A 115,343-nucleotide genomic window follows, 5' to 3' on the forward strand; every position below is an offset into this window, starting at 1 on the left:
CTCGATCCTCAGTCGTCAACGTCAACGACGGCAAACTGCGTCCTCGTCTCATGGCTTGCTCCATGCCATGTTAGATGGACCCAATCTAAAAATAGTTGAACGAATTAATGACTCAGGACACTAGGGTAAATCTGAAGTCGTTAGGGCCTATCGAGATGTTCAGTTGATCTGAGACAGCATGACTGAGAATGGTGGGAGCAGCGGGCTTGAGCCCGCTGATAAAGGCGTAAAAGCAGACGGGCTATTGAGCCGATACACCGTGGGCTGAAAGCACACGGCTCCCACCCATTCGAGCTTCGCTCGAACATCCCACCCATCGCGTTGCGATGGATGGGGCACCCGGAGTATAGGCTATCCGGAATTTGTCGATACGCCGTAGCAATTTTGTCATCCTGAACGAACCAGGCGCTACATCTTGTAACGGCCCATCTCGTCATCGTTCAGGCCTTCCAACCATTGGCGCATCTGTTCCGCAGTCACATTCTGTGCATCGGAGGTCGACAGGCGGGCATTCTTCAACACCTCACGGTGAACATAGATCGGAGCATCCGCGCGTAACGCCAACGCCAGAGCATCCGATGGCCGGGCATCGATGGTCACAACCTCGCCCTCCTGATGCATCCAGATGACCGCGTAAAAGGTATCGTCCTTCAGCTCCTGCACCACGATCTTGTCCACCTGGGCGTTCAGACCGCGGATCGTATCCCGCAGAAGATCATGAGTCATCGGCCGCGGAGTTGCTGTCTTCTCAATCTCCAGAGCAATGGCATTTGCTTCGAAGATACCAACCCATATCGGCAGTACCATATCGCCCGCGACGTCCTTCAGCACGACGATCGGCATGTTGGTGACAGGGTCCATCATCAGGCCGCGGATCTTCATTTCAATCTCCTGCGGCGTGTCATCGTGTTGAAGTCCAGGAAAGTTCATTGCAGCACCACCAGACCGACAGGCTGGGCCTGCTTCAGCACCGCTGCCGGAACCTCTGCGTCGCCGGCCTGTTCGCCCACCAGGCTATTCGGCAACGACTTCGTCACTCTTACGGGAACATAACTGCCAATCTGCGGCAGTACCGGCTGTGCAGTGGTGAAGTTCAATGTCTTGTTCTGCGAGGTGCGTCCGATGATCTGGCCGCGTTGCTGATTAAAGCCCTCGACCATCACCTCAATCACTTTGCCCTCGTGCCGGCTGTAGAGGTCACGTTGAATCTCTCGCTGACGATCAAGCAGAACCTGCAGCCGCTGACTCTTCACCTCTTCGGATACCGTCTCAGGCATAGAGACCGCAGGCGTATTGGGACGCGGAGAATACTTGAAGGCAAAGACACCGTCGTAGCCCACCTCGCCGCAGAGAGTCACCGTTTCTTCGAAATCGGCATCAGTCTCTCCTGGAAAACCTACGATGATGTCTGTGGTCATGGAGATGTCCCGTTTCGCGGACTTGATCCAGGAGATACGCTCCAGATACCACTCACGCGTGTATTCGCGTTGCATCGCCCTCAATACGGCCGACGATCCGCTCTGCACCGGGAGATGGATATGGTCGCACAACGCAGGCACGGCATCGATCGCGTCGACGATTTGTTTCGTGAAGTGCCGCGGATGCGACGTCGTAAACCGCACGCGGCGGATTCCTGAGATCTCACCAACCGCAGCCAGAATCTCGGCGAAATTCATTTTACCGAGGGGATCACAGTAGGAGTTCACATTCTGGCCGAGCAACTGAATATCGGTAAAGCCGGCATCTGCCATGCGGCGCGCTTCCGTCAGTACCGACTCCGAGGTACGGCTGCGCTCCTTGCCACGGGTATACGGCACAACGCAGTAAGAGCAAAACTTGTCGCAGCCCTCGGTGATAGTGATGTAGCCGCGGTGCGGATTAGACCGCGCGGTGAACTCGGTATCAAACGTCTCATCCGTCTGGCGATCATCGAGACCGGTAATGCGGTGCTCCCCTGCTTCCAGGCGGCGAAGCATCTCCGGCAGGTTACGGTAGGAGGCCGAACCGCTCACCAGCGAGACGAATGGAGCCTTCTCGAAGATCTTCTCGCCTTCCTGCTGCGCCACACAGCCCAGCACACCAAAGCGTTTCCCCTCGCCCTGCAGGCGCTTGTACTCGTTCAAGCGATGAAAGACCTTCTGCTCGGCCTTATCGCGGATCGAGCAGGTGTTGTACAGGACCAGATCGGCAGAGTCTTCGTCCGTCACCTGGGTATAGCCCTCGTGCTGCAGCGTGCCGATGACTTTTTCCGAGTCATGGGCATTCATCTGGCAGCCGAAGGTTTCGATATAAAAGGTCTTAGCCACGCTTGAAAGTATACCGCCGGGCACACATCGGCCTGGCTCCTTGAAATTATTTGACTGTCGGGCTTTGGTAGCGCCAACGGGGATCGAACCCGTACTCTTCGCCTTGAGAGGGCGACGTGTTAACCAATTACACCATGGCGCCGCTAGGGGCAGGGCGGTGATGACTCACGCCCACTCGATTCAGTATAGCAGTGAAGAAGCTGTTTTGTTGGATCAGATACCGAGTTTCTTCACTTCGTCGTTGTAGTACTTGCGGTATAGGATGTCCCACTCCTGGGTGCCTTCCAGGATGATCTTCCGCTGCGAGGTGATCTTTTGCCGCGCTGCCTGGTCGATCTTGGTCTCTTCGAGCAGCAGCTTCTCCAGCGCCTTACGAGCCTCCTGGCGGATCGTGTTCCGGTCCTCCAGAAACTCTGCCTCGTCGGTCTCCGCCAGAGTATCGGCCACTACGTGAGCCAGTTTGTTGAGCTTGTCGCGCGAGATTCTCACAGCACCGCCTTGTATTTGCGCACAAGCTCGTTCTTGACCTTCTTGAACATCTCCGGATAGCTTGCGCCTGTCTTGCGCATGTCGTCCTGAAAGGTTTCCAGAATGACGCGGACCTCGTCGTTGATCCGGTCTTCGAGCGAGAGCTCGTCGAGCAGACCTTGATTCACACGCTCATTCAGAACACCCGGCTTATCGGTACGGACCATCTTCGCCTCGATAAGGTGCTGCACCGTCTGCTTGGCCAGGTAAGTGACGTAGTCCTTGGAAAAAATCATCTCTCTTCGAAGTCATTTATATCACGCGGTTAACGCCGATTTCTCGCCCCACAAAAGATATCCGTGACGGCGTCTCCCTGGTTATGGCCGATGCGGGCAGTTCGGGGTATTCAGGCAGCTCTCGGCCAGCCGCAAACGCTCCACCGGCCGTCCATGCACCAGGTGCTCGTTGACGATCTCCTGGATGTCCTCCAATTTCACAAAGCCGTACCAGACTGCCTCCGGATAGACGACCATCACCGGGCCATGCTCGCACTGATCCAGACAGCCGGCCTCGTTGGCCCTGACCGTGTTCTTCAAGCCGGCTGCCTTTACGGTGTCTTTCAGGGCATCTTTCAACTGGCGGCCCCCGTGGGGACGGCAGCTTGGACGGGCAGCGCCCTCCAGGCGCTCATTACCGCAAACGAAAACGTGACGCTCAAACTTTGCCATAAACGTGGGATGTGTCCTCAAACTCCTAGAGTATTCCTGTGCTTCCCTCCGCGCTTTTTGAGACAATACCGTTTGTTGCAATGCAGACGGATAACCTGATCTCCCTGAAAGACGACATGATTGCCTTCATCGCGGGCCACGGTATGCACCGTATGAATGCTTATGTCCATGAAGACATTCCTACCGTTGTCTTCGAAGAAGAGCACGCCGATTCCTGGAAAGACTTTGTCGAACATGCCAAAGCCGCCGGGGTCAGCTTCCTGACCATGAGCGAAGTCACGCTGGAAAAGCGTGATATCGAGATCCTCATTGAGCAGCTTCACGTCCGCGAATTTCCGGACTCTGATGACACACCGGATATCGACGACGCGCAGTACCTGGTGAACTATGTCGGCAAGACCGGCTACCTGCAGCTCGGCTTCGCCTACAACGGCATCATGTTCATCTATGAGACCTCGACCGAGTGGTATGACCGCTTTCAGCAGTTAATGGAGAGTGTCTCGGACTTCGACTCGATCATCGTGGACGATCCCGACGCAGACGAATAGTGCAATTTTCCTAATGGTGTAAAGCGGAGTATCGGGTCCCCAGCGAACTTGTTCGCTGGGTGAAGTCTTGGCTATTTGCGCCGTTTTCCTATGAAGAAAACGGCATTCGCAGATTTATCCAACACCACAGTATTAGGAGAATTGCTCTAGTGCCCGCCGAACCGCTCTATCGCTGGACAAGCCCGGAGGTCTCCTTCGAAGAAGCCGAGGCCTTCGCCCGTGAACTGCGCCTTCCGCAGGTCATAGCCGAACTTTTGCTCAGCCGCGGCTTCGACACCCCGGAAAAGGTTGACCTTTTCCTCAATCCCGAGATCGGCCACCTGCACCCCCCTTCCGCCATGCTGGGTATGGCAGCCGCAGTGGAACGCATTCGCCAGGCCATCGCGCGCCGTGAGCCCGTTCTGATCTACGGAGACTACGATGTCGACGGCACCGTGGCTACTGTGCTGCTTAAGACAGCCATTGACCGTATCGCCGGCGGCGAATCCATCGTCCGCTACCATATTCCGCACCGCATTCGCGAGGGCTATGGGATGCAAGCGGGAGTGCTGGCGAACGCAGCTGCGATGGGTGTCCGCCTGGTCATCTCAGTCGACACAGGGATTCGCGCCTTCGCTGCCGCCGAAGAAGCACAGGCTCTCGGGCTGGATCTGATCGTCACGGATCATCATCTTCCAGACGAGATCGGCGGCCTGCCTCCTGCGCTTGCCGTCATCAACCCCAACCAGCCCAACTGCCCTTATCCGAACAAAGATCTCTGCGGCGCGGGTGTCGCTTTCAAACTAGCCCAGGCCCTCCTGGAGAGCTCCGATATTCCCGCCGAAACGGTAGGAACCAAGCTGCTGCCCAGCTTCCTGAAGTTGTTAGCGATTGCGACCGTTGCAGACGCGGTGGCCCTCACCGGCGAGAACCGCGTCATTGTCGCCATCGGCCTACGCGAGCTGTCCAAACCTGTCCAACCGGGTCTCCGCTCCCTGATGGAGCTTGCTCAACTCAATGTCCGGCAGCCGCTGACAGCGACCTCGGTCGCCTTCCGTCTGGCGCCTCGCATCAATGCCGCCGGAAGGATGGATATTGCCTCGGATGTCGTCGAGATGTTCCTGACGCGCTCTCCCGAGCGGGGCCGCGAAATAGCTGAGAAACTACACCGGCTGAACGAAGATCGCCGCGCGACCGAGCAGGCTGCTCTCGATGAAATCGAGGCAGTGCTCGCCGCCGATGCATCTCTTGCGGAAACGGGGGCAGTCGTCCTCGATGGACACGGCTGGCACCGCGGCGTGATCGGTATTCTGGCCTCTCGCGTGGTCGAGCGTACCCACCGTCCGGCCCTTGTGTTGGCCCACGAGGAAGGTGAGGCATACGGCTCCGGTCGTTCCATCCCTGGCTTTCACTTGCTGGATGCGTTGACCGCAGTTCATTCCATCGCCCCGATCTTCACCCGGTTTGGCGGACATGCGCATGCCGTCGGGTTTTCTCTTCCCTCTGACAGGGTGCCTGAACTGCGAATGAGCCTCGGGCTCTATGCACGCTCCGCGATGTCTACGGAGACCCTGCTCCCAGAGCTGCACTGTGACGCTTCCCTGCCGCTGGAGCGCATTACGCCCGCCTTTGTGGAACAGCTCCATCGTTTTGAACCCTTTGGGCACTCCAATCCAGAACCGGTCTTCTGTTCCGGCCCCCTCCGCATTCTGGAAATACGTGTTCTCAAGGACAAACACCTTCGTTTGCGGCTGGAGCAAGGCAACGCCGCCATCGCCTGTCTGGCATGGTCGCGGCGGGTCCACTGGCCCTCGCGCTTGCAGGAACTCGGCGTAACGCAGGGTGCGATGATCGACGCGGCCTTTCGCATTCGCGAAAATGCAAACCCGGACTTCGGAAATGCAATTGAACTGGAGTTGTGCGATCTACGCCCAGCTCATACGGCAGGATAACTTTTTGTGCCGCAAACCCTTCCACCTGCGTCAGATATACTGACGCTTCGTCGCCCTATGGCTCAGAAAGCTACTAGTCCTGCTCGCACTTTCGTTTTCGCTTTGCTCGGCCTGGCCGCTCTTGTTGCGGTCGGCTTTGGTTTGCGTTCCCTGTTTCGTAGCAATGTCGATGTCCACGCTGCCTCCGTTACTTATGAAAATCTGACCAGTACAACCCCAACGAACGGCAAAGTTCAGCCCGTGGAGCCCTTTGACGCGCACGCTCCGATGGCGGGAACGGTCGATCGGATTTATGTCGGAGCCGGCGAAAAGGTAAAAGCCGGTCAGCTGCTCATTCATATGAATGATGCTGAGGCGCGGGGACGGCTGGCCACCGCACAGTCCGCATTGGCCGGAGCCGAGGCCGCCATCCACGATATGGAGAGCGGCGGCTCGACTGATGAGCGTATCGGCATGACCTCCGACCTGGAGAAAGCTCGTCTGCAGGAGCAGCAGGCCCAACGTGACCTCGCAGCGCTACAGCAACTCCAGCAGAAAGGAGCTGCTTCTGGAAGCGAGGTTCTCGCCGCCCAACAACGGCTTGAAAATGCGAAATCCTCCCGCATCGCGCTGGAGCAGCGCTCTTCCCCAGCCTCACGTTACAGCGCTCAGGACCGCGCCCGCGCTAAGGCGCAGGTAGCCGATGCCTCGGCTTATGTGGCTTCCGCACGCAAACTCTACGATCAGCTGAACGTCCGGGCTCCGTTCGATGGAACGATCTATTCGCTTCCGATACAGGAGTCGGATTTTGTTCCCGCTGGAGAGACCCTTCTCTCGATGGCGAACCTTGACCGTATCCAGATTACGGCCTATTTTGACGAGCCTGACGTAGGTAAGCTGGCTGTCAATCAGGCTGTAAGCATCGTCTGGGAAGCCAAGCCGGGCAAGGTGTGGCACGGACATGTTGAGACGGTACCGACGACCATCATCAACTATGGCACCCGCAACGTGGGTGAGTGCATTATCAGTGTCGATGATGCGCATGGTGACCTACTGCCGAATACCAATGTCACGGTCACCGTCACCATCCTGCAACACCCACATGTTCTGGCGGTTCCCCGAGAGGCTCTGCACACCCAGGGATCGCAGAGCTATGTCTTCCGCATTGTGAACGGCAAGCTGGTACGAACACCGGTTCAAGTCGGCGCCGCCGTAACCCCGACACGTATCGAAATTGCCGGCGGTCTTTCCGTTAATGACAAGGTTGCCGTCAATTCCGTTGACAACAGCGAATTGACAGATGGCCTGCCGGTCGATGTCGTTCAATAAGGCAGTTGATTATGCAGCACCTGAAGCCGTTTTTGTTCGCCACCGTCCTGTTCACGTCGCTTTCCATGCGAGCCATGGATGTGCACGAAGCACGATCTGCTCTTATGGCAGGCCGCGTCGACGATGTGGCTGCCGCGCTCGAGCCGGCGGTTAAGTCCAACCCGAAAGATGCTCTGTCACACCATTTACTGTGCCGTGCGTACTATGCCCAGGAGCTTCCGGATCGCGCTGTTCCCCACTGCGAGGCGGCTGTGGCCAACGACTCCGGCAATGCGATCTACTATCTCTGGCTGGGGCGCGCGTATGGATTGAAAGCTGACAAGTCAGGCCCGTTTACTGGCTTCAGCATGGCAAAGCGCAGCGTCGCATCGTTCGAGCGTGCGTTTCAGCTCGCGCCTACCAGCCTGGATGCAATCAATGATCTGGGCGAGTTCTATGCGCGGGCGCCATCCATCGTTGGTGGAGGCACCGACAAAGCACGGCAACTCGCCGAGCGTATTCAGCCGCTCTCCGCAGCGAAATATCACCGCATCCTCTCTCTGGTCGCCGAAAAAGAGAAAGACTACGGTGCGGCCGAGCAAGAGCTGAAAAAAGAGATTGAGGTCAAACATACCGCGGAAAATCTGATGGATCTGGTGGCCTTTTACGACCGCCGGAAACGCGTTGATGATGCCATCTCCGTGATCCGCGACGTGATCAATACCGATCGTCCCCGTTCCGCCCCAAGCTTCGACGCCGCGTCATTCCTGACCGAACAGCACCGCGATCCTGCATTGGCAGAAAGGTTGCTTAAGGAGTACCTTGCTTCCCCGTCAAAGTCCGACCAGGCTCCGGTTTTTCGTGCACACGTATTGCTCGGAAAGATCCTTACGGACCGGGGAGATAAAGAAGGCGCAAAGGCCGAATACCAGGCTGCACTGGCATTAGCAAAGGACTACCCTGTTGCCCGCCACGCACTTGGAATGTGACGAAACACCTGACGCAGCTCACAATCGACCCGAGTCGCCGCAGAGCTAGAATAAAAGTCGTGGCTTCTACCGCACTCCATCCCGCGTCAGCCCGGCTTACTACCACTCATGTAAAGCGTCTTGCGTGGTTCACGTTGGCGTGGAATATTCTTGTCGTGCTTTGGGGTGCGATCGTACGTGCCACCGGCTCCGGAGCGGGCTGTGGGAATCACTGGCCCCTTTGCAATGGAGAGGTCATCCCGCATACGCCCCGTGTCGATACGATCATCGAGTTTACCCATCGCATGATGTCTGGAGGCGCGGGCGTGCTCACGCTCGCACTGCTGCTCGCCATCATCGCAACATTGCAGCGACCATATTCCGCCCTTAAGGCCATACTGGCGGCGACCGTCTTGCTGATCAATGAAGCTATTCTGGGTGCTCTGCTGGTGAAACTGGGTTACGTCACCGGCAACCGTTCTATCGGTCGAGTCATCGTCCTTTCGATCCATTTGTCGAATACCCTTCTGCTACTGGGCGCATACACCTTGACGGTTTACTTCCTTGAGCGTCCCTGGCGTTTCACCATCTCTCGCCGCAATCTCTGGCTTAGCGCCATCGGCCTGGTCAGCACACTCGTTGTCGGCGTAAGCGGATCACTGGCAGCCCTCGGCGATACACTCTTTCCAGCGACGTCGCTGCGTGCAGCCTTTGTCCAGGACTTCGCCAGCAACTCTCCCATGTTGCTGCGGCTGCGCAGCGTGCACCCGCTCAGCGCCTTCCTGGCAACCGTATTTGTCATCTGGCTACTGAAACGCTCCTGGGGATCGCCGCTGGCAAACTTCGTGCTCGGCCTGCTCGCCTTCCAGATTGCACTCGGCTTTGCCGACCTGCTGCTGTTAGCCCCAACCTGGATGCAAGTGCTGCACCTGCTCGGGGCCGATCTTTACTGGGTGGCCCTCCTCTGGCTTTCCGCGCAACAAACATTCCCACTCACAAAGGAACTTCATGCGTAAGCTGCTGCTCTTCCTGCTGCTGTGTGTCACAGCCGCTGTGTCTGCACAATCTGTCCCCATGGACGGCCTGGCTCATGTCGCCATACGCGTCAAAGATGTCCCAGCCTCCCGCGCCTTCTATGAGAAGATCGGTTTTCTTGAGGCCTTTACGATCGATAACAAGGGAGTCCTGGATCGTTCCTTCATCAAGATCAACGACGACCAGTTCATCGAGCTCTATCCGCAGACGGAGAAACAGCCCCAGATCGGGTTCCTGCACCTCTGCTTCTATGGCAGCGATCTCGAATCGCTGCATAAGCAGTATGAGCGTGAGGACCTGAAGCCGCATGACCTCAAGAAAGCGGGCGCCGGCAATCTGTTGTTCACCATGGAAGGCCCGGAGAAGCAGAATATCGAGTACACCCAGTACATGCCTGGCTCTCTCCACTCAAACGACCATGGCAAACACCTGGGGAATCCCGTCGGCCCGAAGCTGATCAGCGTCTCTCTTGCGATGAAGGATGTTCCGGCCGCTCGCGCTTACTACTCCGAGAAGCTGCACTTCCCGATTACAAAGTCAGGCAGCTTCGCCATCCCCGGCACCTCGGGAGAGACCGTCGTGATTGAGGACGATCAGATCGGAGCCCGCATGCGGGTTGCCTTCCAGGTGAAGAGTCTCAAGGAAGCGGCGGCAGAGCTGACGAAGCGTGGTGTTCCCTTCACGCGTGCGAAAAACGCGCTCTCCACGACAGACCCGGACGGGAATATCGTGGAGTTCCGCGAACACGGCAGCTAGAGCATTTTCACTGTAGGTGTAATACAGGGCATCTGCATCTATGGGCGTTTTCCGCAATGAAAACGCCGCTGCACGCCTTTTCCGGGATACCCAGCAACAGTGAAAATGCTACTAGAGCAATCTGGACTATTTGGTATTCGGATCGCCGTCAACTTTGTTGACGGCTTTCTTTGTCCCAGATTTGGTCTTCTGGTAAGCCTTTTTGGTGCCCCTCTTGGTGGCGTCCGCTCCCTCTTCTGTCTTTTCACCGACCGTGTGGGCTGTCTTCTTGGTTCCTTTCTTAATGCCGCTGCCGGTGTCTTTGGCAGCCTGTTTGGTCTCATGACCTGCATCTTTCATATCCTGTTTCGCAGTCTGAGCCCCCAGGAAAGCGCCAGGTAATGTCGCAACGAGACATGCTGCCAGAAAACGGGTTGTACGATTCATAGGAAACTCTCCTGTTTAGAAAGAGATGAGAGTTTCTTATCTTTGGTTAGCTATGTGATACGGGAGACCTCAGATTTATCATGCCGTATCAAAGCTGCTGATAGGCTGATATTTTCTATGCCACGTAGAACGAATCCGGCACCCGCACCTCACCGTTTCTTCAACCGCGATGAAAGCTGGCTCCGCTTTAACTGGCGGGTGCTGGAAGAGGCGCAGGACGACCGCAATCCGTTGCTGGAGCGCGTCAAGTTCCTCGCCATTACAGCAAGCAATCTCGACGAGTTTGTCGAAATTCGAGTCGCCGGCGTACTGCAGCGTCTGGAAGATGGTTACGTCACCCCTCAGGCCGAAGCGGATGACGGGATGAGCGAACAACAGCGCCTTGAAGAGCTCAACCGCCTGATGCACGCCTTTGTCTGCGACCAGTACCGTTGTTGGAATGACCAGCTCCTGCCCGCCTTGTTGAACGCAGGCATCCGGGTTCTGGAGTGGAGCGAACTGGACGATGCAGCCCGGGAATATGCCGAACAGTACTACAACGATGAGGTCGATCCTCTTCTGACCCCGGTCACCATCGACCCAGCACATCCCTTCCCGCGAGTCCTGAACAAGGCACTCTGCATCGCGCTGCTGCTTCGGCGTAAGCGTAAGGGAGCTGCTGCCGCTGCACCAATTCTCGGCGTGATTACAGTTCCCCGGTCGTTGCCCCGCTTCGTCAAGCTGCCGTGCACCAGCGGATGCAACGAGTTCATCTTTCTTCATGACCTGATCGAAGCGCAGGCGGAACGTCTCTTCCGCGGCTACGAGGTTCTGGCAAAGACCGCATTTCGGGTTACTCGCAATTCGAACCTTTATCTCCAGGAAGAAGAGACACGCTCCCTGCTGGAGAGTGTCCGCAGCGAACTGCACAACCGTCGCAAAGGCGATGCGGTCCGCCTGGAAGTGAGCGAAGGCGCTGACCCCGAGATCGTCGAACGCCTGCGCGCCAACTTCGAACTGGATGAATGGCAGGTCTTCAAAACCGAAGGGCCGGTAAACCTCTCCCGGCTGATGAATCTCTACTCGGGTGTCGATAAGGATGCGCTGAAGTATCCTCCCTTCCATGGCCGTGAGTACCGTCTCGACCGAAAGTCGACAGATTTGTGGGATGAGCTGCGTACGCGGGACATCATGCTGCATCACCCTTTCGACAGCTATAGCGTCGTCGAGGAATTCATTGAAGCCGCGGCAGCGGATCCTGCGGTGGTGAGCATGAAGCAGACGCTTTATCGCACCAGTGCAGACTCACCGATGTTTGCCGCACTGGTCGATGCGGCGCAGCAGAAAGACGTTACCGTCGTCGTAGAGCTGATGGCCCGGTTTGACGAGGCCTCTAACATTCGCTGGGCTCGCACCCTGGAAGATGCAGGCGTACAAGTCTTCCACGGCATCTTCGGCCTGAAGACCCACTGCAAGCTCGCACTGATGGTTCGCCGTGATCTAGACGGCGTTGTGCGCCGCTATGCCCATCTGGGTACGGGCAACTACAATCCGGTCACGGCGCTTTTCTATACCGACATCAGCCTGCTGACCGCGAATCCCGAGATCACGCATGCCGTCCATGCAGTTTTCAATTATCTGACCGCCGAAGCGGAAGGCGAGCTCTATCGCCCACTGATGGTGGCTCCGCTGACACTTGTGGACGACCTTGAAAAGCTGATCGACCGCGAGATCGAGCACGCCAAAGCAGGCAGGCCGGCTCATCTCATTGCCAAGATGAACGGCCTTATCGATCGCCGCCTGATTGAGGCTATGTATCGCGCCAGCCAGGCGGGAGTGGAGATCGACCTCATTATCCGTGGCATGTGCGCCCTACGCCCCGGTGTACCGGGTCTCAGTGACCATATCCGCGTACGCTCGATCGTGGGCCGCTTCCTCGAACATAGCCGTATCTTCTGGTTCCTGAACGATGGCAAGGATGAAGCGTACTGCGGCAGCGCCGACTGGATGCCCCGTAATCTCTACGACCGCTGCGAAGCCGTCTTCCCCATCTACGACCAGCAGTTATTGCTTCGCTTACGGGAAGACATTCTCGGCAGCTATCTGCGCGACGATGCAAAGGCGAGATTGCTCACCCCCGATGGACATTACGTACGTCCAGCGCAGGTAGCCAAGCCGTTCGATGTACAGGCATACCTCATGCAACAGTCCGAAGGTGTTGCGGTGCAAATACCGCAGGCTGAGGCAACCGCACCTCAGCCTGCCAAAACGCCGAGTCGCCGGACAAAGAAGAATTAGTTCACGGTCAAGGAAACTGAGGTCGTCTGCGTAGTTGATCCGCTGGTTCCCGTCACCGTCACGGTGTAAGTTCCAGCCGGTGTTCCGGGTGTGCTCGAAGAACCACTACCACTACCGCAGCCACTGACAACTCCGGCTATCCCAAGCAGCAATAACACTCCAAGCAGTGGAACAAAACGACGACGGCGTGGAACCATAACCAGCAGCAGCCCGGCAACTGTCACACCACCGATTGAGATTGGTCTCCACTCGGAAAAAACACCGCTTTGCGCGGAACCACGAGCAGTGGTGATTGTCAGCGTCGAAGTCGCTCCCGGCGCCACGGAAGACGGCGAAAGCGTGCAGCCGGCGCCGCTCGGTGAACCGGAGATGCTGCAGGACAAGGCCACCGAAGAACTGAACCCATTTACTGCCGTTACGGAGATAGTTGATGTCCCAGAACTTCCACGCGATACAGTGAGGCTCGCGGGCGATGCACTCAGGCTAAAGCTGGAGGCTGTTGTAAGTGTTATGGTTGTGGCTGTTGAAGTCGAACTCTGGTAGTTGCCATCACCGCTATATTGCACGCTGATCGAGTTTGCACCGCTGTTCAACTGGTTGGCATTCAGCGTGTACGTTGCCGTGGCATTGTTCAACCCCGCTGAGGATACAGCGCCTTTGACACTCACGGTTCCCAGAACGTTGCTGCCGTTCAGAATACTGACCGTTCCCGTCTGATAGTCGCCATAGCTCTGGGTAGGCACGCTGATGCTAAGCGTTGCCGCCTGACCGGAGCCGAGGGTGGTCGCAGATGATGAGAACGTCGTTGTCGTAGCAGCTTTTGTTACCGTGAAAGCACTGGAGCTGGAAGTCGTACTTTTGTTGAAACTGGCATCGCCACTGTAGCTTCCGCTAAAGCTGTAGCTTCCCGGCGCGAGTTCCGTTGTCTGGATCTCAGCATCACCATCGCTATTGAGGCTAACGTTTCCATACGCCGTTCCGTTGTTCTGCGCGGCCACAGTGCCAGTCGGTACGCCGTCACAAGGAGTGCTCGACGGACAAGTGGCTCCAGCTACAGTGAATTTGATCAGCGCCAGATACTGTCCGTAAAACATGCCTGTCTGCGATGTAATAGCCCTAGTACTTGGGTTGTAGAACTGTGTCTGCACTGTAGTCTTACTGTTCTCAGGGGTAACGGTCAGTGGGACGGCATTCGAGTCCGAGGCAGCATGCGTCGCATCGCCGCCGTAATGTGCCGTCACTGAATATGTCCCGCCCGGGAAGTTATTGAACGTTCCGGAATAGCTTCCTCCGCTCAGCGTGCCGCGGCCCACTGATCCGTTCGTTGTAGAGGCGTTGATGGTGACGTCGCCAGTTGGCGTGCCAGTTCCCGAGGTAACGGTTACACTGGCCGTCACAGGTGTTCCATGGGTGATACTCGCCGAAGATAACGACAGCGTCGTGGTGGTCGAGTTATAAGTCACAGTCGACCAGTTATTCGCAAGATTGGCGGCGTTTACCGATCCCAGGCCGGTCGTGAGGTCGTAGCCTGTGTTAGAGCTGAAACCGGAAAGTATGCCATAGCTATCCGCACTATTATTGACCGTACAGTTTGGCGATCCTTTCACACACGGCACACTGTTCGTGCCGGCGATGATGTCGTTGAAGGTGCAGGCCGCGTTGGGAGTTCCACTCGCGCTGCAGGCCGTGCCCGCTGTGGTCTGTTTATTGAACAGAGCGTACAGATTGTAGTTGGCATTGCCGAGACGGCCACCGCCATTCTTCTGCGCAACCAGGGCCATAATGCCGGCCATCGCAGGAGAGCCAACGGACGTTCCGCCCACGCCGATCAGATCGTTATAAGGCGAGGAGATATTGCATCCCTTACCATCCGAGAGCTGATCGGCCTGGCAAACGATATAGAAGGCTCTCGAGAAGCCATTCGACGCGAACAGAGACACATCCGGGATATCGCGGACACCGTCTGCGGGCACACCAGTCCCCGTCTGCCAGGATGGCTTAGGGTATCCGCCCTGGCAGGTGGAGAGCGTCGACCCCGTAGCAGAGATACAGTTGCTTCGTCCGCCACCGCCACCGGTGGTAGTCAGCAGTCCTTTGGATTGCGCTGTCGAGTTATTGCAGACAGCTTCCGGAGACAACCCCCCATAGGTCGTTGAAAGTGAGAGCTGTTCGTTCGTGCAGGTGTTGTTCCAGGTCGTCTCGGGAATATAAGCCAAAACAGAAGCTTTGGTCGTCGAGTTGTTGCTGCTGCCGAATTTGCCGTTATCCCCGTAGAGGGTCTGGAAGTCTGTGCCGCCGATCGCGGTATTGTATGGAGTGGACGCTATCGCGTTAACGGTCAGGCCATAGCTTGCATAGCTCTTGTTCTGATCGCAGGTTCCCGAGCCGGCGTCACCGGCGGCAACCAGAACCGTAATTCCCTGCGCCGCTGCCTGTTGCCAGAGCGAACGATAAAAGCTGTTTCCACTGGTACCGGCAGCGAACTCGCAAACGCCCCAGCTCTCGCTAATGATGGGGTCCAGATTGTTATCGATGATGTACTGGGCCGACAGATCGATACCTGCAGTGGTCTCTGTCCCCATGGATGAGACATAGTCGATTGTCGCGCCAGGCGCCGCAGCACCAGACCACTGCACATCAATGTTGCCTTCGATCTCATCATCCTGGTATCCGGGATCCGGACCGTTGTTAATGATGTTCAGATACTGGGTCCCGGTGGGTCCCGAAGTATTCCCGACCGGAAGGCCAAACAAATTGCGGAAGTTTACAAAATCCTGCGGATTCAGTTTGGACTCGCCGACGATCGCAATCCTCTGCCCGGCGCCATTCACCGATGAATTCCAAAGAGGATTCAGATTGTAGAGCGTTGCAAAGTCATAAGGCGTTACGCCAAGGTAGGCGGAACCGTTCGATGAAATAACGTATTGGGGAGCGCCTCCCACCTGTTGCAGTTTTCCTGTCTGCGAATCGCGCCGATAGATACCGTACTTCTCGGCGAAGGTTTTGCGCGGAAAGTTGTTCAGCGAGCTGAACCCGGAGACCAGCGGAGCAAGAGCGGCAGGGATTAGCGGATCCGTAATATTTGCCGCCCGCGGCTTTCCAAGGTACGAGAACCGATGCATCGAGACGCCAAAAGCTTGCCGCATCGCTCCGGCGGAACCGGAGAACTCCACGGTCGTTCTGCCTTTATTCACCGAAACGTTGTTGAACCCGTGCGCTACCAGCCAGTTCGTCAATGTAGCGATGTCCGTATCGGAAGGGCCAAACCTTGCCCCGAACTCCTCCGGCGTAAGCCACTGATGATAGTTGGGTGAATTCTTATCCTGCTGTTGATCAATCAACTGCTTCAATGCAGTCTCTTGCTCGTCACTGCGCCGTAATGTCATCAGAATGCGATTCAACGCCAGGTCATCAGCCAGTGCCCCTTGATCGTTAGCAACACGAACCAGCGGGTGGACCATGCCACGCAATTCGACGCGGCGGTTGTCGTTCACCGGCTGGGTCACCAGCGGTTTGGCTTGATTTGTGAGTTGAGCAGAGACAGAAGCGGAAACAAGGGCCAGAATAGCTGCTGCAAAACGGCGGAGGTTCAACATAAGAGCCTTTGTGGCCGGGTACAGTACAGGCATGCACCAGGGGGATTCTGAAGATGCCATGATTCTCCGGCGGCCCGGTCGCGATGTCAAATTCCCCTCGCGATTACAAGTGAGTCATTTAAAAGACACAGGGGTGGCCGAAGCCACCCCCTCATGTGATATCCAACGTCACTAATTCACAACAAAGGTTACCGTCGACGTATGGGATGTAACCGTGGAACTGGTCGAGCTGCTGGTGGCCGTCACCGTAATGGTATAGGTACCGGTTGCTGTTTTAGTAACACTGCTGCTCGAGCCGGAGGAGCCGCTGCCGCAACCGGATAGCCCTGTCATCAATACGCCGCTAAAGCTGATGAGCAGCAGAGCAGATAGGCGCCGCCTGCGCGGCATAAGAATACAGAGCAGACCTGCAAGAACAAGTGCTCCGCCTGCAGCTCCTTTCTCCCCTCGACGCAACACCGCCTGTTGAGCCGCCAGTTGCGTCATGCCGTGGCCCACCTTGGCGCTCGACTGGTACGCATACAGAGTCAAAGCAGTCGTTGCCGTACCTCCGCTCGTCAGCGTAACCGGCGAGACGGAGAAGCTATACTGCGCTGCCAGAGTTGAGGTACTGGCTGCGCTGAAGCTGATCGATCCCGTAAAACCATTCACCGAAGCGACGGTAAATGTAATTGGCGATGCTGTACCTCCAGAGCTTACCGTAGCTGTTGCAGTCGCGGGCGAGAGTGTGAAGTCAGCGGTGCTGGCCGCTACGACATCGACGGTCGCCGATCCCAGTGAGCTTCCGTAGGTCGTATCACCCGAATAGGACGCTGTAATCGTGTGATTGCCGGAGCTCAAAGACGCTGTGGAGACAGTTCCGGTTGCTGTACCGGAGCTCAACGACAACGTGGAGCCTGTCGCCGTTCCATCCACCAGCAACTGCACCGTGCCTGTCGGAGTTGTCGTTACGCCCGATGTGCCCGATGCCACAGTTACGGTGACAGAAACGGAGTTGCCGGCTGTCACACTGGTCGGCGAAGCCGTAACGGTCGTCGTAGAGACCGCCGAGCCGCCGGAGGAGAGAGGGGTCACCGCTGACCAGTCGTTAACAAAGTTGGCGACATCTAGCGAACCCCATCCAGTTGCCAGATCGTATCCCGTAGTAGCGCTGTAGCCAATGCTGGTTGTACCTGAGGGGCAGTCGGTGGTTCCACTCGTGCAAGGCTGCTTGTTATCACCGACTGTCACATCATGGAACACAGTGCCGTAGTAGGTGCTGTTGGCCAATGCATAGATCGTTGGATTGGCATTGCCGATGCGCGAGCCGGTTTTCTGCTCAACCAGGGCAAGGACTCCCGCGAAGATTGGTGTTGAGGCAGAGGTGCCGCCCACAACTGCAAGAGTGTCGTCGGAGGCGCGATAGCCGTTCGTGCAGTACGTGGTCATGCAGATGAGATATCCGTCGTGACCGGAAGCCGCGTTGAAAGCAATATCCGGAACATCGCGGACATAATCCGTAGGCACACCAGTGCCTGTCTGCCAGGCCGGCTTAGCGAAGTAGTCGCTCTTTCCACCTCCACTACCAGCTAATGCGCTCCCGGATGTGGTCTCGTTCCATACCGCCTCCGGAATATAACTAAGAGCCGATCCTTGATTGCTTCCATTGGAACCGCTCCAATATGTCGTAGCTCCGGTCGCGCTTCCTTCGTTGAACATCGTTCCACCCAGAGCGGTTACATAAGGCGAAGAAGCCGGAAAATCGACGGCTAGTCCGTACTGAGCCGATGTCACCGTGCTAGAGCCGCTGCTGTAGTCGCAATCGGTGGCGCCGGAATCGCCGGTCGGCCCCACGATGGTCTGGCCTTGCGCGTTTGCCTGGCGGAAGAGTGCGTTATAAGTGTTCAGATTGCTCTGACCCCATCCCGACTCGCACAGGCCATAACTGATCGAAATGATAGGAGCGAGGTTGTTATTAATCGCCTGGGTCAGCGACGTGTCCACAACGTCCTTCGAATACACATACAGGATCGACGCCGACGGAGCAGCCGCGCCGGACCACTCCACATCCAGCATTGCTTCAGCTAGATCGTTATTCACCGTTCCGGGCGTCGTGCCATAGAGCTTCACTGTGGGCGCATTCGCAGAAAGCCCTGAGACACTACGAAAGGTCGCTACTTGGGAAAGGCTGATCTCTGTCTGACCCATCACTGCAATCGTTACACCCGAGCCGTTCGTACCACCGGAAACCAGCGAACCCATGTCATAGATCGTGTAAAGGTCGCCCGGCGCAAGAAAGTGGCTTCCCGACTTATCTGAGGTGAAGCGAGGTCGCACATGCGGCTTTAGCTTGAAATTATTGAGGCCGGTGATTCCTGTGACAACCGGCTGCAACGCCGCTGGAAGAACCGGCTCCGAGATATTCGCAAAGTTTGTTTCGCCCCCGGACTGGAGAGAATGAATCGAAGTCTGGAAGGCCTTCTCTACTGCCGAGACCGGACCGCTGAAGGTAATAAAGTTTTTGCTTCGCGCTACCTCCGTCACCGTCAGACCTTTGCTGGTAAGCCATGCTGTTGCCTGGTCCAGATCCGCCTGCGCCATGCCGAACTGTGCCCCATACTCCTCCGGAGTGAGCCACTGGTGATAACGAGAAGAGTTCGGATTCTGCTGATCCTGCAACAGCTGCGTCAGCGCTGCCTCCTGTGCAGCGCTCATGCTGAAACGAAGTGTAAGTTGCTCCAGCTGCTGACTTCCCGGCAGTTCGCCAAGGTCAGACGCTCCACGAACGCGCGGCGACACATTGCCTGACATCGGGGCGCGCTGGGCGTCGTCAATCGCATTAATACGGCGGGATGGTTGTACTGCAAACAAGGTCGATGCCTGCAACACGACCAGCATTGCGATGCAAAGAGCCAAAGCACGTACGGGGAGGATACGAAGTCGTCGCATACAAAGGTCCAGTCAACCCCCTTTTACGGCCACGACAGACGTAGCGAGAACGCACGGTACCTGCGACCGGAGAACAACGAGGGTCGCACGTACAGACGAGAACTTTCCGAAAAGGTTTCGGAGAGCCGACGAAATCCTCTTTACATCTAGAGCATTTTCCCTGTTGCTGGGTATCCAGGAAATGCTCTACTGCACGGTTACCTGATAGCTGTAGTTGTGACGAACCGGGTTTCCACCGTCGGTTCCTGCGACAGTGATGGTCAACAACTGGGTTCCGAATGGGGTACCGTTGTTGGCAGATCCGCCACTGCTACTGTTGGTACCGTTCTGCTCGATTCCAGACGCGCAGCCTCCTGCCGTTATCGTGATCAAAACCGCAAGTATCGCGACCAGCAGGCTGATACGGCGGCGTGTAGGCACGATGAACCACATGATCGCCGCAAGCACCGTTCCGCCGGCAGGAAGATGCCATGGAATGTCATGCCTCTCTAAAGAGGCCGTATTCGCAGTCGTTGTAATTGTGAGCGTGCTGGCGCCACTGCTGCCAAGCGATGCCGGAGAAAAGGCGCAGGTCATCAGCGCCGCAGCTGGAGGCGTGCAGCCCAACGTAATCGTCCCGGCGAACCCGCCTGAGCTTGTCACCGTTGCAGCAACCTGCGCCGACTTGCCCTGCGTAATATTCAGGGATGTCGGATTCAGGCTGACGGTAAAATCGCTGATTGTAACTGCCAAGGTGTTGGACGTAGCACTCTTGTAGTTGGTATCACCGGCATAGATGGCATAAAGACTATGCGAGCCAGGCAGAAGACCAGTGCTCGATACGCTCGCTATCGACTGCGTCGTTCCATTCGGAGCCAGCGTGGCCGTCCCCAGAGTCACGACGGTGGAACCCACCGTATCGTAGAACGTCACTGTCCCAGTTGGAGGAGACAGCGTAGTCGAACCGCCACTGGCGGTCGCCGTAAACACGATGTTCGTTCCACTCACGGCCGTCATCGTACTGGCGGACAACACCAGAGTGGGGGTCACCTTCGACGTGACGACGGCAATTGCGGTTGAGGTGCTTCCGTTCCAGTTCGTATCCCCGGAGTACACCGCGGTGATGGAGTGCGTTCCGGCGCCGGTCAATGTCACCGTCGCCGTAGCTGAACCAGCAACAAGCGGAGCAGTACCGACAGTCTTCGTCCCGTCCAGGAACGTCACGTTGCCCGTGTAGATATATGTTCCCGTTGCATTACCCGCATTCGAGACAGTAGCCGTCAGGGTAACAGAATCGCCCGTAGTCGCTGCGTTGTTGCTCGACGTAACCGTCGTGGTGGTATTTCCCTTCGTCGCCGTATACGACAACGTCACAGGAGAGTTTGTACACACAAAGGTATTGGCCGATGGACAGGAGATCACGATCGAATACTTTCCGGGCGGAGGAATCGTAATCGTAATGTTTCCTGTTCCTGATGCCACAGTTCCGGTATAGGTCTGCCCATTTACAACAGCCTGAACCGTTCCATTGGCGGTTCCTGTAGTGACCGCGACGGTCGCCGTAATGGTGGCGGTATTCCCATACGCGCCCGGTGACGGAGAGACCGATGCCGACAGCGTGCCCGTCGAAGGCGAGATGGTAACGGTGATCGGGCTACTGCTGGACGCCGCGAACGTAGAGTCTCCGCTGTAGATGGCGGTAATCGTATGTGGACCGATCACTAACGTAGAAATCGAGATATTGACCGTTCCGTCCGAGCCGATTGTCCCCGAACCGATCACGCCATCTTGAGGAGAGGTCAGCGTCACAGTTCCAGTCGGTACAGTAGTGGAATTCGTCGATGACTTAACCGCCGACGTGAAGGTGATGTTCGTACCACCGTTAACGGAATAGCTGGACGCAAGGAGTGAGGTTGTTGTGACCGTCGTCCCAAGAGGCCAGCGCTTAATGATCTCAGCCGGGTTAATAGCCCCAAGCCCTGCCTGTGGAGTCCAGGCTCCTGTAACGACACCCTCAGGCTGCGTATAGACACCAGGAATCACAGCCATTTGATAGAGCGTGGCATTGATGTTGCCAAGCCTTCCATCGCTGCGAGCGATCAACTCATTGACCGTTGCGCTGAAATCTTCCGTCGAAATGAAATCCGGAACAGCGCGAAGTCCATCGGTAGGCAGACCGTCTGCGACCTGCCACGCTGGTCGCGCTCCCGTTCCGGTCATGGCACTGTTCAGCGCCTTGGGAGCAATGACCGTCATTGATTCGTAACCGCCCGATGCGTTCCCTAATACTGTTATGCCCTGGGCATTCGCCTGCTTCAGCAGAAGATCCCAATCCGTCTCACCAGCGGGAATGTCGCCCAGCACCAGTACGCCTGAGGCGTTTGCATCCACCGCCGCCTCCGCGGACGCCAAAGGGGAGCTATCAAGATCATCCAGTCCCGTTACCGCGCGAATGATCTGTGGAGCATCTCCCGGCAGGGAAAGCTCGCCACGCTGGACAACATGCAAAGTTCCGGCAAGCTCAACCTGACCCAGACTGGCGTGGAAGACGCCCTCCGCAGTCGCTACCGTCGAGGCTGCCTGCAACAACGTATGGGCGGCGTTGGTTGCTGTGACATGCAGGCCCTGGGCCTCAAGCCATGTCGTCGCCGTACCTATCTCCGCGTCGGTGGCGCCGAAACGAGCGGCAAACTCCTGCGGAGTCAGCCAATGATGGTAGTTCGAGGAACCTTTGGTCGTAAGGTCCGTCAAATATTGTGCCAACGCACTCTGCCGGCTATCGTCTACCTTCAGTGCAATGGAGATGTGTTGCAACGGCCAGGAAGCTGGAGCCGCGTCCAGAACAACTGCCCCTGCCGGCAGCGATGTAGTGACGGATGGCAATGCCCGGCGGTTTTGCTGTGCCATGGCAGCCGACAAAAAAGTACATACCAGCGCGCAGACGACCGCATACCGGCGCAAAAAAGCCTGAATTTTCACCACCATAGGGATTGCATTGATTCTCGCCGCTGCCGACGGGAAAGGCAATAACACTTCCAGGCCAACGAAAGTTACCTGCCGATAACTAAAGTTGCAGGGCGTGGTACGCTGTCGGCGTGTCGCGTTATTTGGAAGAATCGCTCGCCCAACTGAAGAGATTTGAAAACGCTATCCCTTGGATGTACCTGGACACCGTAGGCAAAGTCACGGTTGGCGCAGGTCTGATGCTGCCAACAGCACAAAGTGCAACCGCACTTCCCTTTCAATATGATGGCCGCCCTGCCGATACCCAGGAGATCATCGTCGATTTCCGCCGCGTCTCCTCCATGGTGAAAGGAAAAGCTGCCGGTTTTTACCGTAGTCCCATGTCCGTGCTGCTCACCTCGGCAGAGATTGATGTCCAGCTCCGTGCATCTGTCACCCATCTCGATCAGGATCTGAGAAAAGGGATTCCCACCTGGGACGCACTTCCTGCCCCCGCCAAACTGGCCCTGCTCGATATGGCGTATAACCTCGGAATGACCGGCCTGCTACAGGGTTATCCAAAGCTGCTGCATGCCATCGTAGCCGGCGACTGGAAGACAGCCGCAGCCGAGTGCCTGCGCAACGGCCCTTCCCCCGCGCGCAATGAATGGACGCGGCAACAATTTCTTGCTTGTACGACCGCTCCTTCCATTACTGCCGAAGCCGAATTGAGAAGGGATGCCAGGCCGGCCGCGATCGTTCCGATTGAACCTCTTGCCCCCTCCGTCAAAACTCGGCCTAAGACTACCGTGGTTTCTGACAAAAGCGGCCCAACCAGGAACAAGAAACCGGCTGTCTCGGGTGCGAAACTCGCCACCGGAAAACCCGCTGCAAGAAAACCTGCAAAGAAGGCCGCGAAATCCTCCGCCATGAAGAAGGCGCTCGTCACAGCCAAAAAGACAGCGCGAAAATCCCCTTCTCGCAGCGACTAACTTTCTGATCCGCTGTCCGTCCCACGCCCATATCCATTCGAGCGTTTTCCCCATCAGGGAATATCCCGGTTGAGTGTACAAAGGCGTTTTCATTGCGGAAAGCGCCTACAGGATGCGGAGCCCTACACTACACCCATGGGGAAATGCTCTAGAGCGTTTTCCTCGTTGTTGGGTATCCCGAAGGAGCGTACAACAGCGTTTTCATTACGGAAAACGCCTATAGGATGCGGAAACCCTACACTACATCCACGAGGAAAATGCTCTATCGTTGCAATACCAAGAGTTTGTTGGAGGTTCCATGTTTCATCGCATGAAGGCCGCGCTTGTGGCCGCTGTTCTTCTGGCTGGCTTTGCCCAGGCGCAGGACCTGGCCAGTTTTGAGAAGCGCACTACGGTCAAAGTGCTTCCCAATGGGCTGACCCTGATCGTCTGTGAGCGTCCTGAGGCGCCCGTTTTCAGCTTCTACACGTTAGTGGACGCTGGTTCGGCCAACGATCCTGACGGCGCCTCCGGCCTGGCTCATATGTTCGAGCACATGGCCTTCAAAGGCACCAACGAGATCGGCACGACCAATTACACCGCAGAAAAAGCGGCTCTCGAAAAGGTCGAGCAGGCGTATGCCGCCTACAACCTGGAACAGCGCAAGCTGGTCGGACAGGATCCCGCGAAACTCTCCCAGCTTAAGGCGGCCTTCGACGCAGCGGTCAAGGACGCTCAGCAGTACGTCATTCCGAACCAGTTCTCTGAGATCGCGGAAAAGAGCGGCGCCGTCGGTTTGAACGCTTCTACCTCGGAGGACAAGACTGACTACTTCTGGTCGATGCCCTCCAACCGGCTGGAGCTTTGGGCCTACCTCGAGAGCAGCCGGATCGCTGAACCTGTCCTGCGCGAGTTCTACAAGGAACGCGATGTCGTCCAGGAAGAGCGCCGCATGCGCATTGATTCCGCCCCGATCGGACGCATGGTGGAGCAGTTCCTTGCCGCCGCGTATACTGCCCACCCCTACGGCCGTAGCGGCGTTGGCTGGGAGAGCGAGATCAGCCAAGTGACGGCTACCGAGGCAGAGGACTTCCACAAGAAGTACTACGTCCCGGCAAACATCGTTGTAGCCGTCGTCGGCGATGTGAAAGCCTCTGACACCATGCCTGTACTTGAAAAGTACTTCGGCCGTATTCCCGCCGGTCCTAAACCGCCGGAGATGACCACGATCGAACCGAAGCAGTTTGCGGAACGCACCGTAACCATTCGTGAGGCCACCCAGCCGTTCTATCTTGAGGGCTATCACCGCCCCGACTACCGAGACAAAGACGATGCCGTGTATGACGCCGTCACGGACCTGTTCTCCAACGGCCGTACCGCCCGTCTGTATCGTTCACTGGTGCGCGACCAGAAGATCGCTGCCGCGGCCGCAGGGTTCAGCGGCTTCCCCGGCGAAAAATATCCCGGGCTCTTCGCTGTCTATGCCGTTCCGATACCAGGAAAGACTCCAGCCCAGCTCCGCGATGCGATTCATAAGGAACTCGATCGCCTGAAGAACGAAGATGTCTCGGACGCTGAACTCGCCATGTTCAAGACACGCGCCCGTGCCGACCTGCTGCGCGGCCTGGCAAGCAACCAGGGGCTGGCACAGCAGCTCGCCGATTATCAGACACGTTACGGCGACTGGCGCCAACTATTCCGCCAGCTTGAGGCTTATGACAAAGTGACCAAAGCTGATATCCGCCGTGTTGCTAACCAGCTTTTCGTCGAGTCAAACCGTACCAGCGCGACCATCGAGTTTGCCCGCCCTACACCTGCAGCGGCTTCCAAGGGAGGTGCCCAGTGAAAAAGAACCTTGTCTGCCTCGCCCTTGCCTCCGCTCTTGTTGTTCCGGCATTACATGCACAAATGACGGAACCGTGGACGAAGATCCCGACGCCGCCGCTGCATGACTTCAAACCGGTCCAGCCCAAGCGGATCGACCTGAAGAACGGTGTTGTGATCTTCCTTCAGGAAGACCATGAGCTGCCGTTCATTGACGGCACTATCAACATCCGCGGCGGCTCACGCGAAGAGCCGGCAAACAAAGCCGGCATGCTCGATATGTACGGTGATGTGTGGCGTACCAGCGGCACCGCCGCCATGGATGGCGACGCCATGGATGATGCGCTGGAAGCTAAGGCTGCCAAGATCGAGACCAGCGCCGACATCGATTCCACGGCGCTTACATGGAACAGCCTGAAGACGGACTTCGATACGGTCTTTACCCAGGCAGTCGATCTCCTTCTGCATCCGTCCTTCAAGCCGGAGAAGCTCGAGCTCGCACAGCAGCAGATGGCTACGGGTATCGCTCGCCGTAACGACGACGCCGGGGGTATTCTTGCCCGCGAAGTCGGCAAGGTTGTCTATGGTGCTGCCAGCCCCTACGCCCGTCAGCCTGAGTTCTCCACCGTCCTTGGCGTTACCGTCGACGACATCAAACAGTGGCACGATAAGACGGTGGTCGGCAGCAATCTGCTCGTCTCCGTCGTCGGCGACTTCGATTCTGCCGCAATGGAGAAGAAGCTGCGTGACACCTTCGAGAAGCTTCCAAAGGGAGAACCGTTCAAGTCACTTAAGGCAGACTTCCCTGGCCCGAAACCAGGCGTTTACTTCGTCAACAAAGACGACATCAACCAGTCCAACATCTCCATTGCCGGTCTGGGGACCACCCGAAATAATCCCGATCTCTATGCCCTGAGTGTCATGAATGAGATCTTCTCCGGAGGGTTCGGATCGCGTCTGACTCAGTCTGTCCGTACGAAACTGGGCCTGGCCTACGCGGTCGGCGGAGGTTATGGAGCGAGCTATGACCATCCGGGTATCTTCCGCGTGCAGGCGGGCACCAAGAGCGCCAGCACGGTTGCTGCAACCAAGGCGATGCTGGAGGAGATCAACCGGCTCAAATCCGTTCCACCGACGGAAACGGAACTGCGCAACGCTAAGGAGCAACTCCTGAACTCGTTCATCTTCCGCTACGACTCGCGCGCAAAGGTACTCAACGAGCAGGTGATGCTGGCTTTCTATGGGTACCCGGCAGATTTTCTGGAGAAGTACAAGGCCGGCATTGAAAAAGTGACCGCAGCCGATGTCTCACGGGTCGCTGCAAAGTACATCGATACGTCGAAGCTGGCGATCGTTGTGGTAGGCAACGGCGGTGACCTTGGCGCCTCGCTCAAGGATCTGGGGCCGGTGACGGATGTAGACATCACCATCCCGCCTCCTCCAGCCGGAATGAGCAACTAGAACACCAAACCCCTCGAAACCCCGCTGGCTGATGCAGGCGGGGTTTCGAGCATTTACCAGACCCGGTAGTATTCCCCCATGAGCTCTCCGACATTCGCGGTCGCCATTATGGCCGCCGGTAAAGGCACGCGCCTCAAGTCCAAACGTCCCAAGGTTCTGCATGAGATTGGCGGCAAGGCCCTGCTGCTGCATGTCATCGCCGCCGCGAAGCAGGTTGTCGAGGCTGATGACATCTATGTCATCGTCGGTCACGAAGCAGATCGCGTGAAGGCAGCCGTTGCCGCGGAAGCGACCCACTTTGTATTACAGGCCGAGCAGCGCGGCACCGGCCATGCGCTGCAGCAGGTAAAGGCGTTCTTTGCTGCCTCCGGCATCACTCCGCCCGACCATCTTCTCGTGCTTTCCGGTGACGTTCCCCTCATCCGTCCGGAGACCATCGCCGCCATCCGCGACTTCCATCTGAGCGAAGGCGCCTCGATGACCATCCTCACGGCGATCCCCTCCGATCCAACAGGCTATGGCCGCATCTTCCGCAAATCGCCGGAGTCCTCAGAGGTGATCGCGATCATCGAACAGAAAGATCTCAAACCGGAGCAACGCTCCATACGCGAGATCAACTCAGGTATCTATGCCTTCCGTACAGCCTCTCTCTTTGAGCAGCTTGAGTCCCTCACTGCGAATAACGCTCAGGGCGAGCTCTACCTTACGGACGTTGCCAAACTTCTGGTGAAGGCTGGTGAGAAAGTCGTTGCGATTGAAGCGAGCGGCGGGGTCGATGAAGTTCTTGGAGCCAATACCATCGCCGAGATCATGCATCTGGATGCCGCCATGCGCCTGGACACAGTGCGCAGATTGATGGCCCAGGGAGTCACGATCTTTCGTCCGGAGACCTGTATTATCGACGCCGAGGTTATGGTGGCGGCGGACACGGTGATCGAACCCTTCGTGCAATTGCTTGGCAAGACGGCTGTCGGTGGTGACTGCCGCATACGCTCCTACTCTGTCATTCAGGACTCGACCATCGGCGAAGGCGTGACCATTCGCAACGGCTGCATCCTCGACCACGCCCACGTTGCGGACGGAGCTATCCTTGGTCCTTACGCGCATCTGCGCCCTGAGAGCTATATCGGCGAGTGTGCGCACGTGGGCAACTTTGTCGAAACGAAGAAGGTGCGTCTCGGCAAAGGCTCCAAAGCCAACCATCTCACGTACCTTGGCGATGCTGTTATCGGAACCGGAACCAACATCGGCGCAGGAGTCATCACCTGCAACTACGATGGTGTCAATAAACATCAGACCACGATTGGAGATAACGTCTTTGTCGGCTCAGACTCCGCGCTGGTCGCCCCGATTGTTCTTGGCAACGGTTCTCTGGTTGCAGCAGGGTCTGTGGTTACGCAAGACGTTCCGGAAGACGCTTTGGCCATCGCACGCGGGCGTCAGGAGACCAAGCCAGGGTGGGCGTCTTCACGGAGAGAACGGCTCCAGAAAAGCTAAAGCGTGTCGACAAATTCGGTTGCGCCACTGCGCTCGTTGCCCCATTCTTCGCGGATATGCGAAGGGTGGGGTATCGTGCTTCGCGCGACGGTATTTGTCTTTTAAAGAAACCCACCCACACAATGGCAGACCAAGCTCAATTCTGTTCGAGCCCTATTCCCATCTGAAGACGGTCTCGCTTCGCTCGATACCCCACCCTTTCGCCGGGGGCGAAAGAATGGGGCAGCGAGTGCAGTGGCTCGACCAAATGGGCGCCTCATTTCAAGGCGCTTACAGTATTTGTTCGCTGGCCTTTGCCGTAAATCGCCCGATACATCTCGCGATTCCGCAGAATGGCCTGCACGTATTCGCGGGTCTCGGTATACGGGATCGATTCCACAAACTCCGCCATATCGCGATAGTCGTTAGTCGACATCCATTGACGCACCGGAGTATCGCCGGCGTTATACGCCGCCAGCGCGTACTCCACCTGTCCGCCGAAGCGATCGATCGTCTGCCGTAGATAGGTCGTGCCAAGCCGCAGACTAATTGCCGGCTGCAACAGGTCATTCGTAGAGAACCTGCCGATACCGTCTTTCTTGGCCAGCGATTTACCTACGGAGGGCAGCATCTGCATCAGGCCGTATGCGTTCGCGCGGGATACCGCACCGGGGTTGAACTCCGACTCCTGACGAATCAGCGATGCAACCAGATAAGGATCAAGGCTGTTACGCGAAGCATTCGCCGTCAGCTCGTTCCAGTACGGAGTCGGGAACAGCAGCTTCCAATACATTTCCGGAACATCGTCGACACTGTACGCGAAATAAGAGGCGCCGCTCCGCTTCATCGCCTGCAGCGCGCGCACATATTCACCGTAGGAGGTATAGATCTCCGCCTGCGCCAAGGTTCCCCACGTTGAGCTGGTCGGGCTTGCCTGAATCTCGGGCGCGATGTACTCGTTCAATCCGGCATTGGCCAGCAGACGAGCCTTGATGAGATGGGTATCGTTCTCCGGCAGTGTATCGATCAGTTCCGGAACATCTGGCGCACGCACCGAGGCCAAAGGTGCAGCGGGCGCTACGGCCGGCTGCTTCCCCAGGACGTCCAGCCGCTGGCGCGCCAGCAGGGCGTAGTAGTAGTTGGGGAAGCTGTCAGAAAGCGTCCGGTAGTAGTTCGCCGCCTGAGCAAGGTTGTGCTCCTGCTCTTCATAGATGCGGCCTCGCCAGTAGAGAGCCGACGGCGTTTCGATTCCTGTCGAATAGCGCTGAATCTGCTCGTCCATTAAGCGAGCAGCCTCGGAGTAGTTCCGCGTGCGATAGCTCAACCAACCGGCGCGCCAGTGAGACGAGGGACCGTAAGTACTACGGGGAAACATACTGACAAGCTGGCTATAGTAGCCTGCCGCTGTACCGTACTCATGTTTGAGCAGGTACATGTTCCCTGCCGAATAAAGCGCCTCTTCCGTCCATCGGCTGCGCGGATAACGCTGAGTCAACTGCGTCACCAGATTGCCATGCTGTCCCCGATCATCGGAGCTACGCGCCAGCTCGGCAAGAAGATACAGTTTCAATGCAGCCGAATCATCGTCCGTCTGCGGCAGGCTCTCTGCCTCACGCTTTGAAAGCCGTTTCAGCTTCAGGTCACACACGGCCGCATAGATATCGAGAGCGTCACGGTCGCCCGGGCTGAGCGTCGCATCATGCTGAATGCTGTGATACTCGTCCGCTGCTTCGGCATACCGCTTGGCGTTGTACAACTGGTCAGCGTGTACCTTGTGCTCGGTCGCCGTCAGCGGGGTTCCCATCGCCTGCAACTGGACTCGAGCCTGTGTAGCCTCATAGCTGAGAGGAAGCAGCGTATAGATGCTGCGATACATCGCCGCGGCCTGATTGGTATTCCCGGCGAGCTGCCACGCTCTCGCCTGGGCGAAACGGAAGTCCGCATGTGATGCCTGCGGTGTACCTGCCAGTGTACTCAGCACGCGCAGAGCTCCCTGCGGGTCGTTCTGCTGCAGATATCCATTGGCCAGCGCGACCGGAGCATTCGCCACAAAGATTGATCCCGGGTGACGCTGGGCAAAGTTCTCCAACAAAGCGTAGGCATCGGTTCCCCGCCCCCCCTGGAGGGCTGCCTGAGCACCAAGGTAGTCAGCGTAGTCATCCAGGGCCTCTCCGCGCTGTGCTGCCTGGCGGAAGGCGTTGTAGGCGTCAGCAAAACGCTTATCCAGCATGTAGGCGTGGCCCATCGCCAGCCATGCCGCAGCAGAAGCCTCTCCACTGTGGCTGTTCGCATATGCCAATACACCGGCATATGCCGCCGGCGACCGGGTTGCTGTCAATTGCTGTGCCATCGGGCGGAGCTGCGACGACGCCACGAATGCGCTGGTCAGTTTGCGTGATCGCGCCGTTGGAGGAGAGCTGATGACCTTCTTCCTTCGTCCCCTGGCCGTCTTTCCGGAGCCAGCCCGCTTTGTGCCCTTACCAGCGCCGGCTTTGACAGGCGCCTTTGCGGCAGGCTTCTTCGGTGCTGCTTTCGTCGTCTGGGCGTAGACCGTCCCAGAGAGCAGCAGCAGGAAACAAAACGGCAGAAAATCAGCTATACGGCGGAACTTCATCGTCTCTTTGCAGAGTATGATGCGTCACGGTGAGGAATTTCCTCATCGGGTAATTTTCCGCATCTTCGGCGATACCTCTTTCTGTAGGACAGGTCCACGAGCCCGTTGGTTTAGTATGGGTCTATCAGATATTTGCCCGGACTGAAGAACGCCCGGCAACTCACTGTTTTTGAGAAAGCTTGCACCGGAATGCCGACCCCGACCATCCAATCCCCAGCAGTGGAAGAAGAACATCCGGACGTTGCGCTGGTTGCGCGCGCCCGGGAAGGAGATACGGCAGCTTTTGAGCAGTTGGTCCGGCAGTATGACCGGCAGATCTTCCGGGTAGCGCAGCACATTACCCAAAACCGCGAGGATGCGGAAGACATTGTGCAGGACGTCTTCCTCAAGGCCTACGAAAAGCTCGACCAGTTTCAGGGAAATTCGAAGTTTTCCACCTGGCTGGTGCGTATCGCGGTGAATGAGAGCCTGATGCGGCTCCGCAAGCGGAAGACCAGCAGAACAGTCTCCATGGACGAAGATGTCCAGACGGAAGAGGGCGCAATTCCCCGCGACTTTGCCGACTGGAGCCCAAATCCCGAGCAGATTTACGGGCAGTCCGAATTAGGAGATATCCTGCGCAAGACAATTCAGGGCCTGCCGCCCGGATTCAGAACAGTGTTTACATTGCGCGATATCGAAAATCTTTCGACGGAAGAGACGGCTGAAGCTCTGGGACTCAGTGTTCCGGCAGTCAAAAGCCGGCTTCTGCGCGCACGGCTGCAGCTACGTGAGCGTCTAAGCCGGTATCTGAAACAGCCGGAAGGAGTTAAGCCGTGACCTGCACAGAGTTTCTGGCCAAAATGACCGACTACTTTGATGGCACCATCGCCAAAGAGCTGGAAGCTGAAGTTCGACAGCACATGTGCGAGTGCAGCCACTGCGAGGTCGTCGTCAATACAACCCGCCAGACGATCAAGATCTATCGCGATACTGACGTATACGAGCTTTCTACTGACACGCGGGAACGTTTGATTGCGAACATTATGAGCAAGTGCCGCGGCAAGGGCTGCGCGTAAGTACCGAACAAGACACACCTTCCCACCTTTTGGTCATTTACTTCCGGCCTCCCACGGCCTATCCTCGACGGGTACTTCTCTCATCACTTTCCCTCCAGGGGATTTATCTGCCATGAGTTCACCCAATCGCAGGGTCAATGACCCTACTTTGACGCGCCAGCGCGGCATTCTCAGCCATCCTGGAACCCTTCTGGTTGCCGGCATGGCAATCCTGTTTACGGCTTATATCTTCAATGTCGGCGGCCTGCAAAACTGGGCCAACTCCGCATTCGACAATTTCAACCAGGGTGCACAGTCTCATAACGACTCCGTCGTGAGTATGACCGTGACCTTCGCTCCGATTGCTGCAGGTCTAGTCCTCCTTCTCATCGCCTACTGGATTCTTCGCAGCCTGGGCCGAGGTGTCCGCAAGATGGCGAAGGAGAACCGGCTTTCTTCCCGTGGCTCGCAGACGATCAACGACTTCTGCGAACTGGCGGCCAAAGCCTCCATCAGCCGGAAAGTGGCTTCCCACACTTATCGTTTTTTGGCTCCCTATTATCACGACGACGTCCGTTCCCGGCTCGAAGACCGGCTGCGCGATGATCTGCACATGACCGAAACCAAGGTTCGGGATGCTGTCGCCAACCTGCTTCATCGCTGCGATCGCAAGAAGAACCTCGACGCTCCCGTTGATACGGTAGTTACGGTTCTCGATCTGATGCGCTATGTCGAGAAGGCGCCGGCACACTTCCTCACTCATTCGGCGGTCAAGCGTCTCCGCGGAGAACAGAAGGGGCCTGATGTGGTTCGCACTGCGGCCGTAGGTGAGACCAGAATAGTCAAGCCGCTGCACAAGCGCTCCGGAATGCTGGCTGCCGTCAAAAGCATCTCCGGCATGCGTAAAGCCGCCGCGGTACAGAAGCCGGTCGAACCTCGTGATCCCGTCGCTCGTCCTGTGAATCCGCCGGCCGAGATCGCCGCCGGGCGTCAGGTAAAGCGCGACATTAGGGTTCCGCGCGACAACTAGGGTGTATCGACAAATTCAGTCATCTGACACAGGATGACTAAAATGGTGGGAGCAGCGGGCTTCAGCCCGCTGATAAAGGCGTAAAAATAGACGGGCTTCAGCCCTGGGCCTCCTCTGTACGCGAGGAAAAAGTCCAGGGCTAATAAAGCCCCTTTCATCTTGAGCCGATACACCGCGGGCTGAAAGCCCACGCCTTTACCCCAGCAGCAACGCTGGCCGGGGACCCCGATGCTCCCACCGATTCGAGCTTCGCTCGAACATCCCACCCATCGCGCTGCGATAGATGGGACACCCAGAGTTTGGGCTATCTGGAATTTGTCGATACACCTTAGAGCAACATCCAATAAAAAGAGGGCAGCCTGAGGCTGCCCTCTTTTCTATGTCATCTTCCGGCTTAGAGCCTTTTCCTGTTGCTCGGTATCCGGAAGGGGTGTGCTGCGGCGTTTTCACTACGGAAAACGCCCATAGATGGATGCGCCGGACTACACCCTGCAGGGAAATGCTTTATCGTACGACCTGCTGAAACAGGGACGAAGACAATAGACTTGCGAACTGGCTGTCCGAAGACGCGTAAGCGACCGTGATGGTTCCGCTGTTGGAGCTGATCGTTGTGTGATCGAGCGCCTGCTTCTCGTCGGTTGAGCCCGAGGTCTGCTTGTACATGGAGACCGCCTTCATCAGGGAAGCAATCGTCGCGGCCGTTACCGTGTCGGAGGTCACCACCGACATATCGAACTTCACACCGTTGGAGAAGTCCATGGTGTAACGCGAGCTCTTCATGCGGTTGCGTACCGTGTCGTAGTCAGCCAATTGCGAGGCATCGCCCATGACGCTCTTCATCATCGTCTGGGTCCCCTTCTGGTCCAGAAGACTCCAAACCGCCTTGTCATCGACGTTGGGCATCTCGGAGGCAAGATCGCCATTCAGGAAGTTAGGAATATTGCCATCGCGCGCTTCCAGCGATGTGCGCACAGCATTCTTATCGCCGAAGACCATTGTCGTCTGGTTTAGCCAGACGACGCTCATGCCCTGAGCGCCCATGGGATAGATCGCGTTATTGCGCAGCATGGTTGGCTTGATCTTGTTTTTAGCGAAATAGGCCAGAATATCCCGGGTGCGGAACTGGCCCTGAGCGATGCCGATAATGTTGGTCGTACTTCCTTCGCCGGTCCTGTAGGCCACAAAAGCGAGATTGTCGGCATCCTGATCGACCTTCAGGCCGGAGCTCTTCAGCGCCGATTCCAGCCGCTTTAACTCCGGAGGGAGAACCCTGTCCTTGAGCGCCATGGCGGCCGAGGAGTTCTGCATCGCGCGGTAGTCCACGGTAATAATCTGCTGCACGTCACGCGGGATTGCGGACTTGGCATCCGACGACAACTGCGCGGCCGGAGCAGTTGCGGCTGCAGCAGCCAGCAGCATTGCCATGAGGGTCTGTTTCATTGTTCTGTGGTTCCTTCTATCTTGGGGGTTGTCTGCCGCCAGAGCACTGGCTACAGTGATTCTCTCTCATCTTCAGACGGATGCAACCCGGCCTCGGTTACCTTTACGGCCATTTGAGGGGATGCTTTAGCCGGCGTTCCAGTACTTTCATCTCCGGATCAAACCCCGGAACCTGACTCACCCAGGCCGCAGACGGATCATACGCCTGCTCTGGAATCAGACCAATCAGTTCCCCATCAGCGATGCTCGATCCGTGACGGGCCGCAAGCTGGCGGGCGCGCTCATGCACCTCCGCAACCGGCGTGCGCTGAAAATCTGTGATATTGATACTCACCTGCGCCCTGCCCTGCGCCAGCACGCCCATCGCCTTGATACCGTACATGCCGCCGCCGGAGGCGCGAATCTCTTTGGCGATGGCACGGGCAATCGCGACATCCGGATCATGCAGGTAGATGTTGTATGCAATCAGGAATCTACGCGCGCCCACCGCGGAGGCGCCGGCGGTGGCGTGCAGATCCGGCCCACCGATGTCCGGCCGGCGAGCCGCATCCTTGCGGACCGCATCGCGCAATCCTTCGAACTGGCCGCGCCGTACGTCTTCGAGGTTTACACGATCCGGACGAGCCGCAGCAGCCTCGTAGAAGTACACAGGAATCCCATACCGCAGCCAGATCTGCTGACCGGCCTGGCGGGCTAGCATGGCGCACTGAGGGAGCGCGTAGTTCGCCACCGGAACGAACGGGATTACGTCAGCGGCGCCGATGCGTGGATGGACGCCCTCCTGACGGGTAAGGTCAATCAGTTCCGCTGCCTTCCCCGCTGCACGGATGGCCGCCTCCGCCACCGCCTCGGGGGCGCCGGCAATGGTCACCACGGAGCGGTTATGGTCGTTGTCCAGCGAATAGTCCAGCAGACTCACGCCTTCTACCTTCATGGCGGAGACAATCGCGCGTACTTTCTCCGGGCTCACACCCTCTGAGAAGTTCGGAACGCATTCAATGATGGGACTTCCTACTTCCACCATGTGTATCCCACGTTGAATTGCAACGACACATTCACTCCAGGATTCCGATCGCCCATTGAGGCGTTGGAGATATGGATCGCGTTGGCGCCAAAATCGATAGAACGTCTCGGCTTCACAAAATAGTGCATACCCACACCAGCCTGGGGCGTGAAATTCCAAACCGAAGTCTCAGAGTTTGGTCCCGTATTCGCCAGGTTGATAACCGTTGCCGAACCATACGGGGGATACTTATGGTTCGTCCAGATCAAACCGCCTGCGCCCTGAACCCATGGCATCACCCTCCGATGGTTCGTCAGATTCCAGCGCAGAATAACCGGCGTCAACGACATACCGTGATATGTCCCACCCACGGTATATGGCGACGAACACACCGTCAGCGACGAGTTGCACTTCACGCGTTGAAACGTCGGCACATTCGACTGCCAGTACGGAAACAGCTCTGCTGCAAACTCGAATTGTCCTTTGAAAAAACCGGAGCCGAGTTCCGGCGTCAGCACCTTACCTACATGAACGCCGGCCATGATGAACTTGTAGCCGCTGCGATTGTCTGTAACACCTACGCCTCCCTGAACCAGAGGACCATACTCCCAGCCGGGATGACTAGCAACTTCACGTACGGGAGACTGTATGGTGGTCTGCGCCAACGCCGGCATCGCCAGAGCAGCACTCATCAATGAACTCACGATCCACTTCTTCACTTACGCTTCCCTCTCCATACAGAAGAAAGCCGCCGAATCTGCCGGCGGCTCTCCACTCATATTCCTTCAGTGTGAATCAGCCGGCCACCTCGGCCATTTCCATATCGAAGTTGGAGTACACATTCTGCGTATCGTCCAGGTCTTCGAGCGTCTCCAGCAGACGATTCATCGCCGCCGCTTGCGGGCCTTCGAGTTTCTGATAGGTCGAAGGAATCATTGTCACCTCAGCAACTTCGGGAGTAATGCCCGCGCCTTTCACTGCCGCAAGAACAGCGTCGAAATCTTTGGGAGCGGTCAGCACTTCCCAGCTATCGCTGTCTCCGGACAGGTCATCCGCCCCGGCATCAAGAACGATCTCGGTCAGCTTATCCTCGCTCACCGCGTCCTTCGCCACCACGATCAGGCCTTTCTTTGAGAACATGTAACCCACTGAGCCAGACTCGCCAAGGTTGCCGTTGTTCTTCGAAAAGGCATGGCGGATTTCACTCACCGCGCGGTTACGGTTATCGGTCAGCACTTCGACGATGACCGCGACACCACCGGGGCCGTAACCCTCGAAGGTGATCTCTTCGTAGGTCGCGCCTTCAAGCTCACCAGTGCCGCGCTGAATGGCGCGCTTGATGTTATCCGCCGGCATATTCTCAGCCTTAGCCGCGGCAACCGCTGTACGCAGCCGGGGATTGCCGTCTACATCACCGCCGCCCTGTTTCGCAGCGATCTGGATTTCCTTGATCAGGCGCGTAAAGATCTTCCCGCGCTTGGCATCCAGAGCGCCCTTCTTATGCTTAATTGTTGCCCATTTTGAGTGGCCGGACATTGCGGTTCCCTACCAGTTCCGTGTGAAATCTTTGCCTTCAGGCACCCATCGATTCTACCACTTGGAGCGCCATTCCTCCGCAATCCGCCAGCCTATACCTCCGGTTCACTGAGAAGGCTTTCCAGATTCAATGGGCGTGTATACATCTGTAACTCGCCGGACTCAGTCCTCGGCCACAGCTCCCGTGGACGATCCCAGTAAAGCTCCACTCCATTCTGATCCGGATCGCGCAGATAAAGCGCCTCGGAGACACCGTGATCGGCAACACCCTCCAGTGAAATCTTCGCTGCGATCAGCCTTCGTAAAGCATCTGCAAGATGCGCGCGCGTCGGATACAGGATCGCGGTGTGATACAGCCCCGTCGTTCCAGCAGCGGGCGGTTTTCCTCCACGGCTCTCCCACGTATTCAGGCCGATGTGATGGTGGTACCCACCGGCCGAGAGAAAGGCCGCCTGGTCCCCCAGCCGGGCAGTAATGTCAAAACCGAGCACTCCGTGATAAAAGGCGAGTGCCCGGTCCAGATCGGATACCTTCAGATGCACGTGCCCGATTCGGGCTCCTGCAGTGATCGCTGAAGTCTGTGGCATACGGGTCTTTGATGACGTTGAACCTAACTACGGTTCATAATCGTCCGCTCGTAGACCTTCACATACTCCTTCGCCGGACCATCCCAACTGAAGTCCTGCTGCATTCCCCGCTGCATCATCGCGGTCCAGGTAGGCTTATCCTGGAAAGCCTTGAGAGCACGCTTGATGGTGTCGAGCATTGCCCAGGCAGAGTAACCCCAGAATTTAAAGCCATTCCCGCTGCCATCCGCCTGCTCATCAATGGTGTCCTGCAAGCCTCCGGTCGCACGCACGACCGGAATGGTACCGTACTTCAAGGAATAGATCTGGTTCAGGCCGCAGGGCTCGTAACGGGAAGGCATCAGGAAAATATCGGCTCCCGCCTCAATCTTGTGCGCCAGTACATTGTTGTAAGCAACACGTACCCGCATCTTTTGTGGAAAGCGCTCTGCAAGGCCGGTGAGCAGATGCTCGTAGTAAGCCTCTCCCGTGCCCAGAGCTACGAGAGCGACGTTTTCTTTCATCAGATCTTCCGCAGCCTGGGCGATCAAATCGAATCCTTTCTGCGTTGCAAAGCGCGACACAATTCCGATGACAGCGGTATCGTCATGTACGCCATCGAAACCGAAGGCGTGCAGCAGATCGCGCCGGCACTCCTTTTTGCCTGCCAGATCCTCGGGCGTGTAGTGATCGGCGATCAAAGGATCAGTCGCAGGATCCCACTGCTCATAATCGACACCATTCAGGATTCCCACCAGATCACCAGAGCGGCGTCGTAACGTGTCTTCCAGACCGCTTCCGAATTCGGCAGTCTGAATCTCCTGAGCATACGTGGGACTCACGGTGGTAATCGCGTCAGCGTAGACAATGCCACCTTTCAGGAAGTTCACGTTGTCGTATTGCTCCAGCTTGTCCATCGTGAACATGTCCCAGGGAAGCAACAGGTGCTGCATCGTCTGCGGCGGAAACCAGCCCTGATAGCCGGCATTGTGGATGGTGAGAACCGTCGGCACCTTGCGGAAGACCGGATCAAAGAAATAGGTCGAGCGCAGGTAGACAGTCATCATCGCGGCCTGCCAGTCATGGACATGGAAGACATCAGGCACGCCTAACACCTTTGCAGCTTCAATCACCGCACGGCTGAAGAGTCCGAAGCGCTCGGCATTGTCTGGATAATCGCCGGTCGGTGTTGCATAGAGGCTTTCGCGGTCAAACAACTCCGGGCAGTCAATAAAGTAATACTGCACGCCTTCCGTCTTGCCGCCGTCGAGCACTCGTACAAAGCGGTTGTAGTACTCAAACGGGATTGTGATGCTTGGCACTACCACGCCAGCATGTGGCGCCAGTTTGGCAACCTGTCGATAGTACGGCAGAAAAACTTCAACCTTATGCTCAAAGCGGGCCAGAGCCTGCGGCAGAGCACCTACAACATCAGCCAAACCGCCTGTTTTCGCCCATGGTGTGCACTCTGAAGCCGCAAAGACAATATGCATCGTTCGTTCTTCTCTCCCGAAGCAGCTAGTCTATATCTCACGGCCGCTTCTCCCTAACTGAGATGCACGTACAACATCGCCGGACGCTTCGAACTCACCATGCCGAAACACAAACCGAAACTTGGGCAGAACTTTCTTGTGGATGACAGCGCCCGCCATCGCATCGCAGATGCCCTTGGCGACATCCGCCAACGCACCGTACTTGAGATCGGTCCGGGCAAAGGTGCGATTACCGATATCCTTGCCGGACGCGCAGGCAGACTGATCGCAATCGAGCTCGACAATGAGCTCGCTCCAGTGCTCGCCGCCCGCTACGCAGACAGAGAGCACGTCCAGGTCATCCATCAGGATATTCTGGAGACCGATCTCACCTCGCTCATCCCGGCCGGAGAAAAGGCAGATGTGATCGGCAACCTTCCCTACTACATCACATCGGATATCCTGCTTCATCTCTTCGCCACATCAGCCCATTTGGATCGGGCTGTGGTGATGATGCAACGAGAGGTCGCCGAACGTATTGCAGCCACTCCCGGCAATCGCGACTATGGTCTGCTTTCGGCGACCTCCCAGCTCTACTGTCGCGTCGAAAATCTCTTCACCTTGCCTCCTGGTGCTTTCTCTCCTCCGCCCGAAGTCCATTCGACCGTGCTTCGCTTTACCTTTGCGCCACGGTTCGATGCACTTGGCATTAACGATGCTTCTGGCTTCGACCGGTTCTTGAAGCAGTCGTTTGCTCAGAAGCGCAAGACACTCAGCAACAACCTGCGAAGCGCGGGCTACGAGGCGCAGCAACTCCGGGAAGCGTGGCCTGCATCGATTCCGCCGCAGGCACGGGCAGAGGCTCTCTCCCTGGAACAGATGGCCGAGTTCTATCGCGCACTGCTCGAATCTATTTAGGAGAATGCGAGGGCTGCGACGCCGGAGGCGACGAAGGAGCAGGCCGGGACGGAGCCGGTGAAGGCGCTGGAGGCGGCGCGCTCTGCCGAGGCTGCGGAGCAGGCTGAGGCTGTCGCCAGCTCGCCGGTGGCTCAGGACGCTGCACCGGTTGCGGACGCGGTTGCTGCTGCACCGGAGGCTGGTTGATGTGTCCCGGCGCGGGACGGCTCTCCACCGGGCGCTCCGGATTTCCGACATTGGTTCCCGGAGCGGGACGTGTCACCGGTTGCGCGGGTTGCTGCGGTGTCTGACCTCGTGATCCCTGATTGACTGTCGGGCTTACAGTTCTCCATCCACCCGGCATGACCGGTGGCACCGGCTGCGCCTGAATCGGAGTCGGCGATGCTTGGTTGTCCTGGAGACCCGACGGACGTGTTGGCCGTCCGCTGTCGTCTCTCGGAGCGCGCACGACCCCCATCACTGGCTGCCGGTTGCGCATTGGGAAGTCCTTCTGCAGCGACGAACCTACCGCAGAGCCGCCACGCGGTGTATACGGACCACCCACTGGACGCAGCGGTTCAATCTGTTTTCCTGCAAACATCACCGGCCGCGGATCGCGCCGTCCGATCGGATGCACCTGAATCGGTCCACGCCGCACCGGAACAATTGGGTGTACACCGCCCGGTCCAATCGGACCAGGAATCGGCCGACGGATCGGCTTCCACACGCGCGGCGGATTGATGACATTGACCGTCCACACTACACCCGGACCATAGCCCCAGCCCCAACGGCGGCAACCGCCTGCCGGAAGCCAGCCCCAGCCAAATCCGTCCCAGTACGACCACGAACCGCAATAGAATGGGGTCCATCCCCAACCGTAGCCTGACACCCAAACGTATCCGTATCCCGGATACCACACCCAGTTTCCGTACCCATAGGGATCCCAACTCATATCGACAGCCATGGGAGGCTGCCAGACACGGCCGTATCCGGGCAAGTCGTACCAGTTGCCGTTCGTATCGAGATCGCTCCAGCCATAGCCGCTATCCTGGGCGTAATCGTTTCGGGCTTCGGTACGTTGCGCCGCTTCGGCTGCAGCTGCCTGGTCGCGCTCCTCATTCCAGTTGTCCCAACTGTCCTGGCGCACGGACTTCGACAGGAAATACCGTCCACTGTCGGCGGCATCCGGCTCAAACTGCTCCCCCGCACGGACATTCGCGCTGTAGCCGCCCTCGCGCTCCACATGCAGGCTGCCCTGCATCACCACTACTTCCAGGGGAGCCTGATCCAGACTGACACGGAAAGAGCTGTTTTCTACAGGAGTCAGTGAAGCGGCGCCAGCCTTGAGGAAGTACCCATTCTGATCGGCAATCCGCAGCTCGAAATACGCCATCCCCTGGTCTAGCGACAGCTGCGTCAGAAATCTACCCTGGTCGGTATTCATCCGGACCAGAGTCAGAGCGCTCTGGGGTGTCAGGCGAACGATGCTGCCATCTTCAAACTCAATCTCAGCCTGCCCATCGTCGGCCGTGACAATGCGCTGACCTTCAATCAACGGCAGGTTCGCCTGGGCCTCGCCAATCTGGGTGTTGTCGCCGTACAGCACCTGCACTTTGCCTTGCACAAAGCTCAGACGGGCGGCGCGCATTCCGGGAGCGGGAGCCGATTGCTGACCGGCAAGCCCGATGACTCCACAAACGACCACGAATAGCGCCACCAGAATTCCGCGTACTACTCCGAACCGGCTCATAGGGGACCCCAATTCTCTCACTTGTATTAACGCATGTGTAGAAGAAAGGTTCTTCCCTAGTTCCAGCCCTGCGGCCCCCAAAAGGCATCTAGCGAAATAGCGTTCGCGGAGGGAGCTACTTGCCGTTATTCAGCAGCGCCTCAGCCTTCGCGCGCACCCGTTCCATCAACGACACATCCTCGACAATCTTCCGCAATGTCGGCTCAATATTCTGGATCTCGAGCGCCCATCCGGTCTTTACCGAATTGCCAAGCGAGGTGATCTCGGCATCCAGGCCGAGACGATCGAAGCGGTGCAGATATGCGAGGCGCTGGCCGAGCTCCATCGTGAGGGCGATCCCCTGAAAGATGGAAGTCACCTTCTGAATCTCTTTGTCATCGGAGTAGTTATAGCTGCAGCTCCCGCTGTCAGAAGATCCTGTCCAGGTAAGGACTTTCTTGCCCGTCTGCGCCATATTCTTGAGGTGTGTCTCGCATTGCACCTTGCGGAAACCGTCGGTCGCCTTCGCCTCCGCCCAGATGTGCTCAAGATTCTGCGGGCTTACAGCGATTGGCGCTTCCGTGTCGATTCCCTGCTGATTACGCGCGCGATAGACCCCTTTTCCATCTTCTCCGAGGATGATCTCGTAGTGGGTGGTTTGTACCTGCGGCCGGTCAAACGTAAAGGTGACGGTCGGTGGCGTCGGGGTTGCCAGTGCTGCCGGCGTAACCTGGAAAACGAAAGAAAGTAGGAAGAGCGTAGTAACGTGCGTCATCGTACTCCTGCCAGCGAGATCGCCGACTCTGTCTGCAAAGTATGAATATGAGTGATAGCAATCGCCAGTGCATCTGCGGCGTCGGCCGTTTCGAACTGGTTCTCAATCTCCAGAAGCCGGGCCACCATGAACTGTACCTGTTCCTTCTTGGCGAGGCCATATCCAACCACTGAGCTTTTAATCTTCAGGGGCGCATATTCGGCAACCTGCAGATTACAGGCAGCAGCGGCCAGCAGCGCCACACCCCGCACCTGTCCAAGCTTCAGGGCCGACTTCGCGTTCGCGGAGAAAAACACGTCTTCGATCGCCACAACATCCGGAGCATAGGCCGTCAACAATCCGGCCAGCTCTGTATAAACCTGATGAAGCCTGATTGGGGTGCGATCCTTTTTGTTCAGTTTGATCGAACCCGCTGCCACCGGAACCAGTCGGGGAGTACGCGCCCTCTCATCGGCCTCAACGACTCCCCAGCCGGTGAACTCGGTGCCGCAATCGATTCCGAAGACACGCATGGTGGCAGTCTACCTTCGGAAGGTGCGCCGGGATAGTACCAAACCGCAGTCCCAGGGTGTGTTCACAACGACTTCCGCAAACACCTTTACCAGCGCTTCCATCTAAAGCATTTTCACTGTTGCTGGGTATCCCGGAAGAGGAGTGCAGCGGCGTTTCGTTACGGAAAACGCCCATAGATGCCGAAGCCCTGCACTACACACCTACAGCGAAAATGCTCTAGCGGGAGATACCTTCCAGAGGTGAGCTGGCGGTAGCGTAAAGCTTGCGTGGCATACGCCCCGCCAGATAAGCCTGACGGCCGGCAAGCACAGCGTGCTGCATGGCCTCCGCCATCAGAATTGGGTCACTTGCCTGGGCGATCGCTGTATTCATCAGCACGGCATCAAAGCCCATCTCCATGGCGATTGCCGCATCTGAGGCGGTACCGACGCCGGCATCCACGATCAGGGGAACTTCAGTGATCATCTCGCGCAGGATGCGCAGGTTAGCGACGTTCTGAAGCCCCAGACCGGAACCGATCGGTGCCCCCAGGGGCATCACCGCAGCCGCACCAGCATCGATGAGGCGCTTGGCAAATACAATGTCGTCAGAGGTATACGGGAGAACTGTAAAGCCTTCCTTGACGAGAACCTGAGTTGCTAACAGCGTTCCTTGTACGTCCGGGTAGAGGGTTCTCTGGTCGCCGATGACCTCAATCTTCACCCAGTCGGAGAGCCCCACCTCACGTCCCAGGCGAGCCGCTCGGATCGCCTCTTCGCCGGTATAGCAGCCGGCGGTATTGGGGAGCAGAAAATAGCGCTGCGGATCGATAAAGTCGAGCAGGCTCTCCTTGGACCGGTCGAGGTTCACGCGGCGTACCGCCACCGTCACCATCTCAGCTCCCGAAGCTTCAATGGCACGCTGGGTCTCAGGGCCGTCTTTGTACTTCCCCGTACCAACAATGAGTCGCGACTGAAAGGCCTTTCCGGCGATAACAAGGGGTTCCATAGGGCTATTTTAGGACCTTTCAGAATAAAGCACGGTCGATAGCGTTTCGTATGTGGGCTTAAACGCGCATGGCCTGCGGCGTGCCGACAGGCCATGTATAGCGCGGCGAACTGTTGAGATTGACCTGAGGCGTACCCACCCATCGGGCGCCTCGGCAGGAGCTACGAGTCTTGCCAGGTCTAAGGCGGGTCGCCTTAAGCCTCAGTCACCTCACGTGCATTGATACAACTGTGTGAGTCACATTTCATAGGCTGGATCATCCTCCTTTCCCGTGTACCTCTAACCTATTCCGCCACCCGCATAGAGTCAAATCCGTACATCCTGTGAAATCAAAACCTGCATCGGAAACTTTTGAACCTGTGAAGGAGAGATGATGAAGGCAGCGACGGTGGTCGGTATCCTCTTGATTCTTATCGGAGTTGCAGGCTTTGCCATGGGCGGTTTCAGCTTCAGGGAACACAAAAAAGATGTCGATCTGGGGCCGGTCCAGGTCAGCCACGAAGAGAAACACGGCTTCGCCATCCCGCCCGTCCTGAGCGGCATCGCGTTGATAGGAGGCATCGGTCTGGTCGTCGTAGGGGCGAAGAGTAAGGCCTAGGAGGCGCCTGACTACTTCAGATACGAGCGCAGCAGGTCAATCAGGTCTTCGGCCAGTTCAGGCGAGATCGGCTGCTGCCCCTCTCCCCCTTCGGCGAGGTGGTGGCGAATGTGTTCTTCCATCACCTCAGCCATCAGACCATTCACACCACCGCGTACCGCCGCCAGCAACATCAAGACGTCGGCACAGTCCTCTTTGTGACTCAGGGCACGCTCCACCGCATCGAGTTGGCCACGCAGGCGGCGAACGCGATTGAGCAACTTCAGAGCTTCTCGATCCGTGGTCGACATTTAATGTGTTCTTTATACCCTACTGGGGTATCCTATCTCAAGCATGACGCCTAGGAAACATCAGAAGAAAGGAGGATACGCCTCATGACGCAAAAGACTCGCATGTTGTTGCAGCAGAAGACCGCGCAGCTTCGAAAACCGATTGTACAGCGCTGGATTGAGACCGCCGATGAACGGTGCCCGCTTGCAGGAATGTGGACAGCGCTGGCCGTCGATCAGCAGGAAACCCCGATCGAAGACGACTTACCCTGGCGCATCCCCCTGATGATTCTTCGGAGATGCGCCACATCCCTACCCTGTATCGCTTAGCAGGGCCACAACGATCTCTCAGGAACGAAAATCATGTGCAAGACCACTCTTCACTTTTTGCTTGCGTGCGCCTCTGTGTGCACCCCGCTCCGTGCCCAGAGCACGCCGGACGATATGTCCAGGACTCTGTTTCCCCACAGCAATGCTTCGCCTCTGTATGCCGCCGGACAGGCCAACATCATCTTTCAGGCGCATCCGCCCTTTCATTCCCCCTACGACGGCCCCAACAGCATGCAGGCCCGTGGAGAGTACAAGACATCGCTGGTGGGGACGCTGTTTCTCGGCGCCCAGCCTCATCACAAGACTCGCTACAACACCGATCTGATTCTCGATATCGAGTCAGCGGGCGGACGCGGTATCTCCCAGGCGCTGGGTCTGGCAGGATTCACCAACCTCGACGTCGTTCGCAATCCGAACCTTGGCAGCAAGCCATACATTGCTCGTGTCCAGGTACATCAGACGATCGGCTTTACCAGTGAGATGGTTGAGGCAGAACGGACGCCCTTTTCCATGGCAACCCAGGTTCCAGCACGCCGCCTGGAGTTTCGACTAGGGAAAATGAGTCTTCCCGACCTCTTCGATCAGAATGCTGTCGGCAGCGACTCTCACTTTCAGTTCACCAACTGGACCGTCGACAACAACGGCGCCTGGGACTATGCCGCGGACACCCGTGGATATACCTACGCCTTCGTCGCCGAATACCAGTCCCCGGCCTGGGGAGCCCGTTATGCGACAGCCCTGATGCCGACCGTGGCGAATGGCATCAACCTGGACTGGGCGCTGCGCCGCGCAAATGGACAGAATGCTGAGGTAGAGTGGCATCGCGGTCTGGCGTCGCTGTGGCTTCCCAAGGAGCGCAAAGGTATGGTGCGTATGCTCAGCTTTGTGAACCATGCCGACATGGGGCGTTATCGTGAGGCGGTACAGGCCTACCTGACAGGACAAGATGCCACCCCTAACATCGATGCGCATCGCCGCCAAAGCTCAGTGAAATACGGCTTCGGCATCAACACCGAACAGGAGATCACCGCAGATCTTCGCGCATTTGCGCGGTGGGGATGGAACGAAGGCCAGCATGAAAGCTGGGCCTACACGGAGGTGGATTCCACCATCGCCGCAGGTGCCGATCTGCAGGGCGCACATTGGTCGCGTCCACGGGACAAAGTGGGAGTTGCCTTTGTCACCAACGGCATCAAGCGAGACCACCAGAACTACCTGAAATACGGCGGTCTTGGATTCCTGCTGGGAGATGGAAATCTCACCTACGGGCGAGAGAACATTCTGGAGGCATACTACCAGGCAAACGTGGCTCGCGGTCTTTCGATGACGTTAGGCATGCAGTACATAGGGCATCCCGGCTATAACCGCGACCGCGGACCGGTTCTGGTGCCCAGCGTCAGGACGCACGTCGAGTTCTAGCCTTCTGGCTTTCGGGTTCACGACGAGTCAGGTACAACCCAACGTAGGTCATCAACACCCCGATGCCGGAAAAGACTAAGGCGAGAAACCACCGAGGCGTTCCGGCTTCAATGTATGCATGGGTGGGATCGTCAGGACGATACGCAATCGTCACGGTCTGGCCCCGGTGAAAACCGGGCAGTGCTCTCGCGGAGGTGATCTCGTACTGGCGGCTCTGTTTGGTGCTGAAGAGAAAACGGGGATGGTCGTTTTCGACCGTCAGGATGACGGCCTTCGTATGCTCCGCGTGCAGCAGAAACCAGCCTTCCGCGAGCCCTAACCCTACTCCGATCAGCGTAAGAATCGATCCCAGGGTCAAGGCGGTCACACGGAACATACGTTGCATGTCTGTAGTGTATGGCTCGCGCGCAGTGTATGAGCTTTCGCACGGGCCTCTAGGCAGTCGACCTATACTGCGGGGGTGGAACTCTCGTCGCTGGTGCTGATCGGTTCGTTTGTACTAGGGCTGCTGCTGGGTAGCTTTCTGAATGTATGTATCTCCCGGCTGCCGTTGGGTGAATCGGTCATTGGTGGACGATCCATGTGCCGCAGCTGCGGCAAGACAGTCCGCTGGTACGACAACATTCCGCTGTTGAGTTGGGTGATTCTGCGGGCGCGATGCCGCGATTGCAAGGCGGCCATCTCCTGGCGGTATCCGGCGGTCGAGTTCGCCACGGCGCTCTGGTTCCTCCGCTCCGGCTCGATCCTGTGGCGCGACTGGAACTTTACCTGCGACTTCTGCAACCAGTACCAGATCCAGACGAACCGCGTCATTCTGGACCTCGCCGTACTCGCGGCCGGATATCTTTTGATCGGCCTGATGGTCATGGACTGGCAGACACATACGCTGCCGGACAGCTTCACCCTCACCGGAATGATCTTCGGCTTCGCCCTGACCTGCGTGCATGCCATGTATCTGGCTCCGGGTGAGGGAGAGATTCATCTACACCGCCAAGTGAAGCTGAATTCGGCGGGCGCCGGACGGAGCACGGGAGACCTGTTCATTACCGGCCCGGAGGCAGTGGTGCTTGGGCGGGTAGCGGCTATCGCCGGAGCGATGCTGTTGCTGCTGATCTTTCACTGGAGCTACAAAGCGCTGCGAAAACGCGAAGGCATGGGCATGGGCGATGTGAAATTGCTGGGAATGATTGCCGCCTTTTTCGGTTGGTGGCCTGCGGTCCTGGCGCTGTTTGTCGGAACAATCGCAGCGACCGCTTTTGCTGTCATTCAAATGGCTCGCGGGCGAGCCGACCGTCTGACCGAACTGCCCTATGGCAGCTTCCTGGCGATCGGCGGCCTGATCGCAGCCATGGCAGGGCCGATACTGATCGAGTGGTACGCGGGCTTGCTGCGCTAAAGCGCATCGCAATTACGAATTCGGACGCGTGCGGTCTTAATTCAATTATGTTGCATCTGCGTTACGGTATCGGTCCGTTTCCTTGACACTGGCTTCCAGCGGAACTTAACCTTGAGGGGACAGCCGACAGACGAACGATGCAAATTCCTTATATTTGGAACTATCTTCCGCTGGCCCTTCAAATCCTTGCAGCCCTTGCACTTGCGGGCGGCATGGTGACAGCCAGCTACATCCTTGGGAAGCATCGCCGTACCAAGGTCAAGCTCTCAACCTATGAATGCGGTATGGAACCCGTCGGCGATGCGCGTGGCCGGTTTACCGTTCGCTTCTACATGGTGGCCATGTTGTTCATCCTCTTCGACGTGGAAGCGGTCTTCATGCTGCCTTGGGCCGTGATCTACAAACAGCTCCCAGGCATTACGCACTCCCGTTTCTTCGGCTTCAACGAGATGCTTGTCTATATCGGCTTCGTTGCCGTGGGTCTGTTCTACGTCTGGAAGAAGGGCATCCTCAACTGGGCTGCCGATAAGGGAGACCTCTAGTGCCTGCAACAACCCTGGAAAAGGCAGAAGTGCTGGAGCAGATGGCGGCCAACCCGGCCGTCGCCGCGCTCTCTTCCCTGCTGATCGATGCCCGCTTCGCGTTGAACGAGCTGACGATCACGGTTCCGAAGGATCAGATCGTTGCTGCCGTCAAAGCGGTTCAGGCAGCCGGCTACAACTTTATGGAAGACGTGACCTGCGTGGACTGGTACCCCAGCGAGCCCCGCTTCCACGTTACGTATCACATCCTTTCGCACTCGCTGAAAGAGCGTGTCCGCCTGATCGCCCCGGTGGGATCGGAAGATCTGTCGATCGATTCCATCACCAGCGTGTGGCCTGCGGCGAACTTTTACGAGCGCGAGGTCTTTGATCTCTTCGGCGTACATTTTGGCGGACATCCGAACCTGCGCCGCATCATGATGCCGGATGACTGGGCGGGGCACCCGCTGCGTAAGGACTATCCGGTGGAGGGCTACCGCTAATGCCGACCTCAGTTGAAGACCTCATCAATCCGGGCGTAGATGACGTAATCGCAGACTCCAAGCTGCACGGCAATATCGATCCAGCGCAGGACCAGACGATGGTTCTGAATATGGGTCCGCAGCACCCTTCCACTCACGGCGTGCTGCGCGTGGTGCTGGAAGTCGATGGTGAGAGTGTTGTCGCACTGGCGCCAGATATCGGCTATCTGCATACCGGCATCGAGAAGACCTGCGAGGCGAAGTTCTATCAGCAGGTTGTCCCGCTGACCGACCGCATAGACTATCTCTGCCCGATGACCAACAATCTGACCTACTGTCTGGCGGTTGAGAAGCTGCTGCAGTTAGAGATTCCGGAGCGGGCACAGTATCTGCGTGTATTGCTGAACGAGCTGACGCGTCTGAACAGCCACCTGGTCTGGCTGGGAACCCACGCCATGGATATCGGCGCGCTGACAGTCTTCCTGTACTGCTTCCGCGAGCGCGAAGAGATTCTGCGTATCTTCGAGATGGTGGCCGGTCAGCGCATGATGACCAGCTACTTCCGTATTGGCGGTCTCAGCATGGAACCGCCAATCGACTTCTACGATCGCGTGCGGAACTTCCTGAAGATCATGCCGGAGAAGATTGCCGAGTACGAGAACCTTCTCACCGGCAATCCGATCTGGATGGGGCGACTGAAGGATGTAGGCCATCTCTCGGCGGCCGATGCTATCGCTCTCGGGGTTACGGGACCGCCGCTGCGCGCCTCAGGTGTGGATTGGGATCTGCGCCGCGATATGCCCTACTCGGGCTACGAGAAGTTCAAGTTCGACGTTCCTGTCTCGCAGGTCGGCGACGTGTGGGCCCGCTATGAGGTCCGCATGAAGGAGATGTACGAGTCGGTGAAGATTGCCACTCAGGCACTTGAGGGCTTGCCGGATGGCCGCATCACCGCCGACGCGCCGAAGATCATCCTTCCGGATCGCGAGCAGATGAAGACCCAGATGGAGAGTCTGATCCATCACTTCAAGATCGTGACCGAAGGCTTTGCGGTACCTGCAGGTCAGGTTTATCAGGGCGTTGAGTCACCGCGTGGCGAGATGGGCTACTTCGTGGTGTCGGACGGAACGGCAAAGCCCTTCCGTGTGCACATGCGCAATCCTTCGTTCGCCACGCTGCAGGCGCTGGAGACGATGTGTAAGGGAAGACTGCTGGCCGATGTTGTCGCCGTGATTGGATCGATCGACATCGTGCTTGGAGAGATTGACAGGTAGGCGGTACGCGATGGATGCGCGGCTCCATACCGAACTTTGGACCTCATGGGCGTCGTTGTTGCGCACGTATTGCGCCGCTCATGGACTGAACAGCAGGCATCACGCCGTGGTTGAAGTTGGCCCGGAGGTGATTCTGGTACGCGTCAATGACCGCTGGCTTCGCTTCACTGCCAATGACATGGAACGCGACGATTGCGGCAAGCTTCACTTTGCTTTGCAGGAAGACGGCACGGTGCAGTACGCCGATGTAACGGAAGAGATGGACCACGCAGCGGAACGGCTGGCGCGGGAGATGTTCGCGGTATCCTAGGGTTTGCCCTGAAGTGGTAGAACTCAAGCGGTTTTTCGCCGCAGACGTTGACGGCATGGCCGAAGCCCTGCCCTGACGATAAGACGTGACCGGCAGATTGCCGTGATCACAAAGACTGAATTTCTGCTGGTTCCTGGAGTTTATGAGCGCTGTCACCAACACGATCTTTTCGCCTGAGCTGGCCGCCCGCTTTGACAAGCTGGTGACGCTGTATCCGGTCAAGCGCTCGGCGCTGATTCCCATGCTGTTGTACGCACAAGACGAGGTCGGTTATGTCTCCGATGCCGTCGTGCATGAGATCGCCCAGCGCCTGGATCTGTTCGAGCTGGATGTGCGCAATGTTCTCAGCTACTACTCCATGCTGCGCACCAAGCCGGCCGGCAAGTACAACGTACAGGTCTGTACCAACATCAGCTGCATGCTGCGTGGCGGTTACGAGATTCTGGATCACTGCAAGGCCAAACTGGGCATCGGCCACAAGGAAGTCACTGCCGACAAGCTCTTCTCCCTGGAAGAGGTTGAGTGCATCGGAGCCTGCTGCTGGGCTCCCGCCATGCAGGTGAACTATGACTTCCACGAAGATCTGACTCCCGCAAAGGTCGACCAGATTCTGGATGATTACGCTGCCGGTCGTGGAAAGGACGTGAAGTAATGCCTACCCTTGTCTCCCACCCGGATGAAGTCAAGATCATCTCCCGCCGTTTCGGCGCAGGCGCCGCGGACATCGAGAAGTATCTGGAGCTGGACGGCTACAAAGCAGTTCAGATGGCGATTGAAAAAGGCGCCGAATGGGTCATCAACGAGATGAAGATCAGCGGCCTTCGCGGCCGCGGCGGCGCGGGCTTCCCCACCGGCCTGAAGTGGAGCTTCGTGCCGAAGCAGAGCGAGAAGCCGAAGTACGTTCTGGTAAACGGCGACGAGTCTGAGCCAGGAACCTGCAAGGACCACGTCATCTTCCTGCACGATCCACACTCCGTCATTGAAGGCACCATGATCGCGGGTCTCGCCATCGGCGCGAAGATGGGCTTCATCTATCTGCGCGGCGAGTATCGCTACCTGCTGAAGGTCGTGGAGAAGGCTGTCGCCGATGCTTACGCCAAAGGCTTCCTCGGTAAGAACATCTTCGGTAAAGAGGGCGTGGACTTTGACATCGTTACGCAGACAGGCGCCGGCGCCTATGAGGTCGGTGAAGAGTCCGCCCTGATGGAGTCGCTCGAAGGCAAGCGTGGCGTGCCGCGCATCAAGCCTCCATTCCCTGCCGTGGTGGGTCTGTACGGCGGACCGACTGTGATCAACAACGCCGAGACCATCGCAAGCGCGCCGCATATTCTCCTTATGGGTGGCGAGGCTTACGCCAAGGTCGGTTCTGAGCGTAATGGCGGAACGCGTTTGTTCGGTATCAGCGGCCACGTCGAGCGCCCCGGTGTCTACGAACTTCCAATGGGCTACAACCTGAAGAAGGCCATCTACGAGGTCGCGGGTGGAGTCAAAGGTGGACGCAAGCTGAAGGCTGTAGTTCCTGGTGGCTCGAGCTGCCCGGTGCTGAAGGCGGATGAACTCGATGTGGGTCTTGACTTCGACCAGATGGGTAAGGCCGGCACCATGCTTGGTTCGGGCGGCATTGTCGTTCTGGACGAGACGGTTTCGATCGTTGAGTTTGCTCTGCGGACCATCAAGTTCTACCAGCATGAAAGCTGCGGCTGGTGCATTCCCTGCCGTGAGGGGACGGACTGGCTGAAGAAGACGCTGACGCGCTTCTACAACGGCTACGGTAACAAGAAGGACATCGCAAACATTCAGTATCTGGCGGAGAACATGATGGGCCGCACCTTCTGCCCGCTGGGCGATGCGGCCGCCATGCCGACGCTCGGATTCATCAAGAAATTCCGCGAAGAGTTTGAAGAATATCTCGAGGGTCATCGCACCGAGAAGGCCCTTATCACCACCGAAGAAATGATCGGCGCAGCGCACTAGAGGACTGAAGGAATGCCAGACGTAAATTTCATTGTCGACGGCAAACAGTTGACCGCTCCGGCGGGAACGCTGCTGATCGACGCCTGCAAGGCCGCGGGTATCGAGATTCCTGCCTTCTGCTACTACCCGGGTCTCTCGCTGCAGGCTGCCTGCCGCATGTGCGTGGTCCGCATCGAAAAGATGCCGAAGCTGCAGACGGCGTGCACTACTCCGGTAGCCGAAGGCATGGTGGTGCAGACCGAAACTCCTGAGATCGCTCAGGCCCGTAAGGCGACTATCCAGCTTCTGCTTGGCAATCACCCGCTCGACTGCCCGGTATGCGACGCCGGCGGCGAGTGCGAGTTGCAGGACATGACCTTCAAGTACGGTGCAGCGGAGAGCTTCTACACCGAGCCGAAGAACCACCGCGAAGAGCAGAAGTGGTCGCCGGCCGTGTACTTCGATCGCCCGCGGTGCATTCTCTGCTACCGCTGCGTACGTATGTGCGGCGAGGGCATGGATGTCTTCGCTTTGGGTATCCAGAACCGCGGCTCCTCTGCGGTGATCGCTCCTAACATTCCAGCAAGCGAATCCCCAACGGGGATGCAGCAGCTCGACTGCGAAGAATGCGGCATGTGTATCGATGCGTGCCCGGTCGGCGCGCTGACCTCGGATTCCTATCGCTACAAGACTCGCCCGTGGGAGATGAACCACGTCGGGACCGTCTGCACGCACTGCGGCGACGGCTGCAAGACGACACTCGGTGTTCGCCGCTCGGCGGATGGTATGGAGATCGTTCGCGGCGATAACCGTGACCGCTCGGGTATCAACAACGACTTCCTCTGCGCGAAGGGCCGCTTCGCCTTCGACTTTGCCAACCATGAAGAGCGCCTGACACAGCCGCTGGTTCGCCAGGCTGATGGCAAGTTGAAGCCTGTCTCCTGGGAAGAGGCGCTGACGGTCGTCGGCAAGAAGTTCAAGGAAGTCCGTGACAGCAGGGGCGGCCATGGACTAGGTGTGATCGGCTCAAACCGTATCACCAACGAAGAGGCGTACCTGCTGCAGAAGTTTGCTCGCAGCGTGCTTGGCACCGCCAACATCGATCATCACCGCACCGCCGACTACACCACCTTTGCCCGTGCGCTGAATGGCACCAGCGGCAAGACGGCATCGCAGCGTGACACCGCCACAGCCAAGGCAGTGCTGCTGATCGGCGGCGATCCCACGAATCAGAATCCGCTGACAGCTTGGAATCTGCGTACTGATGTTCGCCTGAATAAGGCCCGGATCTACGTTGCGAACCACGCTCCGATCAAGCTTCGCCGTCAGGCCAAGGCCTTCCTTCAGGTAACTGATCTCGGCTACGGTTCTCTTGCTGCGTACCTCGGCGGCGACGATGCGGCGGCACAGGCAGCGGCGGTCGACGTCAATGCACTCGCTGCCTTCCGCGATGCGGTGAAGGGCGAAGAGAACCTCCTGGTCCTGATCGGCAACGAGCTGCGCGGGACGGATCTCGAGAAACTGGTTCAGTTTGCTCTCTCGCTGCCGAACGCGAAGGTCGCTCTGCTCTCGGACTATGTCAACTCGCGCGGCGCCGCTGACATGGGTCTTCTGCCTGATCTTCTGCCGGGCTACACCCCCTGGATGCAGCCGAAGGAGTTCGCCACTGAATATGGCGATCACTTCCCTGCAGCCAAAGGCCTGGACCTGCTGCAGCAGTTCGATGCAGCAGCGTCCGGTGAACTCGGAGCGCTTTACGTCGTTGGAGCAAACCCTGTCGCCCGCTACTCGATCGATCCGGCAACGCTGAAGAATACGTTCCTGGTAGTACAAGACATGTACCTCACCGAGACGGCCGTTCTTGCCGACGTGGTTCTGCCGGCAGCAAACCTGTATGAGAAGTCTGGCTCAGTGACCAATAGCTACGGTGACCTGCAGCTCGTTCGCAAGGCCGCTGACAAAGCCGGTGTTCGTTCTGACTTCGAGATCATCGTGCGCATCGCTGACAAGATGGACCACAAGGTCCAGTCGCTGGTGCCGTTCGGCAACGGCCTGCGCGCCGACTTCGGACAGACCCGCGGAGCGCAGTCGGGCGAGGCGGATCGTCATGCGGTCTGGCTAGCAGCCAACAACATGGAGCCGAAGCTTTCGCCGTTCGATCCATTCGCCATCCTGGATGAGATTCATCGTCTGGTGCCGGGTTATGGCAGCCTGCTTCGCCTGCAGCTGCTCAGCGGCAATGACCAGCACGTCGAACCGGTCGTCAACAAGAATGAGCTGGTGCAGATTGATGGCGACACCAATCGTCGTGACCTGGTGCTTCCGGCCAACGACACCCTGTTTACCTCCGGCACGCTCGGCCGTTATTCGGAGAAACTCACCCAGCTTCACGGCAAGTACAGCCAGGAAGCTACACCCACGGCTGCGGACTAAGAGAGACGAAACCAAGTGCACTTGTCAGACTTTCAACTCTTCGTACTGATCACGATCATCAAGATCGCCGTGGTGCTGGTGATCACGCTGACGGCGGTGGCCTATACCGTGCTGCTGGAGCGCAAGGTGATCGGCCGCATTCAGAATCGCTGGGGACCATCCCGCGTAGGCCCGTTCGGCCTGCTGCAGCCGCTGGCTGACGGCATCAAGCTCTTCCTGAAGGAAGACCTGATGCCGATGTCGGTGGAGCGCCCGCTCTTCGTTGCCGCTCCTGTCATCGCGCTGGCCTGCGCTCTGGTCTCGGTTGCGGTAGTTCCCTTCGGCCAAACCTTCAAGATCCGCGGCGTCGATATCTTCGAGGTTTCGAATGTCAACATCGGACTGCTCGTGATTCTGGGGATCACCTCGATCGGTGTATACGGTATCGCTCTGTCGGGCTGGTCGTCGAACAATAAGTACTCGCTGATGGGTTCGCTGCGCGCATCGTCCCAGGTCATCAGCTATGAGTTGGCCCTGGGCCTGTCTCTGGTGGGTGTGGTGCTGCGTGCAGGCTCGCTGAACCTGCGCGATATCGTGAACTCACAGATCGGGCACGGTTTCCTGTCCTGGAACTTTTTCGGCGGTCTGCAGTTCGTCGGCTTCTTCATCTACATCATGGCGGCATACGCTGAGACCAACCGCGCTCCGTTCGATCTTCCTGAAGCCGAATCAGAGCTGGTCGCCGGCTATCACACGGAGTATTCGTCGATGAAGTTCGCGATGTTCTTCATGGCCGAGTACGCCAACATGCTGACCGTCTCCTGCGTCGCGACACTGCTGTTCTTCGGTGGCGCCTCGAGCCCCTTCGAAGGCTGGATACCGGCCTTCGGTCCGACCTGGCTGCAGGCGATCCTGCCGATCTTCTGGTTTGTCGCCAAGGTTTTCAGCTTCCTGTTCCTGTACATCTGGGTGCGTGCGACGCTGCCGCGCTTCCGCTATGACCAGTTGATGAGCTTCGGCTGGAAGTTTCTGCTTCCCCTGGCGATGGCCAACATTCTGGCCACCAGCCTGGTGATGGCTCTGAGGAGCTAGATTCGTTATCCGCGGTTGGTATGAGCCGGTAACCCGCGCGGCTCGTGAGAATGAGTTAGTCGATACGATCATGCATCTTGCACTCTTCTTTATCTTCGGCGGACTGGCGGTACTGGCCGCGCTGAACCTTCTGCTGCAGCGTCACCCGATCAATTCGGCGCTGTCGCTGGTGGTGGTGATGATGTCGCTGGCGGTGCTGTACTGGTCGCTGGGAGCGGAGTTCCTGGCCGCGGCGCAGATCATCGTTTACTCCGGCGCAGTCATGGTGCTGTTTGTCTTCGTCATTATGCTTCTCAATGCCGGAGAAGAAGAACGAACGCGAGGCTCGAAGATCGCCTCCATCGCCGGCTTTCCCGGAGCCGCCGCGATCTTCTGCCTGCTGAGCTTTGTCTTCCTGAGCGAGGGTCATAAGCTTGGCCTCTCGCACCTCGGTGGTTCCCTGGATGAAGCATCCTCCAACATCTCTCAGATCAGTTCGCTGCTCTTCACCGACCTGCTGCTTCCCTTCGAGGTGACCTCGGTGCTGATCCTGGTTGCGATTCTGGGAGCTGTCGTGCTCGCAAAGAAGGAGCGGTAATGGTACCGATCAGTTACTATCTCGTGCTTGCGGCCATCCTGTTCTCGCTGGGCATCGCCGCCTATCTGGTCAAGCGCAATGTCATCACGATCTTTATCTCGATCGAACTGATGCTCAATGCGGTCAACCTGACCTTTATCGCATTTGCCCATCAGTGGAACAAACTGAACGGTCAGATCTTCGTCTTCTTCGTGATGGTAGTCGCCGCGGCTGAAGCCGCGGTTGGACTCGCCATTATCATCGCCCTCTTCCGGTCGCGGCAGACGCTGAACGTCGACCAGGTCAACCTACTGAAAGGCTAACGGACCAGAACATGGAATTTAGCTATCTCTGGTGGATCCCGCTACTGCCCTTCGCCGGCTTCCTGATCAATGGCCTGGTGGGCCGGAAGTTTCCGCGCACTGTCGTAGCGGCGATTGCCCTGCTGTTTACTGCTGTACCTTTTGGCCTGGTGCTGAAGCTGGCATCTACGATGTTTGCCAGCGGTGGACCGGAGCAGATCTCTCTGGCCGGTGCGCCCTGGATCTCCGTCTCGGGCTTCACGGTCAACTTCGCCTTCAACGTCGACCACCTCACGCTGCTGATGCTGCTGATCGTCACAGGCGTCGGCTTCCTGATCCATCTCTACGCCACTGGGTACATGGCACATGAAGAAGGCTACTGGCGGTTCTTTGCCTACCTGAATCTCTTCATGTTCTTCATGCTGGTTCTGGTGCTGGCAGCCAACTTCCTGCTGCTCTTCGTCGGATGGGAAGGCGTAGGTCTGGCTTCGTATCTGCTGATCGGCTTCTACTTCAAGAAGGACTCGGCAGCGAATGCAGGCAAGAAAGCATTCATCGTCAACCGCATCGGCGACTTCGGCTTCCTGCTGGCGATGTTCCTGATCATCGCGCAGTTCCATACGCTGAACTTCACTGAGGTCTTCGCGCAGATCGCAGCGCATCCAGAGTGGCAGGGCGGCATGATGACGGCCATCGCTCTGCTGCTGGTGCTCGGTGCGACCGGTAAGTCGGCGCAGATTCCGCTGTATGTCTGGCTGCCGGACGCCATGGAAGGCCCGACACCGGTCTCCGCTCTCATCCACGCGGCGACGATGGTGACCGCCGGCATCTACATGGTGGCCCGGTCGCACGTACTCTTTGCCCACTCGCCCACTGCGCTCTCTGTCGTCGCAGTCATCGGCGCTCTGACGGCAATCTTCGCCGCCTCAATCGGCTTGGTGCAGAACGATATCAAGCGCGTTCTGGCTTACTCGACCGTTTCGCAGCTCGGCTACATGTTCCTGGCCTGCGGCGTTGCTGCGTACACCGGCGCGATCTTTCATCTGATGACGCACGCCTTCTTCAAGGCGCTGCTCTTCCTCGCGGCCGGATCAGTGATCCACGCCATCGGCGGCGAGCAGGACATGCGCGCCATGGGCGGCCTCCGGAAGAAGATCCCCGTTACCTTCTGGACGATGACGGTGGGTGTGATCGCCATCGCAGGCGCTCCTCCGCTGGCCGGTTTCTTCTCCAAAGACGAGATCCTGTACCAGACTTTTGCCTCCGGCCACGTAGTTCTGTGGGCCATTGGTCTGGTGACAGCGGGTATGACCTCGTTCTACATGTTCCGCCTGTGGTTCAAAACCTTCTTCGGTGAGTTCCAGGAGCCGGCACACGATACCCACCACGGTGACGATCATAGTCACGCACATGGAGTGCATGAATCTCCTGCGATCATGACGATTCCGCTGGCGATCCTCGCGGTGCTCTCCATCGTCGGTGGATGGGTCGGTATTCCGAAGGCCTTTGGTGGAAGCATGGAGATCGAGCACTTCCTCTCTCCGGTCTTCGGTGAGCCGGCCGCGGTTGCGGCGACCGCAAGCCATCCCTCCGAATTCGGACTGGCGGCCGTCTCTGTTCTGGTTGCGGCGATCGGATTCATCTTCGCCTACGTCTTCTACTACAAGAAGCCGGGAACGCTAGGCGCCCTCGCTGAGAAGAACCGCGGCCTCTACAACGTTCTTGCCAACAAGTTCTACATCGACGAGATCTACAACGGCCTGATCGTTGTTCCGACGCTCATGTTTACCCGGCTGTTCCTTGCAGGATTCATCGATAAGGGCGTCGTGGACGGCACGGGAGCGACTCTAGGTCTTACCGCCAAGGGTGGTGGTTACCTGGCACGTAAGATCCAATCGGGCAACATTCGTTCCTATGCAGGCTGGCTGGCCTTAGGCGCCGCCGTTCTGTTGATTGCCATGACCTTCGGTCTCAAAGCCTTTGGAGCAACGCACTAATGACTATCGACAGCTCCATCCTTTCGCTGATCGTCTTCTTCCCTACCGTTGGGGCGATTCTGCTTGCGCTGCTCCCGGCCAATCCCACACTGCAGAAGTGGGGAGCGCTGGTGGTCACGCTGCTGACTTTCCTGTTCACGCTGCATCTGCCGGCGCACTATCAGTACGGCCTCACCGGCTATCAGTTTGAAGTGAATGTCCCGTGGATTGCCTCGCCGGCGATCCGCTATCACCTGGGCGTCGACGGCCTGTCCATGTGGCTGGTTGTGCTTTCCGGCTTCCTGGCTCCTCTGGGTGTCCTGATCAGCTGGCGCGCCATCGACCGGCGCGAGAAGCTGTTCTACACGCTCTTCCTGCTGCAGCAGACGGCTATGATCGGTGTCTTCGTCGCACTCGATCTCTTCCTCTACTACGGCTTCTGGGAGTGGTCGCTGGTGCCGATGGCGATTCTCATCGCTACCTTCGGACGCACCGATAAGCGCGCCAAAGCTGCCCTCAAGTACTTTCTCTATGCCTTCATTCCTTCGGCGATTTTGCTGGTGGGCATGCTGTGGGTCTATGCGCAGACCGGAACCTTCGATTTGCCGATGCTGCAGCAGATGGGGGCATCGCACAGCATCTCCTCGAACCATGCAGCCCTGTGGCTGGCCTCGCTGGCCTTCCTGGTCGCCTTTGCCGTCAAGGTCCCGGTCTTCCCGCTGCACGGATGGCTTTCGGACGCGATCTTTGAAGCTCCAACCGCAGCCGTGATGGTGCTGGCCGGAAAGCTCGGTCTCTACTCGATTCTACGCTTCAGCTTCGGTATCTTCCCGGAGCAGTCACGTCAGATCGCTCCACTGATGATCGCGCTGGGCGCAATCGGTATTGCCTACGGCGCGCTGGTCGCCCTGGTTCAGACCGACCTGAAGCGGCTGGCGGCTTACTCGACGCTCGGCCACCTGAGCTTCATCACTCTGGGCATCTTCAGCTTCACGGTTGCCGGTATCGATGGTGGCGTCTACCAGATCATCAACCACGGTATCTCCGGCGGCGCGCTCTTCATGCTGTTGGGTGCGCTGTATGAGCGCTATGGCACCTACGATATGCGCGAGCTCGGTGGTGTGGCACAGAAGCTGCCATGGATGGTCACGCTCTTCGTTATCACTGCTCTCTCGAATATTGGCCTGCCGGGCCTGAATGGTTTCGTCGGTGAGTTCCTGACGTTGTCAGGCTCGCTGCAGACCATCTATGTCGCCCATCCAATGCTCTGGACCACGATTGCAACCACCGGCGTCATCTTCGGTGCGGGCTATATGCTCTGGGCGATTCAGCGGGTCTTCTACGGTGGTATGGGCCGTCGTCCCGACGAGGTCTCCGGATGGGATCTGGATGCGCGTGAACAGGTCGCTCTCTGGCCGATGGCAGTCCTCTTCGTCGTGATGGGTGTTGCCTCTCCGTACTGGATGCGGGCAATCGATAGCTTCGGCGCGGGAGCCGCAGGCAGGACTGCCGTTACGGATGTCCACGTCTATCCGAATCCGACCAAAAACCTTGCATTGCCGGAAACACCGGTAAGCAGCACCGAGGGAGGTGCGCACTAATGTCTTCTGCCCTGCTTTCGATCCTCCCTGAAGTGGTTCTCACTGTAACCGGCGTGCTGATCATGCTGGCCGATCCCTTCTTCGCGCCCAAGGCGTCCAAGAAAGCTCTCGGCTGGCTGGCGGTACTGGGAACCCTGGGCGCTGCCGGTGCGACGCTGCTGCAGCTGCGGACTCACCAGATTCTGCTGACCTTCTCCGGCTCGATCCAGATGGACACCTTCTCCGTTTTCTTCCATCTGCTGATTGCGTCGATCGTTCTGCTGACGCTTCTGGTCTCGCTCGATTACTTCAAGCCCGGCGCCACCTCGCACTCGGGCGAGTACTTTGCCCTTGTGCTCTTCGGCGCGGTCGGCATGATGCTGATGACCTGCTCGGTGGAGTTGCTGATGGTCTTCATTGGACTCGAGATCTCGTCGATCTCGACCTACATCCTTGCCGGCTACCGAAAAGGACAGGCCACGGCCTCCGAGTCCTCACTCAAGTACTTCCTTCTGGGCTCCTTCGCGACGGCCTTCTTCCTGTACGGCATTGCTTTGGCCTTCGGCGCGACCGGTACGACTTCGCTGAACGGTATTGCCTCTGGCCTTAGTGTTACCGCGTTCCCGACGATGGCATTCCTGGCTCTGGCCATGATGCTGGTCGGCCTGGGCTTCAAGGTCTCGGCAGCGCCCTTCCATGTATGGACTCCGGATGTCTACCAGGGTGCTCCTGCTCCGGTTGTCGGCCTGATGTCGACCGCACCGAAGGCAGCCGTGTTCGCGGTCCTGCTGCGCATCACCGCTACCACCTATAGCTCGGAGCTGTTGCATGCTCGCTGGGTATGGCTCATCGGCATCATCGCAGTACTTTCGATGACCATCGGCAATCTCGGCGCGCTACTGCAGAAGGACGCCAAGCGCATGCTTGCCTACTCGTCGATCGCTCATGCCGGTTATCTGATGGTGGCGTACACAGCGCTTCCGGCGGACAGCATTGCAGCAGCGGCCTTCTACACCGCAGGCTATGCGGCGATGAACGTCGGAGCCTTTGCTGTGATCAGCCAGCTTGGCGGCTATGACGAGCCTCTGCGCACCATCGACGACTATCGTGGCCTGGCGCAAAAGCATCCAGTACTGGCCGCGGCGCTTGCGTTCTTCCTGCTCTCGCTGATCGGCATTCCCTTCACCGGTGGCTTCTTCGGCAAGTTCTACGTCTTCAACGCCGCCATCGGCGCCGGACATGTATGGCTGGCTGTACTTGGCCTGCTGAACTCGGGTGTCGCCTGCTTCTACTACCTCCGCCTGCTGACGGCGCTGTACAGCCGCAAGCTCGGCGAGGAGGGCGGCGAGTTCGAGGGCAGCTCTCCGGCGGCCGCAATTGCTATCGCCGGCGCGGTGCTCGCGACTCTACTCCTGGGCGTCCTGCCCGGCAAGGTCCTGGGACTGGCGCAACGCGGAGCAACGGTGCAGGTATCGCGTAACCGCTAATACCCCTTACAAAACAAATGCCGGCGACCATTGATCGCCGGCATTTGTTTTGTGGGACGCACCCTGGGTGCCCCCATATCTCGGCTCTGCCGAGATGTGGGATCATCGCGCTCTACGCGATCCGTCTTCGACCTTTCTCAGCGATATATGGGTATTCCTTTGCCCACCCTAGCCTTGCGAGGGAGGGGCACCCGGACGAGGTAATGGAATAAACAGATTCCTCCTCTACGCTCCGAAATGCCCCAACAAAAGCGGTTCTAGCCCCTATATCTACAGAAGAAAACCCTCGCCGAAGCGAGGGCTTTCTACGTTCATGTACTGCGAATCGCTTACTGAACCTTCAGGAAGATGATAACGAAGGTGAACAGAGCCAGGGACTCGATGAAGGCCAGGCCGAGGATCAGGAAGGTGAAGATGCCGGGGCGAGCGCCAGGGTTGCGGGCCAGCGCTTCGGCGGCAGAGGCAGTGGCCTTGCCCTGAGCCAGACCGCAGAGGCCAGCGGCGAGGGCCATGCCCAGACCGGCAGCGATGTAGTAAAGACCGGACCTGCCGGCGTCGGCGGTTTGAGCGAACGCGGCAGGCGCCAACAGAAGAGCGGCGGCCGTCATGAACAGATACTGAAGCTTACGCATTGGAGTTACTCCGGGCTTCCGGAATTCCGTCATCAGTGGGTGGTTGAGGTTCACCGTGCTGACCCCCTCACGCTCATGGCGGTGTTGCTCCGCATGCGGTGGAAGCCGGTACCGCATGCGTCAAACTTGTCGTTCAGCCGGAGCCTAGTGCTCGTGCGAAACCGCGAGGCTGACATAAATCGTAGCCAGCAGCATGAAGACGTATGCCTGAATCACAGCAACGCCAAGGTGCAGGCCGAGGAAGACCAGCGGGATACCGATGGGCACCAGCGAGAAGAAGGCCAGTGTCAGCAGATCACCGGCGAACATGTTCGCGTACAAACGGACGGTGAGCGAGAGCACGCGAGCGAGGTGTGAGATCACCTCGATGAGGAACATCAGAGGCGCCAGCCACCAGACGGGGCCCAGGAACTGCTTGATGTATCCGAAACCGTTGGCCTTGATGCCGTACCAGTGGTAGTAGAAGAAGGTCAGAATCGCCAGACCCAGGGGTACAACCTTGTCAGCGGTCGGCGACTCGAGCCCAGGGATCAGCCCCATCAGGTTCGAGAGCAAGATGTACAGGAAGATGGCAGTCAGGTAGCCGGTGAACTTCTCATAGCCGTGACCGATGATGCTCTCACCCTGGCCCGAGACGAACTCGTGGGTCATCTCCGCCAGGTGCTGCGCGCCGCCGGGATTCTCGACGCTGAGCGTCAGGCGAATCACAACGAAGTAAGCCAACAGGAACAACGCCACCAGAATCTCCATCGCAAACGAATTGGAGATCGGCGCAGCGGGATATTTCGGCGTGTAACCCACAGAATGCAGGATTCCGTTCGTCAGACCGCCAAAATGGTTATTCAGAAACTCGGTAAACAGCAACTGGTGAGGCATATCTTGGGGCTAATAACCTGTCTGAGGACTTCCTAGACGGTCCAGACGCGGGCCAACTTCGCCCCCTCGAACGCCAAGGCAAAAACGCCCAGACCGAGGCCGGCCGCCAGCGCGTAAACCGAACCATCCAGAAACTTAAGGCTAACATACAGGGCCACTAAAGTGAGTCCCAGGCGCAGGAAAAAGCCCGCCAGAACCAAACCAAGGGACCGCCCTTTTTTCACCGTAGCGTCAGCGTTGGCGTCCATGCGAACCATAATGGCCGTCATGAGCCGGAGCCATTCCCAAAGGCCGCTGGTGCTGATCAAGGCGCCAACCAGCAGAAGAACGGCGGACCGCCATCCCCACTTGAGCCAGACGCCCGCGGCGCCCACCAACGCCAGAATGGTGGCAAGTTTCATGGCGCGCAGGATCAAGCGGCGGAAGTCGTCGTCGGTGTAACTGGCAGAGTCCGGCAGGTTCAATCGTCCCTCTTCATGTAGCGCGAGGCGACGGTGTAGATCTGGATGAATCCGCCGGCCGCACCCACCAGGATGCCCACGACCCCAATCCAGTGCGTCCCCAGCTTGGTGTCGATCCAATGCCCAAGCAGCCAGCCCACCAGGCACCCGATCGGCAGCGCAAACGCCAGCTGAATAAACGACTCTGCCTTAACCAGGTCGCCAAGGACGCCTTTCGGCTTGCCGGGAGTGCGATTTTCCTCGCTCATTGCGTGTCCTATTACACCACCGCGGAAATAATTTCGCACGGAAGCGCAACTTTCCCTTTGGTTGTCGGTCTGTGGGGACATTGGCAGCACGGATCTGGCACGTTCTGCCAATGTTTCTAACCAGCAGTCCTCCCCCAGGGGGACCGCATCCTCGCATGCGGTTCCCTTTGCTGTGTAACGGCCACATTTTCCTCGAAAAATTGGCGGATATACTTGAGTTTTCAAGTCCTTTTGAGAAGCGAGTATTCCTTTTGTTCGAATCAGAGTTTGAAGAAAAGCTGTATGGCGAGCGCATCGAGACGCTGAAGAAGATCAGCGAGCTCGGCCAGCCCCTGTACCCAAACACCTATCCGGTGACGATGACCATTCCGGAGGCACGGGCGAAGTTCGGTGCGCTCTCCGCCGAGGATCTGGAGGCACAGAAGCCGCCGGTCGCCATCGCGGGACGCATCATGGCCATCCGCCTACAGGGAAAGACCGGCTTTGCGACGTTGCAGCAGAACGGCGAGCGCCTGCAGATCTACGTTCGCAAGGACGCTGTCAGCGAAGAACAGTTCGCGCTCTATAAGCTTCTCGATCTGGGCGATCACATCGGCGTACAGGGCTACATCTTCCGCACCCGCACCGGCGAGCTCACCATTCACGTCGAGTCTCTCAGCTTTCTGACCAAGGCGCTGCTGCCTCTCCCTGACAAGTTCTCCGGCCTTGCCGATATCGAGACCCGCTATCGCCGCCGCTACCTCGACCTCTTCACCGATACGGGAGACTTTGAGGAACTGGCTCCTGCCGAAGAAGGAGGAGCTCCACAGCAGGGTCAGCGCCTGCGCGCTCCTTCACGCGAGGTCTTTGTGAAGCGCGCCAAGGTGCTGCGCGCCATTCGCAACTACTTCGACTCGCGTGGATACATCGAGGTGGAAACCCCGATGATGCAGTCCATCGCAGGCGGAGCAGCGGCACGCCCATTCCAGACGCATCACAATGCGCTCGATCTGGATCTCTACCTTCGCATCGCTCCGGAGCTCTATCTCAAGCGCCTTGTCGTTGGCGGCGTCGATCGTGTTTACGAGATCAATCGCAACTTCCGCAACGAGGGCATCAGCACCCAACACAACCCAGAGTTTACGATGCTCGAGTTCTACCAGGCCTACGCGAACTACTGGGACCTGATGCAGATCACGGAAGAGCTGATCACCTATGTCGCCAACGAGGTGAACGGAACCACCATCGCCCGCTTCCCGCTGCCGAAGGGCAAGCGTGCAGGCCAGATGGTGGAGATCGACCTCGCCAAGTGGCGGCGTCTCTCGATGCGTGAGGCGATCATCACCTTCTGGCCTGAAGCTGCGGGTGCGAAGCCGGGGATGGACTCGTTTGCCTCGCGCGATGCGGTCGCCAGTTTTGTGCAGCAGCTCCGCTCAGCCGGCATTGATCTACCCTACGATGCGAAGGAGCCGCTCGGCAGAACGATCGCAACCATCTTCGAGACCATCGCCGAAGAACATCTGGTCGAGCCCACAATCATCTACGACTTCCCTCTCGCGGTATCGCCGCTCAGCAAGGTCAAGCCGGATGAGCCGGAGTGGGTAGAGCGGTTCGAGTTCTATATCGGCGGCTTCGAAGTGGGCAACGCCTTCAGCGAGCTGAACGATCCCGAAGATCAGCGCCGCCGCTTTGAGATGCAACTTGAAGAGAAGGCCCGCGGCGACGAAGAGGCCCACGCCATGGACGAAGATTACGTCCGTGCCCTGGCATACGGTCTGCCTCCGACCGGTGGTGAAGGTATCGGCATCGATCGCCTGACCATGCTTCTGACCGGGTCGCGTTCGATCCGCGATGTCATCCTGTTCCCGCTGCTTCGTCCGCAGCAGAAGCACGGGGAGAAGCAGGAGCATGGGGAGTCTGCGGAATAACAGTCATTCCTGATTCGCATTGAGCCCGGTTCCGACCGGGCTCAATGCTTTTATGAGCGATTCGATGATTTTTTCTGTCAGTCGTTGGCCAACAGCCCTTCGTTCCACTAGAGCATTTTCCCTGTTACTGGGCATCCCGGAAGGGTCGCGCAGTGGCGTTTTCATTGCGGAAAACGCCCGTAGATGCGGAAGCCCTGCACTGCACTTACAGGGAAATGCTCTATCCTTAAACGTGTGAATATTCTTTTTGTCGGCGACATCTTCGGCTCGGCCGGTCGCCGTATTGTTACCGAACATCTGCCCCACGTCCTTGAGACACACACTGTCGACCTTCTGATCGTGAACGGTGAAAACGCCGCCGGAGGCTTCGGCATTACTCCCGCGCTGGCCGAAGAGATCTTCGATATGGGCGCTCATGTCATCACGACCGGGAACCACTTCTGGGACAAGAAAGAGATCCTCGAGTACGTCTCGTCGGTCCCATCCTACTCACACGACCGCGCCCGCCGGGTCATCCGTCCCGCGAACTTCTCGCCGGCAACACCGGGTTTTGGCGTCTACGAAGGCGAGCTTCCCGACGGCCAGACGTATGCCGTCATCAACCTGCAGGGGCGGGTCTTCATGCAGCAGAACGACGACCCTTTTCGCAAGGCCGATATGCTGCTCCGCGATATTAAGGCGAAGGTCATCTTTGTTGATTTCCACGCCGAAGCGACCAGTGAGAAGGTCGCCATGGGATGGTATCTGGACGGCAGAGTGACCGCCGTTCTGGGCACACATACGCATATCCCGACAGCCGATGAGCGCGTCCTTCCCGGCGGTACGGCCTACCAGACGGACGTAGGCATGTCCGGACCGTACGATTCGGTCATTGGGGTCGTGACAGAACTTGTCCTGAACCGGTTTCTGACTGGCGCCCCAGGCAAGTTCGAAGCGGCTAAGGGCAACCCGAAGATGTGCGCCACCCTGATTCGTTGCGATGGTGCGACGGGCAGGGCTAACGGCATCCAACGCATCATGCTGGGGGAGTAGGAGCATTTTCCCTGTGGAGGTACTACAGGGCTTCCGCATATGGTTTTCCGCAATGAAGACGCCGCTGCAGTCCTTTTTCGGCCACCCAGCAACAGGGAAAATGCTCTAAACAACTCGCATCGCACCGGCATCAGAAACAATCTAAACGGTTGCGCTCACCTGTACGATGGATTACAGGTCACATAAGGGTTCTGAAGGATTCTCCGATTTGAGGCTTGTACGCTCTCTCATTTGCTTTCCTGTTGTTCTGGCTGTCGCCCTGGCGGCTCCGGCGGCGCACGCCCAGATCTCATTTAGCTCCGCCATCGACCTTGCCCTTCGCAACAGCCCTAAGGTCAAGATGGCCGAGGCCGATGTCGCCAAGTCAACGGCGGTGCTCGCCGAATCGAGGGATGTCTTTATTCCGTCGCTCAGCGCCGGCTCGGGTCTCGGCTACTCCTACGGCTTCCCTGTCGGTCAGCCGACCCTCTACAGCTTCACGGTGCAGTCCCTGGTCTTCGATCAGTCGCAGAAGAACTACATCCGCGCTGCCCGGATGGGACTTGAGGCGGCCAACTACGCCCTCGCTGACGCACGTCAGGCAGTCGCGGAAGACACGGCACTGACCTATCTCGCTCTTGATCACGATCTGCAACGCCTCGACGCACTGCAGCAGCAACTGGCTTTTGCTTCGAAACTGACGGAGATTACCCAGGCCAGGCTCGATGCAAACCAGGACAGCAGGATCGACTTCACCAAGTCCCGCCTTACCGCGGCCCAGGTAAAACTCGCCCGTCTGCATACTGAGAGCGATACCAATTTCCAGCGGCAGCATCTGGCGAATCTAACCGGACTTCCCGCGGAGGGTCTGAGCACGATTCACGACACCATTCCGCAGCCGCCCGCCCCGGTTGAAGGGCCGCCGGCAACCAACATCCCCGCGATTCAGGCTGCCTATGCCAGTGCGCAGTCGAAGTTCCAGGTTGCCTTTGGAGACTCGCGGAAGCTCTATCGTCCGCAGATTGCCTTCGCTGCCCAGTACAACCGTTATGCGGAGTTCAACAACTATCAGGACTACTACCGGAACTTCCAGAGAAATAACTTCTCTTTCGGTATCCAGTTGAACTGGCCCATCTTCAACGCCAATCTCCGCGCCAAAGCGAGAGAGTCTATCGCAGACGCTGTCCGAGCGCAGTACGACGCAGACCGCATCAAGAAAGAGTTTCTCGAAGGCCGGGCGAAGGCCGTGAATGCCCTGCCGGAACTTGCTGTCCGCACCGAGATCGCCACGTTGGACCGGGATCTGGCGCAAGAGCAACTCGAAGCAGTGCAGATCCAGCTCAACCAAGGCGCGGGAAATCCGAATGCTCCCCCGCCGACGCCGAAGGATGAGCAGAACGCACGTATTCAGGAGCGACAGAAGTTTCTGGACATGTTGGACGCCGATCTCGCGCTTCGTCAGACCCAGATCAGCGCCTTGCGCGTTACCGGTCAGTTGGAGCAGTGGTTGAAGAGCTCTGTCCGGCTCGACAATACTTTGCCGCAAGCACCATCAGCGGCAACCTCGAAGCCCTGATTCGTACTCTTAGCAGAAATATGCGTAATGTATTTCTGGTCATCATCCTCCTCCTAATAGGAGTGGTGATCTACGGGGTGTACCACGACCGCCGGCTGGACGCTCGTCTGAACCAGGTCTTCCCACAGGAGCCGGAATCCGTCGTCAAAGCAGCCATGGGCACTCCGAGCAGTGTCAGCAGCCCCTGTTCTGCCTACGGAACGACCATTACCCTTGGAGACTGCGATCACGTCCTGGTCTATCGATCCTTCTTCTATTCCCTGCATCCGAAGTTCTGGCTCGTATTTGTGGACGCTAAGGGTCTGACCACGGCCACCTCCCGGCAGAACCTCCCTTAGATAGAAATCAAATCGCCCCTGCGCGTACCTGTATAGGTTCCATTCGGAGCTCATGAGACCTCCTGACCGGAAACCTTGGGGAGTTCCATAGCCCCCGAATGGTAAAATCAGGGGTATTACCATGCCGCTGAAAACGCTGTTTCTTAACCCGCCCTCGTTTGAGAATTTTGACGGCGGAGCCAGCTCTCGTTGGCCCGCTACCCGTGAAATCGAGTCGTACTGGTATCCCGTGTGGCTTGCGTATCCGGCTGGAATGCTCGAGGGTTCGCGCCTGCTCGACGCTCCTCCGCACCATATTTCCGCAGAAGAGACGATCGAGATTGCCAAGGGTTACGAGTTCCTGGTGCTGTTCACCTCGACCGTAGGCTGGGCCGGTGACCACGCATTGGCGCAGGCCATCAAGAAAGCTAACCCCAGCATCAGGATTGCTTTTGTCGGACCGCCCGTCACTACTGACCCGGACCGCGCCCTGAACGAGTGCTCGGCGATCGATTTCGTCTGCCGCCGTGAGTTCGACTTCTCTGTCGTCGAGTTTGCGCAGGGCAAGCCGCTGAACGAGATTCTCGGCATCAGCTATCGCAATGCCGACGGCACCATTCAGCACAATGCTGATCGTCCGCAGGTCGAAGACCTCGACCAGATGCCCTGGGCAACCAAGATCTACAAGCGCGATATGGACGTGACGAAGTACAACGTCCCCTTCCTGCTGCATCCCTACATCGCGCTCTACTCTACGCGTGGCTGCCCGGCACAGTGCACCTACTGCCTCTGGCCGCAGACTCTCTCCGGCCATGCGTGGCGTAAGCGCTCGACCGACGATGTCGCCGCCGAGATGAAGTGGGCCAAGGAGAACTTCCCCGACGTCAAGGAGTTCTTCTTCGACGATGACACTTTCAACATTCAGAAGGCACGTACCATCGAGCTGTGCGCCAAACTGAAGCCCCTGGGCATCACCTGGTCCTGCACCTCGCGCGTCACCACTGACCGCGAGACACTGAAGGCCATGAAGGAAGCGGGCTGCCGCCTGCTGATTGTGGGCTTCGAGTCCGGCGATCCGCAGATCCTGAAGAACATCAAGAAAGGCGCCACGGTTGAGCGTGCGCGCGACTTCGTGAAGGACTGCCACGATCTCGGCCTGGTCATCCATGCCGACTTCATCCTGGGCCTACCGGGCGAGACCAAGGAGTCGATCCGCAACACGATCAACTTCGCCAAAACGCTGGACTGCGAAACCATCCAGGTCTCCATCGCGCACGCCTACCCTGGTACCGAGTTCTACGACTACGCCAAGAAGAACGGCTTCATTACGAACGAGGTCATGTCGGATGATAGCGGCCACCAGATGGCACATATCGAGTACCCCGGCCTGCCGACCGAATACGTTCTCGAGATGGTGCACCGCTTCTACGACGAGTACTACTTCCGTCCGAAGGCGGCCTTCCGCGTAATCTGGAAGGCAATCGTCAACCGCGACGTTCCTCGCCTATATCAAGAGGCCAAGGCCTTCCTGAAGCTGCGTTCGCAGCGTAACAAGGTGGTCAAGCAGAAGAAGGCGGAGAATGCGATGAAGCAGCAGGAATCCGTCAGCATGAATGCTTAGCACTCATACAGGCTGTACAACGTGAGGCGGGGCTTTGGCCCCGCCTCACGCTTGCCGAAGGCAGAAAGTTGAACGGATGAGCTCCACGCATCACACACTGACTCCGCAACGCTGGCTGATCCTGATATGCGTCATGGTCGGAGCGGCAGTCGGCGACTTCCTGCTGGCAAGGGGCATGCAGCAGGTCGGGGTCGTCGATGTGCATCATCTTGGAACCCTGTTTACCGCAATCGGCAATCCCTGGGTGATCGGCGGAATCCTGGTTCTGCTGGGCTTCATGGCATGCAATATCACGGCGCTCAGCTGGGCTGATGTCAGCTTCGTTTATCCGGCGACCGCCTTCGGCAATGTAATCACTGCTCTGCTCTCAAAGTTTTTTCTGCACGAAGATATCTCCAAGTCTCGCTGGCTTGGGATCTCTCTGATCGTTGTCGGTGTCGGATTCGTGGCGCAGGGCCCCTCAAGGACAGAACATGCCGAGGAGACACCATGATCGCTTCCGGATCAGGCAACGTCTCTGAAGGACTTCACCCCAGTGAACAAGTTCGTTGGGGAGCCCGAAAGGGTCTGCGGATGCTCTTCCTGATGCTGCTCGTCGCCGTCGTTCTGATGAGACTCGGCGGAGCTTCTGGACGCCTCGGCGTCCTCAAGCAGAACGGAGCTCGGTTTGCTGAACAACACGCACAACTGCTGTAAGGTAAGAAATGGAGTGACCATCGCGCCCTCACCTCTTCAGCGGCCTCATTAGGCTGCTGACATAGCCTCTGACGATCCAGGAGTGTCCTCTGGTTTTCTCGCTGCTTTCAATTCCTTCCATCTCGGCCGGATCCCACTATCTTCGCCAGCATGTGACGGAACACCTTTCGGCGGTCTCACTGCACGCTTGGGTGACGATCTGGACGGTAGTGATCTTCGCTACGGCAGGAGACATCCTGATCGCCGCAGCGATGCGCCGGCTGGGAGACCTCGATGATATCCGCACGAAGTCCGGCCTGGGGGGAGCGATCAAAGCCGTCGTCAGCAGTCCCTTTCTGGGGGCCGGCATCGGCTGTATGGCCATCAGCTTCTTTGCCCTGCTGTATGCGCTTTCGGCTGCGGACCTCTCATTGATTGCCCCCGCGACCGCCTCCCTGACCTACATTGCAACCTCGGCAGGCGCGCGACTCTTCCTGAAGGAACGCGTCGACAAGCGGCGATGGATTGCCGCGCTCTTCGTCTGCGCCGGCGTTGCTTTGCTGACGCAGTAGTTCTGTCCTGCGCCTCTACGCTTCGACCGGTTCCTCGCGCTCCATCACGTGTCCACTGACCTCCGCTCCAGCAGTGTGAGGAAGCGTGCGGATATCCAGCAGGCTTAGAAATGCAAGCGCCGCTACGACGTAGAAGGCATATCTGAAATCGACAACCTGCGGAGTTCCACCGTGCCGGCCATGCAGGACAGCTGAGCCACGAAGCAAAAGCACGCCGAAAGCGACTCCCCCGCCGACGGTCATCTGTTGCATGGTGCTGGCAAACGCAGAGGCCGTACTCAACTTCTCCTTCGGCAGATCCGCATAACCCATCGTCGTCAATGAGGTGAGCTGCATGCTGCGGCCCAGTCCGCTCAGGAAGAGCACAATAAGCACCAGCCAGTGCGGCGTCCACGGCTGCAGCAGGCCGCACCACAGCAACGTTCCCGCGGTAAGTACGCCGTTCCAGAGCAGCACTGTACGAAAGCCGAAGCGGCGAAGCAGTGGTGTGGTCACCGGCTTCATGGCCAGGTTTCCAGCAAAGACAGCCAATGTAAGAGAGCCGGACTGAAAGGCATTGAGACCGAAGCCGAGCTGGAACATCAGTGGCAGCAGAAATGGAGCCATGAAGATGGCGACGCGGAAAGCCGACCCTCCCCACATGACGGCGGAGAAGGTTCGGATTCTCATGACCTCAAGATCGAAGAGCGGATTCGTGACACGACGAAGATGCCAGTATGAGAGAACAGCGCATGTCACCGATCCCGCAAAGAGGATGCATCCGAGTGTCCAGTTTGCGGGCTCGCGCCCGATAAGCTCCATCGCATAGACGAGCGAGAAGCACGTGCCTCCGACAAGCAGAAATCCCAGAAAGTCGAATGTAGGAGGACGTTCTTCGTGGGTGTTTTTGACCAGGATCCAGTTCGCGATCAGGCAGACGATCCCGATCGGTACATTCAGCAAAAAGATCCAGCGCCATGACCAGTGGTCGACGATGAAACCGCCCAGCGGAGGGCCAAGGATGGGCGCGACCAGCGCAGGCCATATCGTCCAGGCAATGGCCATCATGATCTGGTCCTTCGGGGTAACGCGGACAACCATCAACCGCCCGACCGGTACCATCATGGCGCCGCCAATCCCCTGCAGGACACGGGCCAGCGTGAACTCCCACAGATTCTGGCTCATACCGCAAAACACCGAAGCCAGCGTAAAGACAACGATGGCGGAACCGAAGATAGTACGCGCGCCCCAGCGGTCCGCCACCCATCCGCTGATGGGAATAAAGACGGCCACAGCCAACAGATAAGCGGTCATACCGACGTTCACATCGACAGCCGCAACGTGGAATGCCTGACCGATCTTTGGCAGACCAGTGGCGATAATTGTGCCGTCCAGGTTTTCCATGAACAACGCACCGGCCACGAGCAGCGCCACCATCAGCGAGCGCTGCGAGCCGGTCGAAAATTCTTCCATATGTCCCTATTCTCGCAGGGACAGCGCTGTACGGATTGAGAAGCCGCGGTATCGTCTTGATGGCCACTTCGTTAAGCTGGTTCTATGCTGCGCATTCCGTATGACGAACTTGTCCGCACTCTCGTTCTGGCCCTTCGCAACCTCGGTTTTACGCCGGGGCGTGCCCAGGAGTGCGCCAATCTCTTTGCAGAAACCACGCGTGATGGCGTCTACACTCACGGAATCGCCCGTTTCCCTCGCTTTGCGAAGCTGATTCATAACGGCGCTGTTCACCCTGAGGCGTCGCCGACACCGGTCTCGGCCTTCGGTGCACTGGAACGCTGGGATGGCAACTACGGCCCCGGCAACCTGAATGCATGGCACACCATGGGACGCGCGATTGCACTTGCCCAACAGCATGGAATCGGATGTGTGGCGATCCGCCACACCAATCACTGGATGCGCGCCGGCACCTACGGTCTGCAGGCTGCCGAAAGCGGCATGATCGGCATTTGTTTCACCAACACCATGCCGAACATGGCGCCCTGGGGAGGCAGCAAATCCGTGCTCGGAAACAATCCCCTGGTGATTGCAGTTCCCCGGGCGAATGGAGCACATTTCTTGATCGACTTCGCGATGTCACAGTTCTCTTATGGCGCTCTGGACGGCTATGCCGCGCGCGGCGAACAGCTCCCGGTTCCCGGAGGCTTCGATAAGGAAGGCAAGCTCACCAGCGATCCCCAGGCAATCATTGATTCGAACCATCCCCTGCCCATCGGCTACTGGAAGGGCTCGGCGTTTTCGATGATGCTCGACGTGGTCGCGGCGACGCTCGCGTTCGGACAGGCCACGCATCAGGTGTCCCCCGATCCGCTACGCGAGGCAGGTGTCTCCCAGGTCTTTCTCGCGATCAATCCTGCGGCTCTCGGCCCCGTTTCTACCATTGGCGACGAGATCATCGCTTCGCTGCATATCGAGCCAGACGCCAAGGTTCGCTATCCCGGCGAGCGATTGCCGGCCACCCGGACCGAAAACATGGAGAAAGGCATTCCGGTCGACGAAGACATCTGGGAGGAAACCCGTAAACTCGCAGGTCTGGCTTAGGACCCATGGAAAGGCCGTCCCGAGAGTTGCCTACAGGCTTGAGTTGCCTTTTTCGATTTGTCATTTCGGAATGACCGCAGGCAGCGGACAAGTCTGCTTTCTGCCTCTGACCTTGGAGCGTCGAGTATTCGCTTTTCTTTCTCCTGCTATTCTTAGAGGATGGACTTTCAGCTCTCCACCACCTACAAGCCACAGGGAGACCAGCCGCGTGCCATCTCCGAGCTCGTAAACGGTCTGAACGACGGCGAAAAGCATCAGGTGTTGCTGGGCGTGACTGGATCAGGCAAGACCTTCACGATGGCGAAGGTCATCGAGCAGTCTGATCGTCCCGCGCTTGTGCTGGCGCATAACAAGACATTGGCTGCACAGCTCTTTCATGAGTTCAAGCAGTTCTTCCCGAACAACGCGGTAGAGTACTTTGTCAGCTACTACGACTACTATCAACCCGAGGCCTACATTCCCTCGGGCGACCTCTACATCGAAAAAGAAGCCACCATCAATGAGGAGCTCGACAAGTTGCGGCTTTCCGCAACGCGGTCCCTCTTTGAGCGCCGCGACTGCATCATCGTCTCGTCCGTGAGCTGCATCTACGGCCTGGGCTCACCGGAAGCGTATTACGGCATGTTGCTGCTGCTTGAAAAAGGTCAGCAGATCCGCCGCGAAGATATCACCAGGCGTCTGGTCGAGATTCTGTACGAGCGCAATGATCACGACTTCCGTCGCGGCACCTTCCGTGTCCGCGGAGACGTGATTGAGGTCTATCCAACGTACGACGAGAACGCCTATCGGATTGAGCTCTTCGGCGATGAGGTCGAATCTCTTTCACAGATCGACCCTCTCTTTGGGACAGTGAAACAGCGGTATTCTCGCCTGCCCATCTATCCGAAGTCGCACTACGTAGTGCAGCCGGAGCGGAAAAAGTCGGCAATGGACTCGATCCTCGAAGAGCTCGCAGAGTGGGAGGCTCAGCTTGAAAAAGAGGGTCGCATGGTGGAGGCGCAACGTATTCATCAACGCACCCGCTTCGACCTGGAGATGATTAAGTCCGTTGGCTACTGTCATGGCATTGAGAACTACTCGCGCCACTTCTCCGGACGCCTTCCAGGAGAGCCTCCGCCGACGCTGCTGGACTACTTCCCGAAGGATTTTCTGATCTTCATCGATGAGTCGCATGTCACCGTGCCACAGTTGCACGGCATGTGGCACGGCGACCGCTCCCGCAAACAGAACCTCGTGGACTACGGTTTCCGTCTACCTTCAGCACGCGACAATCGTCCGTTGCGCTTCGAGGAGTTCGAGGAGCGCACCGGGCAGATCATCTATGTTTCGGCAACGCCAGGACCGTACGAGCTGACAAAGGCGGAAGGTGTGGTCGTAGAACAGATCATCCGCCCCACCGGCCTCATCGATCCGGAGGTCGAGATCCGACCGGTGAAAGGACAGATTGACGACCTGTTGGGTGAGATTCGAGATCGCGCTGCGAGGAATCAGCGTGTCCTGGTGACGACCCTGACCAAACGTATGGCCGAAGATCTCGCCGGTTATTACACCGAGGTGGGTGTCCGTTGCCGTTACATGCACTCGGAGATCGAGACGCTGGAACGCGTAAAGCTGCTGCGCGATCTGCGTAAAGGCGAGTACGACGTGCTGATCGGCATTAACCTTCTACGCGAAGGCCTGGACCTGCCGGAGGTTTCTCTGGTGGCGATTCTGGACGCCGACAAGGAAGGATTCCTGCGTTCACAGGGCTCCCTTATCCAGACCATCGGACGTGCGGCCCGCCACCTGGAAGGCCGGGCAATCCTGTACGCCGACCAGATGACGGATTCCATGAAGCGAGCCATCGACGAGACCAGCCGGCGCCGTGAAGCACAGATGGCTTACAACGAAGAACACGGCATTACGCCGAGGACTGTTGTTCGCGCCATTGAGGATTCGCTTGCCGTGGTTCTAGAAGCGGATTATGCGGACCTGACGGCAGAAGCAGAAGGTATGCCGGAGTTCGCGACGCAGCAGGAGTTGGACACCTATATCGCGAAGCTCGAAACCGAGATGCGCGAAGCAGCCAAACAGTTCGAGTTCGAGAAGGCGGCGAAGCTGCGCGACACAATCAAAGAGCTGCGGACGAAGGAGTTTCTGTTCAGCTAAGGACGAATCGAAAAATCCCAAATCAGTAGACATTCGTCGCCCATTCTTCGCAGTTTTATCGCGAAGGGTGGGGTCCCCCGGGGAACTTTGTTCGCCGGGGTTTAGTGTGTGGTATCGCGCTTCGCGGGACCGTATTTCTATAACCCTCAGGTTAACCAGAAAAGCCTGGCACGAGCGCTCCGTAAAGAGAAGGCCGGGCCCATGTCCCAAGGGACATGGGCACCCAGTGCATGGGTGATACGAGATCTTATCCCGTCACGGTCAGACCTGTACCAAAGCTCATGGGCATGACGAGACGCTACCGGATCGCATCTACCCTGTTGCACCTTTATTCTGAAGAGAGCGTGTCCCCCAATCTCCAGGTCGGTACCGTTGCACTCATCCATGCTCTTCCAGGGGCATCCAGTTATCTATTCCGTAATCCGGTCGAAACTCTCACGGCCTCTACGGTCGAGGAATTGGAAGAGTTGTTGGGGCGCATCGATAGCGCCGTAGCAAAGGGCCTCTACGCTGCTGGATATATCGCCTACGAAGCGGGCTATGTGCTCGAACCCTCGCTACGCCGCCTGCTATCCCCCCAGCCATTGGCATGGTTCGGTTTCTACAACGATATGGAGAGCTTCACGTACCAAACGGAACCATCGCAAATCGCGATCGAGGATCCCGCCATCACCATGTCTGCATCCACCTTTGCGGACAAGGTCGCGCGCATCAAGCAACACATCGAGCAAGGCGATACATATCAGCTCAATCTGACAACGAAGCTCCAATGGAGCTACACAGATTCCCCTGAAGCGTTACTGCATCACATCCTTGCCGTACAACCCGTTGAGTTTGGCGCCATCCTCAATCTCGGCTCGACGCAGATCCTCTCCGTTTCGCCGGAGTTGTTCTTCCGCCGCAATGGAAACCGCATCACGACGCGTCCGATGAAAGGCACCGTGCAGCGCGGCCGTACTCTTGAAGAAGATCGCGAGAAGATGGCTTGGCTGGCCAACGACGAAAAGAATCGCGCGGAAAATCTGATGATCGTCGACCTGCTGCGCAACGATCTCGGGCGTATCTGTACGACAGGCTCTGTTCATGTCGACAAGCTCTTTGAAGTGGAACGCTATTCGACGCTGCATCAAATGACTTCAACTATCCATGGTGACCTGCGTCCCGGCATAGGCTATGCCGAAATCTTCCGGGCTCTCTTCCCTTCTGGCTCGATCGTTGGCGCTCCGAAGATCAAGACCATGGAGCTGATTCACTCCCTGGAAGAAGAACGGCGCGGAGTCTACACAGGATGTATCGGTTTTATTGCTCCGGGCGGTGAGGCATGCTTCTCTGTTGCGATCCGCACCATCACGCTGAAAGGCGGCCAAGCGGAGATGGGAGTCGGAGCTGGCATTACGTATGACTCCGATCCTGCAGCGGAATATGAAGAGACACGCCTCAAAGGAGCCTTCCTGCAGCAGGATGCAGAGCCGTTTCAGTTGATCGAGACCATGCTATGGGATGGCAACCTTCTTCACTTTCTCGATGAGCATCTAGCCCGCCTGCAGCAATCGGCCGCCTACTTTGATTTTGTCTGCGATGCCGATGCGTTAAGGCATGCTCTCCAACAGAAGGTCCGGACTCTGGCAGGCATGCATCGCATCCGGTTGCTCAGTGACCGCTCCGGTGCTTTCACGATTGAATCTGCCCCAATCCAGCTTGAAGATCGCCCGCTGCGGGTGATGCTCTCCAACATCCGGACACGCTCAGGAGATCTCTTTCTCCAACACAAGACCACCCGCCGCAAGCTCTACGACGAGCAACTTCGTCTCGCGCGCGAACGTGGCTTTGATGAAGTTCTTTTTCTTAACGAAGCAGGCAATGTCACCGAAGGAGCCATCACAAACTTCTTTATCGAACGGGACGGGAAGCTGCTAACGCCTCCGTTGAAAGATGGAGTTCTGCCAGGCGTGTTACGCTCCCATCTCCACCCTGAAGAGCGGTCTCTGAAGTTGGAAGATCTGTTACCGACAGATCGCCTATACCTTGGAAATTCTGTCCGCGGGATGCTCCCCATCGGGTACCTGGAACGGTAACCCTGCACTGTTTACAGGGTTTTCACGAAAGCTTCACCTCCCCGCAGTGGAATGCAACACATGCTTGAGCATGGACGTCGTGTGCTCGCCATCCGAACTGACCATCGTAATCCCTGCCAAGAATGAAGCCGCCTACCTGCCGCGCCTGCTGGATTGTCTGTCCAGACAGGATCTGCCGGAAATGCGCTCCGTACCGATCTTTGTTGCGGACGCCGGCTCGACGGACGGAACCGTTGAATTGGCGATGAGCTTTGCCAACCGGCTCAATGTAACGGTCATTGCCGGCGGACTTCCCTCCGTTGGTCGAAATGCCGGCGCCCGTGTGGCCTCGACCCCATATCTCCTCTTTCTCGACGCAGATATTGAGCTGGACGACACAACTCTGATCCGTCGCGCCGTCCGTCTGCTGCGCCGACGGAGACTGCACTGCCTGACCACCTCGATCCGCTGCATGAGCCGCAATCCCTTCGATCACGCGCTCTACCTGGCAAACAACCTGATGCAGCGCATCGGATCGTTCACCAAGCCGTTCGGGACCGGGATGTTTCTGCTGTTCGATGCTTCGGCGTTCAATCGCCTGGGAGGCTTCGATGAGTCGGCGCTCTTTGCCGAGGACTATCACCTCACCCGGCAGATCTCTCCGCGTCGGTTCGGCATTCTACGTGGACATATCCTGACATCAAACCGGCGCTTCCTCCGCACCGGCCGGCTGCGCATGGTCTTCCTCTTCTTCCGCACCATGCTGAACACCTGGAATGACTCCTACTTCGCAAACGATCATCGCTACTGGGAGACGCCTAGCGAGGCTGAGCAACAATAAACTTTTTGCAGTTCCTATTGCTAATTCCTTGTTGCTAGTTGGATCGAGTCCAAAGCGATTATGCGCCAGATCCCGCCATTCTGAGCGTATGCGGAGGACCTGCCGTGCAGCGGCGTTTTCATTGCGGAAACACCCATACATGCGGATGCTCTGAACTACAACTACAGGGAAATGCTCTAAAAGCAGGTCCTTCACTTCGTTCAGGATGACAACGCAGGGCAAAGAAGAAGGGCGGCCGAATGGCCGCCCTTCTTCTTTGTTGTGATTCGGTTAGAAGATGACCTTGGCTGCCAGTTGGAGCTGACGGGCCGGGAGATTAGTGGTGATTGAACCAAAGTTTGAGCTGTTTACGGCAAACGTGCTGTTCGGCTGTAGGTAATTCACCTTGTTGAGGACGTTGAATGCCTCCGCACGGAAGTCAAATTTGGAAGATTCGCTCCAGAGATCGAAAGCCTTATGCAAACCGATATCAGCCTGATAGAACGCCGGGCTGCGCTCGGAGTTACGGGAGACATTCCCCCACGGAGCACTGGTCGGAATGGCGAGATTCGCTCCAGTCAGATAACCGTTCAGGGCGGTTGCAGTCTTTACCCAGTTTGTCTTCGGCGCCTTGATAGGCCCGCCACCCGCAGCATGGCTCGGACGGTATGTGACCAGATCGGTTACATACAACGGTGAAGACGACGAGAGTGAGTAGTTGACGTTGACCGGCAGACCGCTGGTCATGGTGTTGATAAGAGTGATCTGCCAACCGCCGAGTGCGGCATTGGTCAGATAACCGGTCTTGTTACCCCAGTGGCGTCCGTGACCGAAGGGAAGGTCATAGACTACCGACAGCGTGTCGGCCAACGGCTGATCATAACCGCCAGGACCGTAGTCCTGACGGGGATTCGCGTAGTTCACACGAGAGTTGTCCCCCCCCGAGGTCTCAAGGTGTCCCGACGAGATGTCAAAGATACGTCCCCATGTGAACGAGTTCAGCAAGTAGAGGCCGTTTTGCGCACGCTTCTCAAGCTTGAACTGCATCGAGTTGTAGTTGGCAGACCCGGCGCCATAGGCGATTTCGATGCTGCCGAAGGTCGTTACCGGGCGGCGAGCAGCAAGGCTTCCGCAGGTACCGGACGTGCAGGGTGTCGCCTGGTTGTAATCAGCCAGTACCTGCAGATGCGTGGCCTTGCTGCCGACATAAGCCAGATCAGCAACGATGCCGTAGGGTAACTGCCGCTGAATGCCAGCCTGGTAGCTCTGCACATACCCTGTCTTGAAGTTCTTCGGAATATAGCGAGAGGTTACGTTTGAAGGGTTGAAGTACGCAGGAGTGGTCAGCGTAGGAGCGTAGCCCTGCTGCGTCTGGCGGAAGCAGGTGGACTGAACCTGCGTGTCATTGCAAAGGTTGGATGATGATGGGAACGTGGATGCCGAAGTACCCTGCGTGATGCTGGCGTTGACGACATTCGGACCGTTGTAGGTCAGATTGTTTTCGCCGCCGGCGCGGTTCCACTGACTGAACCCGATGCCGTAACCAACACGAAGCACCGTCTTATCGGTTGCCGAGTATGCCAGACCGAAGCGAGGTCCGATGTTCGTCATCGGCGTATTCACCAGAGCACGGTCGGCGATGCTGCCGTCCTTTGCCGCAATCAGGGTGTTGGTGGAAGGATCGAAGTTGGAGAGCTTGTTATTTGCCTCAAACTGAGGCGTAACAATCTCGTAGCGCACGCCTGCATTGACTGTGAGCTTCGGAGAGAGCTTCATGTCGTCCTGGATGTACATGAAGTTGTAACGCTGGCGAAGTTGAACAATAGCGTAAGTCGTCAATGAGTAGGCTGAACGGTTGCCGAACATGAAGTCGGCAAGGTTACGGGCCTGCTGTACCTGAGTTACCTGGGAAGTACCAGCTCCGAACGAGCCACGCGAGAACTGACCGCCGTACGTATCCGAACCATAGCTCGGATTGAAATCATTTACCTGCGTGTGAACAGCCTGGAACTCATAGCCGATCTTCAGCGAGTGCACGCCACGAATCCAGGTATAGTTCACCTTCGGGTTGTAGATGGTTGGGTTCTGGAACTGTGGATTGGAGCTCTGAGCACCGAACTGCGAATAGCCTGTAACACTCTGGGCATTCAGCGAACGAACCACGAGCGGGTCAGTCGGCAGACCGGTCGTGATGCCGTTCTCGACCAGCAACGAAGTCTGTCCCTGACCGATGGGGAACTTCCCACCCTTGTTCTGCGACCAGCCGAAACGAACATCGAGCAACTTATTGCTGGAGATGGTCCAGGTTGCACCACCTGCGATATTACGGTTTTGAATGCTCACGTTGCCGTTGGAGTTACCACCGGCGCGACCCGGGATTCCTGGAGGATCGAAGAGGTAACCGCGGTGTTCGCTGTAACGGCCGAAGATGCTCCAACGAGAGTTGAAGGTGTGGTCAACGCGACCATCACCCTTGTCGTCATTGATGATGCCTCGCGGAGAGATGACGTAGTTATTGGAGTAAGCAAGGGGATTGTTATCGGCATATCCGGTGTTCGGAAGCGGAAGTGCCCCCAGTACGGCACGCGCAAACGGAGTCATGGCGGACGACGGAACTGTACCGTTGTAGGTCACGCCCGTGACTGGATTTGTTACCGAGATCGGCTTTGTGGGATCACCATCCGTATAGAATTGCCCGGCGCGCTGTGAGGCAGTCGGCAGAATGGAGTTAGCGGTTGCCGCATTGAAAATCTGACGGACGCCTTCATAGTCGCCGAAGAAGAAGGTGTGATCCTTCCAGATCGGGAAACCTACGGTGCCACCGAACTGATTGCGGATGAACTTCGGCTTGGTCGCGCCAGGAGCAAGGAAAGGTCCGATGGCGTTGAACGATGTGTTACGAACGTAGTCCCAGGCGCGTCCGTGAACCTGATTCGTACCGCGACGAATAGCAGCATTGATCACGGCGCCGGTCGTACGGCCGTATTCTGCGGAATAATTGCTGGTCTCTACACGGAACTCGCTCAGAGCATCCGGCGAAGGAGGAATATTCTCGTTGGCAAAGCCTTGGTTGGACGTGCCGTAGTTGTTGTTGTCGAGACCGTCGAGCAGATAGTTGTTGAAGGCCGACCGCTGACCATTGATATTGAACGAACCTTCGCGGCTCGAAGTACCGTTATTTTCCAGTAGTGACTTACGAGCACCAGGAACGAGCAATACGAGGTCCGCGTAGCTGCGGCCGTTCAAAGGAAGTTCCTGAAGCTGCTTGGTCTGAATGACCGTCGAGCGGGAGCTGGTTTCAGTATCCAGCAATTGCGCCGCGGCGGAGACCTCGACGGTCTCATTCACTGATCCCGGCGCTACTTCGACGTCAACACGCTGACGTGCGTTGACCAGAAGTTGGAAGGGAGCTGTTTTGGTGTTCTGGAAGCCACCGGCTTCAGCAGAAACAACATAGGTTCCGATATTGACCGAGTTGAACTCGAACTTGCCTTCTCCGTCGGTCTTGGATGCCTGGGAAACGTTGGTACCTGTGTTGGTCAACGTAACGGTTGCACCGGCGATGGCAGCGCCCGATTTGTCACGGACATAACCGATCACAGATGCGTTTTCAAATTGCGCCCAACCAACAACTGGACTGAGCATCACGAGGCCAACAACAAGAAGCAAGTAGAAGCACATCAACCGCGCGGATTGGATCCGTCTGCGCATGGGAAAACACTCCTTTTTGTGTTTCTATTAGCGTCACCGTTTACGGTTTCAGTTCGGTTGCTGACATATGAACGCCACGTGAAAACCCTAAAAGTCCCCAAGAATCCACGGCATAATTCCGTCGGCTGGAAGGTCAGGTTCAAGATTTACGCGCTCCGTAATCGATGACGCAGCCAACAACCCGCTGCGGACAGCGCCCTCCATGGTAGAGGGCCAACCTGTCCTCGTCCAGTCCCCTGCAAGAAATATTCCTGGCCGACCGCTCTCTTCCTGGGAGGGACGATAGCGGTCCAGTCCCGGCAAAACCGAGAACGTCGCACGAGCCTCTTTCAGCACCCCGGTCTTGAGCAACCGGGTCGTTCTTGCCTTCGGAAAAAAAAGAGCTAACTCATTGATTGCGCTTTGGATAATCTCGTCCCGCTCTTGCTTGAGTTGGGCGTGGGATGCACTGATCACCAACTCCGTATAACTGCTGCGCGAGGGGTTATATCCCCGGATTCGGGACTTATGGAAGATCCATTCGATCGTGGTATCGAGCAGGACGGCATGATCCAGATCCGTAATCTCTTTTTCCCACCAGAGATGGACCGTTGTAATGGGCGCATGAACAAAGCGCGTAATCGTTGACGTAAGCTCGGGAAGCAGCTTAACGGCCTGCTCGAAGGGGAGAGCGACAATCACTTGCCTGGCCTGAAAGACCCCGGCCGTAGTTTGCAGTGTGAACCCGGTAGTAGCGTCTCCGGAGATGCTCTCAACACTTGCCCGCAACACAAACTCAGCTCCCTGCTCTTCCGCCGCCCGGGCGACCTCGCCGTAAAACTCGCTTAGCGGAAGCATGGGAATGCCAAGCCGTCCCCCCGTGGAGGACTTCAGGAAGGACTCATGAAAGACTTGTCCGGCGTACTTCAACGAACAATTCTCAAAACGGTCGTTCAGTGCACCGATGATGACAGGCGCCCAGAAGTGTTTGATAGCCCGCTCCGTTTGCCCGGTACGTTTCAGCCAGCTCGCGAAGCTCTCTGTGTCGTCTTTTGGATACCCGCGAAAAAATTGGAGGAGTCCCCGTACGATGGCTGCCTTGTCGGCAAAGCTGAGCATGGGAGCCTTCAGAAAGCTCAGGGTATTGTGCCCCGGCGCCGGCAGACCGCTGGGACCGATGCGGCTGGCGCGCCCGCCTGGTTCGAGGAAGGTCAGGTCGTCATACCAGCGGATCCTGTCTCCCAGGCCTGCCGCCTTGCACAGAGCGACAAGATTCGTACAGCAACCGAGCATGACATGCTGACAGTCAATGACCTCGTTCAGCGCGGGATGCTCGTAGGAGTAAGCTCGTCCGCCGATGTAAGGGCGACGCTCCAGCACCTGCACCGCAATTCCCTGCTTCGCAAGTGCATGCGCAGCCGTCAGGCCGGCCAAGCCACCGCCGACGATGATGACGTCTTTCATCGCGCAGCCACCCGATTCCACAGGGTCATCGCCATACCCTGTCCCAGTACCCGAAGTTTTGTAGCAGTCGGCACGGAGACACGTTCGGAGAAGACATCGAAGTCCATCCGCTCGATACGTTCCAGCAGCATGCGATAGATCTTAGCCAGCACCCACATTGCCGCCCTGCTGTCACGATCAAGCATCGGGGTCAGACGATCCGACGCCAGATACATTGCCTTTGCCTTCGCGGCAAGACTCAACATCACGGGACGCAGCAGCACCGGATCTCCCTGAAGGACATCCGCCGGCGTGAGTCCCGCTGCCTGTAACTCATCCAGAGGGAGATAGACGCGTCCACGTTCGCTGTCTTCTTTCACGTCGCGCAGAATATTCGTGACCTGGAAAGCGAGGCCGGTCTCTTCCGCGAGCTTCACAGCCTCCGTTCCGTGATAGCCAAAGATGCGGATGCATACCAGACCGACAACGCTGGCGACGAGGTAGCAGTAGTCGTATAGCGCCGAGATCGACTCATAGACCTCATACGGCCTGCCATCGATCTCAAGTATGCGGACGCCGGGCTTTGTCTCCTGGATGTCCAGCGTGGTGCCCTGCACCAGCTTCTCCAGGAGATCGTCGGGAATTTGAAAGCGGCGCTGCGCATCCTTCAAAGCGACAAAAACAGCATCATCAGTGGGTGCTCCGGCCCGGGCACGACGCCAGTCCTCAAGCCAGACGGCCATCCGCTGGCGGCGTTCCGGAATACTCAGGCTCTCATCGTCCGCCAGATCGTCTGCCTTGCGCATGAAGGCGTACACCGCGCACATGGCATTGGATTTGTGCGGCGGCAGCGCGACGAAGGAATAGTAGAAGTTCTTCGCTTCACGCTTTGCGATGGCCCGGCACTGCGCATAGGCCTGCTCTACAGAGATACTCACGCGACCATCTTCTCCACAAATGCGCGTCCCAGCAGTTTTACCTTGGCCGCCTTGGTCACGACGGGACGCCGTGTGAGCGTGTCGTATCCCTGAGCTTCAATCGCATTCAGGATGCTCTCTCCACCGCGGCGGAAGAGGCGCAGGGTCACCGCAAGTTGCTTCTCCACACCACGCTCGAGAGCTGCTCCCTCGGTAAACATCGACCGTGTCTCGGCGACAAGGCCACGCATCATCTCCCGGAACTGCGGTGTGATGCGGCGAGCTGCGATCTGCTCTTCCGTGATACCGAAACGTGCCATCCAGTCCTGCGGCAGGTAGACACGTCCACGGTCCCAGTCTTCGCCTACATCCTGCCAGAAGTTCGCCAACTGCAGCGCGGTGCAGATCTTGTCCGAGAGCAGATTCAGCACCTCATCGTGATAACCACAGGTGTGCAGGATCATGCGGCCGACGGGATTGGCCGAATAGACCGAGTACTCCTCCAGTTCGGCGATTGAGGCATGCCGGGTCTTAATCTGATCTGCCTTGAAAGCCGCCAGCAGATCCAGGAACGGCTGCATGGGGATTTGCCGCTCGCGAATGGTCTCGGTCAACGCAACAAAGATGGGATGCTTCGTCTGTTCGGGCGCCTCGTAGCACTCGCGCAGCAGTACACCCCACTCTTCGAGCAGGCGCATACCGATCTCCGGTGTAGCAACCTCATCTCCAAGGTCGTCCGAGGCACGGCAGTAAGAGTACAGGGCCTCGAAGTCAGTCTTGAACTCCTTCGGCAGCAACCAGGTCACGACGTGAAAGTTCTCGTAGTGGCTGGTCGCCAGATTATGGCACCAAGCGCGCGCCTCCTCCACCGTCAGCCGCACTGCGGGCATAAGGTACTGCGCTGGAGCGCCTTCTAACATGACACCCCTTCTGGAAAGACGGCCGTCTTGATGTCTTTCACTCCCTCGGCCGAACGCACCATCATCTTGCGGAAGATCTCCGGAATATCTGCCAGACCGGCACGGCCTGTGATGTACTCCGCACACTTGAAGCGCCCGCTTTTAATCAGCTCGAAGGCAGTCCTCGAGGTAGAGGGAGTGTGATGAAAACTCGCCTTCAGGGTGATGTTGCCATAGTGCAGACGATTGGTGTCGAGCTGCACCTTGGTTCCGCTGGGAGGACCTCCAAAGAAGTTGACGGTGCCGCCCTTACGGACCATATCGACAGCCCACTCCCAGGTCGCCGGTGTCGCTACCGCTTCAATGGCAATATCCACGCCACGGCTTCCGGGTGTCAGCTTGCGGACCTCAGCGATCGCATCGACCCCGTCAGCGATTTGCACCACATGCCGCGCGCCAAAGATCTTCGCGGTCTCGATCTGATCATCGCGTTTAACGACGGCAATCACCTCAACGCCGGCGATCTCTGCGGCATGCATAAACATCAGACCGATGGGACCGGCGCCGATCACCACCATGGAGTCGCCCAGCTTTGCATTCGACTCCTCAAGCCCACGGATCACACAGGCTAAAGGCTCGGTCAATGCAGCATATTCAAACGGCAGACTCTCTGGAACCGGAAGGGTATTCTTCGCAACGATGCGGGCCGGAATGCGGATGTATTCCGCGTAAGCTCCGTTGTTGAAGAGGAGGTCTTCACAGAGGTTCTGCTGCCCTTCCATGCACCAATAACACTGGTCGCACGGCGCCGAGTTCAGAGCCACGACTCGGTCGCCAATCTTGAATTTCGCACCCTCTCCAGCCTCTACTACGGTTCCGGCAAGTTCGTGCCCGAAGGGAATGGGCGGCTTCAGCATCATGGCGTGGTAGCCGCGGCGATAGACTTTGAGATCCGTGCCGCAGGTTAAGGCAGCTCCTACACGAACAACAATCTCTCCAGGGCCAGCCGTAGGGCGGTCTACCGTTTCGAGACGCAAATCTTCCTTGCCGTACAGTACGGCAGCCTGCATGGTGTCAGCCATCTCCTTATTTTCTCATCCTGCACCGAAGGAGACACGTCCGGTACACAATCCCTTAAGCCAAATCGCATCCATCCGCATCTAAACGACAGCAGCAGTACGAGATAATTCCAGCAAGAGCATGCCAATTCCGCTACCGTCTCCCACTGCGTGGGTCAAATCCAAACTCCTGGCTCTCCAGGAGTACTCTCTGCTAGCCGGACGTGCCTTCCGCTCGCTGCTGACGCCGCCCATCTACTGGGGAGACCTCTTTCAGCAGATGGACCTGATCGGTGTTGGCTCCTTGCCGATCGTCGTCTTGACAGGCTTCTTCACGGGTTGCGTGCTGGCGCTGCAGGCGGCGACAGCGTTGCAGCAGTTTGGCGCGGTCAGTAAGACCGGCAACCTCGTCGCTCTTTCCATGGTGAAGGAGCTCGGCCCTGTGCTGACCGGATTGATGGTCTCTGGCCGTAATGCCTCCGGCATGGCATCCGAACTTGGCTCGATGCGTGTGACGGAACAGATCGACGCCATGCGCGCGCTGGGTGTAGACCCGGTACGCAAGCTGGTTGCTCCGCGGATCCTGGCGACGGTCTTCATGCTCTTCTGGCTTTCTATTCTGTCCATGTGCATGGGTATCCTGGGCGGCGGCCTGGTAGCAGTCTTTCTTCTCGGCCTGGATGGACACGCTTACTTCACCTCGACCTACTCAGCCCTGGTATGGGCCGACCTATGGCAGGGGCTCACCAAACCGGTCTTCTTCGGTTTCATCATCTCCTCCATCGGCTGCTACTTCGGCATGCAGACCAAGGGCGGCACACAAGGTGTGGGCCGCGCCACCACTGAGGCGGTGGTAGCCTCCTCCATTCTGATCATCGTTTCGGATTTTATCCTGACCCGGTTCTTGATCGGGATCCTGGGACGCTAGAGCATTCTCCTAAAGGTGTAGAGCGGAGTTTCGACAGTTTTGCGCCGTTTTCCTTCGAAGAAAACGGCATTCACAGATTTATCCAACGCTACAGTATTAGGAGAATTGCTCTAGATGCCATCCATCCAAGAGACCGCGCTCAAGCACGGATTGTCACCTGACGCTCCGGTTGTTGCCTTCGAAGGTGTCTCCATCGGCTTCGAAGGCAACGAGGTATTGCGCAACGTCTCCTTTACCGTCATGCCTGGTGAAACCCGCATTCTGCTGGGTCCGGCAGGCGGCGGTAAATCTGTTCTGCTGAAGCTGGTTGACGGCCTTCTCAAGCCGGACTCCGGCCGGATCTTTGTCTTTGGAGAAGAGGTCACGGCGATGCCGGAGCGGGAGCTCTTTAAGCTGCGACGGCGCATCGGTATGGTCTTCCAGGAATCGGCGCTGTTCGACTCCATCAATGTCGAGGACAACGTTGCCTACCGCCTCAACGAAGAGGGAGTTGCTCCGGAAGAGGCTCATCGCCGTGTCGTGGAGGCGCTGGAGTTCGTGGAGCTGGGCCACGCCATCGAGAAGTTTCCCTCTGAACTCTCCGGTGGCATGCGCCGCCGCGTCTCGATTGCCCGCGCCATCATTACCGGTCCCGACCTGATTCTCTACGACTCGCCTACTGGCGGACTCGACCCCATCACATCGACGACCATCATTGCCCTGGTCGCGAAACAGCGCGATGTCTCTCAGACAACATCGTTGCTCATCACACATCGACTGCAGGACGCATTCACCCTGGCCACGCACTATTACAACCAGAAGGAACAGCAGTTGGAGCCATTGCCCAAAGGAACGCTCGAGGAGAATACAAAATTCCTTGTCCTGAATGAGGGACGGGTCGTCTTCGACGGCACCACGCTTGAACTCACACACACGGAAGATCCATGGATCAGGGAGTATCTCGCTTAGGCAAGGTCGTTCTCCTCGGTGGCTCCGGCCAGATCGGCCAGACCCTGGCCCACCACTTCCATGGCCGAGGCGTAGACGTCATCAGCGTATCGCGTACTCCACATTCTGCGCCCTGGACCACTGTGACCTGGGACGGTAAGACCGTCGGGCGATGGGCCAAATGCCTTGAAGGGGCAGACGCAATCATCAATCTTTCCGGGTCAAGCATCAATACCCGCTTCACCCGCAAACATCGCGCCCTGATCCTCCACAGCCGCCTCGATGCCACCAAGGCAACAGCGGCGGCCATTCGTTCCCGAAGACGCCCACCACGTGTGTGGCTTAATGCCTCCGCTGTCGATATCTACCCGCACTCTCTCACCCCCACCCCCGAGACCACCGTGAGCGGATATAGGGATACGGGAGCGATCGATAGCACCACGCCCGAATCATGGCGGTTCCTTTCAGAAGTCGTGTGGCGGTGGGAAGAAACATTTCGAACAGAACAGGTCCCAGGCACCCGCAAGGTGGCATTGCGCACCACGCTGATGCTCTCTCCGGACCAGGGTGGCATCTTTCGGCTGCTGTCGACACTGGCACGATTCGGTCTCGGTGGGCCACAGGGATCGGGAGAGCAATTCGTATCGTGGATACACCACGTTGATTACGCGCGGGCGGTGGAGTTCCTGATCGAACGAGAGGAGATTGCGGGACCCGTGAATATCACCAGTCCACAGCCGTTACCGAATCGTGAGTTCATGCGCCTGCTGCGGCAAGCACTTCGCATGCCCATCGGCCTGCCTGCACCTGCTTTTGGGATTCAGCTCAGTTCTCTCCTGCTACGGACGGAACCTGTATTGGTATTGAAGTCACGATGCAGCATCCCGACGGTTTTGCAGAAACACGGATTTACATGGAATTTTCCGGACTGGCCAGGAGCTGTGCAGGATCTGGTCGTGGGGCATTGAATGATTGAAAAAGTGAATGATTGAATAACGTTCGAGCGAAGCTCGAATCGGGGGAGGCCGTTCTCGGACCATGAATGTCTCGCTGCTCTAACCGCCAACCGCCAGCCTGCGATGGAAAAGCTCAAGCGCCATCCCGTAACCCCAGCGTGCCAAAGCGGGATCATAACGAGGTCCCTCGTCGCGAAGAAAGGCATGCGCCGCATTCACTTCGTGCCAGGTAAAGTTCAGATTCAGCTCGTCTAGACGTGCGAGAATCTTTCTCCGGCCTTCGAGCGGCACATGCGGATCCTGCCGTCCCCAAATCATCATCAGTTCGCCTTTGATGTCTGAGGCACGAGCCAGCGAATCGTCTCCGCTCACGCTCAGCGATCCCTTATGGATATCGGTTCCGTAGAAACATGCCGTCGCCTGCACATCCGGATACATTGCCGCACGAAATGCCAGGTGACCACCAATGCAGATACCCATGACCCCCAGCCGTCCGGTGCAGTCCGGCCGCTGCTTCAGGTGGTCGAGCACCGCCCGCGCATCTCCGTCGTAGCCCGCCAGCGTCTTCGTGGTCTTGAGTGCATTGCCTCGATCGCTTCCGGCCTGGTCATAACCGAGCACCGTTCCTGCAGTCTCGAACTCGTGATAGATCTCCGGAATGGCCACGATATACCCATGCCCCGCAATCATGGCTGCGGTACGGCGGATAGGGCCTGTTACCTGGAAGATCTCCGTATAGAAGAGAACGCCAGGATACTTGCCCTCTCCGGCCGGACGGAAGATGTGTACCCGCATCGGACCGGTGGGCGTGGAGAGCTCTACGTGCTCGTTTTCCAGAATCGTCATGCACTCCACTATAGAAGAGAAAAAGTTCAACTCGATCCTGAGAGCCGCCTCCGCTACACTGATGGTGCAATGGCTGCGAGCATGTATATCGTCGTGGAAGGAGAGGACCCCGGCTACGACATCTTTGTGAATGGACGGGCTCTGGCTCGCCACGAGGATGCCATCGAGAAGCTGGCGCTTCGCTTGAATGTAAAGCCCCTGATCGAGTTCTTCTCCGCCGATGAGAACTCCATGGCGCTGCTGATTGAAGAGGGCGCGGGCAATCCGGATCTTTTGAGACGTATGCCGCCACCCCAATGGTATGCACCGGCGGATGGCCTGTTGACTGTACAGACGCTGCTTGATGACCTGCGCAAAGAACCGCAGCTCCTTGGGTCTGAGACATCGATCGTGATCGCCGAATTGGAAGAGTACGAGACCGTACTGCTGAAAGCGGCCGCACGTGGTCACCGGTGGCATCTTGCTGTCAGTTGGCGCTGATGCGGCAGATCGCGGCGCTTCTATTGCTGTGCTTCCTCTGGGGCATGGAGTGGTTGCGCGAGCTTCTGATATTACCCGCAACGCCTTCTACGTTACGCGCAGCAATCACGTGTACGTTTGCCGCACTTCTGTATGCTCTTTTTCCGAGAGAACGCTGCAGCAGTTGGAGAGGCATCGCCTCGGCATTGGGACTTTTTGTATTTCCCATATTGCTGCAACAGGCGGCCCACCTCTCCGGTTACACCAGTGCCGCACTCTGGGCTCTGACCCCGGTCCTGATCGTAGTCGTATGCGGAGCACAAGCTGCCGGCCTGCGGCAGGAGATGTTAATTGCCGCCCTGGCCGGCGTCGCCGGAACATTGCTTATCCTTCCATTTCAATTCCCTGCATCTGTGACCGATGGGCTCCACTGGCTGATTCTTCTTGCCGGCATTGTGAGCGCAGCAGTTGCCTCCGTGATCGCGCCGGAAGCAGCAGGATTCAGGACAAGCGGCTTATTGAGCGGAGCCGCCGTTCTTTGGATTGCAACTCTCGCACGCAGACCGATCTCTCTATCGCTGCCTGAGTTGCTTTGGATCGCATGTATCGACCTGCCGGCGATGCTCCTGCTTCTCTGGCTGTTGCCGCAGATGCGGCCGGAGGCGCTAAGTACGCGTTATCTTTTGCCCATGGCCATCACCACCCTGACGAGTTGGATCGCTCTTCATCAACAGATGACGGTCCGCTTCGCCAGTGGCACTATTCTGCTGATCGCCTCGTCCATGAGTCTCATACTCCTCGCGCGGCGCACGGCTTAGAGCATTTTCACTGTAGGTGTACCGCAGGGCTTCCACATCTATGGGCGTTTTCCGCAATGAAAACGCCGCTGCACGCCTTTTCCGGGATACCCAGCAACAGGGAAAATGCTCTAAAAGCAAACCGGACTGCCGAAGCAGTCCGGTTCGAGTTTCGTTATGCCTTAGGCAGGGCGGTTGCCGCCACCCTGCTGTCCGCCACCCTGTCCACCGGGACGGCGTCCGCCGCGGCGGCGACGACGACCACGGCCACCATCACGCTTCTGCTGCCCCTGACCGGCACCCTGAACGAAGCCTCCGGGAACGTCGGCGCGGTTGAAGTTCTCATCACCGCCTTCGCTGCCCTCACCTTCGAAGTCGTCATCGCCTTCCTCGTCTTCGTCGAAGTCGTCGCCACCCTCAATTGTGATGGTGGGCTCATTCGACGGCTGACGCTCGGGGCGCGGAGCACGAGGTCCACGATCGCCTCTGCCACCTTCCTGCGCGCTCTTGCCGCCTTCCTGCGGCGCAGCAACCGGTGGAAGACCCAGCTTCTCACGCTGTTCGCGAAGAACAGCCTTGCGGGAGAGCTTGATACGGTTGCCTTCAATGGCCAGGACCTTCACCAGGACCTGATCGCCCTCACGCAGTTCGTCCTTCACATCCTTGACTCGATGTTCTGCGATCTCGGAGACGTGCAGCAGACCGTCGGTGCCGGGGAAGATCTCCACAAAGGCGCCGAACTCCGCCAGACGAACGACCTTGCCCAGATAGGTCTTGCCAACCTCGGGCACGGCCGTGAGGTCGCTGATCATCTGGATGGCGCGATCCAGTCCATCGGAGTCCGAGGAGGCGACATTGACGCGGCCGGAATCGTCGACGTCGATCTTCACTCCCGTGGCATCGATGATGCCGCGGATCACCTTGCCTCCCGGTCCGATAAGATCGCGGATCTTGTCGGTCGGAATCTGCATGGTGTGGATACGCGGAGCGTAAGCCGAAGGCTTCTCGCTCGGAGAAGCAATGACGGCGTCCATCTTGTCCAGGAGGAAGAGACGGGCAATGCGTGCCTGCTCCAGGGCTTCACGCATGATCTGCGCGGTGATGCCCATGATCTTGATGTCCATCTGGAGAGCGGTAATACCGTTGCGGGTACCGGCTACCTTGAAGTCCATATCGCCGTAGTGGTCTTCCGCACCGGCGATATCGGTCAGGATGGCGTACTTATCGCCTTCCTTCACCAGGCCCATCGCGATACCCGCGACAGCGGCCTTTAGCTTGATGCCGGCGTGCATCAACGCGAGTGACGCACCGCAGACCGTTGCCATGGAAGACGAGCCGTTCGACTCAAGGATGTCCGAAACGACACGCAGCACATAGGGCGACTCCGCCTCGGAGGGCAGAACAGCCTCGATAGCGCGCGACGCCAGGGCTCCGTGGCCGATCTCGCGGCGGCCAACGCCGGACATACGGCCAACTTCACCGACCGAGAACGGCGGGAAGTTGTAGTGCAGCATGAAGGCCTTCTTCTGCTCACCGGTGTAAGTCTCGATACGCTGAGCATCGTCACCGGTGCCGAGCGTGGCGGTCACAAGTGCCTGTGTCTCGCCGCGGGTAAACAGGGCCGAACCGTGCGTGCGCGGAAGAACACCGACCTCGATGTCGATCTTGCGGATCTGGTCGAAGGCGCGGCGATCAGGACGGATGCGCTCGTCGAGCACCTGCTCGCGGAAGGTGTTCTCGCGCAGCAGCTCGTAATATTTCGAGAGCTTCTTCGGAGCATCGGGATCGTCAGCCGGAAGAGCAGCCTTGAGCTCGTCCTTGATCTCCTTGACCTTGGCATAGCTGTCGATCTTCGTGTACTTCTGTGTGTCCAGCGCATCCTTCAGGCGGTCGCCCACCTTAGACTTCAGCTCGTTGTAATAAGCCTCGTCCTTCTCGACGGCGGCAACGGCGCGCTTGGGCTTGCCGGCCTTCTCCACCAGTTCGTTGATCGCAGCAACGATCTTCTTGAGCTCGCTGTGGCCGAACTCGATCGCGTCGACGACCTTATCCTCGGCGACCTCCTTGGCTCCGGACTCGATCATCACGATGCCATCCTTGGTGCCGACAACCATGATGTTGAGGAGGCTCTTTTCCTTCTCCTCGTAGGTCGGATTGACCACAAATTGATCGTCGACCAGGCCGACACGGACCGCACCAACAGGGCCGGCGAACGGGATGTCCGACAGCGCCAGAGCGCAGGAAGCGGCATTGATGGCGACGACGTCAGGATCGTTTTCCTTGTCCGCGGAATAAACAAAGCCGACAACCTGTGTCTCGTTGCGGAAACCTTCCGGGAACAGAGGACGGATCGGGCGATCGATCTGGCGTGCGGTGAGGATCTCCTTCTCCGAAGGACGGCCTTCACGCTTGATAAAGCCACCGGGGATGCGTCCACCGGCATAGGTAAACTCGCGATACTCAACGGTGAGCGGGAAGAAATCGATGCCTTCCTTCGGCTCCGGGCTGGCAACAGCCGTGCCAAGGACTACGGTATCGCCGCTGGTCGTCAGCGCAGCGCCAGAAGCCTGCTTCGCGATCCGTCCCGTCTCAAATGTGATTCGCTTGCCACCGGCAAGCTCAACAGTCACTTCCTGTTTCATCTAGTGTTCTCTCTTTCTTTCTCTTCTGTCTTCGTCTCGAAACCTGGTGTTGTGTGTCAGACACACGAATGCAAAGACATGGCGGCCCACAGGCACAGGCCATGCAATGCGACAAACTTGAGTTGGGGGTGCCCTGACAGAGGCGCGCCTGGCTGTTCAGCTACCATCGCGCCCGTCATTATCGCGCGCTCCAGAGGGGCGGAAAAGCATAAACGGCTGCTGAAGCCCGCATAGCGGACCCCGCAGCCGTATATGGAAACTTCGTGCGCGTGGGCATAGTTACTCGTGCCGCGTAAAGCTCAACCGGAAGCAGATGTTGAATCCGCTTACTTACGGATGCCCAGCTTACCGATCACTTCGCGGTAGCGGTCAGAGTCGTTCTTCTTGAGGTAGTCCAGCAGGCGACGGCGCTTGCTGACCAGCATCAGCAGGCCGCGACGGGAGCCATGGTCCTTCTTATGGGTCTTGAAGTGCTCCGTCAGCTCGCCGATCCGCTCGCTCAGAATCGCAATCTGGACCTCGGGGCTACCAGTATCCGAATCATGCGTGCGGAATTTGCTGATAATTTCTGTCTTCTTGGCAGGTGCTAACACGGGATTACGTTGCTCCTCTACTTCTCTTCTCTTAAATTCACTCGTCTAGTGTCTTGTGTAGGATACCATTGTTAGCTTTGCCGGGCAATTTACCAGACCGGCCTACAATCAAGGCTTTGGCGGCATCGAACGCGCTTCCATAGCCGCCCTCGCCGCATAAAACGCCTCTTTCGGGCGAAGATCTCGATCAAAAAGCAGCGGACGCGTCTGGTCGTCACGTCCATTTTCATACCGCAGCCAACTGTGGCCGTCATCGACCCCCCAGAACAAAACCGCCGTCACAGCCCGCTCTGCGAGCGCCATCGCCAGAAAACGGTTATAGGTCTGGGCGACCTCCGCATCCTGTCTTTCTGGTGTCCTGTCCGCATTCCGGTCGTTGACGTCCATCTCACTCAAGAAGATCTGGAGTCCCATCTCCCGCACCTGCTCCGTAAATCTCTGCAAGCCGGGGCCGTAGCTGTACATGGGCCGGGCCGAAATATGGCACTGAATGCCAACCGCATCGAGCGGCACACGTCTGGCCTTCAGCCGCCGTAATAAGAGCAACACAGCGCTTCGCTTCTGCTCTGCGTCGTAGGTCTCGCTTTCCAGACCATAGTCGTTGTAACTCAGAAGCGCTGCAGGGTCCGCGGCTCGGGCAGCGTGAAACGCCGCTTCGATATAGTCCGGTCCTACAAGCCGAAGCCAGAACGAGTTCCGCAGACCGTCCGGGCGATTGTCCTTTACCTCTACGGCCTCATTCACTACATCCCAGGAGTGCATTCTCCCCGCATAGCGGCCCGCCACTGTCTGGATATGTTCCGTCAGTTGCCGGTGGGCCTCCTGCGCGGAATCGATCGCCTCGACCCAGGATGGCAGCGATCGGTGCCAGCACAGCGTATGTCCGCGCAGACGAATCCGGTTCTGCTCCGCAAAAGTAAGTAATATATCGGCTTGCTCGAACGAATACTGTCCGGGTGCGGGCCGTAATGCGCCCCACTTCATCGCATTTTCGGGGACAATCAGGCTGGCCTGCTCACGCACCACGGCGGCATAGTGTGGGTCCTGCAGCAGTTTGGGATCCACCGCGAACCCTGTCAAAAGACGATGCTCCGCGGCGACAGCGCGCAGGGACCACTGTCCTGTAATTTCGCGGGTAGGAGCCTGTTTCGGAGCCGGAGCAGACGCCTTCTTCCCGCAGCCGATCACTGAAGCAAGACCGGCATTCGCAGCGGAGAGAAAACCATACCGTAACAGGTCGCGGCGAGGCAGCTTCATTCCCCGCCCCGCTTCCCTGCCAGATCGCGGATCTCCCCGGTCCAGCGTAGAAAGCGCATCAATTGCCCACGTTCCCGCCAGGCAAACCGGAAGAAATCCGATGCTGTGATCTGCTCTGCCTTCAACCCGGAATAGGTTTCAAGACGCCAGCGAAGATAAGGAGAGTTCCACGGTCGCAACCTATGGCCCTTCGTCGCATTCCAAAGAAACAGCAGCCCACCAAACATTCCCCTGTCAGTATAGGGCTAGGACAGAGTTATGAAAGAAAGTCGAAGAGGTTGGACTTGCCCAGAGAGGCAATCACACTCAGCAATGCCTTCTGCTGAGTCTGGGTGTTGCTCAGATCGGTGGCAACCTGGGCGGGGTCCGCGCTCAACAGCTCTGTCTGCGCAATCGTAATCTCGGACTTGCGCTGGCTGGCTGTGTCGCTGGCGCTCTGCACGGCAGAGAGCGAGTTTTCAAAGGCTGCTCGCTGCGCGGTTACTGTATTCAACGCTGTTCCTAGCTTGCCCGTCGCCGTCGTATCTCCGGAGGTTGCTCCCGCGATGGCGTCGTCAAGAGCACTAAGAGCCTGGGAAAAGATATTCGATCCCGGCACATTCGTTGCGATCTTCTGCCCGGTCGGAGTGGTTACGTACTGGATCGAGCTATCTCCGGAATAAGTCCCATTCGACGCGAACGCAGGCGAGTCCGTAGCGCTGCCGGCAAAGAGGTATTGCCCCTGAAAGGAGCTGTTCGCCATGGAAAGAACCGTGGACTTGATGTTCTGCAGTTGCTGCGCCACTGTTGCTTTCGCGTCAGCATTCAGCGTTCCGTTATTCGCCTGCGTTGATAACGAAATCGCTTGAGTCAACTGCTGCACCACCGTGCTCAGAGCGCTGTCGGCTGTCTGCATGCGGCCGGTCAGACCGGTTGCAGTATTGATAAAAGTGTCGTTGAGGGAAAGCTCTGACTGCATACGGGCCGCGCTGCTGACCGCGACAGAGTCGTCTGACAACTGATTCACACGCGATCCGCTCGAGAGCTGCTGCGTCAAACGCTGTTCTGTCGCTGAAATCGCGTTCAGCGAGCCGGTAAGGCCAGTGATGAAATTGGGATCGATACGCATGTCATGCCGTCCTTAGGAGACCGTCGTGTCCTGTCCGAGGTTGATCGCTTCCGCCATCAATTTGTCCGCGACCGCGAAGATGCGCGCGTTGGCCTGATAGGCCCTCTGGTACATGGTCAGGTTGGCTGCCTCTTCATCCAGCGATACACCGGAGACTGCGTTACGTTGCGACTGGATCTGCGTCAGCGTTGCGTTTTGAGCCGTATTGTCCGTGGAGGCCGCACTTGCCTGCGCACCGATCTCGGACAGCATTGCGGCGAGAAAGTCTCCGCCGGTCTCTCCGCTGGTGTTCTTTGCATCCTTCAGGGCGGCCAAAGCAGAGGCGTTTCCACTCCCGCCCGAGCCCTCTCCGGAGGCTGCTGCCGCAATGCCTGAAGGACTGGTCATCACGACCTTGATATTTGCCGCAAATCCCGTCGCGCTGGAGGGCGACGAAAAGATCGCTCCGCCGCTGCTTCCGTTGGCATCCACGCCGGCGGCATTCTGCGTATTAACGGCATTCGCCACAGTCGTGGCGAGCTGGTCCAGTGCGGTGCGGGCGCTTGTCAAAGCCCCATCGCGTGCAGCCACCAGGCCGCCGATCTGTCCACCGGTAAGACCAGAGGTCGAGGTCATATCGAATGCGTACGAAGATGCACCGCTGACAAGGACTGCACCGTTGCTCGCGGTCACGGTCACAGCAGCATTATCTGTATTGGGGGTAACGGTAACACCCAGATAATTGGACAGTTGGGTAATAACCTGCTGCCGCTGCTCGCTAATAGAGCCGTCAGTATCTCTGCCTTCAAGGATCTGCTGGTTGAGGCCGGCGATCGTCTTGCTCAGGCTGTCGACGTTGGTAGCAATGCCACCGATCTGTGTGTTGATTCCAGAGATCTGCTGGTCCAGTTGACTCGCCGCCGAATTCATTGCCGAAGCGAACGATCCGGCCGAGGACAACACCGCCTGGCGTGTCGCAACATCCGAAGGATTGGCCTCAAGGCTGGCAAACGAGGTCCATAAGCCGTCGAGGGCGCTTCCGAGAGCCGTGCTCCCGCTGCTGTTGACCGGAAAGACGTTTTGGAGATCATTCAGTGCTGACAGCTTGGAACTGGCCGCCTGCGCCACCTGCGTCTGGTTCGCCAGGCGCTGCTCCACGGCGGGGTCGCGCTGCTGGGTCACGCTAATGTTCACAGCGGAGACCGACACGGAATCCTGGAAGGCCACTACGCGTCGTGTATAACCAGCGGTGTTCTGGTTAGCCACGTTCTGCGCGGTTACATTGAGCGCCTTCTGCGTTGAATCCAACGCCGAGCCGGCTAGCGACATCAATGAAGCCAGGCTTCCGATAGACATGTGTCTCCTATTTGAGCATCGACGAGATCAGCTTGTCAGCTACCGCGGTCGATGGCACGTTATAGCTGCCGTCGGCAATCGCCTTCTGCAGCGCGGCGACTTTCTCCATGCGCGTATCGTCGCCATTGACAGCCTGGGCGAGTGCTCCCGCCGCGGGGCTAAGGGTTGTCTGATCCTGCTGGATGCTCTTGGCTTCTGTTGCGGACGCGGCCTTGGTCGTGCGTGCCACGCCACCCGTCTTCTCAATACCGAGACCATTTACCAGGCTGCCGAGATTTCCAATGCCACTCGTTTCGTTTGCCATACAACACTCCTTGACGAGCTTATCGGCCTATTGGGACCAGACTTGAGCTCGTAACAGAATCTTTTTCGCGTTGTTCGACAGCCGCTACCATTCTTGAACCAAATCCCAGGCCACCCCGGCTTGCCATCGCTGTTGCCAGCGCCTCAGTCCCATAGGACTTCAGGGCATCGCCAAACTGGCCCTCTCCGTCTTCTTCGTTCCGCAGCGGCTTCAACAACTCGTTCATCAGCATACCTTCAAACTGCTTCGCTGCGTTTTCGAGCTTTTGTTGCCGTATTGCGGTTGCATCGCCCAGGGACGGACCTACAGAGGTCACCATCATCACAGCACCTCAATCTCCGCTTCTAATGCTCCTGCCGCCTTCATTGCCTGCAGAATCGAGATCACGTCACGAGCTGTAGCCCCGATCGCCTGCAGATCCTTCACCAGTTCTTCCACCGTCGCGCCCTGCTTGAGCTCGATGCGGTTGACCGGCTTATCCTTTGCATCCACCTTGGTTTGCTGCACCACCTGCGTTGTACCCTGCGCGAAGGCGTTTGGCTGGCTGACCTCGAACTCCGAGACCACGTTGACACTTAGACCGCCGTGCAGGATCGAAACCGGCTGCAGCACCACTTGACCGCCAATTACGACTGTCCCAGTACGTTCATTCACAATGACGCGGGCGCTTGGGGCCAGAGAGACTTCCACCGCCTCCACGCGAGCCAGAAGTTGAGGAATATCCTCGCCGGGGGCAACCTGAAGCTCGACCCGACGGCTATCCATCGCACGCGCTGCTGTGCGTCCAAGTGCTTTGTTCACCGCGGTTGCGGTAGATTCTGCGCTGCGAAAATCGGCGTCATTCAATAGCAGAGAGAATGTCTGGCGGCCGGCAAGCTCGAGCGGCACTCCGCGTTCCACCATCGCTCCGGTCGGAATTCTGGCAGTCGTCGGATGGTTAGTCTGCTTCGTATTGCCGTTCGCGCTTACCGAGTATCCGCCAATTGCCAGCGATCCCTGTGCCTGCGCATAGATGCGGCCATCGGCGCCGTATAGCGGTGTCATCAGCAACATACCGCCCTCAAGACTCTTGGCATCACCTGCGGCCGCGACGGTCACGTCGATACGGGTTCCGGGCCGGGAGAAAGGCGGCAATGACGCCGAGACGAAAACCGCGGCCAGGTTCTGCACGCGGATGCCATTCGACGGGACGCTCACCCCCATACGGGAGAGCGTTGCGGTCAAGGTCTGCATCGGGAAACCCGTTTGTTGGCTGTCTCCAGTTCCCTGGAGCCCTACGACGATGCCATACCCAACAAGCTGGTTTTCGCGAATTCCCTCGATGGTCGCAATATCCTTCACATGCGCCAGGCGGGCGTCGGCACCGAACATGACGCCGGAGATCAGCAAAAGCAGCAGGACGACAAAAGCGCGCATTAGAAGATCACCGCTTTCTGCAACAACCGGACCAGCACATTAGGACGGCGGGTGTAGTCAGTCACAATGCCCTTCCCACGTACCTGCAACTCAAGGCTGGAGATAGCGGTCGAGAGTACCTGGTTCTGCTGCGAGATATCTTCGGGACGAACCAGGCCGCGCAACACGATGGTCTGCGCCTGCTGGCTGAACTCCACCTGGCGGGCTGCCTCAATGACCAACATGCCGTTTGGAAGCACCTCGACGACCTGCCCCCCGAATGTTGTTAGCAAGCTGGAGTTGTTGGCACTGCTTCCCTGAGCATTTAAGCCCGCGGACGAATTCTGCCCGATAAGATTTTGTGCCGCGGAACTTGCACTCAGTTTGCTGAACAGTGACGTAATCTGCGAGCTCGCATTCGAGGTCCGCGATCCTTTCACGGACCCATCGGTGCTTGCGACTACGCTCTCCTGAACCACCACCTGGATCAGATCATGGGGAAACCGCGCGCGCATATCGCTACCCATCCGCGCCATCCGGCCGTTTTCAGTCCAGATAGACCCAGGCGAGGTCTGCGAGCCGGCGTCCTCAGCATGAACGCGGGCCAGATAAGAATCAAGCGAACTGGCCGCGACATCCTGCTTCTTGGACTTCCCCTGTGCCATGGAGATCTCCACTCCCAGCAACAGAAGCACCAGCATCACCAGCGCGATATATTTCCAATCGTTCTTCATCGCAGTTCCACCTCGCCCTTTCCTTTAATCACTGCCTGGACCCAACGTTCGGAACCTTCACTGCCAAATACAGCCATCGAAACCGGAATGACATCTCCGACCATGCCGCTGCGATTGGCAATGCCCGCCATCTGCATACGGCTTGAGGTGGAGTTTGACCTCACAAAAACCCGCTCCCCTGCGCGGACTGCCAGATCCATTGACGCAACTTTGGTAACAGGCGCCTGCGCTTTTACTTCCACTGGTGCGGGCAACATATAGGCCGGCCATTCTGGGTGCGCACAAGAACGCACGACAGCCCAGCTTCCTCGCCCAACCAGATCGTGCTTCACCGTCTCTACGCGGTAACCGCCGCTTTCCCCCAGCTCTCCCGGAGCAGCAGCCGTTCCTACGACCGCAAGCTCCGGCGTGCGTGCGCATGTTGCCTGCCCGAGTACTGTTCCAGTTGCCAGACCTATTACCAGAAGAATCCGCATCAGCGCACCAGGTTATTGATTTGGCCGTACATATCGTCGGCGGTCTTGACCACCTTGGAGTTGCTCTCATAGGCCCGCTGGGCCATGATCATCTGCACAAACTCTTCAACCGCATCCACATTCGAGTTCTCGAGATAGCCCTGCTGCAGCGTGCCCACACCGGTCGTTCCGCCGGGAGTATCTGTAATCGCGGTTCCCGAAGAGGTGCTGGGCAGAAACAGGTTGCCGCCGATTGAGTTCAGCCCGCCCGGATTCGCAAAGGTAGCAAGCTGAAGCGTGCCTAGCTGCGAGCTCTGTGTCTGTCCTGGAATCGTCGCTGTCACGACACCGTACTGCGAGATCTGTACGTTCGACGCATTTGAAGGAATCGTGATCTGCGGCGTAAGAAGATCGCCGTTCGCCGTAACGATCTGCCCCTGATTGTTCAGGTGGAAGCTGCCGGCACGCGTGTAAGCGATAGCGCCGTCGGGGCGAGTGACCTGAAAAAAGCCCTGTCCCTGGATAGCAAGGTCGAGATTATTGCCAGTCTGGTTAAAGTCGCCCTGCGTCATGATGACTTCGGTCGCCACCGGCTTGGTACCGAGGCCGATCTGCAGGCCGGCCTGAGTCGTCTGGGTGCTCTGCGCGCTGCCAGGAGTAACGACGTTCTGATAGATCATGTCTTCGAACTGAAGACGCCGGCGGCGGAATCCTGCCGTCGCTGAGTTAGCCAGATTGTTGGCAACCGTATCCAGATTCATCTGCTGCGCGCTCATGCCGCTGGCTGCCGTGTATAACGCCCGTATCATCGCTTTACTCCTATATCCGTCCCAGGTCTTCGCCTGCCGTCTTGTCGAAGCTGTTGAAAATGCTCAAAGCCTTTTGCATCATTTCTGTTTGCCGCTGCACCAGAATGAGTTCCATGGTGCCGTGAATGGCGTCTTCGTTCGAACCTTCGAGAGCACCCTGGCGGACGACCGCCGCTCCGGTCTTGGGTGTGACCCCTTCGGCGGCAGCAAAGAGATTGGTTCCCTGATTGGTAAGCTCCCCTGGGCCAAAGTCAAAGACACCTACCTGGCCGACGATGGCGCTGCCTTGGGGTCCGCTCACCGAAATCATGCCGTTCTCTGCAACATGAATCTGCCCGCTGGGCAGGGTGATCGGCGCTCCGCTCTGGTTCAGAACAGCGTCACCATGTTGCGTGACGAGAGTTCCGTTTTCGCTGCGCTGAAATCCACCATCGCGGGTATAGCGAATACCCTGCGCGGTTTTGATACCAAAGTAGCCGTTCCCCTGTAGCGCCAGGTCCAGCGGGTTGCCCGTGGTTTCAATCTGTCCCTGTGTCGTATCCAGGCGATTCCCGCCCAGCAGGTTGTAGTTGTTCACAGCCCGGCCTACCTGAGAGGCTTCCGGCTGCCCCTGGGTATCTGCAGCATCCATCAGCGCGCGGAAGTAATCCCGCTGCGCCCGGAATCCATGTGCTCCCACATTCGCGAGATTATTCGCCGCCGTATCCAGGGCCTGGGTACGCGATTGAAGCGCCGAATAGATGGCATAGATCCCGCTGCTCATGCTCTCAAGATGTGCACGCAGCGTGCCGATAAAAACAAATCGGGCTTAGAAAGCACTAAGTACGCTTTCTAAGCCCGCTCTTATCTTTTGTTCGGCCTGTCTACTTTTATTAAGGATGGATTCTCCAGACACAATCGAGAACATCCTCAGACGACTCGCCGGGAATGCAGGAAACAGCGTGTCCTTCGAGCCACAGACGCATCCAGTACAACCGTCCTACACGCACCAGCCGTGATGCGACCGGCTGTTCCTTCTCAATGACGGAAACCATCGCCTTGACGAGGCTATCCTGATCCTCGACCGTGTCTTCGTTGGTGGCGATCCCCTTACACTCCGCCAGCCGCTTTCGTGCAGTCTGATACTGCGACGACGGCAACAGGCCGCTGTGAACCTGAAGATCCGTCATCTGTTCCACCGCCAGAGCAGCCGCCGGATTCAGTTCCGCGTCGAAGGCAAGGTAAAGAGCCTTGCCGCCTGCCACGCGTACCGGCAACATACCGCTCTCTTCCAGAACTGCCTGCGGTGCAAGGCGCGCCATCCGCTCCGGAGAGAAGCCTTCCAGGGTAAGCATGGGGCAATTCCACTGTGCGCCCATCGCACGCGTGATCTGTCCTTCACTCAGATTTGCGGCTTCCATCAGGCAGTCGCCGATGCGGCCATGTCCACGCTGTCGCTGGTGCTGCAGTGCCTGCTGCAGCTGTACAGGCGTAATGATTCCTTGAGCCATCAGTACCAGGCCCAACGGAATACGGTGGTTGTGTGGGCTGAATTCATCGCCTGCGATGCTTGACCCAACTTCGCGGCGGACTGACTGGGTTACCAGTTGAGAAAGGCAGTTGCGGCTGCACGCCCACTGACCTTCAAAGTAGGGGCGGGTGCGATTTTTCCAGCGCTGCAACCACCCGCCGGCACACTGCAGGTTCCCGCAGAGCACGGTCTCAGTGACATTCGAGGGGATAGACTTACCGCCGAGAGACGGCGTTTGCAACACGACACTATCTTTTACTGAATCGATGTAGGCCATTCCACGCTCTCCTTGCGTGTTTGTTCCGGAGCGACCTCCGTAACCTCGAAGGCGTAATTACCGTTCACGATCACAATCTCGCCCCGTGCCACAACGCGCCCGCTCACAACCAGCTCGACCATTTCGTCGATCTGGCGGTCGAGCCTTAGTCCAGCACCCGATTGCAGGCGAACGGCATCGCCAAGTGTCAATTCCCGCGATCCAAGCCGGAGTACAGCATCGAATCTCAACCCATCGAGCAACTCAGGCGCCATTATTTCGCCCTCGCGCTGCGACGCTTCGACTCGTCTCCGTTCTTGGCATTAGCCAGATCCGCCAGTTTGGCGCGTAGCTTCAGCACCGCCGAGGAATGAATCTGAGAGACACGCGATTCGACAACACCCAGCGTCAAGCCGATCTCTTTCATCGTCAGTTCCTCGTGGTAGTACAGCGTCAACACCAGACGTTCTTTCTCAGGAAGATCTTCAATTGCATCCGCCAAACGCTGCCGCAGTTCACCTTTCAGCGCCCGGAACAGAGGTCCGTCTTCGTCAGGGCTGGCGACATAGGCCAGCTCCTCATCTCCGGACTCTTCGTTCTTCTCAACATGGAGGCTGCCGATCTCAAGCCCCTTCAGCTCACCAAGCAGCATCTGGTAGTCATTGAGACTGATGCCCAGCTCTGCGGCGATCTCCTGCTCCGCCGGCGAGCGGCCGAGCTGCTGTGTCAACTTGCGGATCGCCTCTTCAACGCTGCGGCCTTTGCGGCGCAGCTCGCGAGGGCTCCAGTCCAGAGTCCGCAGTGAGTCAAGAATCGCGCCGCGAATGCGGAACTGCGCATAGCTCTTGAACTGCACCCGTTTGCCATGATCGAACTTATCGTAGGCATCCATCAAGCCGATCACGCCGGCCGATACCAAATCTTCCAAATCCACATGCTGCGGCAGCCGTTCATGGATGCGCCGCGCGATGTAGCGAACCGTAGGCAGGTGATCGAGAAGTACCTGCTCACGGGTCGGTATCAGTTGGCTGCCATCCATGCTGGCAACCAGGGCGCGCGCAGCTTTACTGGCGTCCTCAGCAAGCAGTGCCGACCCCAGCCCTACTTCGCTTCCGTAATCCTTCATTCCAAGCCTCGCCATTTCTGCTCCTTACCCTATTTGACCCACGCTCTGCACCCTTACTTCCGCCGGTATTTCGACTGGTGAAAGTACCGTCACCCTCGGAAGTATCGGTTCAAGCCAGCGACGTACGTGGTAACGTGCCGGCGATGGACATAAGAGCACGGGAAGTGCCGAAGTTGACCCTGTTGCTGTTAATCGCTTCACAGACTCCACCAGCTTCCTGAGGAAATCTCCCTGCCCAACTACCATCTGACCCTCACTGCTGCGCGCCCTAGGATCGAAGGTTCCAATGATTTCGTCCTCAAGCGAACGCTCCAGTGTTAAAACCTTCAAAGCTCCGTCCGTATCGAGCAACGGATGCACCAGGCCACGGCCCAGCGCCTGACGCACACTCTCCACCAGATGAACGGTGTTCTTAGAATGCGCAGCAGCCTCTACCAGAACCTCCAGAATGCTGCCCAGATCGCGAACGGAGACCTGTTCACGCAGCAGTTGCTGCAGCACCTTTTGAACTTCGCCAAGAGTCATTAATTTCGGCACAAGTTCTTCCACCAGCTTGGGGTGGCTTTCGGTCAAACCATCCATCAGGCGCTTCACTTCGCCGCGGCTCAGCAGCTCATGTGCATGACGACGAATTAGCTCGCCGAGATGCGTTCCGATGACCGTTGTCTGATCCACAACCGAGCAGCCAGCAGCCAGAGCGCGCTCCTGCAGTGAAGGATCGATCCACTTCGCATTGACACCGAAGGCTGGTTCCTTGGTCTCAATTCCCGGCAGCGCCTTGGCGCGTCCCTCGCGATCAGGCCCGGCGGTGACGGCCAACAGGCAGTTCCCTTCCGTCTGCCAGCGGCCAATCTCAATGCCGCGCAGGCTGATGACGTATTCGCGTGGACGTAGCCGGAGGTTGTCGGTGATATGGACGGAAGGCACAACAAAGCCAAGCTCGGTCGCCAGGTGCCGCCGCAATGCGCGGACACGGTTCAGCATCTGGCCTCCATTCGACGCATCGACGAACGGAATCAACTGGAAGCCGATCTCTAGCGTAAGCTCATCGACCTTCAACAGCGATGCCAGATCGTCCTGTTGCGACGCCGCAGCTGCACCTGCCTTCTGTTCGACCAGCTCTTCGATAACTTCCGGAGCATCCGCTGGCAGGCTTTTCGCCACCATGCCGACGGCGATCGCCATGAAGATAAAGGCAAGCTTTGGCAGGCCGGGAATCAGAGCCATTGCCGCCAGGACACCGCAGGCAATCCAGAGGGTCTTCCTCTTGGTGAACAACTGTGATCCCAGCTCTGCATCCAGAGCTCCGGACGAAGAGGCGCGCGTCAGCACCATGCCACCGGCGACACTGACCAGCAGCGATGGGATCATAGTGACCAGGCCATCGCCCACCGTCAGGATGGTGTAGGTCTTGACGGCCGTCATCAGATCCACGCCCTGCTGCAGCGTTCCGATCAACAGACCGGCAATGATATTGATCGCCGTAATGAGAATGGTGGCCATGGAGTCGCGCTGATTAAAGCGCGCGGCGCCGTCCATCGCACCGTAGAACTCGGCTTCGCGAGCGATGGCCTCTCTACGTTTGCGGGCTCCCTGCTCATCGATCAGGCCGGCATTCATGTCGGCATCGATCGCCATCTGTTTACCCGGCAAGGCATCGAGGGTGAAACGGGCTGTAACCTCAGCCGTACGAACTGCGCCGTGGCTCACTACCAGAAACTGAATCGCGATCAAGGCCAAAAACAGCACGAAACCAACGATGTAGTTGCCGCCAACGACGAACTGGCCAAATGCCTCGATAACATTTCCGGCGGCCCCAGTACCTTCGTGGCCATGCAGCAGAATCCGGCGGCTGGAGGCCAGATTCAGCGATAGGCGGAACAGAGTCAGCAATAGCAGCAACGTGGGAAAAACGGAGAAGTCCACTGCGCGCCGCACCTGCACGGCCGTCAGGAACACGATGATGCTGGCCGTAATCGAGACCGCCAGCAACAGATCCAGCAACAAGCCGGGAAGCGGCACCAGCATGACGAAGATCATGCTGATAGCACCTAGCGGCAGCAATACACCATTCCACTTTTTCAGGTTCACATTCCACCTCCGGCCAGGCCGCCGGCTTCACGCATACGCTTCTCTCGTGCCTGTTGCTCAAGTTTTGTGCGATACAGATATGCCAGGATGCCCGCTACTGCCGAATACAACTCAAACGGAATCGACTGCCCAACTTCGACCATCTTGTACAAACTCCGTGCCAATGGTTTGTTCTCCATAATCGGAACCCCTGCCCAGCGCGCCTGTTCACGGATCTCAAGCGCATGCAGGTTCTTACCCTTCGCCAGAACTTTAGGTGCGGACATCGTCTCAAAGCTGAACTCGAGCGCTACGGCATAGTGAGTCGGGTTGGTGATCACCACGCTGGCTCGGCTGATATCCGCTTTCTCTCTGCGCTTGCGCATCTGCCGCTGGAGCTGACGGATCTTCCCCTTAATTTGGGGATTACCCATCGCCTCTTTCACTTCCTCGCGGACTTCCTGTTTGCTCATCTTGAGGCGCTTATTCCACTGCACCCACTCCATGGCATAGTCCACGCCGGCCCACATCACCATGACCAGTGCGGTGATCATCGCCAGGTGATAGGCAGAAGCGAGTGTTTCCGTCAGGCGGTTGAGGCTCATCACCGGCATACCTGCAATCAGGCTGCGGATAGTCCCGACTGCAATGCCAATTACGATGGCCGCAGGAATCAGGCTCTTGGCCAGACGCAAGATGGAGCGGGTACCGAAAAGCTGCTTAACGTTTTCTGCCGGATTCAAGCGGGTCCACTTAGGTTCCAGGGCTTCCACACGAATCTGCGTGCCACCGCCCTGCAGAATGCCTCCCGTCAGAGTACCCATGAGAGCGCAGCTCATCACCACGACCGCGGGCCACAGTACTGGAAGCGCAACATGCCAGATAGCATGTCGAAACATTGCTTCATCCCAGTGCTCGCTTGTCATCGAGAGCACGTCGGAATATGCCCCGCGCCAGCTCTGCAGCACCTTCGGAGCAACCGCTCCTATCGCAGCCAAGCCGGCGAGCATGGCAAGAGAACTCAGCAACTCGCGCGAACGGACGACATCGCCTTTTTCGCGCGCCTTCCGCTTGCGTTGCGGTGTTGCCTGTTCTGTTTTCTGTTCGCTCACCCGCGCACCAGCCTCTCAGCGGCGTTCAACAGGTTGGTGAAATTGTGTTCGATCCAGAGCGGCCAGATTCCGAGCGAGGCAATCAGTACACCGTAGCTCACCAGTGTTTTCACGGGGACATTCACCGCCATGACCGGAAGCTGCGGAGAGATACGAGCGATGAGGCCTACGACGACCTCGACCATCAAGGCTGCACACATGACAGGTGCCGCCAACTGAAGACCACCCAGCAGAACCCCTGCGGTCATGTGTGCCAGCTCGATGCCGCTATTGGCATGCATCACTGCCTGACCTACGGGAATAGCGGCAAACGTCCGCATAAAGGCAGCGAGCATCGTGCGTTCAAGACCACAGGCCAGGAGTACGAGGATTCCAATCCATCCCAGAAACTGGCCAAGAACCGGGGTTTCAATCTGAGAGTTTGGATCCATCAGATTGACGAGCGAGAAACTGAAATCGATCCCCAGCAACTGACCGGCGAAGGACAGAGCTTCGTTCATCAACGACAGCGCAAATCCGAAGACCAAGCCTACGGAAAGTTCACCCAACACAGAAGAAGCATTGATTGCCGGCGGCGGTCCCAGTTCCATGACCACAGGAGTAAGCAGGAACGCGATCGCGAACACAAAACCGGCCTTGATGCGCATGGGAATTGCTTTCGACGAGAACACCGGCGCAAAGAGCATCAGGCTGCTGACACGGATCGACACCAGCAGTCCGGTCGCCAGCAGACGTTCCCAGGTCGGCGGCAGATTTGCGAAATCGATCGGCATGTTTCTTTATCCAAGAAAGCGGTGAAAGTCGCGCCACAACACCGTCGTGAAGGTCATCACGCGGTGTAGAAACCAGGGCAGCGTCACCATGGCCGCTCCCAGGACGACAAACAGGCGAGGCACCGTCGTCAGTGTCTGTTCCTGCAGGCTGGTAAGAGTCTGCAGCAGACTCAGACCGACAGAGATCAAACATCCGCAGATCAGCAGCGGAGCGCTGAGAATCAGCGCCTCACGCAGCAGCATTCGTCCGAGTTCAGCAACAACGTTGGGTTCCACGATTGTTCCTCACGAAAAACTTTTCAGCAGCGAACCAGTCAGCAGGTTCCAGCCGTCGACCATCACAAAAAGCAGGATCTTCAAAGGGGTTGAAATCACGACGGGCGGAAGCTGCATCATGCCGATAGAGGTCGTCACACTTGCTACCACCAGGTCGATTAGCAGGAATGGCAGAAAGAGAATGGCGCCAATCTGAAAGCCGGCCTTGAGCTCGCTAAGGATGTATGCCGGGACAACAACCTGCATCGGAAGCTGTGCGCGTGTCTGAGGGCGCTCCGCCATGCCGGCCGAGGCAAACAGCGCCAGATCTTTCTCGCGGGCGTATTTCAGCATGAAGACCTTGACTGGCTCCGAGCCCTTGGCGATGGCTTCTTCACCGCTGATCTGTCCGGCCCGAAAGGGAGCTACCGCCTGCTGATCCACCTGAACCAGAACCGGCTGCATCAGGAACCAGGTCATCATGAGACCGAGTCCCATCAATACCTGATTCGATGGAGCTGTCTGGGTTCCGAGCGCCTGGCGCAGGAAGTGGAAGACAACCAACAGCCGCACCAATGGCGTCATCGACAGCAAAATCGCCGGCAGCAGGCTCAGCAGAGTCAGTCCGATGACGATCGACCAGGAGGTGCTGGGCTCGTTCTCCATGCGGTGGTTGATGGAATCTTCGCGTTTGCCCGTATTCTGGTTGGACTTCGACGGAGCCGTCGGCGCGGTAGGAGCGGTTGCGCCCGCAGCTCGCCGTGCCGCTTCCGTGGCAAAGGCCAGCGCCATCCGCTGTTCCGCGACAGCGGGACTCTCGGCCACCGCCGGCGACGGCTGTACATGGGCCGCGCTCCGTTTTTCAGCCTGCATGGAAACGCCGGACAGCAGTACGGCGACCAGCAGGACAGGACGAACCAGCATCTACTCAGCCTTCCTTACCGGCATCATGGCCTGAACGCCGTGCTCTCCACTGCCGACCAGGAACTGCTGACCGTCGCACTCCACCAGCGCGAGTTGCTGTTTATTGCCAAGCGAAACCTGTTCGAGGACGCGAAGGCGCTTCTGCTCCCGGGGCCGTGTAGCACGTCCCTTCCAGGAACGGAGGATCCAGGAGGCCAGCCCTGCCGGTTCCGGACGACGCATTTCAGCCAGGGGAACGATCGTTCTCTGTACGATCGCCAGTTCCGGCTTTACTACTTCAGCTTTGACCATGGCTACGCTGCGACGCATCTCTGTCTCCTTACCGCTGGACCAGGAATTCTGTGAAGAAGATGTCGACCACCTTCATGCTGGGCTCACGCACCGTAAGTACGGCCTTGATCTCTTTCTTGACCTGCTCTTTGCCTTCAGGCTGCAGCAGTTCATCCGAGCTCTTGCGGCCCAGAACGTCGATCAGGGCATCCCGCACCGCGACATCTTGCTGGCCGCCGGCTTTGGGCTTCTTCTCCCCGCCCTCTTCCTTCTTCGCCTCGCCGGACTTTTCCTCATCGGCAAGGCGCAGGGTAATCGCGGCGCGCAAATAGGCGCGGCCGCCTACGTCGGTGAGGTTCACTACCATCGGCTCCAGCACCTCGTCCTTGGTCTTTTGGGGTTCGCTTTTGACAACCTCGACAATCTTTGTGCCGCCGCCGCCCAGCTTCCCGGTCTTCCCCATCCACCAGACCAGGCCGCCGGCCGCTCCTACGGATCCTATAACCGCAACGAAGGCGACGAGCGCCAGTTGCACGATGCCCACTTTTGCCACCGGCGCCGCGGGCGTAAGCTCTGCTGTCTCTGCTTTAGCCATATGTCCCACTTAAATGCACCTGCCGTGCCATTCAGGCACGGCAGGCATTAGTGAGGACTCAGGAAGACTTCAGACCCTACAACTAACGGATCATATTGATTGCAGATTGGGTTAGCGTGTCGTACGCCGTAACCGTCTTGGAATTGGCCTCGAAGGCGCGCTGGGCGACAATGAGACGCGAAAACTCGCCGGCGATATCAACATTGGACTGTTCCAATGAATTTCCCAGCACCGTGCCACGGCCGCCCGCACCGGCGACGCCAATGGACGGCAGACCGGATGCCTGGCTGGAGATAAAGGCGTTGTTACCAACGCGAGTCAGGCCCTGGGTGTCGCTGACCGTGGCGATAGCCAACTGGCCAACCACACTGCTGCGGCCGTTGCTGTACTTGGCCGAGATGATTCCATTGGAATCAATAGAGAAGTTCTGGTAGGTGCCGCTGGCATATCCATCCTGGCTGGTAGACGCGGTAGCGGAGGCGGAGCTGGAGCTCGAGATCACCCCGTTGCCGGCGGTGTCATAGAGTGACCAGTTGAAGCTGAGGTCAGCGGCGCTATTGGTAAGTCCCGGGAAGGTAATGCCAGAGATATTGCTGCTCGGGCCGACCAGCTTGCCAGCGGAATCGAAGGTCAACGTGCCGGTATTGTTCGAAGGAGTACCCGAGATATCGCCGGAAGGAAGCTCGATGTCGTAGTTCCAGGTCGTATTGCTGGTCTTCGTGAATTTGACACTCGCCAAATGGGTGTTTCCGAGGGAGTCATACACACTCACAGAGCTGGCGAAGGTCGTGCCAGTCGCCGCCGAAGAGTCCAGATTAGCCTTCAGAGTGACATTTTTCGTCGTGCTGGCCGCCTGGTTGGAGCCGATCGGTAGCTGGATCGGAGCCAGAGCGCCGCCAGTACCGACTGTAACGCCGTCCGTGCTCTGGAAACCCATCACGCTCGCGCCGTCCAGGGTGGTCAAAAAACCATCTTTGGCAAGCTGGAAGTCGCCGGCGCGCGTAATCTGCTGCTGACCGTGGTCCTGAATCACAAAGAACCCATCGCCATTGAGCGCCATATCGGTCGCATTATTCGTCGTTGTCAGACCACCCTGCGAGAAGTCACCAACGGTTCCGGAAACGCGGGTACCGAGTCCAGACTGCAATGCATTACCCGAGCCAGACTCGCCGAGCTGTTGGTAGAAGAGGTCTTCGAACTCGGTCGTAGCACCCTTGAAGGCAACCGTGTTCAGGTTTGCAAGATTGTTTCCGATCGTATTGAGCGCTACGGCGTTCGCCTTCAGGCCCGTCAACGCAATTGAAAATGCACCCATCGTAATTCTCCTTGTCCTTAATCCGTTACTGCTGGAAATTCTTATCCGTTGCTGCTGGAACTTGTTGAGCTGGTACCTGACGTCAGCGAAGTAATGCCTTGATTGATCGAGATCAACTGCTGAAGACTGTTCACACTCACCAGCTGCTGCAGGTATGCGCTAGGATCGGTCGGCTGCGTAGGATCCTGGTTCTTCATCTCTGCCACCAACAGCGTCATGAAGTCGCTTGCGGTGATGTTGCTACCGCTATTGCTGCTACTGCTGCTCGTTGTATTGCTCGTACCCGATGTCGAGGCCATCGGATTTGCCGCATTTGCATTTACCTGCATTCCCGTCTCTCCTTAATCCGGCTTACGCTCGGACACTCAACAGCCCTACACCGCGTGATGTGGTCGACAAGGAAGGAGAAGCTCCTACCTGCCGCCATACCAGCTTTTTCTGCTCTGCCCCCGCATCGGTGCCGGAAGACTGCTGCCCACGTTCCTGTTGCGCTCTCCCGCCCAAGTCCATGTTCATCGCAGCGCTATCCTGCATCCGCACCACCTGGACTCTGTCCACCGGCACCGTCTGCTGGCTCAGAAAACTCGTTATATGTGGCGCCTCAGCCTTCAGCACCTCGTGCGAAAACTCGCTGCTCGCCATCACCACGGCCTGCACGGTGTTGTCGCTGCCCTTCTCGGCGCGCACATGCATCACACCATGTGTTTCATCTGCAATCGCAACTTCAATCTGGCGATGTCCGGCGGCGATCCACTGTGCGCCATTCTCCTGCGCATTCGCCCCTGCAGCGGCGTCCAGGCGGGCAAATGGATCGCGAGTCCCTGACTGGGCCGGCTTTGAAGCATCCGCTAGATCCTGGAGGCTGTTCACTCCCGTGTCTACCTTCAAGGCAGATACAGCGTGCAGCCTGTTATCCACCGTATGGGCGGCTGGAGAGTGCGCTACCTGCGGAACAGCAGTTTCATTGCCCGCAGAAGTATTTTTCTCCGCAGGAGTGGAGACATCCTGCCAGGTCTTCGTGACACCTGTCTCACTCTTTGCTGCCTTCTCATCCTTGGTGTTGGCAGCTTTTTGTCTTCCCATCACCTGAGCAGAGCGCCCAAACTTACCCGCAGCCGCTTTTGGTGTCACCGTTTTGGCCGCAACAACCGTCTGAAGCGAACCCTCGACGCTATCTTCCTGCGCTTGTTTCTGCACAGTTGGAGCTGCGGAGTTCATCGGTATGGCATTGACTGCTACCGCATCGCTCTGGATGCTCTGCTGCTGGGGTACGACATTGTTTCCAGTTTCCCCGGAAGAGATCTTTCCAGAAACAGAACCTTTGCTGCTATGTACGGAGGTCTGGGATGCAGAAGAATAGAGCGTCCCTTTGCCAATCTTGGTGGGCTCGTTGCCGGCCAACTGCGCCGGCAACACAGGAACCGTAACGCCGGCGACAAGATTTACATCCTGGCCATTATCCTGAGCATCATTCTTTTCTTCAGAGAACGATGACGCCTGAGGTACATCTTCTTTCGTATCTATTGAAGCTGGGCTCTTCGGGTTGTCCGTCTTCATCGGAGCATCAGTCTGCAGCACATCGGTACCAGTGCCCACCCCGATAGCGCGAACAATGGCCTGGTAGGCGTCATGTTGACGGCTACCAGGCATGACGACCGGAAGCGCTTGCGTACCTGTCTTCGCATCTGGTGTCTGTGCCGGAGCTTGCGCCTGCGGTAGTGTTTGCTCTGTTGAAGTAGGCTTCTGATTCGGAGTGGCCTGTACTGCTGATTCTGCCTGCGCGGGTATCTCCGGTTGCGCAGGTGCATCCTGAGCGAAGGGCTCTGGCTGCACAGTAGCCGGCAGTGGTAAAACACCGGACTTCACACCCACAGCAACAGCAGGCTTTGAGTCAGAAGTATCTACTTTATTGCCGTCTATTAAGGTCGAGATATTTTCTGGTTGTGAAGCAGCCTCAGCGTCTGATTCGTGCGGAGTTTGCGGCAACGGCTTACTGTCCACGGGTTGAAGCTTATCCTGAGCCACTGGGGCTGGTAATTCCTGTGCAGCAATCGTCCCCACCGTATTTTTCGAATCAACTTGTGGCGCTTCAACATTTGATGTGCCCCCCATCCGCCCCGGTGCAGCATCACTCGTCGCATTACCTGCTTGTGGTGTTGTAACGGTCTGCGGAGCAGGAATGGACTGTAAAGCAGGAACGGTCTGGGAGTCTGTCAGCGTTGATGCCGCTATAGCCGGCATGGGTGCTGCTGTAGTCTCACTTGGCAGCGACACGGGTGCCGTCGCGGAAAGAGATATCTGTTGCAGAGATCCGCGAGAAAGATCAGGCGCTTTGTCGAACGTTCCAACGAACGAGCCCTGTGTCGCAGAAGGCTGACTCTTGGCGTCAGCCAAAACTGGCGTATCCGTCGCAGTCTGTGTACCGGTTCCAGCCGCGGCCTCAAACATACCGGCAAACAGCGAGTCTCCTGCACCCAACAGGTTGTCGTTATTCCCCGCGGAGTGCATGTCGGACGATTTTGCCGCACCCGGCACAAGCTGGGATCCGATCGTCGCTGCTGCCATTTCCATCATGATCTGGATATGTGCAGTTCACGTTCCAAAATGACAGGGTTTTACATTAGTGAGTCTTTAGCGATCCTTTTCTTTGCTGCATGCTGCTTGATGA

General features: G+C 57.8%; 108 protein-coding genes and 1 tRNA gene (1 of these 109 running past the window's edge). 49 read left to right on the forward strand and 60 right to left on the reverse strand.

What is annotated here, in order from left to right:
• Positions 1–408: 408 nt before the first annotated feature.
• From OHL21_RS02070 to OHL21_RS02095, 6 genes are all read right to left on the reverse strand, one after another.
• Positions 409–930, reverse strand: coding sequence for a bifunctional nuclease family protein (locus OHL21_RS02070; RefSeq protein ID WP_263415592.1), 522 nt, complete (start codon positions 928–930; stop codon positions 409–411).
• The gene (miaB, locus tag OHL21_RS02075) at positions 927–2,306 is read right to left on the reverse strand and encodes a tRNA (N6-isopentenyl adenosine(37)-C2)-methylthiotransferase MiaB (protein WP_263415593.1); all 1,380 of its coding nucleotides are present in this window, start codon (positions 2,304–2,306) and stop codon (positions 927–929) included. Before miaB ends, OHL21_RS02070 begins: the two co-directional genes overlap by 4 nt.
• A gap of 65 nt (positions 2,307–2,371) precedes the next feature.
• Positions 2,372–2,448: transfer RNA gene (locus OHL21_RS02080), tRNA-Glu, on the reverse strand.
• A 71-nt stretch (positions 2,449–2,519) separates the two neighbouring features.
• Positions 2,520–2,795 carry a DUF507 family protein gene (locus tag OHL21_RS02085; protein ID WP_263415594.1) on the reverse strand — a complete coding sequence of 92 codons (276 nt, stop codon included), beginning with the start codon at positions 2,793–2,795 and terminating at the stop codon, positions 2,520–2,522.
• Positions 2,792–3,070 carry a DUF507 family protein gene (locus OHL21_RS02090; RefSeq protein WP_263415595.1) on the reverse strand — a complete coding sequence of 93 codons (279 nt, stop codon included), beginning with the start codon at positions 3,068–3,070 and terminating at the stop codon, positions 2,792–2,794. The genes OHL21_RS02085 and OHL21_RS02090 overlap by 4 nt, the downstream gene beginning before the upstream one ends.
• A gap of 81 nt (positions 3,071–3,151) precedes the next feature.
• Positions 3,152–3,502: a (2Fe-2S) ferredoxin domain-containing protein gene (locus tag OHL21_RS02095; RefSeq protein WP_263415596.1), complete on the reverse strand. Its 351-nt coding sequence runs from the start codon at positions 3,500–3,502 to the stop codon at positions 3,152–3,154.
• Between the two features lie 38 nt (positions 3,503–3,540).
• Between OHL21_RS02095 and OHL21_RS02100 the strand changes: the two genes are divergently transcribed.
• The 6 genes from OHL21_RS02100 (at position 3,541) to OHL21_RS02125 (ending at position 10,027) form a co-directional block, all read left to right on the forward strand.
• Positions 3,541–4,050 (forward strand): hypothetical protein, encoded by a 510-nt coding sequence (locus OHL21_RS02100; protein ID WP_317889952.1) that lies wholly within the window; start codon positions 3,541–3,543, stop codon positions 4,048–4,050.
• A 149-nt stretch (positions 4,051–4,199) separates the two neighbouring features.
• Positions 4,200–5,981 (forward strand): single-stranded-DNA-specific exonuclease RecJ, encoded by a 1,782-nt coding sequence (gene recJ, locus OHL21_RS02105; RefSeq protein WP_263415597.1) that lies wholly within the window; start codon positions 4,200–4,202, stop codon positions 5,979–5,981.
• Between the two features lie 57 nt (positions 5,982–6,038).
• Positions 6,039–7,289: an efflux RND transporter periplasmic adaptor subunit gene (locus OHL21_RS02110; RefSeq protein WP_263415598.1), complete on the forward strand. Its 1,251-nt coding sequence runs from the start codon at positions 6,039–6,041 to the stop codon at positions 7,287–7,289.
• Positions 7,290–7,300: 11 nt separating this feature from the next.
• Positions 7,301–8,257 (forward strand): tetratricopeptide repeat protein, encoded by a 957-nt coding sequence (locus tag OHL21_RS02115; RefSeq protein WP_263415599.1) that lies wholly within the window; start codon positions 7,301–7,303, stop codon positions 8,255–8,257.
• A gap of 59 nt (positions 8,258–8,316) precedes the next feature.
• Complete coding sequence (locus OHL21_RS02120) at positions 8,317–9,252, forward strand: COX15/CtaA family protein (RefSeq protein WP_263415600.1); 936 nt, start codon at positions 8,317–8,319, stop codon at positions 9,250–9,252.
• Positions 9,245–10,027: a VOC family protein gene (locus OHL21_RS02125; protein ID WP_263415601.1), complete on the forward strand. Its 783-nt coding sequence runs from the start codon at positions 9,245–9,247 to the stop codon at positions 10,025–10,027. The genes OHL21_RS02120 and OHL21_RS02125 overlap by 8 nt, the downstream gene beginning before the upstream one ends.
• 126 nt (positions 10,028–10,153) lie before the next feature.
• On the opposite strand, the gene OHL21_RS02130 is transcribed toward OHL21_RS02125, so the two are convergent.
• Entirely contained in the window at positions 10,154–10,453 is a 300-nt protein-coding gene (locus OHL21_RS02130; protein ID WP_263415602.1) for a hypothetical protein, read from the reverse strand.
• A gap of 117 nt (positions 10,454–10,570) precedes the next feature.
• Here OHL21_RS02130 and ppk1 point away from each other — a divergent pair, with 117 nt between their 5' ends.
• The gene (ppk1, locus tag OHL21_RS02135) at positions 10,571–12,730 is read left to right on the forward strand and encodes a polyphosphate kinase 1 (protein WP_263415603.1); all 2,160 of its coding nucleotides are present in this window, start codon (positions 10,571–10,573) and stop codon (positions 12,728–12,730) included.
• On the opposite strand, the gene OHL21_RS02140 is transcribed toward ppk1, so the two are convergent.
• The 3 genes from OHL21_RS02140 to OHL21_RS02150 form a co-directional block, all read right to left on the reverse strand.
• Positions 12,727–16,386: an Ig-like domain repeat protein gene (locus OHL21_RS02140; RefSeq protein WP_263415604.1), complete on the reverse strand. Its 3,660-nt coding sequence runs from the start codon at positions 16,384–16,386 to the stop codon at positions 12,727–12,729. The two genes, ppk1 and OHL21_RS02140, sit on opposite strands and share 4 nt — an antisense overlap.
• A 111-nt stretch (positions 16,387–16,497) precedes the next feature.
• Positions 16,498–19,254 carry a protease pro-enzyme activation domain-containing protein gene (locus OHL21_RS02145; RefSeq protein ID WP_263415605.1) on the reverse strand — a complete coding sequence of 919 codons (2,757 nt, stop codon included), beginning with the start codon at positions 19,252–19,254 and terminating at the stop codon, positions 16,498–16,500.
• 186 nt (positions 19,255–19,440) lie between these two features.
• Positions 19,441–22,140: an Ig-like domain repeat protein gene (locus OHL21_RS02150; RefSeq protein ID WP_263415606.1), complete on the reverse strand. Its 2,700-nt coding sequence runs from the start codon at positions 22,138–22,140 to the stop codon at positions 19,441–19,443.
• Positions 22,141–22,391: 251 nt separating this feature from the next.
• On the opposite strand from OHL21_RS02150, the gene OHL21_RS02155 reads away from it, so the two are divergent.
• From OHL21_RS02155 to glmU, 4 genes are all read left to right on the forward strand, one after another.
• Complete coding sequence (locus tag OHL21_RS02155) at positions 22,392–23,168, forward strand: lysozyme family protein (protein ID WP_263415607.1); 777 nt, start codon at positions 22,392–22,394, stop codon at positions 23,166–23,168.
• Positions 23,169–23,466: 298 nt separating this feature from the next.
• Positions 23,467–24,993 carry a M16 family metallopeptidase gene (locus tag OHL21_RS02160; RefSeq protein WP_263415608.1) on the forward strand — a complete coding sequence of 509 codons (1,527 nt, stop codon included), beginning with the start codon at positions 23,467–23,469 and terminating at the stop codon, positions 24,991–24,993.
• Positions 24,990–26,432 carry a M16 family metallopeptidase gene (locus OHL21_RS02165; RefSeq protein WP_263415609.1) on the forward strand — a complete coding sequence of 481 codons (1,443 nt, stop codon included), beginning with the start codon at positions 24,990–24,992 and terminating at the stop codon, positions 26,430–26,432. Before OHL21_RS02160 ends, OHL21_RS02165 begins: the two co-directional genes overlap by 4 nt.
• Before the next feature lie 78 nt (positions 26,433–26,510).
• Positions 26,511–27,929, forward strand: coding sequence for a bifunctional UDP-N-acetylglucosamine diphosphorylase/glucosamine-1-phosphate N-acetyltransferase GlmU (glmU, locus tag OHL21_RS02170; protein WP_263415610.1), 1,419 nt, complete (start codon positions 26,511–26,513; stop codon positions 27,927–27,929).
• A 256-nt stretch (positions 27,930–28,185) separates the two neighbouring features.
• Here glmU and OHL21_RS02175 read toward each other — a convergent pair whose 3' ends face one another.
• Positions 28,186–30,522: a lytic transglycosylase domain-containing protein gene (locus OHL21_RS02175; protein ID WP_263415611.1), complete on the reverse strand. Its 2,337-nt coding sequence runs from the start codon at positions 30,520–30,522 to the stop codon at positions 28,186–28,188.
• Between the two features lie 189 nt (positions 30,523–30,711).
• On the opposite strand from OHL21_RS02175, the gene OHL21_RS02180 reads away from it, so the two are divergent.
• The 3 genes from OHL21_RS02180 (at position 30,712) to OHL21_RS02190 (ending at position 32,589) form a co-directional block, all read left to right on the forward strand.
• Positions 30,712–31,341, forward strand: a complete 630-nt coding sequence (locus OHL21_RS02180) for a sigma-70 family RNA polymerase sigma factor (RefSeq protein WP_263415612.1) — start codon at positions 30,712–30,714, stop codon at positions 31,339–31,341.
• Positions 31,338–31,580 (forward strand): anti-sigma factor family protein, encoded by a 243-nt coding sequence (locus tag OHL21_RS02185; protein WP_263415613.1) that lies wholly within the window; start codon positions 31,338–31,340, stop codon positions 31,578–31,580. Before OHL21_RS02180 ends, OHL21_RS02185 begins: the two co-directional genes overlap by 4 nt.
• 112 nt (positions 31,581–31,692) lie before the next feature.
• Positions 31,693–32,589, forward strand: coding sequence for a hypothetical protein (locus tag OHL21_RS02190; RefSeq protein ID WP_263415614.1), 897 nt, complete (start codon positions 31,693–31,695; stop codon positions 32,587–32,589).
• Between the two features lie 504 nt (positions 32,590–33,093).
• Here OHL21_RS02190 and OHL21_RS02195 read toward each other — a convergent pair.
• The 6 genes from OHL21_RS02195 to glgA all read right to left on the reverse strand — a co-directional run bounded on the left by OHL21_RS02195 (position 33,094) and on the right by glgA (position 38,627).
• Positions 33,094–34,029: a hypothetical protein gene (locus OHL21_RS02195; protein ID WP_263415615.1), complete on the reverse strand. Its 936-nt coding sequence runs from the start codon at positions 34,027–34,029 to the stop codon at positions 33,094–33,096.
• A gap of 103 nt (positions 34,030–34,132) precedes the next feature.
• On the reverse strand, positions 34,133–35,053 hold the full coding sequence (gene ftcD, locus OHL21_RS02200; RefSeq protein ID WP_263415616.1) for a glutamate formimidoyltransferase: 921 nt from the start codon (positions 35,051–35,053) through the stop codon (positions 34,133–34,135).
• Positions 35,041–35,751 (reverse strand): acyloxyacyl hydrolase, encoded by a 711-nt coding sequence (locus OHL21_RS02205; RefSeq protein WP_263415617.1) that lies wholly within the window; start codon positions 35,749–35,751, stop codon positions 35,041–35,043. Before OHL21_RS02205 ends, ftcD begins: the two co-directional genes overlap by 13 nt.
• Before the next feature lie 76 nt (positions 35,752–35,827).
• Positions 35,828–36,568 carry a YebC/PmpR family DNA-binding transcriptional regulator gene (locus OHL21_RS02210; RefSeq protein WP_263415618.1) on the reverse strand — a complete coding sequence of 247 codons (741 nt, stop codon included), beginning with the start codon at positions 36,566–36,568 and terminating at the stop codon, positions 35,828–35,830.
• Between the two features lie 92 nt (positions 36,569–36,660).
• Entirely contained in the window at positions 36,661–37,155 is a 495-nt protein-coding gene (locus tag OHL21_RS02215) for a VOC family protein (RefSeq protein WP_263415619.1), read from the reverse strand.
• 23 nt (positions 37,156–37,178) lie between these two features.
• Positions 37,179–38,627 (reverse strand): glycogen synthase GlgA, encoded by a 1,449-nt coding sequence (gene glgA / locus OHL21_RS02220; RefSeq protein ID WP_263415620.1) that lies wholly within the window; start codon positions 38,625–38,627, stop codon positions 37,179–37,181.
• Positions 38,628–38,726: 99 nt separating this feature from the next.
• Between glgA and rsmA the strand changes: the two genes are divergently transcribed.
• Entirely contained in the window at positions 38,727–39,524 is a 798-nt protein-coding gene (gene rsmA / locus OHL21_RS02225; RefSeq protein ID WP_263415621.1) for a 16S rRNA (adenine(1518)-N(6)/adenine(1519)-N(6))-dimethyltransferase RsmA, read from the forward strand.
• Here rsmA and OHL21_RS02230 read toward each other — a convergent pair.
• The 4 genes from OHL21_RS02230 to OHL21_RS02245 form a co-directional block, all read right to left on the reverse strand.
• Entirely contained in the window at positions 39,517–41,253 is a 1,737-nt protein-coding gene (locus OHL21_RS02230) for a DUF6600 domain-containing protein (protein ID WP_263415622.1), read from the reverse strand. The genes rsmA and OHL21_RS02230 overlap by 8 nt on opposite strands.
• Positions 41,254–41,368: 115 nt before the next feature.
• Positions 41,369–42,007, reverse strand: coding sequence for a hypothetical protein (locus OHL21_RS02235; RefSeq protein ID WP_263415623.1), 639 nt, complete (start codon positions 42,005–42,007; stop codon positions 41,369–41,371).
• Positions 42,004–42,519: a crossover junction endodeoxyribonuclease RuvC gene (ruvC, locus tag OHL21_RS02240; protein ID WP_263415624.1), complete on the reverse strand. Its 516-nt coding sequence runs from the start codon at positions 42,517–42,519 to the stop codon at positions 42,004–42,006. The genes OHL21_RS02235 and ruvC overlap by 4 nt, the downstream gene beginning before the upstream one ends.
• A gap of 217 nt (positions 42,520–42,736) precedes the next feature.
• Entirely contained in the window at positions 42,737–43,507 is a 771-nt protein-coding gene (locus OHL21_RS02245; RefSeq protein ID WP_263415625.1) for a thiazole synthase, read from the reverse strand.
• Between the two features lie 370 nt (positions 43,508–43,877).
• Here OHL21_RS02245 and OHL21_RS02250 point away from each other — a divergent pair, with 370 nt between their 5' ends.
• The gene (locus OHL21_RS02250; RefSeq protein WP_263415626.1) at positions 43,878–44,105 is read left to right on the forward strand and encodes a DUF3185 domain-containing protein; all 228 of its coding nucleotides are present in this window, start codon (positions 43,878–43,880) and stop codon (positions 44,103–44,105) included.
• Positions 44,106–44,116: 11 nt separating this feature from the next.
• On the opposite strand, the gene OHL21_RS02255 is transcribed toward OHL21_RS02250, so the two are convergent.
• Positions 44,117–44,395 carry a metal/formaldehyde-sensitive transcriptional repressor gene (locus OHL21_RS02255; protein WP_263415627.1) on the reverse strand — a complete coding sequence of 93 codons (279 nt, stop codon included), beginning with the start codon at positions 44,393–44,395 and terminating at the stop codon, positions 44,117–44,119.
• 84 nt (positions 44,396–44,479) lie between these two features.
• Here OHL21_RS02255 and OHL21_RS02260 point away from each other — a divergent pair, with 84 nt between their 5' ends.
• Together OHL21_RS02260 and OHL21_RS02265 are read left to right on the forward strand one after the other, a co-directional pair.
• On the forward strand, positions 44,480–44,704 hold the full coding sequence (locus tag OHL21_RS02260) for a hypothetical protein (RefSeq protein ID WP_263415628.1): 225 nt from the start codon (positions 44,480–44,482) through the stop codon (positions 44,702–44,704).
• Between the two features lie 114 nt (positions 44,705–44,818).
• Positions 44,819–46,123, forward strand: a complete 1,305-nt coding sequence (locus tag OHL21_RS02265) for a carbohydrate porin (RefSeq protein ID WP_263415629.1) — start codon at positions 44,819–44,821, stop codon at positions 46,121–46,123.
• Here the strand turns inward: OHL21_RS02265 and OHL21_RS02270 are convergent.
• Positions 46,101–46,508, reverse strand: coding sequence for a DUF3592 domain-containing protein (locus OHL21_RS02270; protein WP_263415630.1), 408 nt, complete (start codon positions 46,506–46,508; stop codon positions 46,101–46,103). The genes OHL21_RS02265 and OHL21_RS02270 overlap by 23 nt on opposite strands.
• A 93-nt stretch (positions 46,509–46,601) precedes the next feature.
• Between OHL21_RS02270 and OHL21_RS02275 the strand changes: the two genes are divergently transcribed.
• The 14 genes from OHL21_RS02275 to OHL21_RS02340 all read left to right on the forward strand — a co-directional run bounded on the left by OHL21_RS02275 (position 46,602) and on the right by OHL21_RS02340 (position 61,464).
• A complete protein-coding gene (locus OHL21_RS02275) occupies positions 46,602–47,519 on the forward strand; it encodes a prepilin peptidase (protein WP_263415631.1) in 918 nt (305 codons plus the stop codon).
• A 137-nt stretch (positions 47,520–47,656) separates the two neighbouring features.
• Complete coding sequence (locus OHL21_RS02280; protein ID WP_263415632.1) at positions 47,657–48,061, forward strand: NADH-quinone oxidoreductase subunit A; 405 nt, start codon at positions 47,657–47,659, stop codon at positions 48,059–48,061.
• Positions 48,061–48,543 (forward strand): NADH-quinone oxidoreductase subunit C, encoded by a 483-nt coding sequence (locus OHL21_RS02285; protein ID WP_399257011.1) that lies wholly within the window; start codon positions 48,061–48,063, stop codon positions 48,541–48,543. The genes OHL21_RS02280 and OHL21_RS02285 overlap by 1 nt, the downstream gene beginning before the upstream one ends.
• A complete protein-coding gene (nuoD, locus tag OHL21_RS02290; protein WP_263415633.1) occupies positions 48,543–49,796 on the forward strand; it encodes an NADH dehydrogenase (quinone) subunit D in 1,254 nt (417 codons plus the stop codon). Before OHL21_RS02285 ends, nuoD begins: the two co-directional genes overlap by 1 nt.
• A gap of 10 nt (positions 49,797–49,806) precedes the next feature.
• The gene (locus OHL21_RS02295) at positions 49,807–50,106 is read left to right on the forward strand and encodes a transcriptional regulator (RefSeq protein ID WP_263415634.1); all 300 of its coding nucleotides are present in this window, start codon (positions 49,807–49,809) and stop codon (positions 50,104–50,106) included.
• Positions 50,107–50,248: 142 nt separating this feature from the next.
• Positions 50,249–50,758, forward strand: a complete 510-nt coding sequence (locus OHL21_RS02300; protein ID WP_263415635.1) for an NADH-quinone oxidoreductase subunit NuoE family protein — start codon at positions 50,249–50,251, stop codon at positions 50,756–50,758.
• Complete coding sequence (nuoF, locus tag OHL21_RS02305) at positions 50,758–52,080, forward strand: NADH-quinone oxidoreductase subunit NuoF (protein WP_263415636.1); 1,323 nt, start codon at positions 50,758–50,760, stop codon at positions 52,078–52,080. Before OHL21_RS02300 ends, nuoF begins: the two co-directional genes overlap by 1 nt.
• 12 nt (positions 52,081–52,092) lie before the next feature.
• Complete coding sequence (locus OHL21_RS02310; RefSeq protein WP_263415637.1) at positions 52,093–54,492, forward strand: molybdopterin-dependent oxidoreductase; 2,400 nt, start codon at positions 52,093–52,095, stop codon at positions 54,490–54,492.
• A gap of 21 nt (positions 54,493–54,513) precedes the next feature.
• On the forward strand, positions 54,514–55,563 hold the full coding sequence (gene nuoH, locus OHL21_RS02315) for an NADH-quinone oxidoreductase subunit NuoH (protein WP_263415728.1): 1,050 nt from the start codon (positions 54,514–54,516) through the stop codon (positions 55,561–55,563).
• Between the two features lie 70 nt (positions 55,564–55,633).
• Positions 55,634–56,140 (forward strand): NADH-quinone oxidoreductase subunit J family protein, encoded by a 507-nt coding sequence (locus tag OHL21_RS02320; protein ID WP_263415638.1) that lies wholly within the window; start codon positions 55,634–55,636, stop codon positions 56,138–56,140.
• A complete protein-coding gene (nuoK, locus tag OHL21_RS02325; protein ID WP_147648490.1) occupies positions 56,140–56,442 on the forward strand; it encodes an NADH-quinone oxidoreductase subunit NuoK in 303 nt (100 codons plus the stop codon). The genes OHL21_RS02320 and nuoK overlap by 1 nt, the downstream gene beginning before the upstream one ends.
• A gap of 11 nt (positions 56,443–56,453) precedes the next feature.
• Positions 56,454–58,418 (forward strand): NADH-quinone oxidoreductase subunit L, encoded by a 1,965-nt coding sequence (gene nuoL / locus OHL21_RS02330; protein ID WP_263415639.1) that lies wholly within the window; start codon positions 56,454–56,456, stop codon positions 58,416–58,418.
• Positions 58,418–59,998: a complex I subunit 4 family protein gene (locus OHL21_RS02335; RefSeq protein WP_263415640.1), complete on the forward strand. Its 1,581-nt coding sequence runs from the start codon at positions 58,418–58,420 to the stop codon at positions 59,996–59,998. The genes nuoL and OHL21_RS02335 overlap by 1 nt, the downstream gene beginning before the upstream one ends.
• The gene (locus OHL21_RS02340) at positions 59,998–61,464 is read left to right on the forward strand and encodes an NADH-quinone oxidoreductase subunit N (protein WP_263415641.1); all 1,467 of its coding nucleotides are present in this window, start codon (positions 59,998–60,000) and stop codon (positions 61,462–61,464) included. Before OHL21_RS02335 ends, OHL21_RS02340 begins: the two co-directional genes overlap by 1 nt.
• A 329-nt stretch (positions 61,465–61,793) precedes the next feature.
• Here OHL21_RS02340 and OHL21_RS02345 read toward each other — a convergent pair whose 3' ends face one another.
• From OHL21_RS02345 to OHL21_RS02360, 4 genes are all read right to left on the reverse strand, one after another.
• Positions 61,794–62,096 carry an ATP synthase F0 subunit C gene (locus OHL21_RS02345; protein WP_263415642.1) on the reverse strand — a complete coding sequence of 101 codons (303 nt, stop codon included), beginning with the start codon at positions 62,094–62,096 and terminating at the stop codon, positions 61,794–61,796.
• Between the two features lie 144 nt (positions 62,097–62,240).
• The gene (gene atpB, locus OHL21_RS02350; protein WP_263415643.1) at positions 62,241–62,972 is read right to left on the reverse strand and encodes a F0F1 ATP synthase subunit A; all 732 of its coding nucleotides are present in this window, start codon (positions 62,970–62,972) and stop codon (positions 62,241–62,243) included.
• Positions 62,973–63,004: 32 nt separating this feature from the next.
• Positions 63,005–63,436 (reverse strand): ATP synthase subunit I, encoded by a 432-nt coding sequence (locus tag OHL21_RS02355; protein ID WP_263415644.1) that lies wholly within the window; start codon positions 63,434–63,436, stop codon positions 63,005–63,007.
• On the reverse strand, positions 63,433–63,681 hold the full coding sequence (locus OHL21_RS02360; RefSeq protein WP_263415645.1) for an AtpZ/AtpI family protein: 249 nt from the start codon (positions 63,679–63,681) through the stop codon (positions 63,433–63,435). The genes OHL21_RS02355 and OHL21_RS02360 overlap by 4 nt, the downstream gene beginning before the upstream one ends.
• A 251-nt stretch (positions 63,682–63,932) precedes the next feature.
• Between OHL21_RS02360 and lysS the strand changes: the two genes are divergently transcribed.
• The 8 genes from lysS (at position 63,933) to OHL21_RS02400 (ending at position 71,360) form a co-directional block, all read left to right on the forward strand.
• Positions 63,933–65,588, forward strand: a complete 1,656-nt coding sequence (gene lysS, locus OHL21_RS02365; protein WP_263415646.1) for a lysine--tRNA ligase — start codon at positions 63,933–63,935, stop codon at positions 65,586–65,588.
• 234 nt (positions 65,589–65,822) lie between these two features.
• Positions 65,823–66,620, forward strand: a complete 798-nt coding sequence (locus OHL21_RS02370; protein WP_263415729.1) for a TIGR00282 family metallophosphoesterase — start codon at positions 65,823–65,825, stop codon at positions 66,618–66,620.
• Between the two features lie 208 nt (positions 66,621–66,828).
• The gene (locus OHL21_RS02375; RefSeq protein ID WP_263415647.1) at positions 66,829–68,175 is read left to right on the forward strand and encodes a TolC family protein; all 1,347 of its coding nucleotides are present in this window, start codon (positions 66,829–66,831) and stop codon (positions 68,173–68,175) included.
• Between the two features lie 20 nt (positions 68,176–68,195).
• On the forward strand, positions 68,196–68,513 hold the full coding sequence (locus tag OHL21_RS02380; protein ID WP_263415648.1) for a hypothetical protein: 318 nt from the start codon (positions 68,196–68,198) through the stop codon (positions 68,511–68,513).
• 121 nt (positions 68,514–68,634) lie between these two features.
• A complete protein-coding gene (hpnJ, locus tag OHL21_RS02385; RefSeq protein WP_263415649.1) occupies positions 68,635–70,113 on the forward strand; it encodes a hopanoid biosynthesis associated radical SAM protein HpnJ in 1,479 nt (492 codons plus the stop codon).
• 76 nt (positions 70,114–70,189) lie between these two features.
• A complete protein-coding gene (locus OHL21_RS02390; RefSeq protein WP_263415650.1) occupies positions 70,190–70,606 on the forward strand; it encodes an EamA family transporter in 417 nt (138 codons plus the stop codon).
• Positions 70,603–70,809 (forward strand): hypothetical protein, encoded by a 207-nt coding sequence (locus OHL21_RS02395; protein WP_263415651.1) that lies wholly within the window; start codon positions 70,603–70,605, stop codon positions 70,807–70,809. The genes OHL21_RS02390 and OHL21_RS02395 overlap by 4 nt, the downstream gene beginning before the upstream one ends.
• 152 nt (positions 70,810–70,961) lie before the next feature.
• The gene (locus OHL21_RS02400; RefSeq protein WP_263415652.1) at positions 70,962–71,360 is read left to right on the forward strand and encodes an EamA family transporter; all 399 of its coding nucleotides are present in this window, start codon (positions 70,962–70,964) and stop codon (positions 71,358–71,360) included.
• A gap of 15 nt (positions 71,361–71,375) precedes the next feature.
• Here OHL21_RS02400 and OHL21_RS02405 read toward each other — a convergent pair whose 3' ends face one another.
• A complete protein-coding gene (locus OHL21_RS02405) occupies positions 71,376–72,812 on the reverse strand; it encodes an MFS transporter (protein ID WP_263415653.1) in 1,437 nt (478 codons plus the stop codon).
• 84 nt (positions 72,813–72,896) lie between these two features.
• Here OHL21_RS02405 and yiaK point away from each other — a divergent pair, with 84 nt between their 5' ends.
• The 4 genes from yiaK to OHL21_RS02425 all read left to right on the forward strand — a co-directional run bounded on the left by yiaK (position 72,897) and on the right by OHL21_RS02425 (position 78,938).
• Positions 72,897–73,895 (forward strand): 3-dehydro-L-gulonate 2-dehydrogenase, encoded by a 999-nt coding sequence (gene yiaK / locus OHL21_RS02410; protein ID WP_263415654.1) that lies wholly within the window; start codon positions 72,897–72,899, stop codon positions 73,893–73,895.
• A gap of 159 nt (positions 73,896–74,054) precedes the next feature.
• Positions 74,055–76,043 (forward strand): excinuclease ABC subunit UvrB, encoded by a 1,989-nt coding sequence (gene uvrB, locus OHL21_RS02415; RefSeq protein WP_263415655.1) that lies wholly within the window; start codon positions 74,055–74,057, stop codon positions 76,041–76,043.
• A 344-nt stretch (positions 76,044–76,387) separates the two neighbouring features.
• A complete protein-coding gene (gene pabB / locus OHL21_RS02420; protein WP_263415656.1) occupies positions 76,388–78,118 on the forward strand; it encodes an aminodeoxychorismate synthase component I in 1,731 nt (576 codons plus the stop codon).
• A 70-nt stretch (positions 78,119–78,188) separates the two neighbouring features.
• Positions 78,189–78,938 carry a glycosyltransferase gene (locus OHL21_RS02425; RefSeq protein ID WP_263415730.1) on the forward strand — a complete coding sequence of 250 codons (750 nt, stop codon included), beginning with the start codon at positions 78,189–78,191 and terminating at the stop codon, positions 78,936–78,938.
• A 270-nt stretch (positions 78,939–79,208) separates the two neighbouring features.
• Here the strand turns inward: OHL21_RS02425 and OHL21_RS02430 are convergent, their stop codons facing one another.
• The 5 genes from OHL21_RS02430 to OHL21_RS02450 form a co-directional block, all read right to left on the reverse strand.
• Positions 79,209–82,628, reverse strand: coding sequence for a TonB-dependent receptor (locus OHL21_RS02430; RefSeq protein ID WP_263415657.1), 3,420 nt, complete (start codon positions 82,626–82,628; stop codon positions 79,209–79,211).
• Positions 82,629–82,715: 87 nt separating this feature from the next.
• Positions 82,716–84,071, reverse strand: coding sequence for a hydroxysqualene dehydroxylase HpnE (gene hpnE, locus OHL21_RS02435; protein WP_263415658.1), 1,356 nt, complete (start codon positions 84,069–84,071; stop codon positions 82,716–82,718).
• Positions 84,068–84,988, reverse strand: coding sequence for a phytoene/squalene synthase family protein (locus tag OHL21_RS02440; RefSeq protein WP_263415659.1), 921 nt, complete (start codon positions 84,986–84,988; stop codon positions 84,068–84,070). The genes hpnE and OHL21_RS02440 overlap by 4 nt, the downstream gene beginning before the upstream one ends.
• Complete coding sequence (gene hpnC, locus OHL21_RS02445; protein WP_263415660.1) at positions 84,985–85,887, reverse strand: squalene synthase HpnC; 903 nt, start codon at positions 85,885–85,887, stop codon at positions 84,985–84,987. Before hpnC ends, OHL21_RS02440 begins: the two co-directional genes overlap by 4 nt.
• On the reverse strand, positions 85,881–86,948 hold the full coding sequence (locus tag OHL21_RS02450; RefSeq protein WP_263415661.1) for a zinc-dependent alcohol dehydrogenase: 1,068 nt from the start codon (positions 86,946–86,948) through the stop codon (positions 85,881–85,883). Before OHL21_RS02450 ends, hpnC begins: the two co-directional genes overlap by 7 nt.
• Before the next feature lie 124 nt (positions 86,949–87,072).
• Between OHL21_RS02450 and OHL21_RS02455 the strand changes: the two genes are divergently transcribed.
• From OHL21_RS02455 to OHL21_RS02465, 3 genes are all read left to right on the forward strand, one after another.
• Positions 87,073–87,852 carry an MlaE family ABC transporter permease gene (locus OHL21_RS02455; protein ID WP_263415731.1) on the forward strand — a complete coding sequence of 260 codons (780 nt, stop codon included), beginning with the start codon at positions 87,073–87,075 and terminating at the stop codon, positions 87,850–87,852.
• Positions 87,853–87,966: 114 nt separating this feature from the next.
• Entirely contained in the window at positions 87,967–88,800 is an 834-nt protein-coding gene (locus OHL21_RS02460; RefSeq protein ID WP_263415662.1) for an ABC transporter ATP-binding protein, read from the forward strand.
• Positions 88,776–89,747 carry a TIGR01777 family oxidoreductase gene (locus tag OHL21_RS02465; protein ID WP_263415663.1) on the forward strand — a complete coding sequence of 324 codons (972 nt, stop codon included), beginning with the start codon at positions 88,776–88,778 and terminating at the stop codon, positions 89,745–89,747. Before OHL21_RS02460 ends, OHL21_RS02465 begins: the two co-directional genes overlap by 25 nt.
• 87 nt (positions 89,748–89,834) lie before the next feature.
• Here the strand turns inward: OHL21_RS02465 and OHL21_RS02470 are convergent, their stop codons facing one another.
• Complete coding sequence (locus tag OHL21_RS02470) at positions 89,835–90,581, reverse strand: dienelactone hydrolase family protein (protein WP_263415664.1); 747 nt, start codon at positions 90,579–90,581, stop codon at positions 89,835–89,837.
• 69 nt (positions 90,582–90,650) lie between these two features.
• On the opposite strand from OHL21_RS02470, the gene OHL21_RS02475 reads away from it, so the two are divergent.
• Positions 90,651–91,061 carry a hypothetical protein gene (locus OHL21_RS02475; protein WP_263415665.1) on the forward strand — a complete coding sequence of 137 codons (411 nt, stop codon included), beginning with the start codon at positions 90,651–90,653 and terminating at the stop codon, positions 91,059–91,061.
• Positions 91,034–91,858, forward strand: a complete 825-nt coding sequence (locus OHL21_RS02480; protein WP_263415666.1) for a hypothetical protein — start codon at positions 91,034–91,036, stop codon at positions 91,856–91,858. Before OHL21_RS02475 ends, OHL21_RS02480 begins: the two co-directional genes overlap by 28 nt.
• A gap of 161 nt (positions 91,859–92,019) precedes the next feature.
• Here OHL21_RS02480 and pnp read toward each other — a convergent pair whose 3' ends face one another.
• The 26 genes from pnp to OHL21_RS02610 form a co-directional block, all read right to left on the reverse strand.
• Complete coding sequence (gene pnp, locus OHL21_RS02485) at positions 92,020–94,479, reverse strand: polyribonucleotide nucleotidyltransferase (RefSeq protein ID WP_263415667.1); 2,460 nt, start codon at positions 94,477–94,479, stop codon at positions 92,020–92,022.
• Positions 94,480–94,805: 326 nt separating this feature from the next.
• Positions 94,806–95,072 carry a 30S ribosomal protein S15 gene (gene rpsO, locus OHL21_RS02490; protein WP_263409183.1) on the reverse strand — a complete coding sequence of 89 codons (267 nt, stop codon included), beginning with the start codon at positions 95,070–95,072 and terminating at the stop codon, positions 94,806–94,808.
• Positions 95,073–95,180: 108 nt separating this feature from the next.
• Complete coding sequence (locus OHL21_RS02495; protein WP_263415668.1) at positions 95,181–96,329, reverse strand: endo-1,4-beta-xylanase; 1,149 nt, start codon at positions 96,327–96,329, stop codon at positions 95,181–95,183.
• A gap of 256 nt (positions 96,330–96,585) precedes the next feature.
• Positions 96,586–97,437, reverse strand: a complete 852-nt coding sequence (locus tag OHL21_RS02500; protein WP_263415669.1) for a flagellin N-terminal helical domain-containing protein — start codon at positions 97,435–97,437, stop codon at positions 96,586–96,588.
• Positions 97,438–97,449: 12 nt separating this feature from the next.
• Entirely contained in the window at positions 97,450–98,772 is a 1,323-nt protein-coding gene (gene flgK / locus OHL21_RS02505) for a flagellar hook-associated protein FlgK (RefSeq protein ID WP_263415670.1), read from the reverse strand.
• Positions 98,773–98,779: 7 nt separating this feature from the next.
• A complete protein-coding gene (gene flgM, locus OHL21_RS02510) occupies positions 98,780–99,076 on the reverse strand; it encodes a flagellar biosynthesis anti-sigma factor FlgM (RefSeq protein ID WP_263415671.1) in 297 nt (98 codons plus the stop codon).
• A gap of 19 nt (positions 99,077–99,095) precedes the next feature.
• The gene (locus OHL21_RS02515; protein WP_263415672.1) at positions 99,096–99,398 is read right to left on the reverse strand and encodes a hypothetical protein; all 303 of its coding nucleotides are present in this window, start codon (positions 99,396–99,398) and stop codon (positions 99,096–99,098) included.
• Positions 99,398–100,447: a flagellar basal body P-ring protein FlgI gene (locus tag OHL21_RS02520; protein WP_263415732.1), complete on the reverse strand. Its 1,050-nt coding sequence runs from the start codon at positions 100,445–100,447 to the stop codon at positions 99,398–99,400. The genes OHL21_RS02515 and OHL21_RS02520 overlap by 1 nt, the downstream gene beginning before the upstream one ends.
• A gap of 44 nt (positions 100,448–100,491) precedes the next feature.
• On the reverse strand, positions 100,492–101,205 hold the full coding sequence (locus OHL21_RS02525; RefSeq protein WP_263415673.1) for a flagellar basal body L-ring protein FlgH: 714 nt from the start codon (positions 101,203–101,205) through the stop codon (positions 100,492–100,494).
• Entirely contained in the window at positions 101,202–101,681 is a 480-nt protein-coding gene (locus OHL21_RS02530) for a flagella basal body P-ring formation protein FlgA (RefSeq protein ID WP_263415674.1), read from the reverse strand. The genes OHL21_RS02525 and OHL21_RS02530 overlap by 4 nt, the downstream gene beginning before the upstream one ends.
• A complete protein-coding gene (flgG, locus tag OHL21_RS02535; protein ID WP_263415675.1) occupies positions 101,681–102,469 on the reverse strand; it encodes a flagellar basal-body rod protein FlgG in 789 nt (262 codons plus the stop codon). Before flgG ends, OHL21_RS02530 begins: the two co-directional genes overlap by 1 nt.
• A gap of 10 nt (positions 102,470–102,479) precedes the next feature.
• Positions 102,480–103,232, reverse strand: coding sequence for a flagellar hook-basal body protein (locus tag OHL21_RS02540; protein WP_263415676.1), 753 nt, complete (start codon positions 103,230–103,232; stop codon positions 102,480–102,482).
• Positions 103,233–103,341: 109 nt separating this feature from the next.
• Positions 103,342–104,256: a hypothetical protein gene (locus tag OHL21_RS02545; RefSeq protein ID WP_263415677.1), complete on the reverse strand. Its 915-nt coding sequence runs from the start codon at positions 104,254–104,256 to the stop codon at positions 103,342–103,344.
• On the reverse strand, positions 104,235–104,510 hold the full coding sequence (locus tag OHL21_RS02550; protein WP_263415678.1) for a FliM/FliN family flagellar motor C-terminal domain-containing protein: 276 nt from the start codon (positions 104,508–104,510) through the stop codon (positions 104,235–104,237). Before OHL21_RS02550 ends, OHL21_RS02545 begins: the two co-directional genes overlap by 22 nt.
• Positions 104,510–105,376 carry a sigma-70 family RNA polymerase sigma factor gene (locus tag OHL21_RS02555; protein WP_263415679.1) on the reverse strand — a complete coding sequence of 289 codons (867 nt, stop codon included), beginning with the start codon at positions 105,374–105,376 and terminating at the stop codon, positions 104,510–104,512. Before OHL21_RS02555 ends, OHL21_RS02550 begins: the two co-directional genes overlap by 1 nt.
• A gap of 9 nt (positions 105,377–105,385) precedes the next feature.
• The gene (locus tag OHL21_RS02560) at positions 105,386–107,401 is read right to left on the reverse strand and encodes a flagellar biosynthesis protein FlhA (RefSeq protein ID WP_399257086.1); all 2,016 of its coding nucleotides are present in this window, start codon (positions 107,399–107,401) and stop codon (positions 105,386–105,388) included.
• Between the two features lie 47 nt (positions 107,402–107,448).
• On the reverse strand, positions 107,449–108,543 hold the full coding sequence (locus tag OHL21_RS02565) for an EscU/YscU/HrcU family type III secretion system export apparatus switch protein (protein ID WP_263415680.1): 1,095 nt from the start codon (positions 108,541–108,543) through the stop codon (positions 107,449–107,451).
• On the reverse strand, positions 108,540–109,316 hold the full coding sequence (locus OHL21_RS02570; protein WP_263415681.1) for a flagellar biosynthetic protein FliR: 777 nt from the start codon (positions 109,314–109,316) through the stop codon (positions 108,540–108,542). The genes OHL21_RS02565 and OHL21_RS02570 overlap by 4 nt, the downstream gene beginning before the upstream one ends.
• 6 nt (positions 109,317–109,322) lie before the next feature.
• The gene (locus OHL21_RS02575; RefSeq protein WP_263415682.1) at positions 109,323–109,592 is read right to left on the reverse strand and encodes a flagellar biosynthetic protein FliQ; all 270 of its coding nucleotides are present in this window, start codon (positions 109,590–109,592) and stop codon (positions 109,323–109,325) included.
• 9 nt (positions 109,593–109,601) lie between these two features.
• On the reverse strand, positions 109,602–110,495 hold the full coding sequence (gene fliP, locus OHL21_RS02580) for a flagellar type III secretion system pore protein FliP (protein ID WP_263415683.1): 894 nt from the start codon (positions 110,493–110,495) through the stop codon (positions 109,602–109,604).
• Positions 110,496–110,804: a flagellar biosynthetic protein FliO gene (locus OHL21_RS02585; protein ID WP_263415684.1), complete on the reverse strand. Its 309-nt coding sequence runs from the start codon at positions 110,802–110,804 to the stop codon at positions 110,496–110,498.
• 10 nt (positions 110,805–110,814) lie between these two features.
• A complete protein-coding gene (locus tag OHL21_RS02590; protein ID WP_263415685.1) occupies positions 110,815–111,360 on the reverse strand; it encodes a flagellar basal body-associated FliL family protein in 546 nt (181 codons plus the stop codon).
• 82 nt (positions 111,361–111,442) lie between these two features.
• Positions 111,443–112,675, reverse strand: coding sequence for a flagellar hook protein FlgE (locus OHL21_RS02595; RefSeq protein ID WP_263415686.1), 1,233 nt, complete (start codon positions 112,673–112,675; stop codon positions 111,443–111,445).
• 41 nt (positions 112,676–112,716) lie between these two features.
• The gene (locus tag OHL21_RS02600; RefSeq protein WP_263415687.1) at positions 112,717–113,004 is read right to left on the reverse strand and encodes a flagellar hook capping FlgD N-terminal domain-containing protein; all 288 of its coding nucleotides are present in this window, start codon (positions 113,002–113,004) and stop codon (positions 112,717–112,719) included.
• Between the two features lie 22 nt (positions 113,005–113,026).
• The gene (locus OHL21_RS02605; protein ID WP_263415688.1) at positions 113,027–115,240 is read right to left on the reverse strand and encodes a hypothetical protein; all 2,214 of its coding nucleotides are present in this window, start codon (positions 115,238–115,240) and stop codon (positions 113,027–113,029) included.
• A gap of 50 nt (positions 115,241–115,290) precedes the next feature.
• Positions 115,291–115,343: the 3' portion of a hypothetical protein gene (locus OHL21_RS02610; protein ID WP_263415689.1), read on the reverse strand. 409 nt of this gene lie beyond the right edge of the window; 53 of the gene's 462 nt are visible here — the last part of the coding sequence; its start codon lies beyond the right edge, outside the window; it ends in the stop codon at positions 115,291–115,293.

The organism is Terriglobus albidus, assembly GCF_025685425.1.
GTDB lineage: Bacteria > Acidobacteriota > Terriglobia > Terriglobales > Acidobacteriaceae > Terriglobus > Terriglobus albidus.

Bases quoted from the DNA above. Each gene is read 5' to 3' on its own strand.
- OHL21_RS02585 (WP_263415684.1), bottom strand. From the start codon at position 110,804: ATGCGTCGCAGCGTAGCCATGGTCAAAGCTGAAGTAGTAAAGCCGGAA.
- OHL21_RS02245 (WP_263415625.1), bottom strand. From the start codon at position 43,507: ATGGAACCCCTTGTTATCGCCGGAAAGGCCTTTCAGTCGCGACTCATT.
- OHL21_RS02430 (WP_263415657.1), bottom strand. From the start codon at position 82,628: ATGCGCAGACGGATCCAATCCGCGCGGTTGATGTGCTTCTACTTGCTT.
- OHL21_RS02215 (WP_263415619.1), bottom strand. From the start codon at position 37,155: ATGCCACAGACTTCAGCGATCACTGCAGGAGCCCGAATCGGGCACGTG.
- OHL21_RS02270 (WP_263415630.1), bottom strand. From the start codon at position 46,508: ATGCAACGTATGTTCCGTGTGACCGCCTTGACCCTGGGATCGATTCTT.
- fliP (WP_263415683.1), bottom strand. From the start codon at position 110,495: ATGCTGGTTCGTCCTGTCCTGCTGGTCGCCGTACTGCTGTCCGGCGTT.
- OHL21_RS02345 (WP_263415642.1), bottom strand. From the start codon at position 62,096: ATGCGTAAGCTTCAGTATCTGTTCATGACGGCCGCCGCTCTTCTGTTG.
- yiaK (WP_263415654.1), top strand. From the start codon at position 72,897: ATGCTGCGCATTCCGTATGACGAACTTGTCCGCACTCTCGTTCTGGCC.
- OHL21_RS02090 (WP_263415595.1), bottom strand. From the start codon at position 3,070: ATGATTTTTTCCAAGGACTACGTCACTTACCTGGCCAAGCAGACGGTG.
- OHL21_RS02545 (WP_263415677.1), bottom strand. From the start codon at position 104,256: ATGGCCTACATCGATTCAGTAAAAGATAGTGTCGTGTTGCAAACGCCG.
- OHL21_RS02470 (WP_263415664.1), bottom strand. From the start codon at position 90,581: ATGACGATTCTGGAAAACGAGCACGTAGAGCTCTCCACGCCCACCGGT.
- OHL21_RS02145 (WP_263415605.1), bottom strand. From the start codon at position 19,254: ATGCGACGACTTCGTATCCTCCCCGTACGTGCTTTGGCTCTTTGCATC.
- OHL21_RS02095 (WP_263415596.1), bottom strand. From the start codon at position 3,502: ATGGCAAAGTTTGAGCGTCACGTTTTCGTTTGCGGTAATGAGCGCCTG.
- ruvC (WP_263415624.1), bottom strand. From the start codon at position 42,519: ATGCGTGTCTTCGGAATCGATTGCGGCACCGAGTTCACCGGCTGGGGA.
- OHL21_RS02495 (WP_263415668.1), bottom strand. From the start codon at position 96,329: ATGAAGCTGCCTCGCCGCGACCTGTTACGGTATGGTTTTCTCTCCGCT.
- rsmA (WP_263415621.1), top strand. From the start codon at position 38,727: ATGCCGAAACACAAACCGAAACTTGGGCAGAACTTTCTTGTGGATGAC.
- OHL21_RS02340 (WP_263415641.1), top strand. From the start codon at position 59,998: ATGTCTTCTGCCCTGCTTTCGATCCTCCCTGAAGTGGTTCTCACTGTA.
- OHL21_RS02335 (WP_263415640.1), top strand. From the start codon at position 58,418: ATGACTATCGACAGCTCCATCCTTTCGCTGATCGTCTTCTTCCCTACC.
- OHL21_RS02260 (WP_263415628.1), top strand. From the start codon at position 44,480: ATGACGCAAAAGACTCGCATGTTGTTGCAGCAGAAGACCGCGCAGCTT.
- OHL21_RS02320 (WP_263415638.1), top strand. From the start codon at position 55,634: ATGCATCTTGCACTCTTCTTTATCTTCGGCGGACTGGCGGTACTGGCC.
- OHL21_RS02175 (WP_263415611.1), bottom strand. From the start codon at position 30,522: ATGAAGTTCCGCCGTATAGCTGATTTTCTGCCGTTTTGTTTCCTGCTG.
- nuoF (WP_263415636.1), top strand. From the start codon at position 50,758: ATGCCTACCCTTGTCTCCCACCCGGATGAAGTCAAGATCATCTCCCGC.
- OHL21_RS02425 (WP_263415730.1), top strand. From the start codon at position 78,189: ATGGACGTCGTGTGCTCGCCATCCGAACTGACCATCGTAATCCCTGCC.
- hpnC (WP_263415660.1), bottom strand. From the start codon at position 85,887: ATGTTAGAAGGCGCTCCAGCGCAGTACCTTATGCCCGCAGTGCGGCTG.
- OHL21_RS02405 (WP_263415653.1), bottom strand. From the start codon at position 72,812: ATGGAAGAATTTTCGACCGGCTCGCAGCGCTCGCTGATGGTGGCGCTG.
- OHL21_RS02520 (WP_263415732.1), bottom strand. From the start codon at position 100,447: ATGTTCGGTGCCGACGCCCGCCTGGCGCATGTGAAGGATATTGCGACC.
- glmU (WP_263415610.1), top strand. From the start codon at position 26,511: ATGAGCTCTCCGACATTCGCGGTCGCCATTATGGCCGCCGGTAAAGGC.
- OHL21_RS02180 (WP_263415612.1), top strand. From the start codon at position 30,712: ATGCCGACCCCGACCATCCAATCCCCAGCAGTGGAAGAAGAACATCCG.
- OHL21_RS02570 (WP_263415681.1), bottom strand. From the start codon at position 109,316: ATGCCGATCGATTTCGCAAATCTGCCGCCGACCTGGGAACGTCTGCTG.
- OHL21_RS02130 (WP_263415602.1), bottom strand. From the start codon at position 10,453: ATGAATCGTACAACCCGTTTTCTGGCAGCATGTCTCGTTGCGACATTA.
- OHL21_RS02230 (WP_263415622.1), bottom strand. From the start codon at position 41,253: ATGAGCCGGTTCGGAGTAGTACGCGGAATTCTGGTGGCGCTATTCGTG.
- atpB (WP_263415643.1), bottom strand. From the start codon at position 62,972: ATGCCTCACCAGTTGCTGTTTACCGAGTTTCTGAATAACCATTTTGGC.
- hpnE (WP_263415658.1), bottom strand. From the start codon at position 84,071: ATGAAAGACGTCATCATCGTCGGCGGTGGCTTGGCCGGCCTGACGGCT.
- OHL21_RS02310 (WP_263415637.1), top strand. From the start codon at position 52,093: ATGCCAGACGTAAATTTCATTGTCGACGGCAAACAGTTGACCGCTCCG.
- nuoK (WP_147648490.1), top strand. From the start codon at position 56,140: ATGGTACCGATCAGTTACTATCTCGTGCTTGCGGCCATCCTGTTCTCG.
- flgM (WP_263415671.1), bottom strand. From the start codon at position 99,076: ATGGCAAACGAAACGAGTGGCATTGGAAATCTCGGCAGCCTGGTAAAT.
- nuoL (WP_263415639.1), top strand. From the start codon at position 56,454: ATGGAATTTAGCTATCTCTGGTGGATCCCGCTACTGCCCTTCGCCGGC.
- OHL21_RS02300 (WP_263415635.1), top strand. From the start codon at position 50,249: ATGAGCGCTGTCACCAACACGATCTTTTCGCCTGAGCTGGCCGCCCGC.
- OHL21_RS02395 (WP_263415651.1), top strand. From the start codon at position 70,603: ATGATCGCTTCCGGATCAGGCAACGTCTCTGAAGGACTTCACCCCAGT.
- OHL21_RS02235 (WP_263415623.1), bottom strand. From the start codon at position 42,007: ATGACGCACGTTACTACGCTCTTCCTACTTTCTTTCGTTTTCCAGGTT.
- OHL21_RS02140 (WP_263415604.1), bottom strand. From the start codon at position 16,386: ATGGCATCTTCAGAATCCCCCTGGTGCATGCCTGTACTGTACCCGGCC.
- OHL21_RS02475 (WP_263415665.1), top strand. From the start codon at position 90,651: ATGGCTGCGAGCATGTATATCGTCGTGGAAGGAGAGGACCCCGGCTAC.
- OHL21_RS02125 (WP_263415601.1), top strand. From the start codon at position 9,245: ATGCGTAAGCTGCTGCTCTTCCTGCTGCTGTGTGTCACAGCCGCTGTG.
- OHL21_RS02195 (WP_263415615.1), bottom strand. From the start codon at position 34,029: ATGAAACAGACCCTCATGGCAATGCTGCTGGCTGCTGCAGCCGCAACT.
- ftcD (WP_263415616.1), bottom strand. From the start codon at position 35,053: ATGGTGGAAGTAGGAAGTCCCATCATTGAATGCGTTCCGAACTTCTCA.
- OHL21_RS02550 (WP_263415678.1), bottom strand. From the start codon at position 104,510: ATGGCGCCTGAGTTGCTCGATGGGTTGAGATTCGATGCTGTACTCCGG.
- OHL21_RS02390 (WP_263415650.1), top strand. From the start codon at position 70,190: ATGAGCTCCACGCATCACACACTGACTCCGCAACGCTGGCTGATCCTG.
- OHL21_RS02110 (WP_263415598.1), top strand. From the start codon at position 6,039: ATGGCTCAGAAAGCTACTAGTCCTGCTCGCACTTTCGTTTTCGCTTTG.
- OHL21_RS02150 (WP_263415606.1), bottom strand. From the start codon at position 22,140: ATGGCACAGCAAAACCGCCGGGCATTGCCATCCGTCACTACATCGCTG.
- hpnJ (WP_263415649.1), top strand. From the start codon at position 68,635: ATGCCGCTGAAAACGCTGTTTCTTAACCCGCCCTCGTTTGAGAATTTT.
- OHL21_RS02525 (WP_263415673.1), bottom strand. From the start codon at position 101,205: ATGAAGAACGATTGGAAATATATCGCGCTGGTGATGCTGGTGCTTCTG.
- OHL21_RS02530 (WP_263415674.1), bottom strand. From the start codon at position 101,681: ATGCGGATTCTTCTGGTAATAGGTCTGGCAACTGGAACAGTACTCGGG.
- OHL21_RS02255 (WP_263415627.1), bottom strand. From the start codon at position 44,395: ATGTCGACCACGGATCGAGAAGCTCTGAAGTTGCTCAATCGCGTTCGC.
- OHL21_RS02210 (WP_263415618.1), bottom strand. From the start codon at position 36,568: ATGTCCGGCCACTCAAAATGGGCAACAATTAAGCATAAGAAGGGCGCT.
- nuoD (WP_263415633.1), top strand. From the start codon at position 48,543: ATGCCGACCTCAGTTGAAGACCTCATCAATCCGGGCGTAGATGACGTA.
- OHL21_RS02590 (WP_263415685.1), bottom strand. From the start codon at position 111,360: ATGGCTAAAGCAGAGACAGCAGAGCTTACGCCCGCGGCGCCGGTGGCA.
- uvrB (WP_263415655.1), top strand. From the start codon at position 74,055: ATGGACTTTCAGCTCTCCACCACCTACAAGCCACAGGGAGACCAGCCG.
- OHL21_RS02605 (WP_263415688.1), bottom strand. From the start codon at position 115,240: ATGGCAGCAGCGACGATCGGATCCCAGCTTGTGCCGGGTGCGGCAAAA.
- pnp (WP_263415667.1), bottom strand. From the start codon at position 94,479: ATGAAACAGGAAGTGACTGTTGAGCTTGCCGGTGGCAAGCGAATCACA.
- OHL21_RS02190 (WP_263415614.1), top strand. From the start codon at position 31,693: ATGAGTTCACCCAATCGCAGGGTCAATGACCCTACTTTGACGCGCCAG.
- OHL21_RS02280 (WP_263415632.1), top strand. From the start codon at position 47,657: ATGCAAATTCCTTATATTTGGAACTATCTTCCGCTGGCCCTTCAAATC.
- OHL21_RS02250 (WP_263415626.1), top strand. From the start codon at position 43,878: ATGATGAAGGCAGCGACGGTGGTCGGTATCCTCTTGATTCTTATCGGA.
- OHL21_RS02595 (WP_263415686.1), bottom strand. From the start codon at position 112,675: ATGGGTGCATTTTCAATTGCGTTGACGGGCCTGAAGGCGAACGCCGTA.
- OHL21_RS02540 (WP_263415676.1), bottom strand. From the start codon at position 103,232: ATGAGCAGCGGGATCTATGCCATCTATTCGGCGCTTCAATCGCGTACC.
- flgK (WP_263415670.1), bottom strand. From the start codon at position 98,772: ATGTCTATCGGAAGCCTGGCTTCATTGATGTCGCTAGCCGGCTCGGCG.
- OHL21_RS02160 (WP_263415608.1), top strand. From the start codon at position 23,467: ATGTTTCATCGCATGAAGGCCGCGCTTGTGGCCGCTGTTCTTCTGGCT.
- OHL21_RS02555 (WP_263415679.1), bottom strand. From the start codon at position 105,376: ATGGCGAGGCTTGGAATGAAGGATTACGGAAGCGAAGTAGGGCTGGGG.
- OHL21_RS02465 (WP_263415663.1), top strand. From the start codon at position 88,776: ATGGATCAGGGAGTATCTCGCTTAGGCAAGGTCGTTCTCCTCGGTGGC.
- OHL21_RS02360 (WP_263415645.1), bottom strand. From the start codon at position 63,681: ATGAGCGAGGAAAATCGCACTCCCGGCAAGCCGAAAGGCGTCCTTGGC.
- OHL21_RS02500 (WP_263415669.1), bottom strand. From the start codon at position 97,437: ATGCGTATCGATCCCAATTTCATCACTGGCCTTACCGGCTCGCTGAAC.
- OHL21_RS02460 (WP_263415662.1), top strand. From the start codon at position 87,967: ATGCCATCCATCCAAGAGACCGCGCTCAAGCACGGATTGTCACCTGAC.
- OHL21_RS02070 (WP_263415592.1), bottom strand. From the start codon at position 930: ATGAACTTTCCTGGACTTCAACACGATGACACGCCGCAGGAGATTGAA.
- OHL21_RS02380 (WP_263415648.1), top strand. From the start codon at position 68,196: ATGCGTAATGTATTTCTGGTCATCATCCTCCTCCTAATAGGAGTGGTG.
- OHL21_RS02265 (WP_263415629.1), top strand. From the start codon at position 44,819: ATGTCCAGGACTCTGTTTCCCCACAGCAATGCTTCGCCTCTGTATGCC.
- OHL21_RS02515 (WP_263415672.1), bottom strand. From the start codon at position 99,398: ATGATGGTGACCTCTGTAGGTCCGTCCCTGGGCGATGCAACCGCAATA.
- flgG (WP_263415675.1), bottom strand. From the start codon at position 102,469: ATGATACGGGCGTTATACACGGCAGCCAGCGGCATGAGCGCGCAGCAG.
- glgA (WP_263415620.1), bottom strand. From the start codon at position 38,627: ATGCATATTGTCTTTGCGGCTTCAGAGTGCACACCATGGGCGAAAACA.
- OHL21_RS02600 (WP_263415687.1), bottom strand. From the start codon at position 113,004: ATGCAGGTAAATGCAAATGCGGCAAATCCGATGGCCTCGACATCGGGT.
- OHL21_RS02295 (WP_263415634.1), top strand. From the start codon at position 49,807: ATGGATGCGCGGCTCCATACCGAACTTTGGACCTCATGGGCGTCGTTG.
- OHL21_RS02560 (WP_399257086.1), bottom strand. From the start codon at position 107,401: ATGATCTTCGTCATGCTGGTGCCGCTTCCCGGCTTGTTGCTGGATCTG.
- OHL21_RS02450 (WP_263415661.1), bottom strand. From the start codon at position 86,948: ATGGCTGACACCATGCAGGCTGCCGTACTGTACGGCAAGGAAGATTTG.
- ppk1 (WP_263415603.1), top strand. From the start codon at position 10,571: ATGCCACGTAGAACGAATCCGGCACCCGCACCTCACCGTTTCTTCAAC.
- OHL21_RS02155 (WP_263415607.1), top strand. From the start codon at position 22,392: ATGTACCTGGACACCGTAGGCAAAGTCACGGTTGGCGCAGGTCTGATG.
- OHL21_RS02115 (WP_263415599.1), top strand. From the start codon at position 7,301: ATGCAGCACCTGAAGCCGTTTTTGTTCGCCACCGTCCTGTTCACGTCG.